The organism is bacterium (assembly GCA_016699995.1).
Classification (GTDB): Bacteria; Patescibacteriota; Doudnabacteria; order UBA920; family UBA920; genus UBA920.
Map to the genome: position 1 here is coordinate 458,888 of CP064996.1, position 114,669 is coordinate 573,556.

Consider the following 114,669-nt stretch of genomic DNA (forward strand, 5'->3'; position numbering starts at 1 on the left):
CGGAGCCCGGGGATTCGCCTGCCTGACAAGCAGCAACAATTAGCGATTTCTAAAAATATTACAATCACTAGCCAGACTCAGTGGTTTTTTGAACATTGCCCAGCAAAAATAATAGGCGTTACTGGCACAAAAGGCAAAGGCACTACTTCTAGCCTAATATACGAGATCCTCTCAGCGGCAGATTTACAAAGCAAAGTCTATCTAACTGGCAATATCGGCAAGATCCAGCCTTTGGAGTTTTTAAGCGATCTTACCCCCGAGGACTGGGTCGTTTATGAATTGTCCAGTTTTCAGCTTCAAGATCTCAAGCAAAGCCCTCACATTGGAGTTTGCTTAATGGTAACTTCCGACCATTTGGACTATCATTCGGATTTAAATGAATACCACACCGCTAAATCTGCCATTTCGGCATTCCAAAATGAGGAAGATATTTGCATTTATAATGCCGATTATGAGGCGACGAAAAAAATAGGCGAACTAGGTTCGGGGCAAAAATGGAAGATTAGCAAATTGCAGCCTGTGCAGAACGGAGCTTGGATCAACGAAAAGTCCGAGGAAATTCAGATCAGTGGCACCAGCGAACATCCTTTAATCATTAGTGGCAGTAAGAGGTTACTGCGCGGAAACCATAATCTCGAGAACATCGCGGCTGCCAGCCTAGTTGCGGCAATTTTACAAATTCCAGATGAAATTATCAAAAAAACAGTTAATGAATTTCCAGGTCTTAAGCACCGCTTACAGTTCGTAACAGAAAAGAAAGGTGTTAAATACTACAACGATTCTATTTCGACAATCCCGGAAACTGCCATTGCAGCTGTTAAGGCTTTCCCAGAGGAATCCATCGTGCTGATACTCGGCGGTTCGGAAAAAAATTTGGACTATTCCGAGCTTGCTACTGTTATTGGCAAGTCCAAAAATATAAAAGCAGTTGTAACTATGGGCCCAGTCGGGAAGAGAGTCCAGCCATTGCTAATTTCTAATAATTTTTCTGGCAACATACAAGGGCCGTTTAGCGATTTTAATCAGGTAATGCAGGCGGTCAACAGAGTTTCGGAAACCGGAGATATAGTTATATTGAGCCCCGCCGCACCATCCTTTGATATGTTTGAAGGTTATGCGTTTCGAGGCGATGAATTTATAAAGCAAGTGACTCAATAATATGCCTAAGACAAAGTCAAAATTGAATCTGCCGGTCTTACTGCTCACGGCTGCGCTGGTTGTGATCGGGTTAAGCATGCTTTGGTCTGCGTCTACTGCGGAATCCACTCAAAATTTTGGGAATACTACCTATTATTTAGTCCATCAATTAACCCGCGGGGTTTTAATAGGAGCCATCTCTTTATATTTCTTTAGCAGATTTGACTACAACAAATTAAAGAAGCCAGCTGGAATATTTTTAGCAGTGGCTTTAGTGCTTTTGGTTTTAGTAAAGATGCCTGGCCTGGGAGTAACCGCCAATGGTGCAACCCGCTGGATAAGCTTGGGTCCAATTTTCTTCCAGCCAGCGGAATTAGCCAAGCTTGCAGTCATAATTTACCTAGCTGCGTGGATGTCTAAACCAGACCGCGCGCCCTCTAATAATTTTTGGCATTCGGTTTTTCCTCCTCTGGTCTTGATCGTTGTAATGAGCATGTTAATCATATGGCAGCCGGACTTGGGATCCACTCTTTCTTTATTGGCTATTAGCATGACCATGTTTTTTGCCGGCGGTGTCAGGTTAAAATATTTAGCAGGTTTAGCGGTGAGCGGAGTGGTGGCAGTTTTAGGTATTGCCTGGATAGAACCCTACCGTCTCCAGCGCATCACTGCTTTTCTAAATCCAAGCGGGGATCCGCTCGGCATCGGCTATCAGATCAATCAGGCGTTGATTGCCGTCGGAAGTGGCGGCCTGTTTGGCTATGGTTATGGACTTTCCCGGCAAAAGCACTTCTATTTGCCAGAAACGATTAACGACTCTATTTTTGCTATAATCGCTGAAGAGCTGGGCTTTATCAGAATTGTGCTGATATTGCTTATATTTGGTGCGTTGCTGTATAAAATGATGCAGGTTGCCCTAAAAGCCTCGGATAATTTCGGCCGAATGCTCGCCATTGGCATTACCTCGCTTATAGCGATAAATGTTACTATAAACATAGCCGCCATTATCGGATTAGTGCCTCTTACCGGCATCCCGCTCCCATTCTTTAGCTACGGAAGCACAGCTATGATAGTCAACCTTACTGCCATCGGCATACTCCTGAACATATCCAAACAAAGTAAAGCATGAAACGAAAAGTAAAAATTGTATTGCACCATCATATCGACCAAAATTACGAAACGGGCAACAGAGGTTTTTCTTGGCCGTCTTTTAAGTCTCTGGGTAAGTCTCTAGGATATGGAGTGCTGAACGGATTAGTAGCATTAAGCTACGCCTTCGGCTGGGTTCTAGTAAACGCCTTTAAGCTGCCCAAGACCCTAGCGCAGGCAGTTAAAAAGAATAATTTTCAATACAAGAATTTTGATTTCAAAAGGGCAGGCAGCTTCGCCTTGCTTATGATCATTGCCCTAGTTCCAATCTTTGCATTGCAAGTAGCGTCAGAAGGACAACGCATCAGCGGCCGAATCTTGGGAATCAGCGACAGCTTATTGGGCAACGTAAATTCCGCCCAGGAAGCAATTAAGCAGCAGGATTACGAACTCGCGCAAAGCAACTTTGCTGGAGCTCTGTCTGACCTAAAAATCGCCCAATCGGAGCTGGATCAATCCAGCCTGTTCTTAAGATCCATTATTAACTTTGCACCGGCCGGCTATAACACCGGTAATGTTTTAAAAGCCGCAGAATTACTAACAGAATCCGCGCAAATCGGCAGCGGCCTACTGGCCCAAATTGAACAATTCAGATTCTCACCAGAAGGATTGACGGTAGTAAATACCGGCAAAAACACATCAGCGCGAGATGCTCTGAACCAGGTAAGATCAGATGTCGCAGCCGTGAATCTGAAGCTAAACGAAGCCAATGCATTATTGGCTCCGCTAGATAGCGGGGCTTTGCCAGCAAAATATCAAGCACCTTTACGGGATAGCCAGGAGCTAATTGCGGATCTGTCGTCTCAGATGAAATCGTTGAGCGCCGCTACGGATTTATTCACCCAAATCCTTTTGGGCGAAAAGCGATTTTTAGTTTTTTTGCAAAACAACAATGAACTCCGAGCTACCGGCGGATTTATAGGTACTATTGCCCAAGGGAAATTACAGGATGCCTCTATTAAGCATTTGGATATCCGCAGCGTTTATGATCTAGACGGTCAGTTGGCAAGCTGGATAGTTCCGCCCAAGCCGATGCGCGCGGTTAACAATAGATGGTTTATGAGAGACGCTAATTGGCTGGCCAGCTTCGCCGAATCCAGCCAGAGGCTTTCTATTCTTTATGAGAAAGAAGGCGGGGAAACTCCAGATTTAATTTTGGGCATAACGCCGGACTTATTCATAGATTTATTAAATAAGACCGGCCCGATTACTCTGCCCACATATAAAGTCACAATTTCCAGCAGTAACTTTATCGAGCAGATTCAGACTACCACTTCTGTGGCATACGACAAGAACCTTAACCAGCCTAAGCAGCTCTTGGCCGATTTATACCCTCTGCTCTTGCAAAAAATCGGCGCCAGCAATGGTTCTGGCTTAGGAATGTTAAGTCTATTGGAGTTGTTCCAAAAGAATTTAGCGGCAAAGAATATTTTAGCTTATTCTAGAGATCCCAACCTTCAATCTCAGCTAACTAAATTTCATTGGTCCGGAGAACTGATAGCAACCCACAAAGATTACCTGCACATCAACAGTTCTAACTTAAGCGGCACCAAAACTGACAGGTCTTTAAAGCGAAATGCTACTCTAATTACCACTATCCAGCCTGACGGCGCTATTATCAATCAGGTTCGATACACGATTACCAATCCGCTACCTAACAGTCCTGGGTTAACTAATACCAGCTTTGTAAGATTCTATGTTCCAGATAATTCCAGGATTTTAGCAGCAGATGGCTTTGATAATATCACCATGCCAGAATTACCAAAGGATAAAGGTTATGTTAACGACTCGGTAATTGAACAGTGGAACCGCGATCTGCAATTCGACGACGCTCATAATGTTTTCTTTGGGAAAGAGAGCGGAAAAATGTTCATAGCTAACTGGTTTAAGGTGGCAGGGGGAGAGACTAAAACTGTTACCGTAACCTACCAGCTTCCGTTTAAAATAGATAACCCGGATAACTATAGCTTGTATTGGCAAAAGCAGGCAGGAATGCTCCCGTTCGAGATATCTCAGGAGATCATTTTCCCCGATCGCTCGTTGATTTGGGATAATTTTGGCAACCAAAACAGGGGAGTCGAAAAGCCCAGTTCAGATAAGTCAATCTGGAGGCAGCAAAGTTTTAATCAAGACCAATTCATCGGCGTAGTGATAAAGGCAAAATAATATCTTATGGTAAAACTATACCGCTTCTTTAGCCGGTTTGAACAAAATTTTCATTTAGGCAGAGCAACTATAATCATTGCTGTGCTAACTTTGCTTTCCAGGATCTTTGGGTTTATGCGCGATCTGTTGCTGGCTAAGAATCTGGGCCTGAGCAGTCAAACAGATATATATTTTTCTGCTTTCCGTGTCCCGGACCTTATTTACAATTTGCTCATCCTGGGTACCTTAAGCGCGGCTTTTATTCCAGTTTTTACTAAATACTATCTGAAAGATAAGAATGAAGCATGGAAAATAGCCAATAGTGTATTAAACATTGCAGTTGTAGGCGTAGGAGCCTTATCTGTTGTAGTATTCGTTCTGGCAAAGCCTCTCACAAAAATAATTGCGCCTGGTTTTGAAGGGCCAGAGTTTGACCAAACAGTTGCGCTGACCAGAATATTATTACTGTCTCCAATTATCTTTACAGTTTCCAACGTGTTTTCGAGCACGCTTTTAAGCTTCAAGAAGTTTATTTGGGTAAATACAGCGCCGCTCCTCTATAATCTGGGCATCTTGATGGGCATTTTATTCCTGCATCCTCATTTTGGATTAAAAGGAATAGCAGCAGGAGTAATAGCAGGTGCCTTAATGCATGCTTTAATACAATTACCTCAGCTGATTCAGTTAGGGTGGAGCTGGAGGCCGAAATGGGATTGGAAAAATGCCGGGGTTCAACAAATTGTTAAGCTGTTTATCCCAAGAGTCTTAGGGCTAGATATTTCTTATGTTAATTTGGTGATAGTAACTATCATCGGCTCCACTTTAGCTACCGGAACCATCGCCGCTTATAATTTTGCAAATAATATTCAAGCTGTACCATTGGGGATTTTTGCTATTTCAACAGCCTTAGCGGTATTCCCAGTCTTATCGGAAGAGTACGCAAAAAAAGAACTAAATTCGTTTATTAATACTTTTAACCGGGCTTTTGTAAGAATTGTATATTTAATCCTGCCTGTAAGTATAATGCTCCTGCTTTTGCGCGCGTATATTGTGCGCTTGCTTTTAGGTTACGGTAAATGCGATTGGACATGCACCATTACTACTTTCGATACTTTGGGCGTACTGAGCTTGAGCTTAATCGCTCAGAGCCTCATACCTTTGCTGTCTCGAGCATTTTACGCTAGGCAAAATACGAGGATTCCCGTTTTTATTGGTTTAGCCGCTATGTTAATCAATGCCGGTTTGTCCTATACCTTATCTTTTGGATTGGGAATTCTGGGAGTCGCTTTAGGTTTTGTGGTTGCATCCATGTTCCAGCTGCTGTTCTTGATCATTTATCTGCACCGAGGCTTGCAACATGATTTGCGCAACCAAAAAATCATCCGCGAAAGCGATTACTATATAGTGTTCAATTGCAGCAAAATACTAGTATCTGCGCTCATTACCGGTTGTGTAGCCTACGGGCTGCTTTATCTTTTCGCCTTAATCTTCGATACCCATACAATCGCTGGGATATTTCTGCAAACCGGGTTATCTAGCATTATCGCAGGGTTGGTGTACTTATTACTAACTGCCTGGATGGGCGTGCCCGATGCAGCGAGAATAAAGACAACTTTAAACCGTATGGCTTCTTTCTTCAATGTTTCAGCCTAGATAAGCCTAAAACTATTGAAAATAAAAGCAAAAATTGCTAAACTAGCTCTATGATTGTAAATCCCGAGCTAGCTCAAATACGAAATTTCTGCATTATTGCCCATATCGATCATGGAAAATCTACCTTAGCTGACCGGCTTTTAGAGGTTACTAAAACCGTTACAGCCAGAGAGATGAAGGCTCAGCTTTTAGACCAAATGGATCTGGAACGTGAACGCGGTATAACCATCAAACTTCAGCCTGTACAAATGGACTACCGCTTGGACGACAAGCCGTATGTTCTGAATCTTATCGACACTCCTGGGCATGTAGACTTCAGTTACGAGGTTTCAAGAAGCTTAGCCGCCTGCGAAGGCGCTATTTTAGTTGTGGACTCAACCCAGGGAATAGAAGCGCAAACTTTGGCCAACGCTTATTTGGCAATCGAGAATGATCTCACCATTATCCCGGTTATCAATAAAATTGATCTACCCAACAGCGATCGAGTTAAGGTTGCAGAAGAGATGAAGGCCGTGTTCGGCTTTAAGGATGAAGAATTTATTTATGCTTCGGGCAAAACAGGAGAAGGAGTGGAAGATATCCTCAGAGCGATTGTCGAACGAGTTCCTGCTCCGACAGGAGATTCCAACGAGCCTCTCCAGGCCATGATTTTTGATTCCAGTTATGATGCGCATCGCGGGGTAATCGCATACGTGAGAGTAATGAACGGCGTCCTCGAGCCTCGTCAAAAAATCACCATGATGGGCAGCGGAAGCGAAGCCGAAAGCTTAGAAGTCGGCGTGTTTAAACCGCGCATGACCAAATCAACTTCCATCGCAACGGGCAGCGTAGGCTATATCGTCACGGGATTAAGGGAAGTGAGCAAAGCCAGTGTTGGTGACACCATCACCTTAATTAAAAACAAAGCTCAAGAGCCATTGGCTGGGTATAAGCAAGTTAAGCCAATGGTGTATGCCAGTATCTTTCCAGTATCAGGGGACGACTACCCGCTGCTTCGCGAAGCAATGGAAAAATTAAAGCTTAATGATGCTGCGCTCACCTTTGAAGCAGAAAACATCCCTAGCATTGGCTTTGGCTTCCGAACTGGTTTTTTAGGATTGCTGCATATGGACATCGTCCAGGAGCGATTAACCAGAGAATATGATCTAGATTTGGTATTAACGGCACCAAGCGTGGTTTACGAAATCAACTTAATGGGCGGAGGAGTAGAGACTGTCTACAACCCAGCCGGCTTCCCAGACCCTTCTACAATAATGTCAGTCAAAGAGCCGTGGGCAGATGTCGCGATTCTTTCGCCAACCGGCTATATTGGACCGATCATGGAGATTGTTAGCCAACGGCGCGGCATCAGCAAAGGCATGGATTATGTAGGCCAGGAACGCGTGGAAATTAAGTTCGAAATGCCTTTAGCCACTATTATCATGGACTTTTATGATAAACTAAAAAGTGTTTCCAGCGGCTATGCTTCTTTAAACTACGAGGTAAAAGAGATGCGCGAAGGCAACTTAGTTAAGCTGGATATCCTGGTCGCCGGCGAAAAGATCGATGCCTTGTCCGCGATAGTTCACCGCAGCACTGCCGAAAGCGATGGGCGAGAACTAGTGGAAAAGCTTAAGACCCTAATCCCCAGACAGCAATTCGAAATTGCCATTCAAGCAGCCATCGGCAGTAAGGTAGTGGCTCGCGAAACAATTTCGGCCATGCGCAAAGATGTGACCACAGGCTTGTACGGCGGTGATGTAACCCGAAAAATGAAAGTATTAAACAAGCAGAAAAAAGGCAAGAAGCGAATGAAGAAAGTCGGGAAAGTCGATATACCTCAGGAAGCTTTTCTAGCTGTGCTCAAGAAATAAAGATTAAATTTAACAAAACAAACATGAGAAACAGAAAATTGCTCAATCGAATCATGATAATCATTTCTGTACTAATTATTGCTTCAATGATTGGCAGCTTCTTCTTTTACATCGCCACCCAATCTACAGCGCCTACGGCAGTTCCAGCCACCGGCATGACGGGAATTCCTCAGTAACTAAAACATTATGGCAAAATTCGCATTATTAGAGGGCGAACATGTGAAGAACGTTTACCGTCAAAGCAGTGTGTTTTTAATCGAGGATTCTTTAGTCCCTCTTGCGGCCGCGATTATCCCCACGCTAATTTTATGGAGGTACGGGTTGTTAGGGCAATTTCAGGGAGTGGTTTACGCGCTAGTGATCGTTTCAGGAATTTGGTTCATCAAAAAATGCATACTGTGGTACTTAACGAGCTATGTACTAACTAACAGGCGCCTCATCCTTTTTTACCGACCAGGAATATTTAATAAGTCGGTCATGGAAACCCCTTTGGAGAGGGTATTAAACGTCGGTTACAAGTCCAAAGGATTCATTTCCGCCATCTTCGATTATGGCAACGTAGAAGTACAGGTTGTGGGCCTGGTCGATTCTGTCACTTTAAAGAATATCCCTAATCCTGCTGCTATTAAGGATTACTTATGGGAAATGCATAAACGGGTGATTGCTAAGCCGATAGCGTTCGACCAAGATGACATTACCCATTTCCAGGAAAAAATCGGTTATACTAAAAAGAATAAAAAGTCTCAATGAAGCTACCCAAAATCTTTTACAATAAATTCTTTTTAGGAGCTATGATTTTGGTATTTTTATTTTCAGCCTTATTAGAATATAATCAATACAGGCAAAGGCATAAAATAGATACCGAAATAGCCATGCTCAAACAGCAAGAGCAAGAACTGCAAGCTTCCAACCGACAGCTAGAGCAGTCTATCAATTTTCTGTCCTCGCCCGAATACCAGGATAAGCTTGCCCGCCTGCAATTAAATTTAAAAAAGGAAGGCGAGATTGTTATTAATATTCCCCAGCAGCAAGCAGAACAAAACGGCGGCGCCGGGGGGCATTCACCAAAATCAAATCTTATTAAGTGGTGGGAATACATTTTTATTAACTAAGACATATGACTCAACATAATGATCACATTGAAGAAGCAAAGCCAGCTAAAAAGCTAAAACGAAAGCACAAAATCGGCATCGGCGTTGCAATTATCATAGTACTGGCTGCAATCGCCGGGTGCCTGGCTTGGCTGTATACTGGCCAGCTCAGCCCTGCCAAGGAAAAGGTTTTCCGCGCTGTACCATTGCCTATTGCACTCATCGAAACTCACCACATTACCAGCAAAGACTTATACAACCGCCTAGATCTGGCAAAAAAAGTTTTAGAGAGCACCGGGCAAAGCACTAATAATTTAGAAACCTTACTTCTGGATCAGCTAATAAAAACCGAAAAGATGAACCGAATCGCTGCCAAGCAAAACGTTACTGTAACCGATGAGGAAGTGGATAAGAGCTATCAGGCAATTATCAAGCGATTTCCGGATGCCAGCGAAGAGGAATTCGAAAAAACCTTGGCCTCTAGTTATGGCTTGGACCTTAACACCTTTAAGAACGAAGTTGTCCGCCAGTCGGTACTGCAAGAAAACCTTCGCCTCTGGTTTGCTAAGCAAGAAAACTTAAACAGCGAACAATACAATAAAGCTCGCGACTTGGTACGCCAGCTAGATGAGGGTACTAGCTTCGAGGAAGTGGCTCGCAAATATAGCGAGGATAATGCTAGCAAGCCATTTGCAGGCGACAGCGGCTTCATTAAGTATTCCGACATGCTGCCGGAGTTTCAGCAGGCAGTCAAGGATCTGTCTATAGGGGATACGAAGATCGTAGCCAGCCGCGCAGGCATTCATGTTTTAAAGATCAACGCCATCGAAGGCGACAGCAGTAATCAGGATGGCCGTAATTATAACCTTCTGCAGATCTATATCGAACCCGCAGATTTTGAGGCTTGGCTGGACACCAAAACCCAGGAAATCAAAGCTGTAAAGCTCTTATAATCAAAAGTTAGCCAAACCCAGTTCAACAGAACTGGGTTTTTTGTTAAAATTGAAAGTACGCGGGCGTAGTACAATGGTAGTATGCGACCTTCCCAAGGTTGAGACGTGGGTCCGATTCCCATCGTCCGCTCCATCGAAATGATTCTGCCGACTTAGCTCAGCTGGTAGAGCAGCGGTATCGTAAACCGCAGGTCATCGGTTCAAACCCGATAGTCGGCTCCAGGAAATACCTATTACTAATTTCGAATTAAATTAATTGCGTTAATGTCAAAAATTCCCAAGCATGCGATAAGTTTATATAAAGGTGTAAGTTTTGAGGTTCTGCAATGGTCTCAGGTGATGTTCGATAACTCCGTGCGGACTTTTGAGGTCGCAAAAAATTTGGAAACTGTTTCCATAATGGCCACAGTCGGAGATAAAATTGTAGTTCTGTATCAAAAGCAGCCTGGGACAAAATGGTACTACACTTTACCAGGCGGGTATATGGACATCCCAGAAGAGTCTCCCCGCAATGCAGCGCTGCGGGAATTAAGAGAGGAAACTGGCTTGAAGCCAAAATTTTTTAAAAAATTTCAAACCTATCACCGCCTGGGTCGAATCAGATCAACCCTTCACATGTATATTGCCAATGATTGCTATCAGGCAGGTGGCCAAAAACTAGATGGCGGGGAGATTATTAAAGTAAAACTTTACTCATACGACGAGTTTCTAAGATTATCCGACAACCCGCATTTCCATAACAGCGACTTAGTTATTCTCATGCTTCAGGCGCGCCTCTCTAAATCTAAATACTTGGCCTTTAAAAAAACCATTTTCCAAGGGGCGAAGAAAATTAAGAAAACCTTGCCAAAATAAGGTTTTTTTGATAACTTTTATAAGTAATGCAGGACCAAATCCCAGACAATAACGAGAAAAAACCCGCTTATTCTGCACGAACCCTCGCTATTGCAGTAGAATTTGGTTTTATTATTGCCATCCCATTGGCTGGAACTACGCTCTTAGGAAAGTGGCTCAGCGTTAAATACGACCAGCCATTCTACTTATACGGTGCAATTATAGTGGCAATCATCCTTAGCAGCACTATTCTGACCGTCCGGATCAAAAAAATTTACGACGAAATAATTAAAAAATAATGGCCGCAGCCTTACCTCCGCTCGCCGCAGAACCGATCTTTCATGTCGGCAGTCTGCCAATCACCAATACCATGATCAACTCCAGCATTACTGTGCTGGGGTTTGTTGTGTTTGCGGTGGTTATTAGCCTAGCTGTCAAGCGCTATGCGGGCAAAGCTCCTCAAGGAATATTAAACTTTTTTGAATCCATCCTCGAAACTCTTTTCGGCTATTTCGATACGGTTACCCATAGCCGCGAAAAGACTATCAAATTTTTGCCTTTAGTGGGAACCTTGTTCTTATTTATTTTAGTTTCTAATTGGATCGGCCTTCTTCCAGGCATCGGCAGCATTGGCCGCTACTTAGTGCATGAAGGACATGTTATGCTTGTGCCGATGTTTCGCCCTGCCACCACAGACTTGAACATGACTTTGGCCATGTCTTTAACGGCTGTAATCACTTCCCACGTAGTGGGGATTGCTGTAATTGGGTTCTTTAAATACTTTAACAAGTTTATTAAGCTGGGAGATTTGTGGCACGCATTAAAGAGCATGAACCCTATGACGATGTTAACTGCGGTTATCGAATTTTTCATTGGCTTTCTGGAAATTATTTCAGAAGTCGCCAAGATGCTGTCTTTATCTTTGCGTTTGTTCGGCAATGTTTTTGCAGGGGAAGTTTTGTTAACTGTACTGGCAGGGATTTTGCCTTTCGTATTGCCATTACCTTTTATTGCCTTGGAGCTGATTGTTGGCATAGTACAAGCTACTGTATTTGCCATGCTTACATTGGTTTACTTAACTGTCGCCACAACCGAGGTAGCCAGCCATCACAGCGAACACAAAGAAGATCTAGAACCAACGCCGACCGTTTAGGTGTTTTTAATCAGGTATCGAATTATCGATATCTGATCTTTAATACTTAACAGCTCATGCCGACTTTAAACAATTTCCCAGTCGAGCAGAAGCAAAAGGACTAACAATGACTCCTGAATCAATGGAATTATTGGCAAAAGCTATCACCATCGCTGTCGGCGGTGTTGGACCAGCTCTAGCGATTGGAAAAATCGGTTCCAAGGCTATGGAATCCATCGGCCGCAACCCAGAAAGCGTAGACAAACTATTCGTACCCATGCTTTTAGGCATGGCTTTCGCCGAAGCTATCGCGATTTACGCGCTAGTTATTACCTTCATCTTATAGTTTCCAAACGGAACTCTTTGACCCCGCAAGCCGGAGCAGAGAGTTCGCCTTTGTAAATTATTATTATATGAAAAAACCTTTACTCACCATACTTATCATTGTCCCGTTGGCAGTCATTCTCTTTGTAGTAAACCCTTATGGCGTATTTGCAGCCACTACAGCACCGAGCGCTCAAACTACGGCTCAGACGACGGCTAATTTAGACGAGAGCCACTCCGGCGCCGCAACAACGTCGACCGACCATAGCGAGGACGCAGGGGTTGTAGGCCTGTTTGGCTTAAACTGGAAACTCTTCATCGCTCAATTGATCAACTTTGCAATTGTGTTGTTTGTGCTTTGGAGATTCGTATTTAAACCGGTGACCAGCAATATGCAGGAGCGCGCAAAGAAGATCGAAGACTCCCTGGTTAACGCAGACCGCATCACCAAAGAGAAAGAAGAATTCGAAGCCTGGAAGAATGCCGAGATGAGCAAAGCTCGCAACGAAGCCACTGCCATTATTTCAGGAGCCAAGGATACAGCAGAAAAAGTTAAGCAGGAGACCGTAGAAGCAACCAAAAAAGAACAGCAAGCTGTATTAGATAAAGCAAAGCAAGATTTAGATAATGCTCAGAGGCAAGCCGTGAACGCAGCCAAGGCTTCTATCGCAGAAATGGTAATAAGCTCTACAGAAAAACTGTTAAAGTCGAAAATTGACGCAAAGACGGACAGCAAGATCATTAAAGACAGCATGGGACATCTTGAGGAGAGCGTATGAAATTTACAGTAAAACAATACGCCCAAGCTTTGCACGAAGCCATAAGCGACACCAACCCTAAAGACCATGATAAAGTAATTAATAATTTTATCGAGGCGCTTAAACAAAATGGCGATTTAGCTAGCTATGAAAATGTAGTGAATGAATTTGAAAGCATGGTCCAAGATGCTAACCAAACTACCAAGATCGAAGTTACTACGGCTTCCGAAGCAGCTGCCACCCCTGGCTTGATCAAAGAACTAAACACCTTCGCTAAAAGCAAGGGTCAAAAAGCGGAGATAACAACCAAAGTAAACGAAGAGATAATTGGCGGAGTACTCATAAAAGTCGACGATACGCTGATAGACGCAAGTCTAAAATCACAGTTAGAAAATTTAGAACAAGAGTTAAAGAACTAAACATATGCAAACAGATAGCATTATTCAAAAATTAAAAGACCAAATTCAAGGCTTTGGCCCAAAAGCCAATGTTTCCCATGTAGGAACAGTAATAGAAGTAGGGGACGGCATTGCTAAAGTTTCCGGTCTCTCCGAAGTGAAGTCAATGGAAATGTTGGATTTTGGCGGCGGAGTTATGGGCGTGGCTTTGAACCTCGAACAGAATAGCGTTGGAGCAATTATTTTGGGAGAATTCCAGCACGTAAAGCAAGGCGACACTGTAAAATCTACGGGACAGATCTTATCTGTACCAGTAGGGGAAAGCCTCATCGGTCGAGTAGTAGGCGCACTAGGAAATGCCAAGGACGGCAAAGGGGAGATCTCTTCAAATACTCAGTACCCTGTAGAGAAAATCGCCCCTGGCGTAATAACCCGCCAGTCGGTATTCCAGCCGGTACAAACCGGCATCAAAGCCATTGATGCTTTAATTCCGATTGGCCGCGGCCAGCGTGAGTTGATCATTGGCGACCGCCAAACCGGCAAAACTGCCGTGGCAATCGACACGATCATTAACCAAAAAGGACAAGACATGATCTGCGTATACGTAGCCGTGGGTCAAAAAGAAAGCAAGGTAGCCAAAATCGTGGCCGAACTCGAAGCCCGAGGAGCGATGGACTACACAATTGTCGTATCCAGCAGCGCCAGCGAACCAGCAGCGCTCTCTTACATCGCGCCGTATTCTGCAACAGCGATGGCCGAATACTTTATGGATCAGGGCAAGGACGTATTAATCGTATATGATGATCTCTCTAAACAGGCTGTAGCGTACCGCGAAATTTCCTTGTTGCTGCGCCGACCGCCAGGGCGCGAAGCTTATCCGGGGGATGTATTCTACCTCCACTCCCGCTTGCTAGAACGAGCAGCAAAGCTAAACGAAGATCATGGCGGCGGTTCGATTACGGCATTGCCGATTATCGAAACCCAGGCGGGAGACATCTCCGCTTATATCCCTACGAATGTAATTTCTATTACCGATGGACAAATCTTTTTGGAAAGCGATCTGTTTTATAAGGGCATTCGCCCGGCTGTAAACGTAGGTACTTCTGTATCCCGCGTAGGCAGCTCTGCTCAGACCAAAGCCATGAAGAAAGTAGCCGGCAAGCTGAAACTTGCATTAGCTCAGTTCCGGGAATTAGAAGCGTTTGCCCAATTCGGTTCGGACTTAGACGAAGCTACTCGCCAGCAGCTAGAACTTGGCCGCCGGTTAACAGAGCTGCTCAAACAGCCTCAGTACTCTCCGGTCGCGATGGAAAAGCAAGTAATTGCTTTGTACGCGGTTAATAACGGCTTTATGGATGATGTACCAGTAGAAAAGATTTCCGAGTTCGAATCCAAACTAACGGAATATATGGAAACTACCGGCAAAGATACCTTAAGAGCAATTGCCGATAAAAAAGAATTAACAGAAGAAGTTGAAAGCAAATTAAAAACCCTGCTCGAACAATTCAAGCAGGGCTGGGAAACAATGGCTTCCTAGGTCAGGAAGCAACCGCGGACTTGCCGCGGGTAAAGATGAAGGAGATCATGCCGAGAATCGACACGATTCCGAGGACAGGAAGGAGTACCGCATGCGCGATATTCCATTCCACTCCCTCAGCGACCCAGCTGAGGATGGCCGCCGCTATGAGAGCGGGGGCGATGGCCAATGCTGCAGACTGCAGCTTGACGCTGGCCCCACGGTAGAACCAAGCCACCAACATTATCACAACTGCCGCCACGAGCATTGCTAATCCTGTCATCTTCTTTTCCTCCAGATTTGATCTATATGAATATATTATAGCATAAAGTTTAGAATTTGTCAAGTATAACCGAAAAGCACTAAATTCACAGTAAAATGGCATCAACCCAAGAACTAACAAGACGCATAAAATCGATTAAAAGCACGCGCAAAATTACCCGCGCGATGCAGCTTGTTAGTAGTGCAAAAATGCGCAAAAGCCAAGCAGTAGCAATGTCGAGCCGAGCTTATGCCCATCTGGCATGGGAGTTGATCAACAATGTAGGAAGCAAGTCTCGAGAGCACAAGCTGTTTAAAAGCTATCCAAAAGCAAAAAAAGTCGGCATCATTCTGGTAACAACCAACCGCGGCTTAGTAGGTGGATTCAACACCAATCTAATTAGAAAACTGGTCAAAGAGGAGCAGCTGGAACCAGAACTTATTTCCGAATTAATTGTTGTGGGTAAAAAAGGAAGAGAGGCAGCGGTCAGGCTCAATAAGACGATTATCGCCGACTTCCCCAAAATGGATACTACTATTCCCGTCAAAGAGGTTTATCCGATTATCAAAATGCTTACCGATATCTATAACAGCGGCGAATATAAAAAAGTCTACATTGTCTATAACCACTTTGTTTCGATGCTGGTTCAGGATCCGAAGGTAAAACAACTGTTGCCGATAATCCCCAAGTCTCAGCACGGCACCCAAACCATTGGCTCCGACGTTCTGTTCGAACCCAGCCCTCAAAAAGTACTGGATCACTTACTCCCACGCATTTTAGAATCTCAGGTATATCAGGCTATTCTAGAAAGCGACGCGAGCGAACACAGCGCCCGCATGATGATGATGAAAAACGCTACAGATGCTGCCGGAGACTTAATTGACGACTTAACATTAACCTTTAACCAACTTCGCCAAAGCAAGATTACGACGGAACTTTCCGAAATCACTGCAGGCCGAATTGCACTAGAATAACTTAATCAACTTATATGGCAAAAACAACTAATACAACAACGACAAATATGGGAACCATCAGCCAGATCATTGGTCCGGTTGTTGATGTTCATTTCGAGCAAAATGCTCCCGCTATCTACACGGCTTTGCAAGTTGATTTAGACGGCAAACCTATTACATTAGAAGTACAGCAGCAGCTTCCGGGAAACATTGTGCGCACCATTTCCATGTCTTCTACGGACGGCCTTATGCGTGGCATGAATGTGGTCAATTTAGAACGGCCAATTTCTGTGCCTGTAGGCGAAGCAACCCTAGGGCGCATGTTTAACGTACTTGGCGAACCAATCGACGGAAAAGAAGCTCCAAACGCACAGCAGCTTTACCCAATTCATGCTAAGGCCCCAGAGCTCACCGAACAATCTACAAAAAACGAAATTTTAGAAACAGGCATCAAGGTAATTGATCTTATCTGTCCGATTCTTAAAGGTGGTAAAGTAGGTCTATTCGGAGGCGCTGGAGTAGGTAAAACTGTACTTATTCAGGAATTGATCAACAACATCGCTAAAGAGCATGGCGGCCTTTCTGTATTCGCCGGAGTAGGGGAACGTACCCGCGAAGGCAACGACCTTTACCACGAAATGCGCGAGTCTGGCGTAATCGACAAAATGAGCATGGTCTTCGGACAAATGAACGAACCGCCTGGAGCCCGCGCCCGCGTGGCTTTGAGCGGATTGGCGATGGCGGAATACTTCCGCGACCACAACAAGGCAGACATTCTTTTATTCGTAGACAACATCTTCCGCTTTACCCAGGCCGGCAGCGAAGTATCTGCGCTTCTGGGCCGCATCCCTTCCGCCGTAGGCTATCAGCCCACTTTAGCTACCGAAATGGGTGAGTTGCAGGAACGCATCACCTCTACCAAAGAAGGTTCCATTACCTCTGTACAAGCCGTTTATGTGCCCGCAGACGACTTAACCGACCCGGCTCCGGCAACTACTTTCGCTCACTTAGATTCTACTGTAGTACTAAGCCGCGCTATTTCGGACTTGGGTATATATCCGGCTGTGGATCCATTAGATTCCACTTCTACCATCTTGGATCCAAACATAGTCGGCCAAGAACATTACGATGTAGCCCGCGGCGTGCAGCAAACCCTGCAGCGCTATCGCGACCTCCAGGATATTATTGCCATCTTGGGCATGGAAGAACTTTCCGATGAGGATAAAATTGTGGTAACCCGCGCCCGTAAAATTCAACGCTTCCTATCTCAGCCATTCTTCGTAGCCGAAGTTTTCACCGGCAGCCCGGGGCAATACGTATCAATTAAAGACACCGTCAGCGGCTTTAAGCAAATTCTTGACGGGAAACTTGATGATGTACCAGAACAGGCATTCTATATGAAGGGCGGCATTGACCAAGTTACTGCAGCAAAGTAATAAAACAGTTCCTATTATCTAATGGCTAAACTCCAAGTTCAAATCTTAACTCCAGAACGTACGCTTGTTAACGAAGAAGTGTCTAGTTTGAGCTGCCCGACAACAGAAGGGCAAATCACTATTCTGCCAGGGCATACCGCATTGGTCGCGCCCTTAACTAGCGGCGAACTGGTTGCTAAAAATGGGGGAGATGATCACTTTATTCATGTTGCGGGAGGGTTCGTAGAAGTCCGCAATGACAACACTGTTATAATTCTCGCCGACGGTGCCGAACATTATTTCGAGATAGACTTAGCCCGCGCCGAAGAAGCAAAAAGAGAAGCAGAAAGAATTCTTAAAGAAGAAACTTTAGCTCACGAAGAATATGCGCTTACCGCTTGGCTGCTTCATAAAAATTTAAATCGCATCAAGATAGCTCGTAAACATTCTCACCGCCGCACTAGCCCCATCACCGGCGAAGGCGTTCTTAAACAATAAATTTAAACCTGTTTAATCAGGTTTTTATTTTGCAATGAAACAAACACTTACAAAAAATTATCGAGATCAACTCGTAAATACCAGCGATAGTTATAAACAAATGGCGGTGAAAGTCTATGATGCACTTGTGGAAAACTTTCCGCAGACATATTTAGTGGGCGGAACGGTAAGGAACTTGATATTGGCTCGCCCGATTGCAGATATAGATATTGCAACCGAAGCAAAGCCAGAAAAAGTACTGCTACTATTGAAAAAATTGGGTTGCAAAATTGATTTGAAAGGAATTCGGTTCGGCGTTATATCTGTATTGATCAAAAACAAAGCTGTAGAAATAGCTACCTTCCGGAAGGAAGCTTATTCTGGCTCAAGATTCCCAAAAATCATCTTTACTAAGAGCATTAATCTGGATGCAAAAAGGCGGGATTTTACCATAAATTGCTTGTATTTTCACCCTAAAACTAATAAGCTGTACGACCCTTACAACGGCGCTAAGGATATCAAGAATAGAGTAATCAAATTGATTGGCAACGCCGAGCAAAGACTAGAGGAAGATCCGCTGCGCATCGTCCGCGCTTACAGGTTCGAAAATGAGCTGGACCTGCACTTTGATAGCGCCACCCTAACAGCTATTCGTAACAAGTTGCATTTGGTAAACGATATAACAGTTAGCAAATTAAAAAGTGAAATTGCAAAAAGCAAAACTGCAGCAACTAGAAAATATTTGACAAAGATTTTCAAAAAACTCTTGCATAAGTAAAACTTTTATTCTATAATACATACAGTTCTTTCTGAGAAACGAAACAGAAACTTAAACCGAAAAGAAAATCAAAACAGAAACACGAGTAACGAATTTTACTTCAAAACTACTAACCTTAAAGCGACGCTTTAAGTAGTAGAAAATTAAGAAGCCGGCCCGTAGTGACCAGCTTCAGGGAGACTAGCCACCCATGGCAGTAAAAAAGAGAAAAGCAGCAAAGCGTCCTGCAAAGAAGGCCGCTAAGAAGACTGCAAAGCGCAAGCCAGCTAAAAAGGCTGCAAAGCGCCCTGCAAAGCGCAAGGCTGCAAAGCGCCCTGCAAAGCGCAAGGCTGCAAAGAAGCGCCGTTAATTCGGTTTCGCTTCTAACATAACCGTCCTCATTAGGGCGGTTTTGTGTTTATAAAAAAACAAAAAACACGTCTTTCGACATGTTCTTTGTGGCGGACTGAACGGGACTTGAACCCGCGACCTTCCGCGTGACAGGCGGACGCTCTAACCAGCTGAGCTACCAGTCCATTCTGTATATTGTCCCAATCCGGGTTTGGTACCGGCGGCTGGAATTGAACCAGCGACCTAAGGCTTATGAGTCCTTCGCTCTAACCAACTGAGCTACGCCGGCATATATACTAAGGATTTCTTTGGTTGCGGGGGTGGGATTCGAACCCACAGCCTCCAGGTTATGAGCCTGGCGAGATGCCAATTTCTCTACCCCGCTATGAAGTTACCTAGAGATTATAGTATAAAACTCATAAGAAATCAAGTCTAAATAGCCGAAAAGCCTAGCAAAAATATCCACAGAATGGCACTTGCACGGGTTTTTGGCGTTTGGTAAGATATAGGAGGTCGCAAGACCAAAGAATTTTGATTTCCAAAGCAGACTTTCTAGAGGAGTCTGCTTTTGGTTTTATCAAGAGTTAGCTACATAAACAAAGAGGTCTTTGATATACTGAATTCATGGATCCATTATTTATTGCCATTTTTGCAGTTCTATTTATAGCAATTTTAATCTTGCTCTATTTGGTGTTTCAGATTAAAAAACGTGCGGAGACTCCTCAGGAAAATGAGAGCCTAAAAGTCATGATGGAGTGGATGCGCGACATCAAAGCCGGCACAGAAGCGACCAAAGATCAGATGGAAAAGTCGATCTCTGCCACTAACCGAGATATTAACGAACGCTTAGACAATGCAGCTAAAGTTATCGGCGCATTGCAAGGCCGATTAGGCGAAATGAGCCAAATTGGGCCAGACATTCGTCGATTGAGCGAAGTTTTAGCCTCCCCAAAGGCTCGAGGCAACTTTGGAGAAGAGATGCTGGAGCAGATGCTTTCGCAGGTTTTGAATAAAAATTCATATAAATCTCAATACAAATTTAAAAATGGGGAAGTGGTCGATATGGCCGTGTTCGTAGGCGATAAAGTGCTGTCTATTGATAGTAAATTTTCTATGGAAAACTTCCGGCTATATAAGGAGGCGAAAGAAGATGACGCAGCAGAAAATCTGCGCAAAGCTTTTTTGCGTGACGTTAAAAAGCGCATCGATGAGATTCATAAAAAATATATCTTACCGCAAGAGGGAACCTTTGACTTCGCATTAATGTACATGCCAAGCGAAGGAATTTTTCATGAAGCCTTGGAGGATATTTCTTTGATCGAATATTCGCGTAATAAAAAGGTGTACATGGTCAGCCCGAATACCTTGTACCACCATTTGCAAATTATTTTGATCGCTCTGCGCGGCCAGCAGGTCAACGAAGTAGCCGAGAAGCTGCTTCACATGGTGGCAGGTATTCAGCAGGAAAGCACTAAATTCAGCCGCAATCTTGGAGTGCTCTCTAATCACATCAAAAATGCCGGCAACACAATGGGCACAGTAGCCATTGATTTTGAAAAGCTGCAGACCAGCATAAACAATGCTGCAACTTTGCAATTGGAGGAAGCAGAAGTCGCTAAGCTAAACGCCGAAGAAACCAAAACTTTAATTTAATTAATCTAATATTTTATGTCTATAAGAAACCCGGACCAGCGCATTGGCGTTTTCGTCGATGTACAGAACCTGTATTACAGTGCGCGCAACATTTACAATGCCCGCATCAATTTTAACGAAATCCTAAAAGAAGCAGTTGGCAACCGCCGCCTCATTCGCGCCATTGCTTACGTGGTAAAAGCCGATATGCCGGAAGAGCAAACCTTTTTTGAAGCTCTAGAAAAAGCGGGCTTCGAAGTTCGCATTAAGGATCTGCAAACTTTTGCCGGCGGCCACCAAAAAGGGGATTGGGACGTGGGTATTGCCATGGATATCATCAAGCTGATGAACAAGCTCGACGTAGTAGTATTAGCCAGCGGCGACGGCGATTTTGCCCCTCTATTAGAATACTTGCAAATGTCCGGCCAAATGACAGAAACTTTGGCTTTTGGAAAATCCACCAGCAGTAAAATTAAGGAACTTACAGATCATTTTATCGACTTAGACGAAGACACTAAGCGCTATCTTATGCCAATCCGGGGAGGCCGGGGAGGTTCCACCCGGGCGAGCGCTGCAAAAGGGCGCTCTTCTTCTACTCGTACTCCAAGAAAAACTACTATCAAAACATAAAATAATCGTCCGTGTCCGAAAGACGACATTCATTGGATATCATTCCCGATATTGGCGTTCCTAAAAACGGCTTCGAGCTCCAGCACAGGGAAGAAGTATTCTTATCAGAGCAAACAGAGCAACGAATTGAGCAAGATACATTGCCCGGTTTTTTAAGTATTGCAAAGGAGGCTGGTGCCAATGAAGAAGAATTGGACCGCCTAGAAGCATGCTACAAAGCTCTTGGAAGGCGCCCAAGCCAGATTGGGGTAAGCTATGGGTTTCATTTTTCAAACGATGGTAAGTATTTTGGCCCTGTTGTGGGATTAGATCGGCATTACCATGCTATGCCTGACGTACTATCGGGCACTGATTTTAAAATTAGACCAGGAGTGGAAAAGCCAAAAATCGCGCCGGTGGACAGTGATAGAATTATGGACACGTTTGCCAAAGCCAGAATTATGTTCAGTTCCACAGATAACCAGGAGTATCGGGATAAGGTAAATGCCTACGAGAAATCAATTACCAAAATAAACCGCATCATGTACAGAGTGCATGACGCTCTTCATATCTATCAAAATATTTTAATCGGGGACGAAATCAACGCTTTAAAATCAAAATTTTCGATGGCCGGCTGGACAAATGAGGATGTAGAAAGAAGACTAATTAAGCGTGGTAATTACGCCAAGCTCATCGATTGGCAGCCACCAAAATGGGCAAAGGATTCTATTTTTACTAACCAGGACGTTCCGGAATACGCAGACATTCCCGACCATAATCCACAAGTGGTTAACAATGAGGCCACAATGGATGTTATGTCCGAATGGCTTTTAAAAGAAGAGCTTTCCAAGGAACCAGAGCTGATGCTATGGCTCCATAACACAATTACCCATGCAGTTGACGGGCTAAAAGCTATAAGGGAGCAATACCAATCTATAAACAATTTGGACAACGCCGACACTTTGCCGCATAAACAGATCGAGCATATTTTAAACATGATATCAGCTGCTTATTTTGCAGTATACGAAAATTCCGAACAGGCAAAATCAGACTTGATCGAAAAGGAATATTCCGTTGCAGGCCGCCCAGCGCAAGCCACCATCGCCGAAGGTAGTTATTTTGATAGGTGCACCGTCCTGAATTTAATTTCAGAGCTCCATGAGTACTCGGAGCTGATTATCGCTTACCATGGCTCCCGCCAATTCGGCACCGAAAGAGATGCGAGAGCCGAAGAATATATGGCCATTAAAAAGAATAAGGCCAGCTTTCCTTCAGGGCAAGAGTGGTCTGCACAAAATTACGTACATGGCCCAATTACCACCAAAGGAGTAGAGACTGCTGCCAAAATTACTGCCAGCGTAGCCGAAAATAAAGGTAACCTGGACGACCTGATGGCCCTTTTCATGCAGATTCAATCCAGTATGGATGAATCATCGACCCCAGAAACGCAACAAACTATGCAAACTGCGGTTGCAAAAAGGATAAAAAATTTATACGGTATGGATTTAAATTCCAATGATATTCTTGAAATGAGAAATATTTTCCATTACATAGACATGTCCGGCCAGCTGAGCAAAGATAAATATCCCTATCAATATGTAATCAGAAAAAAGATAATGGAGCAGATGAAAAATGCTCAGCCCGAGCAAATTAATCAGCTTATTAAGTGGACAGTGTTTGAATTCCCCATGTATTTTCGTAAAGGCGATTATTTGGAGCTTACCGGATTCGGGGAAGTAGCAACAGAAGAGACGCGGATGGACGCAGAGACAAGAAAAGTTCTGCCGTGGGAAAAGATTCTCGCCAGCCATAAGTTAGGCTTATTCAATATTAATATGAAAGCCCTGCCGCCCGAACAAATTGCAGAAATCAAAGCTCTATACGACCGCGGTTATAAAAAGCATGACCATACCGAAGACTTACGCATTCTGGCAAATATTGCTAAAATGCAGAAACAAATTGCTTAATAATATATGAAAATAGTATTAGATACCAATGTAATTATCGACGGGATTAAGGATGAATACTCCTACGAAAAACAGATTATAGATGCGGTCAGAGCAGGGGAAATAGAAGCCTATGCCAATCGCCAGACTATTCAGGAAAACAAGCTTATCATGCGCCGCTTGGTGGAAAACCCCGAATACGAAAAAGAAATCGCCGACTTATTAACTCAAATCAACCAAGTGGTAAACCGCCGCCAGATTAACATTGTCCGCGATCCGGAAGATAATAAAATTTTAGAAAGCGCGGTGGAAGCAAGGGCCGAATACTTAGTAACCCGCGACAACGACCTGCTGTCTTTAGAAGAATACGAAGGCGTTCAAATTGTAAATCCTTCTCAATTCTGGGTGCGCTACAAAGACGAAGGCAACGACATCTGGAAGCAGTGGGCTGGCTTTTTTAATGGGAAGTAGGGTAATTAGGGCAAATATACCTAGCCTTCGGCATGGCACAATAATAAGGTAAAATAAAAAAGCGGTGGAATGCCGCTTATTACTTTGTTTCATGGTCAGCCTTTTTGCTGCCCGCATGAATGACTCGGATTCTATAAAACTGGACAGCCGTTTTCTTATCCACTCCGCCATCAATGGATCCGCCTACCAGGAAAGCATTAGCGCCGTTTGGAAGCTGCTTCCTAAGTGATTCGTTAAACAATTGCCGATCATTTTTGCCTTCTTTAAAAACATGGCGGGTAACAACTATCTTCGGCTCTCCGATGGGAATAGCGTCAACTTCAGAAGACTTTTTTCTGAATCGAAAACTATTAGTGCGATTTTCTTTAATATAAATTCTCCTCAATTTGACCGTTGTCATCTTTCCTCCTCAACTGATTTAGTTCATCAATATAACTAAAAATTATTTAAATGTCAAAACTGCTCGAAGGGCTCAACAATGAACAGCTTCAAGCCGTAACCCATGCCACTGGGCCGCTGTTAATCGTGGCAGGAGCCGGCACAGGAAAAACAACCGTTATCACTCGCCGCATAGCTTATTTAATGGAACAAAAGCTAGCTGATCCTAAGCAAATCCTAGCTTTAACATTTACAGACAAAGCTGCGGGGGAAATGGAAGCCAGGGTAGAGCAATATCTTCCTTTAGGCAGTTACGATTTATGGATATCTACTTTCCACAGTTTCTGCGAACGAATAATTAAGCAGCATGGCATCGACATCGGCCTAAGTAATGACTTCGAGCTTCTAGACAAAACTCGGCAGTGGATTTTTGTTTATAAACATTTTGAAAAATTCGAGCTGGATTACTATCGCCCGATCGGCAGTCCCAACAAGTTTATAGACTCCCTGCTGGATCATTTTTCCAAATGCAAAGATGAAATGATTTCCCCGGAGGACTATTTGGAATACGCCGAACAGCTACGGCTGAGCGCCGGACAAAACGAACTTCCTTTAGGCAATGAAGACGAGACCGTCGTCGAAATTAAGCGCGTTGAAGAGCTGGCCAAAGCTTACCACACTTACCAACAGCTCTTGCTCGATAACGAGTATATGGACTTTGGCGATTTGATCCATTATGCTATCCGGCTGCTGCAAAAACGCCCGAATATTTTAAAATATTACCAGCAGCAATTTAAATTCATCATGATCGATGAATTTCAGGACACCAATGTTGCTCAGTACGACTTGATCAAATTGCTGGCGGGAACAGAGCAAAATCTGGTTGTGGTAGGGGATGATGACCAGTCAATTTACAAATTCCGCGGCGCTTCTGTATCGAATATTTTAAAGCTCAAGGACGACTATCCAACAATTAAAGAAATAACTCTTGTCGACAACTACCGCAGCAATCAGAAAATTTTAGATATCGCTTATAACTTCATTCAAGCTAACAACCCCAATCGACTAGAGCCAAAGCTAAATATTAATAAACGGCTTAAAGGGCATAATAAAGACAAAAGCCAAGTTCAGGTTATCGAGGGCAAAGACTTAAGTGAAGAGCTAAATTTAGTAGTAGATCAGGCTCTAAAACTAAAAGAAGAATTTCCATCCGCCACGTGGAATGATTTTGCTATTTTGACCCGCGCCAATAGCGCGGCAACAGAAATTATTCCACTCCTCGACGCAAAAGGAGTGCCATATAGTTTTATGGCCAATCGCGGCTTATACCGCAAACCCCTGATTGCAGATCTGATTAACTATCTCCGCTTGATGGACAACTATCACGAGTCGAGCAGTTTGTATCGGGTTTTAAACTTCCCTAAGTTCCATATTGATGCGATTGATGTGGCTCATCTGACTCAATTTACTAACCGCCGGACTATTTCTCTGTACGACGCTCTGCATAATGACGAAGCCTTGTCTATGCTTAACGAAGGTTCGGTAGTAAGAATAAAAACCCTGCTATCTTTGCTAGAGGTGCATTCAAAACTCACCACGGAAAAGTCCGCCGTCGAACTGTTCGTACAAATTATCGATGATCTGGAAATCGATCTACTGCTAAACGAGGACACTTTAGAAAATGCTCAGAACCGGGAATTACTAGAGCAATTCTATAAAACCATAGAGGCATATTGCCAAACAGAGGACGACCGCACCATGCGAGGCTATTTGAGCCGGCTGAATTTGGAACTTAAAGCGGGTGAAGAAGGGGCGCTTAAGTTTGATCCGGATAGCGGGCCAGAAAGCTTAAAAGTAATGACTGTCCACAGCTCAAAGGGGTTGGAATTCAAATTTGTATTCGTCATCAATATGGTGGACCAAAGATTCCCAACCAGGGCCAAAAGAGACAATATAGAACTGCCGGAACAGCTTATTAAAGACATTCTGCCGGAAGGAGATTTTCATCTACAGGAAGAACGCCGCTTGTTCTATGTGGCGATAACGCGCGCCAAAACTCATTTATATCTTTCCTGGGCCAAAGACTACGGAGGAGCGAAAGAGAAGAGGCCATCACTGTTTCTGTCGGAAACTCAATTGGTTCCAACAGAAACTGCCAAGAAAGCGACTGGGAAGGTTGTATTCACCAAACCCTCCAGCTCGAGAGGAAAGAAGCAAGTTTATCAGGATCTACCGACCCATTTTTCTTTCAGCCAAATTAGCCAGTTCATAAACTGTCCGCTGGATTACAAATATAGATACTATTTAAGATTACCCATGAAGGGTAATCATCACCTAAGCTTTGGATCAACGATCCATGCCGTACTGCAAAAATATTTGGAACAATACCAGCGGGAGCTAAGCGCACGACAACAAGACTTATTCAGCAAGCAGGCTAATGCGGAGCTTCCTCCAGAAGAACTACTGTCAGAGCTTTATGAAAAAGAATGGATCGATGACTGGTATCAGACCAAGCAACAAAAAGAAGACTACAGGCAGCGGGGAAAGCAAATACTAAGGTCCTTTTATGAGTATTCACAGAAGAACAAGCCCAACCCATCCCTAATCGAGCAGCCATTTACCTTGAAGTTAGGCGTAAACAAAGAGTATCAGTTTAACGGCAAAATTGACCGCGCCGATATTAGCGACGGAGGTTTAAAAATCATCGATTATAAAACTTCTGAAAAAGTTCCAAAAAAACCAGATGGCAACGATCTGGATCAGCTGCGCATTTACCAATGGGCAGCGGAAGAATTCTTTCATCAGCCAGTGGCTTCGCTGCAGTATTGGTACGTATATCCAAACCAGCTAGTACAAACACCTTTGGCAACGCCAGAGCAATTAACTGCACTGAAAGAGAAACTGCTAACGACCATAGAAGAAATTCGGGAAGCTGTTAAATTCGACCTGTTTTCCAAGCTTCATAAAAAGAGCAAGCAGCACACCTGCGACTACGCTGACTTAATGTAACGATCTGCTATAATAGACTATATGTTTGATTTAATAGAATTAATAAAAGCAGCTGGGTACTTAGGCCTATTTGGAATAGTTTTCGCCGAAACCGGACTGTTAGTCGGATTTTTCTTGCCAGGCGACAGCCTCATGTTTACTGCCGGAGTACTGGCAGCCGAAGGCTACTTGAACATCTATATTTTACTGATAATCCTCGTTTCTGCTGCGATTATAGGGGATAGCACTGGTTACGCCATCGGCAAAAAGTTTGGGCCAAAGATCTTTGCCAAGGAAAACTCCCTGCTGTTTAACAAATCCCATGTCCAAAAGGCCGAGCAATTTTTTCACAAGCACGGACCAAAAACCATAATCATCGCTCGCTTTGTACCGATTGTCAGGACATTCGTCCCCACGCTGGCAGGGGTCGGCAAGATGTCGTATTGGAGATTTTTAACTTACAATATAGTTGGTGCTTTGCTTTGGGCGGCCGGCTTAACGCTTTTAGGCTACTACCTTGGTTTAAAAATAGACAATATTGATAAGTACATTCTGCCAATTATCGCAGTGATAATTTTAGTTTCCATATCACCATACATAAAAAGGCTGATTACAGACAAGAACCTAAGGAGAGAAATTTATATTTACGCCCAAGCGCTATATAAGAGAATATTTTCCAAAAAATAATTCAGTGCAATCCACTGTGCGCAAGACGTCAATTTAACCAAAAACAGAAGCAGGATAAATACTATGGCTAAAAATGCAAAAGATTACGAAGAGCGTCCTTGGGGCAATTTTACAGTCCTATCTGAACTGCAAAATCAAGGTCAGTCTAAAGACGTGATTATCAAGCGTCTGGAGGTTTATGCAGGCAACAGACTGTCTTACCAAAGACATAAGTTAAGAAACGAGCATTGGATAGTAGTTAGCGGTTCGGGCATGGCCATAATCAACGATACTGAGGTTCCGTTATCGCCAGGCGGGTCGGTCTACATCAAGATAGGCGACAAGCACCGGCTGGATAACACCAAAAGCACAGAACCGCTCATAGTAATCGAAGTTATAACAGGCGAATTTGATGAGTATGACAACGAACGCCTGGAAGACGACTATAACCGCGATTCGAGCTGGAGAAATGCATAAAATATAACCGCGATCGGCTTACTGGACCGCGGTTTTAAATTTTCTCAATTTTCAGACCTTTATGGTATAATAAATACATCGTGATACACCAGACTACCAAGCAATATTTGCTCCCATTACTGGCTGGTAGCGTGGTCGCTATCACCGGGTTTATCTTTACAATTATCTACACTGACCCCTATCAGGCAGGAGTTTTAGGTCATATCATCTTCTACCTGACCTTATTCCTATTTACTTGCGGAATTTTCAGCATCATCAACCTGCTGATACGTAAAAGATTCTTTCCGGGGATATATTCGGAATTATTCCGAGTAAGCTTAAGGCAAGGGATTATTATCGGAATACTCATTACCAGCCTAGTATTTCTAGAAGCGATAAACCTCCTTTTCTGGTGGGTAGGGCTCACACTTGCGCTCTTCCTGATTGCTCTGGAATCATTTTTGACATCAAACTAAAAATAAAATGGCCGCAACACAAGAACACACACCATTCTACAATGTAATGCCAGACGTAACTACTGGCACTATTACCAAACCGAAGACATCTCCGGTTGTTGCTACTGCGCCTGTTAGCGCTAAGCCTGCGGCGGATTTACCTCAACCACCAAAGATCAAAAGCGGCCCAATTAGCATCCCGCCAGCAGCGCGAAGGGCAAGCAAAAAGCGTTTTTACATATTCTTGGCGATCGCTTTATTTATAATCATCACCGCCACCGGAGCCGGCTTCTATCTAATGATGTCTAACGATCAAGCGGAGGATAACGGCGCCAAGGTCGCGAATAACGAAGAACAAGCCAATCCGGATGTCACCACTCCTGGGGAATGGCTGCAACGATACTTCGGCGCAGAAACTTGTACAGAACTGGTTACCTGCGGCGACAAATCCGACCCGGATCGGGATGGTATGGACAATAAGTCCGAATATGAAAAGGGCACCGATCCTAACAATAACGACAGTGACCGTGACGGTATTGCCGACGGAGATGAAGTCTTAATTTTTGGCAGCGATCCCTTGATCTCAAAAACTTACCGTGAAGGAACATATACCGACTCTGATTTCATTAAAGGCGGTTATGACATTCAGACCAACGAACCATACACCAACGAGCGATTGCTGACAATTAAAACAATGATCAAGCAATACGGCTTGCATCAACCGACACTTACTACGCTGGGAACACTATCTTTTCAGTTATACGAATTTACCGATCCTAGCCAGCCAAGCCTGCCGGCAGACTTGGACCTCAGCCCCCAAGCCAAGCTAGACCGCGACAGTCAGCGGCAAAGCACCATTAAAAAAGTAGGGGCAGCTTTGTTAAAGTACCAGGCAGAAAAAAAGAGCTATCCTCCAACTGACGACTTTGTGGTAATGGCGGACATGGTTAAGTCATTTAATCCGGTAGCTACCAATTACAATGACCCCATTGCTCGCGATCCTTATGTTTACGGATATACTGCAACAAGCAATAATGCCGATTTCGTACTTACTTACTACAGCGAAACCCAAAATCAGCTCATCAAATACTTTGCAAAAGACGCCCAGGCTGATGCCGCTAAAGATACCAGCAAACAGGCCGATGAACAGAGAAAGCGGGATTTGGAAAATATCGCTGAGGCCTTATTAACATATTCTTTGACTCAAATAGAACCCGACAGCGACAAAGAATTTGTTTTCCCTGCAGCCGATAAGCTTCGCTCCTCTCTAATTCCAAAATACATGACCCAAATGCCGACTGACCCAATCAGTAAGCTTGATTACCTATACCAGGTTGGTCCCGCGTTCGACACCTTTACCATTAAGGCGCAGTTGCAAAATCCAACCACCGGCACCACTGGTTATATGTGTAATCAAGACGAATGTAAAGCTTATTAACGATGTTAAATTTCCTAAAAAATTTCTTTGGAGTAAAAACTGCAAACGCTCCGTCTATAGATGACAATAGCCAGGCGGCTAACAAACCGGCTAGCAAAACTATCGGTGATCCTCTGATTATCGCAGCCAAAGTTACAAAAATCGAAAAGCACCCTAACGCGGATAGACTCCGCGTTATTAGCTTAACCGATGGTACAAGAACCATAGAGCCTGTGATTTGCGGAGCATTCAACTTTGTAGAAGGGGATATAGTGGCCCTAGCCTTACCCGGCGCTAAAATCGCCCAAAACATTCATTCCGATACTCACGAATCATTTATATTGGGTACAGCCAAAATACGGGGTATAGAAAGCCAAGGCATGATCTGCGCACAATTCGAGCTGGGGTTAACATCCGAACCGGGAGATAAGCCGGAAATTATGATATTGCCGGCAAACACGGAACTTGGTAAAATGCTATAACTATGGCAAATTTAGAAATTTCACCCCAGGAGCTTGAGCGCCAGAAAGCGCTCATCGCTGAGCTCGACAAAAGAACAGACAGTGAAGCCGGCCGCATCAAGCGGTATTTAAATATGGCTGACTTGTCCCGCCAAGACTCCGGACCCATCCGGGAATTAGTGAATAACATAACCGGACTGGACCAATTTAAAGATTTTGACATTATCAAGATACCAGAAATCGTACCAGCAAGCGCAAGCTTCGATTTATTCAACTTTCCAGAAGACCATGTAGCTCGCAGCAAAAGCGATACTTATTATGTAGATGATGAAAACATTCTCCGCACCCATACTACGGTTATGTGGTGGTATTACTTCCAAAAGGAAGAGGTTAAAGCAAAAATGGTTGCGAACCAGCCATTAGGGGTTTTATGTCATGGAAAAGTTTATCGCAAAGACGAAATCGACCGCAACCACATGAATATCTTTCACCAAATGGATGGACTATACCTTCACCCCACCAGCGAGCGGACTATAACCCAGGATGACCTTAAAGAAGCATTAGCAAATGTTGTAAAAGCCGCTTTCGGTGCCGATGTAAAATATCGATTCAATGACGACAATTTCCCTTACACTCATTCTTCTTTAGAAATGGAAGTGGACAAAGACGGGCAATGGATAGAAGTGCTCGGAGCCGGCTTAGTGCAGCCTGGGGTTTTAGAAAAGCTGAATGTGGATCCAAACCAGTATAATGGCTGGGCCTTCGGCTTCGGCTTGGAAAGGTTAGCTATTATAGGCATGGAGCTGCCAGATATCCGCTTATTATGGAGCCAGGATCCGCGCGTAACCAAACAGCTAAAACTGGGGCGAAAATTTGTGGAGGTCAGTAAATACCCTCCGATTATTCGCGATATTTCATTCATCGTAGATAAGTCCTTTGAACCCAATACTTACTTCGACTTGATCCGCGATATCGGGGGCGACCTGGTAGAGCAGGTTGAACTTTTAGATAAATATGAAAATGCAGAAAAATTCGGAGCGGACAAGGTGTCTTACACTTACCGCATCACGTATCGCAGCACAGAGCGCACCTTAGAAGCCGAAGAAATAGAGCCGCTTCAGGACCAGATATACAAACAAACGGCGGAACAATTTGGCGCCGAGCTGCGATAAAGCATCATTGACAACATACCGATTCATTGGTATGTTGTTTTAAATTGAAAACCTAAGGGAGGTTTGTTGAATGGAGTATATTCAATTCACTGATAACCGCTATGGCATAGTATGTCCGGGCAAAGCTCTTACAGGCCAAACACATTTACTGCGTATCAAAGGTGCGCTATATCCGGACAGTAACAAAATAAATACCCATCGCTTTGGCTATGCATTGGTTGAGAATTTAAGAAAGCTATGGATGATTTATGACATTTCCGACCCTGGAAAAAAGGTATCAACTATAAAGCACAAATTGGCAGTTACCCAGTTTTTTGTAAACTTTTCTTTTAGGGCTTTCCTTTACGAAAAGCACGCGCCTTGCAAAGGATCAATTTTTGGTGGCAAGACGTTTGAGGAAATTACTAAAAATTACATGTACAGAGTTAAGTGCCTGGAAACCGGTTTAGAGCAGAAACTTGACCCCATCGAGATCGAGTTGAAATTGAAAAAATCTATATCAATTTAATCTCAATATACCGCATATTCATGCGGTTTTTTATTACTTCTTCCGTTAGAAAAACAGTGTTCAATATGATATAATTTAAGTACCTAAAATCAGTAACTTTTGCACCCAAAAACTCCTATTTATATGGCTAAAACAGCTAAAGATGCACCAAAGAAAGATATAGACAAGGACATCGATAAGAAGTCAAAATCAGCTAGTTATTCCTCCGAAAATATCACCGTACTGGAAGGATTAGACCCAGTACGAAAGCGTCCAGGCATGTATATCGGTTCTACTTCAGAAACCGGTTTGCATCACTTAATCTGGGAAATTGTCGACAACTCCGTAGACGAAGCCATGGCCGGACATGCAGACAAGATCGAAGTAGTCATCCAGCAGGATGGCGGTTTAACCGTTCACGATAACGGGCGAGGTATTCCTGTCGACGTACACAAGACTACAAAAAAATCCGCTTTGGAAACTGTATTAACCGTGCTGCATGCTGGTGGTAAATTCGGCGGCGATGCCAGCGGTTATAAAGTATCTGGCGGTCTTCATGGTGTGGGCGCTGCGGTAGTAAACGCTCTTTCAACCAACATGAAGGCTAACGTGCGACGCGACGGTAAGATTTACGAACAAACCTACAAAATTGGTGTCCCTCAGGGAAAGGTAAAAGAGGTAGGTAAGGTAGGGAAGAACGATCCTTTTCAAACAGGCACCTCAATCACTTTTTATCCAGATGGTTCTATTTTTGAAACTACCACCTTCAAGTTTAAAACAGTTTTAGAACATTTGCGCAGCCAAGCTTACTTGACCAAAGGCCTGCACTTTATCATTACAGACGAACGAGTCGGCTTAACTTATCAGTATTATTTTGAGGGCGGAGTCATTAGCTACATCAAGCAGCTTAACCGCAACAAGAAGACCCGCCATACTCCGATATACATCAACAAGATGTACGAAGGCGACATCTTGGTTGAATTAGCTATTCAATATACCGATGACTTCGATGAAGTTGTTTTGGCCTATGCCAACAACGAATTTAACGTCGAAGGCGGTATGCACGTGACCGGTTTCCGCACTGCCCTCACGCGCGTCATCAACAATTATGCGGTTAAAAACAATATCGTTAAGGACAATGCCAAATTGACCGGTGAAGATTTGCGCGAAGGCTTAACTGCTATCATTTCTGTTAAGCTTCCTAACCCACAGTTTGAAGGCCAAACTAAAGGCAAGCTAGGCAACCCAGAAGTACGCACCGCAGTAGAAGCCGTTCTAGCCCAGGAACTAGAAGTATACTTAGAAGAACACCCAACGGCCGCCGGAAAAATTATTGAAAAAGCTATCCTCGCAGCCAAGGCCCGTTTAGCTGCCCGCGCTGCCCGCGACAGCGTTATTCGCAAAGGCGTTCTAGAAGGATTGGCACTACCAGGCAAACTGGCCGACTGCAGCGAAAGCGACCCGGCTAAATGCGAACTATATATCGTAGAGGGTGACTCAGCTGGCGGAAGCGCTAAGCAAGGCCGCGATCGTAAGTTCCAAGCTATCTTGCCTTTGCGAGGTAAGATATTAAACGTAGAACGTGCTCGATTAGACCGCATGCTTAGCAGTCAAGAAATCAAGAACTTAGTTATCGCATTTGGCACTGGAGTAGGGGATTTATTTGATATAGAAAAACTGCGTTACCATCGCATCATCATCATGACCGATGCCGACGTAGACGGGGCCCACATTCGCACCTTACTGTTGACTTTGTTCTACCGATACTTCCCAGACATTATCCGCAACGGTCACCTCTACATCGCCCAACCGCCTTTATTCCGAGTACAGGTAGGTAAAAACTTCCAATATGCCTTTTCGGATGTAGAACGAGACGAAATTCTGGATGACCTGGTCAAAGAAGCGGAAGCAAAGCGCGGCGCGTCGGCTGCGCAAAAGAAAGCTGCTAAGGCGAAAGAAAAAGATTTGCCTGCTAATCCGGAAAATCTGGACCTAGAAGAACCCGAGGACGGCAGCGAAGCAGTGGAGCAAGGCGTCAAGGGCGGAGTTAAATACAATATTCAGCGCTACAAAGGTTTAGGAGAAATGAATGCCGGCCAACTCTGGGAAACCACTATGGACCCGGCCAACCGCGTCATGCTTAAAGTAGAAATTGAAGATGCAGAAAAGATCAGTGAAGTCTTCGAGACTCTAATGGGTGACGAAGTGCCTCCGCGCAAGCGCTTCATTACTACTCACGCAAAAACTGTTAAAAACTTGGATATCTAAACGTAAAACCGGCTCTCGCCGGTTTTATTGACTCCGAGGCGTGTTTATGCTACCTTAAAGCGTTACAGGAGGAAACATGCTAAAGGAAATACTCACAAAATCGAACCAGCCCTGGCTAAGCGAAGAGGGAGACCTTCTCATCTTGGGAGAGATCAATGCAATAGACCACGAAGATTTAACCTTGTGTGAAATTGGTCTGAGGGAAGTTAATCTTGAAGACGAAGAGGTGATCCTGCAAGACCCACCAATTGTCTTGAAGAAGCTTTACTTTGTAAAGCAAAAGTACGAATCACTAATGTTAAATTTTAAGAATGACGCCCAAGAATTGCTAGAGCGGCCATACTTCTCTAAGAACCAATTCCTGGATGATCTACACAAGCACAGCCATGATATTAAGGAGATTTTACTAAAGCTGCGCTGTATAGAGACCCTTCTAAACATCTTTATGATGGAGCTGACAGGGTGGAAGTGCCAAGTTAATTTCGACATGCGTGCCGGCTGGATAGTCGTAGACAGAACCAAAGGCTATCTCCGGAAGAGAAGGGAGATGCAAGCCGAAATGATCCAGGAGGCCAAGGAAGATTTTGCGAGGATCATGAAGGAAGAGTACGGTATTGACCCGGATCAGGTTAATTACGCAGATGCTGCGATCGTTTCTGAAGAAGGGGAGATAATTCCTTTGTCCACTAATATGGACGAGCCCGTCGAAGAGAACTGGGACTTCCCAGACGATGGCATTATTACAACCAAGGACGACAAATAAATAACCGGAAGCGAATTGCTTCCGGTTTTATATTGGAATTTGACCAAGTCGGGAAATCTATAGTATAATAGGTGAAAGCCCTGCGAAGGGTTTTAAAAAAGCTTAAAATATAATCAATATTTGGCTTAATTAAAAGGAATTATGTCTAGAATCTTTAAATATTTTCGCGATGTTCGTAGCGAAGTTGCCAAAGTGGTTTGGCTTTCGCGCTCTGATGCTGTCCGTTACACAATCGCAGTTATCGTATTTTCTTTAGTCTTTGCCGCCATCTTAGGCGCAGCCGACTATGGCTTGCTTAAAGGCTTTGAACAACTCATTAAATAATCTTAAGCGCTTTTGGCAAAGCCAAAATCAGCGCAAAATAAAGTATGTCTAAACAACAAGTAACCGGCGAGAAGCACTGGTACGTGCTTCATACTTATAGCGGGTACGAAGACAGCGTCGCCCTCAACTTAAAACAGCGTATCGAAAACCTCAACATGCAGGACAAGATCTTCGACGCGATTGTGCCAAAGGAAAAAAAGATTAAGATCCGCGACGGTAAACGTACCACTTTTGAGGAAAAGATTTTCCCAGGCTATGTTTTAGTTAACATGATTGTAACCGACGACTCCTGGTACGTAGTCCGTAACACTCCTAACGTAACCGGATTCGTAGGCAGCGGAACTATTCCTACTCCTGTAGCAGAAGAAGAATGGAATTATTTGCAAAAGCGCATGGGCGCGGAAGAACCAAAGTTTAAAGTCGATTTCGAAGTCGGCGAACTGGTTCAAATTGTCGACGGTCCGTTTAAGGATTACGAAGGAAAAATCGGCGAACTCGACCAAGCTAAGGGCAAAGTCAAGGTAATGGTTACTATTTTCGGACGCGAAACTCCGGTAGAACTCGATTTCCTTCAGATTAAAAAGATCTAATATATTTTGTATTTTCTCGCAGCCTCTGCTTAACAGAGGCTTCGGAATAAATCCAAAAATGGATTCAATTAACAAGTAGTTGGCTTGCGAATACGTTCGCAGTCTCGTCCCTTTTCTGCTGGCGGCATGCCCAACAGCAAAAAAGAATAGAAAGGATTACTACAAGCATATGGCAAAGAAAATTAAATCTATGGTGAAGTTGCAGCTCCCAGCCGGAAAAGCAACTCCCGCACCTCCAGTAGGTACTGCGCTGGGACCACACGGTATCAATATCGCAGAATTTACTAAAGCGTTTAACGATCAGACAAATCAGCTAGGGGATACCATCATCCCGGTCGAAATGACCATTTATGAAGATCGTTCGTTCACATTTATTCTAAAAACCCCGCCAGCTTCTGTCTTGATTCGCAAGGCAGCCGGGTTAGCAAAAGGTTCCAGCAACCCGTTGACCACCAAGGTAGGTAAAATTACTTCGGCACAGGTCCGAGAAATTGCAGAAACTAAAATGCCCGACCTGAATGCTGTAGACGTAGAGGCGGCCGAAAAGATCATCCGCGGCACTGCTCGCAGCATGGGCGTGGAAATCAAAGATTAAGTCATAATTAACTGTGGCACTCAAGCCGGCACTGCTGCGCTAAACATGCCATCCAAAACGAAATGAACTTATCATGGATCAAAAAAGTGTACCTTTACATGGTATCGCTTATCTCTCTGGTAATCCTAGTGATCGCCGGAATCATCCTCATTAACCTAGCGCTTAAAACCTGGGTATTCCCCAAGGCGGATACTAATTACTATGCACCGGTTATGCGGGTCAATTGCGAATCCCTAAGTGAAGCGGATCGCAAATTGGAACCGTACTGCAGCGACCCAGAGTTTGCAGCCAAGGAAGAACAGCGTGCTAAAGAGGATCGGGCTGCCCAAAAGCAGCGCGATGCCTCCCAGGCATTAGCCATGATTATTGTTGCCAGTCCAGTGTTCTTTTATCACTGGAAGCTAGCTCGCAAAGAAGCGTAAATTATTATTAGAATGCGGGAATATTTATAAAGTAGGTAGTCTGCTAGCGCCAGACCGCGCAGCGGTCAAGAGCGCTGCCTACGTATAAATATTCCTGCATTCTAAAAAACATTAATTGGTGGGAGAGCAGAGATACCTGCTCGCAGACCACGAAAGGAAATTTATGACAAAATTGTCAAAGCGCGTTAAAGCTAACACAGAACAAATCGAAAAGGATAAAGTTTACACTTTAGAGGAAGCTATCGACTTAGCAAAGAAAACTGCTACTACTAAATTCGTCGGCAGCATCGAAGTGCATGTCCGCACTTCCATTGATGCCCGCAAGACAGACCAGGCTATTCGCGGCTCCGTAACTTTGCCTCACGGCACAGGCAAGACTAAAAAAATTGCCGCATTCGTATCCGAAGGTAAAGAAGCCGAAGCCAAAGAGGCCGGCGCGGACATCGTTGGCGGCGAAGACTTAATCAAGAAGATTAAGGAAACCGAAAAAACTGATTTCGACGTAGCAATTGCAGAACCTAGCATGATGCCTAAACTGGCGATTATCGCAAAAATTTTAGGTACCCGAGGCATGATGCCTAACCCTAAAACTGGCACTATTTCGGACAACATCGCAGGAGCGATAAAGGAAATTGCCGGCGGTAAAATTAACTTCAAGAATGACAACACTGGCAACGTTCATCAAATTATTGGCAAGACCAATTTTGAATCTAGTCAGTTAATTGAAAATCTTAAAAAGTTTTTGGAAGCTCTTCATGCTTCTAAGCCAGCTGCGGTAAAGAAGCAGTTTGTAGTAAACGCATCACTTAACTCATCTATGGGTCCGGGGATAAAGTTTAAAGCATAGATTCCAACAGCGCCTTCGGGCGCTGTTTTTTGTTTCTAAGAATATTTCCCGATTAATAATACTCTTAAGATTATAAGCACGTCACCTTTCAAAATTTAGAGATTCTGTTATAATAGGTCTAAAATCATCGGAGGAATGACCATGAAAGCCAGTAAAGAAACTCTAGCTCAAGAGCTTGCCCTGGCTAGCCTTATTGCCAGCGGAGATCAAGCAGCCTTTGAAAAGCTCTATAGTGCCACGCATCGCAAAGTTTTTAGTATCTGCTACCGAATGACCAAAGATCCAGAACTGGCGGAAGACCTATGCCAACAGACTTACATCCAAATTTGGAAAAAAATCGGTAAGTTCCGCGGCCAGTCAAGGCTTTCGACATGGATCCATCGCATAGCCGTTAACGAAGCGTTAATGCATTTTCGCAAGGCGCATGTCCGACATGAAAGCAAGTATACGGAGAGTGAATCAACAGAAGTTCAATTCGCTCTGGAACGTTACGCCGCCCCCAGCAACGAAGATTTGAGGATCGATCTGGAAAAAGCTATAGGGCAACTGCCTAAGGGATATTTCCAGGTGTTCACACTCAAGGAAATCGAAGGGTTAGAGCATACAGAAATTGCGCAAACGCTCGGCACGTCCGAAGGCACAAGCAAATCCCAGCTATCGAAAGCCAGGGAGAAAATGAAACGTTTACTAAACCGAAAGGTTAACCCAAAAATCTACCCCTCTCTAGCCGAAGGCTTGCATTAATGGACATAAAACCGCACAAACAGTGCGGTTTTTTATTATTTTTTGGGCTTTTCTGGGAGTCATAGTTGTAGTAAAATATGGAAAGTATGGCATTTTGGAAGAAAAAAGAACAACCGCAAAAGCAGCCCGGCAAATTGATTGCCATCGAGGGCATAGACGGAGCAGGGAAATCTGCTCAATTAGAATTGCTGGCCAGAACCCTTACCGATCATAATTATGAAGGGATGATTTTCGAATTCCCCCAATACTCCGAAGTTTCTTCCGGACTGCTAAAAAAATACGCAAACGGCGAATACGGGCAACTCACCTCTGAAGGTGCGAGCATTTTATACGCAATAGACAGGCTTGATGCCAGAAATCAAATTACCGAACAACTTGAATCCAGCAAAATCGTCTTAACCAAAAGATATGTGGCATCTAACGCTGCTCACCAAGGGTATAAGATTACAGATAAGGAGCAGCGAATCAGATTTTATAAATGGCTGGATCAACTAGAATATTCGACCTTCAACATCCCGCGGCCGGATCTGACAATTGTGCTACACGCCCCAGGCAATGTCCTGTATCAAAATAGCAAGCTTTCTCAGGAAGAGCTGGCTAAAAACAATGATATTATCAAAAGTTATACAGAAATTGCCAGCCTGCTTCCAAACATAAAATTGGTAGACTGCAGCTCAGACGGTACAATACTAACTCCGGCAGAAGTCCATGCAAAGGTATGGGAACTTGTGCGGCGCATAGTTTTAAAAAATAATACTTTTTAAGGAGCAAAGACTGATTCACTCATACAATTTTTAGGAGGAATAATGAATGTTTATTATTATAGCTGCACTAGCGCAGAATAGGGTAATCGGAAAAGATAACGACCTACCATGGCATTTTCCCGAAGACTTAAAGCGCTTTAAGGAGCTCACGTTCGGTCATCCGGTAATCATGGGCTGGAATACTTTTGTTTCTATCATCGCCCGCATCGGAAAACCTCTGCCTGGACGAATACACTTTGTCCTTACTTCAAAAAAACGGCAAGAGATAATAGAAGCGCTCAAGGCAGAATTGCCAGAGAAGTTTAAGGATTTCAGCATAGACAATTACTCCGACAGCCTGTTCTTCAGCCGCTCGCTAGGCAATGCTGTGCAGAAAGGGGAGGCACTGTCCAACAAAGTCTTTGCTATCGGCGGCGAACGAGTCTATACCGAAGCGCTTAAGAGCGCTGATAAACTTGAGCTTACCTTGGTCAAAAGAGACTATGAAGGCGATGCATTTTTTCCTGAGTTCGACGAAAACAACTGGGAGAAACAACCGGGACCAGAAGAAAAGGTAAATTCTGAATACGAATTTGCCACCTACAAAAGAATCGGCTATCGCTAAACCGGCCAGCTCATTCTTATAAACAATTAAATATAAGCGCGCCTGCCATGTGGGAGTGCGCTTTTTTTGTTATAATAAGCCAATGAATGAATTAATTTCCCAGCTAGAAGAACTTGAGCAAGAATCCCAGAATCTAACCGAAAAACTACACCTGGACCAAAAGCAGCAGCGGGTCATGGAGCTTGAGGATCGAATGCAAGCGCCCCAGTTTTGGGACGACCAAGAAACTGCTCAGAAAATCTCCCAACAGCACAGCAGCCTAACTACTTTCGTAGAATTCTGGAAAGGTCTTAGTGAAAGAATCAACGAACTTAAAGATCTCATTTCAACCAATACAGACCATTCCACAGAGACAGAAAATTTTTTAGCTGACCAAGTAGGACAGATCATAAAAGAATATCGCCAAAACCGATTAATGGTAATGATGAGTGGCAAGCATGACGGCAACAATGCCATTTTCGCCATCCACGCAGGCGCAGGCGGAACCGACGCACAAGATTGGACAGAAATATTGTTACGGCAATTTTTAAGATACTGCGAAAAACATAATTTAAAAACTGATATCATAGACCAAAGCAAAGGCTCTGAAGCCGGAATCAAATCGGTGACCGTGCATGCCAAGGGTCCGTTTGCGTATGGCCTGCTTAAAAGCGAAGCAGGCGTGCACCGCTTGGTACGCTTATCGCCATTTAACCCGGCCCACACCAGAGAAACCTCATTCGCCCTGCTAGAGCTAATTCCCGAGCTAGAAGAACAAGGCTCCGTAAAGCTCGATCCTAAGGACTTAGAGATAGAAGCCAACACATCCTCAGGCCATGGAGGACAGAGCGTTAACACTACTTATAGCGCTATTCGCATTACCCATAAGCCTACGGGCATCCGCGTCAGTATCCAAAATGAACGCAGCCAGCATCAGAATAAAGAATTAGCATTAAAGATTTTAATGGGCAAGCTGCAAGCCCTAGAAGACGAGAAGTTAGCGGCAGAAAAAAAAGAATTGCGAGGAGAATTCAAATCTGCGGAATGGGGGAATCAAATTCGCTCTTACGTTTTGCATCCATATAAAATGGTAAAGGATCACCGCACCGGGTACGAAGAATCGGATCCAGATAAAGTACTAGACGGAGAGCTCGATGATTTTGTAGAAAAATATTTGGAGTCAAAAATCGAATAAGAGCTAGCCGCGCAACACCCTAAATCAAAAAAGAACTGCAAGGGGTTGCAGTTCTTCTAAAATCTTTTAGCGCAAGGGGGCGCTTTTGCACAATCACTCAAGGGGGTTAGATGATTGCGTAATTAAATCCAGGGCGAGTTTGTAGTTGGTTCATTTGCTGAGACCATGAAGGCGGCTCCGAAGTATGAATGCTTTCGGTGTCGACAACCATGGCTATAAGCTGGCCACTCAAAATTGGAAGACGCTCCAGCTTACCTGCACAGCTGCTGCAGCCAATGACGTGATCGGTTATCTGACCGAACAAATCATCGTCCATTCTGACTGTGCCTTTAAGATGCTGCTCAACCTTGCCGAGCATCATCTCGGATAAGCAAATATTGGAGAATTGAGACTCATCAAGCTGTCTCGAAACCTCACCGTTACTTATCCTTCCGCATGCTACTAACTTACCATTCATATTCCTCCTGTTTCCTTCCGAGAAGCGCTCGGTACGCATTGCCATTATTGGCCAATTCACAATAGAGGTATTGTACCATACGGCGGCAAAAAATGCAAGGATACTAGTGAGCTAAAGATCTTATGCAAATACAAAAGGCTTGGGAACCGTTCCACGATAGCAATATCATGGGTTTTTTATATGCTAAAATGTGATATAATAAATTTACATGATTCATTTCAAAAAAGTTACCAAATACTACGGCAATCATAAAGCTTTAAACAACATCGACCTCCGAATTGATCAGGGGGAATTTGTTTCTTTAGTGGGTATGAGCGGTGCCGGAAAATCAACTTTAATGAAGCTACTGGTGGGAGAAGAAGAACTAGACGACGGAAGCATACTCATCGACGATATCGACATGACCAGAATCCGCAAGACCGACCTGCCGTACCTGCGCAGGAAGATCGGGGTTGTGTTTCAGGATATAAAACTGTTACCAAAACGGACTGCGTTCGAAAACGTTGCTTTTGCCATGGAGGTTTCTGGCCATCGCAAAGAACAGATAAACAAAGACGTGCCAAAAATTTTAGACTTAGTAGGATTGAACCATAAAAAAGATAACTTCCCGCACGAAATGAGCGGCGGCGAAAAGCAGCGCGTGGCAATTGCGCGCAGCTTGGCGCATCGTCCGGTTTTGTTATTGGCAGACGAACCAACCGGCAACCTCGACGAAATCAATGCAGCAGAAGTTATCGACCTGCTGTTAAAAATCAACGAACTTGGTACAACTGTAATCTTAGCGACCCATGCAGCCGATTTAGTAAACAAGATCCGCAAGCGCGTTATCACTATCGAAGGCGGGCAAATTACCATGGAACAGCTAAAAGGAAAATACAAACTCTAGCATGAAAGCATTCATCTCACTGTTTCGCATCATCAAAAGCGGTATAACCAATCTAAGGCGCAATCTCTGGCTGGCAGGTGCGTCCACTTTAATCATGACTATTACGCTGATTATCCTTTCGGTGTTGAGCCTGCTGTTCATCATCACCAGCTACTCTGTAAAATCAATCCAGCAGCGCGTGGACATTAGCGCTTACTTCAAGAGCGACGTGTCAGAAGCCCGCGTGCTCACTATACGAGATGAAATCCGCCGGGACTCGCGCATTAAGGAAGTAAACTACGTATCATCCGAACAGGCTCAGGCTGCGTTCCGCGAAAAGCACCAAGGAGACCAGTTAATAATTGATTCGCTAGGGGAATTAAGCGAGAATCCATTCCCGCCGACTTTGCAAATCAAGGCGGTAAAACTTGAAGATTTTCCTGCCATTGCAGAATCGCTCAAGGCTGATAAATATAAAGATATAATTTCTGAGGTAAACTTTGAAGATAACCGAGTTATAATCGAACGACTCAACTCGCTGTTAAAATTTATCATTACTTTCGGCTTAGTGTTGATGATCGTATTCTGCTTAATCGCTATCCTGGTAATATTTAATACTATTGCCCTCACCATTTACAACCGCCGCGAAGAAGTGGAAATTATGCGCCTGGTAGGAGCTACTAACTGGTACATCCGTGGGCCGTTTATTGTGGAGGCATTTATGTACAGCATTATTGCGGCAGCCATTACCAGCGCATTGCTCATACCCTTGTACTTCCAAATGCTGCCACGCATCAGCAATTACCTCACTCCTGGAGCTAACATCTTCAACGGCAACATTAGTGTCTTCCTGCTCGTTGTCGTCATCCAACTGATAATCGCATTCATCCTGAGCACTATCTCCAGCCTGCTCGCCATGCGCAAATATTTACGCATCTAAGGACTTCAGAAAAGCCCTAAAAGGGTGGGTCGCGCTGGATATCCACAGTGAAGTTGTGGATTAATACTTGACAAGCATTGACAAAGGCTCAATTTCATGTATAATAAGAAAGAGCCAAAACTCTCCACGGAGAGTTTTTTTGTTTTTAAAACTAATAATGATTAGTAACTAATAATAAATGAAAGTCATTTTACTGAAAGACGTACCCAAGGTTGGCCGCAGCGGCGAAGTTAAAGAAGTTAACGCCGGTTTTGCGACCAACTTTTTGATTAAAAAAGGATTGGCTAAATTGGCAACCGCAGAAGCACAGGCGCAGCTCGAAAAAGGAAAGAAGGAATTATCGGCTAAAAAGCAAAAGGAGCAAAACAAGCTTAACAAAGACAAAGACGAACTCGAGAGACGAACATTTACCGTAAAAGTGAAAACAGGGGATAAAGGACAAATCTTTGGCGGCGTACACGAACAAGACATCGCCAGAGCTGTATTCCAAAAAACAAAAATTAAATTAGAAAAATCCCAGATAGGAGCGCACAAGGGAATTAAAGAATTAGGAGAACATGCTATAGATATAAAATTAGGTTCGGGCGTAACTGCCAAGACAAAAATTAATATAGAAAGTTTATAAATAAAAAATTAACATAGAAAGTCTATAAATGTATGAAGGAACACTTCAATAAGTTAGTTAGCGTGCTGATAGTTCTCGTAGTTTTAATCCTGCTGTACATAGGCAGTGTGATATTGAAAAAGAACACCACCTCGGAAGCACCAGCCACTCAAACACAGCCTCAAGCGGAGCAGAACTCTGCCGCCTCAGAACCCAGCGAGAGCACCCCTCAAGTTAGCTTTAGCTATGATTACGTAGCTAATTATAAGGAAAGTGGCGGTTATACCGAGCAAAATTATGATGGGAAAATCATCAGAACCAACACAGAAACCAACGAGGTAACTACAATGATACCCAGCGTAAAACAGGCTTATCCGAAATTAAAGGAATATAAAAATCTTTCCCTGCAGAACCTCAACAGGTCGGAAAAGACAGGCAATCTGTATCTGACAACAGTACTCATGGAAAGCGACGGCGGACGCAACGGCATTGTAAAATACGATCCTAAAACAAATAAGCTGACAGAATTAAAGATTAGCGATTACTTCAGAATATACAGCGCTAGAGAGTCTGCTAACTCCCCATTTGCCGCAAGCATTCTAACGCCGGCAGAGAACATGGATACTAAGGATCCAAAAAAGCTCTACTTATTAGACTTGGATAACGACACGGTAAAAACCCTGACAACCTTGCCAAAAGGACAGACTTTTAATTACTGCTATATCGGCGGCTGCATGTTCGGCGTAATGCCAGAAATCAAATGGCTGTCGGCTGAAGAATTTGAAGTGACAGTATTTAGCACCACCCAGACCGAAAAGGATGGATACGGCAATGATATGTCAAAACGCTTAAAGAAACTGAAATTTAACGTCAATCAATAATGTCCTACCATATCAAGAACCGTAAAGCTAAAAAACTCAACACAAAATTTATCTTTGTCTCCGGAGGTGTAATTTCCGGAGTAGGGAAGGGCGTCACTACTTCTGTAATTGCCACGCTGCTGCAGTCACGCGGCTATGTTGTAGCGCCAGTTAAATGCGATGCTTACTTAAATGTCGATGCCGGCACCATCCGCCCACAGGAACACGGCGAAGTATTTGTCACCGACGACGGCATGGAGACTGACCAGGACCTAGGCAACTATGAACGTTTTTTAAATACAGACCTATCCAAAGCCAACTATGTTACTAACGGACAACTGTACCAAACAATTATTCAGCGCGAGCGCAATTTTGAATACGACGGCGAAGATGTAGAAGTTGCCTTACATGTTCCGGAAGAAATAATTAATCGGCTTGAGCAGGCTGCACGAACAATGAAAGCCGACTTTGTAATTTGCGAAATCGGCGGCACCGTAGGGGAGTATCAAAACATTCTCTTTATAGAAGCTAACCGTATAATGAAGTATCGCGATGGCCGCGAAACTGCCCATGTTCATGTGGGTTACTTGCCAACACCTCCATCGCTCGGGGAAATGAAGTCTAAACCGGTCCAAAATTCTGTTAAGCAGCTTATATCTTCTGGCATTCAGCCAGACTTTCTGGTTGCCCGTGCAGAAGGGGCACTGGATGATCGACGCAAGCAAACTCTAGCTTGGACAACCAACATTCCTGCGGAGCACATCATTTCGGCGCCAAATGTAGACACTGTTTACCGCGTACCAAGCAATTTTGATAAGGAAGGTTTTACCGATCAGCTGCTCAACCACTTCAACATGCCGAGCAAGAAACGCGACCTGCGCAAGTGGAATAATTTGGCCGCAAAAGTGTCTAAACTACAAAAATCCGACAAGCGTTTGCGCATAGCTGTAGTAGGCAAATATTTTGAGACCGGGGATTTTAAGCTATCTGATGTGTACGTTTCGGTAATTGAAGCTCTCAAGCATGGCGGTTGGGCCAATAACCAGGCTATTAAGCTCGAGTGGATTTCTAGCGCCACCATCGAAAAGCAAGGGGTAAAAGTAGTGCTCAGCGGTTACGACGGCATATGCGTTCCTGGCGGTTTTGGCAGCCGTGGAGTGGAAGGAATCATTCAGGCTATAGAATTTGCCCGCAAGAATAAAATTCCATATTTAGGATTATGTTATGGAATGCAATTGGCAACCATCGAGTTTGCCCGCAATGTTGCAAGATTAAAAACCGCCCATACGACAGAGGTTGAGAGCAAGACCAAACACCCGGTGATTCATATTATGCCGGAACAGGAAAAATTGTTACTCAATCGCGAGTACGGAGCCACCATGCGCCTGGGCGCCTGGGACTGCGTGCTTACCGAGGGAACTAATACTGCGAAAGCTTATGCCAAAGCCGGCTGGATTAATCCCAACGGGCGCGGGCGCGGCAAAAATACTATTTCCGAACGCCATCGCCACCGCTATGAATTTAACAATGAATATCGCGAACGGCTCGAAGCTAAAGGTTTAGTCGTAAGCGGCACGACGCCCGATGGCCAATTAGTAGAAATTATCGAGCTCAAAGACCATCCGTTCTTTATTGGCACCCAATTTCATCCGGAATTTAAGTCCCGGCCGCTAGACCCACACCCCTTGTTTGTTGAGTTTATCCGTGCTATTGTAAAGCAACAAAAATAAACACATTTTGCTTTATACAGGAGGAACGAATATGTTGCTTTTTTTGAAAAAATGCACTAACTGCGGCACTACCAAACAGGATCCCAAAATGAACACCACTATGTGCCCGGAATGCGGACGGAACCGCGAATTCATGCCTGCCGAAAGGGCTGCTGATAACGGCCCCGCGCCTAAGGTTCACGCCGAAGCTACTTCTCCAAATCTGGAGGAACTCAGAAAAAAATACCTCGGAAACCGCAGACCCGCAACCCCTGCTCCGGCTCAACCTGCCCCCGCGCATGATATCGTGATAATGGTTGAGCATCCGGTAATTGGGAAAAAGGCCGTCATCCTGGATCAGCAGGGTACGATTATAGGAGAACAAGGATAAGACAATTATGGGAGTTATCATGCCGCCCTGCGATAGATGCGGTTCCACGAAACAGGACGCCGGACTAGGCAGCACCATCTGCCCTGATTGCCGCCAGGACCGGGAGCTAGTTATCGGCCCAGGCGGTAATGACTACGGTGCAGAGATGCCTATGCCAGCAGGCTTGCCGCAAGAAGACAAAGATCTGCTTAACGATATCCTGACTGATCTGCAAGAAGACAGAAAGTTAAAAACAGTTGAAGATGCACTTGAAGGAGGTTAAAAATGAAAGCTGCATTTAAGTCAACCTAGCATCGGTCCAAGCAAAGCCCTTCCCGCATTACTATACGAACACGGAGGCCGCTTTTGTAGGGCCACTAGGTTCACAAAAACCGCGCATCAAGCGATGCGCGGTCTTTTATTTGTGCAATTATTTTGCTGCCGGTTTGCTAGTGGCTACTGGTTCAACATTTACAATGCGAGTAGAACGCAAGTTGCCGTGGAACTTCTTCAACATCTTAGTCTGGAATTTTACAATGCCTGTGACTAAGGAGTAAAGAGTATCGTTGCCACCTTTTTTTACATTCTTGCCAGGGTGCCATTTGCTGCCATGCTGGCGAACAATAATTTCACCTTTTTGAACGTATTGGTCACCAAAGACCTTTACGCCTAATCGTTTGGATACGGAGTCTCGTCCTAAACTGGTAGAACCTCCGGCTTTCTTATGAGCCATATTTCTCTATATATCTTTATCAAATCCTTTACCTATGTTGGGGCAGTGACTTTTCTAAAGTTAATTCTTTTCAAAAATGATGATTTCTCTGGCGACGATCTGGTCTTTGCGATCATATATAGCTGTTCCGCGATCCGTTAGTTTAAGGAACGGCAAGTTCGCTGCCAAATCGAGAGGAATCAAATCTATCAAATTATAGCCAATTTTCTTAATAAAGTCAAGGTTTTCCAGTTGAGTGTATTGAGTCCCTTTTTTATAGGCCGGAAGGCACATTACCACTTTTCCACCTTTCGGCAAGAACTTGAGAAAATTTTGAAAGGCAGACGTGTATAATTCGGTCAGCTCTTTGAAATTCTTTTTGATCTCATCAGGCTTAGGGAACTCCGTGTACATAGGACCTAAGTAGCCTTCGGTTACGACTGCATCTACTTGGGTGAATGCGCCAACCTGCTTTAGATGATCAACGATTTTTGACACTTCCTTTACGTCGGAAACTTCGACATGGAATTTGCCTTTAGGAATCTTGTAGCGGTTGCGGAACCATTCCAAATTTTTTTCGCTGCCGGCAATGGCAGTAGGATTGATATCCGTACCTAAAACCCGGTAGCCTTGCAGTACGCCTTCCTGGACCATGGTGCCAATGCCGCACATTGGGTCAAGCAGAGTAGCGCCAGCCTTTTGGCCTGCTAAGTTGATCATCATCTGAGCGACTTTCGGAGGAATCATGCCTTGCTTTTCGTCGCGTACGGGACGCTGGTAATCGCGGCGGCCGTAATCTTCGAAATCCTGAACAACCAACGTCTTGGCGACGTAAAGCTTGGTAGGGGAGGCGAGTACGCAAATTTCAGCACCCTTCTCTATAAGATGGTTATGGGTAACGACCACGGAAGCCAAAGTTAAGCTGTTAGGCTTGGGAAGCACTAAGCGGATACTGGCTCCGCCTTCCTGCATGCCGCGCTTTATGAACATGCCCAAACGCTTTGGCTCATCAAAAGCGCGCATCTCCGGATCCAATAAATATACACTAACCCCGAATTGAATCTTGCCTTTCGCATTTCCCAAGAAATCTTTCTTAAGCTTGCTCGGCTTGAAATAGTTTTGCAGAGCGAAGTTGATATAGTCCGTATCTTTCTTTTTAACTTCGTCGATAATTTTAAGGATCTTTACCACTCCGCCAAGATCTTTCTGAATTTTTCGAAAATCCAATTCTGTTTCTGTCTCCACTACCAAAGCTTCATGGGACAGATCCAAAATCTTTAAGGTCCAGTCATGATTTTGGAAATAAAAAAACAGCTCAGCTAAAGAAAGCGTGTAGACTCTTCCTAAAACAAAAGCATATCGATGGGTCATATATAAATATTAATTATCCTCTATATTATGTTGAGTAAAGTCGAAATTGACTTTGAAAAAATAAGAATGTGGGCCGTGATAGTAATTGTGCAGGCGGCTAGTTTTGGTATGGGAATGTATACCGCCCGAACTTACTGGAGGGATGCTCACGAGCCATCAGCTAGCCTTAATTATAGCACAGAACAGCCCAAAAGCCAAAATCAGACGGCAGTCCCTGCCGCAGGGGGAGTGAGCCAGGCGGGAGGAGCGGCTACGGCCTCGCTAGACCCCCAAAATTGCTCTCAGATCAAAGGAAATATCTCCGGCAGCAATAAGACCTACCATATGCCTGGCGGGGCATTCTATGACCGGACAACTACCCCGGAGATGTGCTTTTCCACCGAATCCGAGGCCCAGGCTGCTGGGTTTAAGAAATCTTCCAGGTGATACTTTACACTAGCCCACATTTTTGATAGACTGTCAAGGTAATTATGAAGAAGTTAATTTACCTAGACAACGCCGCATCTACCCGATTGAGCTCCAAGGCAGCCAAAGCCATGAAGCCGTTTTTTGATACGCAATTCGGTAATCCATCCAGCTTGCACGAAGCAGGCAGAAGCTCGAAGCAAGCAATAGAACAATCCCGTTCAGATGCAGCAAAAGTGCTTAACTCACAACCTCGCGAAATTATTTTTACTGCCGGCGGGACCGAAAGCATCAATCTGGCAATCTTTGGCATCGCAAAGGTTTACCAAAGCACCCATCATAAACCTGGTCACATTATTACTTCCACCATCGAGCACGAAGCTGTATTAGAATGCGTAAAAGCCCTCCAGCAGTGGGGTTGGCAAGTTGATTATGTAAATGTCGACAAAAATGGATTAGTAAAAACAGATGAACTGAAAAAGAAAATAAAAAAGAACACTGTTCTGATTTCTGTTATGTACGCTAATAACGAAGTCGGGACCATTCAGCCGATAGCAGAAATTGGCCGGACCATTTCGGGAATCAACCGCACGCGCAATAAACAAAATCTGCCGCCAATTTATTTTCATACCGATGCCTGCCAGGCTGGGGGAGTGCTCAGTTTGGACGTCGCCAAATTAAAAGTCGATTTAATGACCGTGAACGGCAGCAAGATCCATGGACCGAAGGGCTCCGGGATTTTATATCTCCGCACAGGAATTAATATTGAACCTATTATCTACGGCGGGGGACAGGAAAGAGGACTGCGCAGCGGAACAGAAAACACTCCAGCCATTGTCGGATTCGCTGCAGCCTTAACCGAAAGCCAGATAATAAAATCCAAAGAAACAAAGCAACTGCTTGCTTTGCAGCAAACTTTGGAATCTTCATTGCAAAAAATTAAAGGCATTACCATCAATGGGCCAAGCAATTTTGCGCAAACAGCCGGCAGCAAACATGCTCCGTCTTCGCATCGCGCAAATTTCACTCAAAAATCTGATAATTTTGACTTAACAAAATTACCAGGCACCACCAACTTTTCTATAAAAGGAATCGAAGGGGAAGCCTTTATGTATTACTTAAACGGCAAAGGCTTTGCGGTGGCCACTGGCAGCGCCTGTACCACCGGCAGCGAAGACCCTTCCCACGTTTTGTTAGCAATGGGTTTAACACCGGAAGCAGCTAAATCTTCAGTCCGCATCAGCTTAAGTACTGACATAAAGAAATCTGATATAGCTAAATTCATCACGGCCCTCAAAGAATCAATTAAAATAATCGAGCATACCGTCCAGGAAATCGACTAAACTACTCGCACCTTCTCCTTAGTTCGAGCTTCAATTAAGCCCTTGCCCGACAAGGGCTTTTTTAGTATATTAAGAGATAATAAATTCAGGAGGAATTATGAAAAATCAAACCGACAATGGCTTAATCAGCGTTGTAGATTATCTACCTTTCGAGCAGAGAAAGCCAGATTCGCAGTATCAAAATCTGCTCCGCACCGTGTACGAACTCGGCCAGCCAGCAGAATCCTTTCACAAAGAAAGGTCTTTGACGTTTATGGCTCCGCACCCGCTGAGGTACGATTTGCGCAATGGCATCCCAATAGGCACCGAACGCAGTATGAAGCAAATTGCATCGAGCGCGGATGCAGAAATCCTTGGCTTTGCTCGAGGATATCGAACCCAGAAACAGCTCGTTGAATTCGGGGTAAGCCCTCGATTCTGGGGTGAATTTGTGACCGCAGAAAAATGTGCAGAATTCGGACTGGAAGAAGGGGACTTAGGACCCGGTTCATACGGCGCCGCTTTTGCCAACTTTCCCACATCAGAAGGCAAAACCGTCAACCAATTCAAAAACGTTATTGCCCAAATCAAGCGGGCACCGCATTTAAGAACTCATTTTATCTCGCCCTGGATCCCGCAATATTGCATGAACGGCGAAAATGCCGAACGCAAAGTTGTCGTGGCTCCGTGCCACGGCTGGGTCCATATTCGAATTCTGAATAACGAACTCCATTTGCTTATGTTCCAAAGATCCGGCGACGTACCAATTGGCGTGCCTTCTAACATCGCTCAATACTCGATGTTGGCGCTCGCACTAGCACACGTGCTAGACATGAAGGCTTCGCATTACTATCACTCATTTTCGGATGCGCACATTTATGATACGCAGCCGGAAGCAGTGGAGGAAATTTTGTCTCGCGAACCAAAGGCTTTTCCCACGGTATACCTTCGCGAAAATACCCCTAAGGATCTGTTTCAAATTACCCCGGAGCACTTCGTAATAGAAGACTACGTTGCAAACCCTTCGATCAAAGGCATACCGGTGGCAATATAGGAGAGTTATGGCAAAAAAAGTGAATGTAAACAGCGCGTATAACGAAGAATATAGAGAAGTGCTGGAGAAGATCGAAAAGAGCGGACAATGCCCTGCACCGTTTTGTAAGGATAAGGGGCCTAATCATAAACACAAGATCGAGTACAAAAGCGAGTTCTGGAAAGTTACCCGCAATACCTACAACTACCAAAACGCTAAATTTGCGTTCTTAATAATCCCGAACCGGCATGTTGAAGATTTCTTAGAAATCCTTATTGCAGAATGGCGGGAGCTAAGACGCATTATCCGTTACTTAGTCAAAAAGCATGACCTAAAGGGCTACACCTTTATGTGGAGAATGGGGGAGACATCTCACACCGGGGCATCAGTAGTCCATCTGCATGCCCATCTGATTTGCGGATATGAGCGTCCGGACAAACTGGAAAAAGAGATCCCAGACAGCCAGATCATAAAGGCCGTCGTTGGTTTTGGTAAGGAATAATAAAAAAACCCGTACGAAATTCGTACGGGTTATTTAATTTTCGTCAGCGACTCGAATTAATTCTACGCCCCTGAGGGCAAACAGTTTCTGAGCCGCGAGAGAAGAATACCCTTCGCTATAATACACTTTGCGGATCCCGGCCGTCACAATGTCGTAAGCACAGGGCGGACAAGGAAAGGTCGAAACATAAATCGAAGCTCCGCTCGTGCAGTTACCTTTGGCGGCAGCGCGGGAAATCAAAACCTTTTCCGCGTGATGAGCAGCAGAGATTTCCAAATGCTCGCCGGGGGTAAAATTATTTCTCGGATCACCCAAAGCATATAAGCTGTGCTGGGACGGCATGTGCTTGTTATAGGCAACATCCAGTATCACAGAATTCTGAACCAGTACTGCGCCCACCTGACGCCACCAATCCGGACTTCTTAAGGCCATGCTATGAGCTACACCCATCAGCCGCCGGTCTAAATCTGTGATATGCACTACAGAGTCAGGCTTAACCGGGTTTTGTTTAAATGCACTAGGTAAGTCATACCTTAGAAACACCGATTCAAATTGCACATTGCGGGCGGGGAGATACTTATCCTTGATGTGCCGGCAGATATCTTCGGCCGGCATGACAATCTGACAATTCTGGTCAAGATTACACAACACCGACAAATCCATAATTTCGACACTCGCAAAGATGCCAAGAGAATCAATTGCTTTCTTGGCCGTTTCCGGATCCAAAGCCCTGATCTCGCGAGTCAAAGGTTCCTTCTCTCCGTAAAGAGAGGGAGCGAGCAGAAACAAGCTCGCTCCTTTATGCTTATTAAAGAACCTAATATATCCGGCATGGAGCACTGGCACAAATGCAATCACAACTTGGTCGTTTTTCATAATTATATCTGCGCCTCAATTTCGTCAAACACTTCGTTAAGAATCTTATCTACAGTGGCGTTAACCCGTTTGATAACCTTGCCCCGCGAGACCTTTACGCCAGACATCATCAGGTGCCGCACTCGAGCGGTTGTTGATGTTTTCTCGGGCGGTGCCTGCGGCTCGAGGAAAACCATCTCTCCGGCATAAGCTTCATACTTTTTAAGATTTTCTTCCTTCATGTCGTTAGTGGACCTAGAAAATACGAGCTTGTCGGGACGGATAGCCTCCAGAGGAGCGATGAAATTTTCGTCAACCGGAATGATGATATCTACAGAACGCAAATAAGACAGAATCATAACCCGTTCTTCGAAAGGCACGATTGGCCTCTCTACGCCATCCCGAGATTTTCTGCTTCGGGTAAACTCATCCGTATCGGCTCCAACAATCAGAAGATCCATATCTTCCTTTGCCTTTTCTATATAAGCCATGTGGCCCAAATGAATTAGATCCCAAACGCCGCCTACAAATCCCACTTTAGCCTTCGGATGCAAGCTCCGGAAAGTGTCGATTAAAGCCTTTAGCTGAACCATGTCTGTGATAAAGCGGTCCTCAAAACAAGATTTTGAGGTATCAAATATACCATTCAACATAAACATTCCTCCTAACAGATTATATTATTCTAATCATACCTAAAGAGCAGGGGAGGCTCAATAGCATAAATGCCCTACTATGCTAAAAATACTATACTTTTTATATTAACGGTCGTCTGAATAAACAGTATAGAAAACACGATTAGACTTAATGGAGAACAATTGAGATTACATTTAGGATTTTATAACAGCGGACATGCGAGTGGTGCCAGGGAATAGAGAATTGCAACTTTAAATTCAAAAAGTATCGGATAACTTAAAATGCCAGGGGATATAAGGTTTTCCTACATATCACGTGTCGCACAATGTATCTTATGCGACATGGTATATTATGATAATAGCTTAAGACAGCTAATACTGATTTACACTAACTATCAATTAATTGAATTTGTTTCGACCTTTTATTGTTCTTACTACTTACCTGTCTCAGATAATTAAAAACCACCCGTAAAGGTGGTTTTAATTGTTTCTATTCTATTCTCTACTACTCCCCTATGCTAAGGGTATTTCACTTTTTATTATTGACGGTCGTTAATTATATTCATAGCAGCCTAGAGCGAGATCTGTATAAAATCTGATTCTGTAGAGATAAATAGTGACTTAAGCTTTGCATTATAAACTACTTCTAATATATAGCCCTTGATCTTTGTATCGATATCCTTCACAAAGGCTGTTTTCCCATTTAAGTCCAAGCTGTGCAAGCCAAATTTTTCATTTTGAGTACCAATAACGTAAATTAAACTATCATTTTTTGAGAAAGATATATTAGTTAAGCTGTCTACAATTAAATTAGTTTTTACGGTACGTTTAGTTTTAAGATTAAACACAGACAATGCATGCCCGGAATTTTCTTGAGACTCGTTGCTGTTATTACTGGATCCATGTATTAATAATTTATTACTATCATTGGTAGGTAAAAAATCTAAAAACGTTCCGTTGGCAACTGTTTCCAACTTTTTTTGAGCTAAATTAATCCTTAGTAATTCCACGTTGTAATCATCACTTTGCATTGGTAATAAATACAAATTCTCAATCTCGTGCCACCTAAGGATGTAAAAAAGATTTTCAGCATAATCCAGCGACACAACAAAGCTCTTGTAAGATTCCGTAAAATTAGCATCAGAAACGTAAATAGCACTCTCACCTAACTTCGGGTCATAAAAATGATAAGCAACCTGAGAACCATCTGGAGAAAAAGCGGCATTAATAATTCTCAAATCTAAAGTTTTCTTTTTCTTTGTTACCAAATCAATTAAATCAATCGCCTGACCAGGATACTTAGTAGACCCAATTGCCAAAACTTTATCTCGCTCCGGAGAATAAATCATACTATAAGGTTCATAGCCTAACTCAAAAACCAAATCCTCTCCCTGAGTGGTCTTTTTAAAATAAGCTAATTCCTGTCTATCAAAATAATATAGACTCCCATCGCTAGATTCCTGAACCCCAATAGCCAAACTTTCTGAAAGTTGAGCACTATCTTCTGTGTTAATAAGAAAATACAAGGCAAATACTAAGCCCAAAATTCCGCCAATAATTAAAATAAAATAAATTTTTTTTACCCATCATACTTAAAAACACTTCCCCTGCTCATTCGAGAGACAGCTAAAATGCATATAATCTTTTAGGCTTTTCCACTCCCCTCCCCAACCAAAGCCTTGAGCTTTAAAAGCTTTATAAACAGAGCCATTAGCCGGAATAGAATATGGGCTGCAATTACTACCAGGACAAGGCCTCCAAAAATCACCTACCGTAGTATTACCTTTGATATAGTAATTTTCTACATAATTTATATCTGTTGCCAAGCCAGCAGCGTGAGCAGAAAGATTCCTACTACCCACAGCGTTACGGAAGGAATAACCACCAACAGACTTTATAGGAAACTTTTCTGGATCTTTATATACTTGAGCAAAAGCAGCCTTAAATTTCTCGGCAACACAGCCCTGAACATCTAACGAACTCTTTGAAGCAACCTTAGAAGATCCAGAGAGTTTCCAAACATCAATAGTAATATTAACCATCTTAGCTCCTGCTGCTGCTGGGGTACGCATAGATAAATCACACGGGCCAGCAGATGAGACGGTTCCGCTACCAGAGGGTTGAATACCTTCTTCTACAATTATGCAGTCCTTCCCAAACCCTAGCTCCTCGCAGTTGGCTAAGTTTTTAGCATCAAATATCGGTGGTTGAATCGGTTTGAACGCAACAATATTTGGGTTAATAAAATACAATAGTAAATAACTGCCTAACAAAACCGCCATACCTGTCAAAGCATTCGGTAATACACCCTTTGCCTTTTCTTTTCCGTTTTGACCTCCTAGGATATATAGATAACCAGAATAGACAACAAAAAATACTAACAGTAGTGCGCCAGCAGAAATTCCAAACTTATATAACCGGTTGATGCAACGAACCAAATCTTGACCATCACTATCCTCACTAGGAGCACATACATAATCACGGATACTTTGATCCGCCCCAGCGTTGTAAACTGGTAGGTCGGTAGGCTCTTGAGCAGGAGACTGGCTCAGTGCGGCTGGGCTTGCCGGTTGAGCAAAAACCAATGTTGGGTTGATCGCAACTGTGATAAATCCCAGAAAAATTAATATTTTGGAAAGATATTTATACATTCAATAAAATAAGTAAAATTCAATCACTCAGAAAAATGCCACCACTCATTATTAAATGGGCTAAAGCCAGCTGCTGTCATGGTATCTCTCAATAACTTTGCATCAGCATTACTAGACTTGTAATGTGCGGCGGTAGAAAACTCATCGAAATTAGAAGGCATAGATGCACCAGATATCGTTAAATCTACAGCTTTACCAAGTGGATGATTACCTCCGGTAGCTATGTATGAACCTAAATAACTATTTGGTTGCTTTGCCTGCTTACGTGCCCAATCTACTTTTCCTTTCGCCCATGCAACCATCAGCTCTTGTACAGCTTTTGGTCTATAACAATCGTATATCTCCAAAGTTTTTCCTTTCGCAGTCAAAGCTTGTTGCGCTTTTTTTAACTGGGTAGACATTGTAGAAGTCATATAACATTTTGCCTGTTTATATAAAGCTGTTCCGGTGAAGTTATCACTGGTTGCATATTTCATATTAATTTTAACTCCATGGCTCGATTCTGTGACTTCTGTCATTCCCGATAGCGGCGTTACATCAACTGCGACCGTAGAACCAGATGAGCCACCTCCCCCACCTCCGCCTACACCACCTTTACATGAAGCAATAGAAGACTTCATATTTTCCCAAGTACCACCTTTACCGTCACCTGTTATCCATTGGCCGCCTAGCTTTAATTCGAAGTGTAAATGAGGACCCAAAGCCCCTCTATACAAAGTAGTCTTTCCAATTTGCTGGCCAGCAGTAACTTGATCTCCTGCCGCCACATTGGCATCTATATGAGCGAGGTTCGCACACTGATTAGCATTGGAACATCCAGAACCACCAGACCTTGTATCTCCCGTAATTGTTACATAACCACCGGTGCCATCTCCTAACTCTCTACGAACATCTACTTTCCCGTTAATCGGAGAGTAAACCGGAACTTGATTCCCTTTACCAATAGCTAAGTCTACCGCGCCTTTAGGATCGTCCGGTGAATTAGGAGCACGCCTTACAGTTCTATGGCCTGTGGCACTTGGGTCTGTCCATGAATTATGGACTGTATTATTAAAACTCTTCACGGCTGATGCCTCTATCGGCATAGCACACACCCCACCACCACTTACAACCTGACCAGCATTACCTCCTGTGGTGATAATACAATTTTGATTAAAACCAATTTCTTCACAGCTCGGAAGATTACCGGCATCGAAAATTGGCGGCTGGATCCGTTTAATACTCACTAAATTCGGATTGATAAAATATAGAAGCAAATAACCGCCCAGTAATATGGCCAAGCCAGTACCTGTATTCATTAAGATTTTTTTTGCCTGCTCTTTACCACTTTGTGCGCCACTAATATACAAATACCCAGCATAAACAATAAAAAATACTAGTAGTAATGCCCCAGCAGAAGCTCCAAATTTAAACAGACGATTAATACAAATTATTAGATCCTGGCCTTGAGCCTCTGGGCTTGGGGCACAAAGATAGTCTTTAATGCTTTGATCAACTCCAGCGTTATATACTGGCAGTTCTGGAGGTGCTTCTGCAGGCGGTTGACTCACTGTAGCTGGACTGGCTGGTTGAGCAAATACCAAAATCGGATTGACCGACATAACAGCCAATCCAAAAATCACTATGAATTTTGTCAGTTTATTTGGCAAGTTCACTGTCTATTATTTGCTTGTAATTTTCATATGGCATAACACCTTCTGTTCTTATACCATTAATGAACACTGTAGGTGTAGAATTCACTCCGTACTTTTGACTCAAGTTATTTGATTCCTCTATTAAGTCTTTATATAATCTAGTATCAAAGCACTTATTAAAAATTACTGAGTCTACTCCCAATTCTAAAGCTATCTTCTTTAAATTATCATCGCTGAAAGCGCCTTGATTTTCTCCAAATTGACCATCAAATAGCCTATCATGATACTCCCAAAATTTACCTTGATCCTTTGCACAAACCGCAGCTTCTGCGGCCTTAATTGATTCATCGCCCAGAAAAGCTAAATCCCAGTAAATAAATTTCACTTTTCCTGTCTGAATATATTCGCTCTCCATCTTTGGAAAGATCGTTTTGTGCCATTCACCACAAAACGGGCATTGGAAATCGGCGAATTCAATAACAGTGACTTTTGCGTCATCACTACCCAGTTGAGATTTATATCTTGGAATATCAATTTGAACAGGTGTTTGATCTGTATTAATCTGTGATCCAGAATCTTTATTGACAGAGCCTTGTTCTCTGATCTCCCTTGAGATAAGCCAACCTGCACCTAAAATACTGACTCCAATTAACCATGCAGCAATGATTATAGTTACGATAATTGGACTAAATCGCCCTTTAATCTTTTGTTTATCTTCAGACAACTTCTCGATATCGATATTATTTTGGTGATCCATAATTATTCATTAAATGGTATAAAATCTTCACAAAAACTAAAGCCATAGCTTATCCCTGACATTTCTGGCCAATAGGATGGCGGTATAATCAATGAAATTTTCTGAGAACAAATTGAGTCAGCATCCATTCCAGTGAAATTTAATAACTGTTGTTCTGCATCAATACGTAATTCATTAATAACAGCATTGGTCTGTTGACTAGGTAATAATACAATTAAAAATTCTTTTGTAACTTTGTCATAAGTAATAAAAAAGTTTTCTGTTTCATGAAGAGTTAAAATGTCTCCCTGGGATTTGACTGCCCTCTGTTCAAGTAATGCTTCTAAATTAGTTGGTGTTGTTTCTTTAGTTGGTTCGTTATTGCTCTGAGACCTAACCAAAACAAACACTAAGCCAGACAAGACTGCGATTACAACTATTATTACAATAGCTAACTTTTGTTTTATACTCATAAGATTTTATACTAATTTTTTAAGCATACTTTTATTATCACCTTGGAGGGAAAGTTTTACAAAACTTGCTACGACTAGCAGCAGAATATGGTCCAGGAATTTGACATCGATAAGCTGAGCAAATCCAATCTTTAAAATTACCTCCTCGGCCCTTATAGAGACCGCACGCAACTTTGGTCTGTGCCGCCACATCACCCAAAGCCGAAACACAGGCTTGCAATTCAGCTTTACTCACAGCTAACCGGCAACTAAAATTCTTCCCATTAAACAAAGTTTTTTGACAAGCTTGTGGCATATACGGCTGTCCTTGATGGTAAGTCAAATTAATCTGCCACAAACCATAAGAGAACGATGTTCCGTCGGCACATTTATCTGAACCTGAGGCTATCGTCAAATTTGCACCACCAGCACTTTCTAGATTACAAACCCTTGAAGCATCTTCCGGATTCCACGCGCTACACAACTTCATGTTTTCTACAGAACAAGCACCAGAATTCATAATCTTACAACTCCCAGCGCCAGCTCCACCAGAACCAGTACTTGGATTAAACACTTGGCCACTGCTACCGCCGGTGGTTATGATACATTTATCAGAAAATCCAATCTCCTCACAACTTGGTAGATCGGCCGCATTAAAAATTGGCGGCTGAATCCGTTTAATATTGACCAGCTCTGGGTTAATAAAATTAAGTAATAGGAAGCTACCCAACATCACAGCCATACCAGTAAATGCTGCTTGTAGTGTCTGCTTAGCTTTTGTTTTAGACGCCTCCGAACCAGTCATGTAAATGTAACCAGCGTATACAATAAAGAACACAATCAACACTGCACCCGCAGAAATACCAAAACGATAGAGACGATCAATGCAGTCGAACAAATCTGTCCCAGTACCTTCTGGGGTGCAAAGGTAATCTTTAATGCTCTGATCTACGCCAGCGTTATAAACTGGTAATTCCGTTGGTTCTTGAGCAGCCGGACGCAGCGGGTCTGGTAAGGAATCTTGAGCATTAGCTTGTAAAGGCGCCAAAAAAGCAAAAAACTGAAACACAACAATTGTACTAAGTAAAGCAATCTTTAATTTGCGAGCCCAGGTTTTCATTTATATTTATTTCAAATTAATTAAGCCGCTTTCGCAATTTAGCGGCGGCTTAATTCTATTGTCCCAAGAAGGTCATCGGGTTATAAGTGTATCCCGATGGTACTGAATACGCTCCATAAACATCTGAGTACTTTCCAGGTGTCACGGTGTAGCCGTCGCAGTCAAATACCGAAAAATGTAGATGATAGCCACGTTCTGGACCATAAAGTAAACGAGTAGTATTACCAGTGTTGCCTTCGTAACCAACTAAATCCCCTTTCTCAACCTTAGATCCAGTCTTAACTTTAATCGAACGCATGTGAGCATATAACGTAACTATACAACGAGCTCCGCTTTTTGTTTCAATATTATGTTTTATAGTACACCAATTGCCATATGCCGCTTCGCCAGTATCACACTTAGCCACCGTTCCATCTGCCGCTGCATAAATCGGTTTACCAGCTGGGGCAGCGATGTCGATACCGTTATGAGAATTGTAACCAAGTGAACGGAAACCAGTGTTACCGTAACCTTGTGTTAACACGCCGTCCATTGGCCAAGCTAAAACGCCTTTGCTCACCGAAATAGATTTTTTACCACCCTTAGATTGAGCTGCGGAGTCTAAATCGCTCAACTCTTCTAGAATTTTATACTCTTCGTTTTTAGTCTGACCAAGCAAAGCCTGATAATTCTTTTCTGCACCCTTGGTTTGAGCAAGTAATTGCTCTTTTGCACCGCGCTGGCTTTCTAAAGTATCTTGACTTATAGCTAATTCATCCTTAAGGGATTCGAGTTTAGCCAAAGACTCTTTAAGATCTTTCTGCTGAGTTTCTAATTTAACTTTAATTTCTTTAATACGGGACACTAAAGAATAAACTTGATCCTGAACACTGCGCACATATTGTACTTGATCTAAAAAGCTAGAGAAATCATCCGTGCCTAAACCAATTTGTAAAAAGGAACTGTTATCCAGTTTAGCCAATTGTAAAATCAAAGAAGATAAGATTTTTTTATTCTCATCAATTTCTTCTTGTCGGCGTTGAATCTGAATTTCTAATTCGTTAATTTGAAGAGTTGTATCTTCTCGTTGAGTCTGATTAGCTTCGATTTGCAATTCTAAAGACTTAATCTGATTATCATAAATACTAATCTCATTTTGCAGACTCGCAGACTGGTTACGAGTTTGGCTAATCTGTTGTTGGTAACTATTAATCTGACTCTTAAGTTGCTCCAATTTAAGCTGTAGACGATCTCGGTCGTTGGCACCATAAACAGTCGGGGTTTTGACAATACTATAACTACCCAAAACAGAGGTCACGACAGCCAAAAAAGCTAAACTTCCGATGAGTAGAGTTTTAGCATTTTTTTTACCTGTTTTAGAGGGTTTTTCTTGAATTTTTGTTTCTGATTTACTCGTTATCATTACTGTGATTATAGCACAAAATCAAAGACTTTTGAAGTGTTATTCAAAAGTCTTGAGTGTAATATAGCTATTCTGATTTTAGATACTTAGGATAATAAGTTTATCGCTTTATTTAAGCGATTTATCACATTTTCTTTGCCGCCATTAAGAACCAAACAGCCAGCGACCTCAAATGGACTAGGACTCTTTGCTAAACCCGTTAATGCAACCCGCATTGGCCATAAAACATTGCCAGTATCAAAACCCTGCTCCCCTATCCACTCCTTTATAATCGCTTCTAATTTTTCTGCAACGAAATCTTCAACATCCAAAGCCGAAAGTTTTTCTACCAGAGCTGTGAGCTTAGCGACAGCATCTAGCCTATCAGCTTTCTTCCAAATCACAATTTCTGGATCGTATTCTGGTTCTGCAAAATAAAACTGAGTATCTTCTTTAATCTGTGATAAATTTTTTAAACGCTCCTTCTCAATCTTAACTACTGCTTGTAAAAATTGCTCTGGATAATCTTCGAGTTTAATACCTTGTTCAACGAGATATGGTTTAAGCAATTCCAGTAATCGATCTTCGTTAGTCTGACGAATGTACATACCATTCATCCAATCTAGTTTATGCAAATCTAATACTGCTCCAGACTTGTTAACTTTAACGAGATCGAATTGTTCGATGAGTTCCTGCATGCTGAAAACTTCTTGTTCGGTCTTTGGGTTCCAACCTAAGAAAGCTACAAAATTAACCAACGCTTCTGGCAAATAACCTTTTTGCAAAAAGTCTTCTACAGCCACGTCACCTTGTCGCTTTGATAATTTAGTCTTATCAGGGTTTGTAATCAAAGGTAGATGAGCAAATTGTGGCTTATCCCAGCCAAAAGCTTCGAACAGTAATAAATGCTTGGGAGTAGAAGGAATCCAGTCTTCACCGCGAATAACATGAGTGATTTCCATATAATGATCATCCACCACTACTGCTAAGTGATAAGTTGGAAAACCATCCGATTTTAGCAAAACTTGGTCATCTAAAATCTCATGCTTATAAATAATATCGCCATAAACCAAATCATGCACTATAGTCTGACCCTCTTCTGGTATAGCCTGGCGAATAACAGCATTGGGATTGTCGGCAAGCTTAGAAGAAACTTCATCTTCAGAAAGATTGCGGCAATGACGGTCGTACATTGGCGGCTTTTTAAGAGCAGTTTGCTCTTTGCGTAATTCTTCTAAACGTTCCTGAGTACAAAAACAATAATATGCTTTTTTTAGAGTCACCAATTTCTGTGCGTGTTCTTTGTATAATTCCAACCGTTGGGATTGTACATAAGGACCATGTGCGCCACGATACTCAAGTTGGTGATCACCTGTTAAGCGAGGCCCTTCGTCAAACTCGATGCCTAAAGTCTTCATAACAGATAACAAGTTTTCGACAGCACCATCTATTTTACGACTTTGATCCGTATCCTCAATTCGTAAAATAGCCGTTCCGCCATGATGGCGCGCAAACAGGTACGCAAACAAAGCAGTGCGGAAATTGCCAACATGAACAAACCCGGTTGGGCTAGGTGCAAACCGACTTCTGACAGGCTGATTTGTTGTTATCTCTTGGTTAGACATATATAAAATTTACTATATTTACGGGCTTTTTTCAACAGTTTAAAGGAGGTCTATAAAGCTAAAGCTCGGTGCCGATAAGCTGTGAAAGTTCATTCAAGACAATCTCGGCAGAAGCCCGGCGTTCCGGAGAAATAGTTGCCAGCACTTCTTCCTTACTAAGCCATTTCCATTCGCTAAAATAGCCGTCTTCCAATTTAATTTCAGAGTCATCGCCGAGGAATCTAAAAAATACGGTGCGCTGTTCTTGGCCGCAGTACAATCGGCGGCTCAAAAAGAGGCTGCGATAGCCGTTAGTCCAGTCATACTTGTTAATATGCGTCGCGGTCCCCAAATATTCGACGTTAGCCAAGTTAGCTTCCTCAATCAATTCCCGCTTGGCAGACTGAATCAAATCTTCGTGAGGCTTAACCCCTCCTTGAGGAAACAGCCAAAACTTTTTTCCTGCCAAGCCATATTGCCCATTTTTTATAATCCGCTCCGGGTCGCTGGCAAACAAGAATATTTTGTTGTCATTATTCACTACCACGCAGGAAGCATTGCTGCGATACGGGAAAGTGGAAAAAACTTTAAAGCGAACCAATGAAACTATCAGGCCGAGGGTTGCATTGATGATTCTCCTCCAGCGGCGGGGCTGCGTAACCAATCGGAACAGCCACTCCAGCCCACTATTGCGAATCCAGGACGGCGGATTGCGCTTTACGCCGGCCGCGTAATCGAAAGTGCCGCCCACGCCCATAGCAAGCTTAACCGGCAAATCTGGCAAATGCTGCTTGATCCACTTTTCCTGTCTTGGCTGGCCGTAAGCAATAAACAGCATGTCCGGCGCTGCTTGTTTAATATCCGCAATCAAAGACGGGTCGTCCTTGCTTTTTTGTGAAACCATCACCTGCAGATGGGGATACTTTTTTTGGAGCAAATCGGCTGTCATCTGAGCCGAGTTAAGCTGGTCATTCACTAAGTAAACCGATTTGTTATTTTCGGCTGCTAATTGGATTAGATCAAAAAAAACGTCTGCTCCAGTAATCTTCTCCGGGATATTCTTATACAAATATTTTGGGGTGAGCAAAACGCGAGCCCCGCTAATTACAACATGGATCCAAGTTTCCAACACTTTGCCCCAAAAACTGTGCGGAGCGAAGCGGCCAGCTCAAAAAGCGCTCTGCCCACATAATCGCCACGCCGTCAGCCAAGGCAATGTCGGAACTGTTAAACAAGTCGCGCAATTCCCCACTTCGTAAGGCCGCAAACAAAAATTCTGAGTTGGGAGTAGTAATAAAAGTTTGCCCATTGCCTTCGAGCAAACTTTTTACCTTTGTAAGAACTCAGATTTTGTGACTGCGGATATATATTTAAATTGGCGACTAAAACTTTTTATCCATTCTTTTCTAAGCAGGAATTAAAACTATTTACCTGCTGATTATATTCGTTAACTATTGTTTTGGTCTTGTCGATTAAAACATTGAGCTGCTCTGCTCGGGTATTATGCTCTGCCACAGCAGCCTCGTATTCGGCACGGGTCTTGTAGCGGTTGGCTTGAATCTGCGCGCGCAAAACGGATAGCTGCGCTTCTTGCTCTTCGATTGTTTCGCGGTTGCGGTCGATCTGGCTCTTTAAGCTCACGCTCGGCGTCGGACAGTTAGACATCGGCGCGCCAAATTCCTGCACAGCCAGCCACACTTCTTTGCCTTCAAACATGCCGCGTCCAACAGCTACGCCAATCTCGTTAAATTTGCTATCCAAAATGTTAGCGCGATGGCCAGGACTGTTCATCCAGGCTTCTACCAAAACTTGATCATTTTCGTAATTACCCAAAGCTAAGTTCTCCCCACTACTAAATATTCATAGCCCGCGGCTTTGATAACATCGGAGGGATGCTTGCCATCCGGAGATTCATGTTCAAAAGTATTGCTGTCGAAACATATCGTCCAGTTTTGCTTTAGCAGCTAAATTGAGTTTTGCATTCATACGCAGCGGCATCTGTTTGTACAATTCGCGCTGCTTGTTGGTTTCTTCGATAACTCCGTTTAGGGTGAGATTGCTATTGCTAGCATCCAATGGTCCGCGCAATGGCCCAGATAAAGACTCCGGTACCGGCACTTGCGATAACAACCCATGAAAGTATTGGCCGCTCTTTACCCAATTACCAACACGCTGCGGCAAACCTTCGTAAATAGCTATTCCGCCGAATACCAAAACCAGCAAAATTATCAGAAATTTATTCTTCATACCCAATATTATACCTAGAAATAAGCAAAAATTCTAGGTATAATGAAGCTATGGACTCCCTTAAAGACCTGGCTAAAGCGAAGAAATTCCCGCAAAAGAAAGATCCAAAATTGCACTCTGCCGCTCATGTGCTAGCCGACGAATTAGCTGCTCAATTGTCCGATCCAAAGCACTTTGGATTTTATTTAAAAATGGCAACGACCATGCCGGCAGCCGTACTCAGGGGCTTAGCCGGAAAGGTTTTGGAGAGTCAGAATGTGACCAATAAAGGACGGTTGTTTGCCTATCTCGTTAAACAGTACAATGCAGAGCAAAAAGCTGCAGCCGAGCAAACTAAAACCACCGAGCCAACTAACAAAGTAAAAAGATCATAATGATACTACCAATTTCCAAACTTCCGGCAAAAATTTTGCGCACCCCGACAGAAGAAGTTAATTTGCCTGGCGATAAAAATTTAACCCGACTCATCAACAATATGGTTACTACTTGCAAGGCCGCCAATGGGGTCGGTTTAGCTGCGCCGCAAATTGGGCAAAACTTACAACTGGCCATTATTTATTTAGAAGAAGCCGGCCTGCCGGTGTTCCCTATTATCAATCCGCGCATCACCGAGGTTTCCAAAGAAACAGACGAAATGGAAGAAGGCTGCTTGTCTCTGCCGAACCTGTTCGGCAAAATTACCCGCCCAAAAAAAATTACAGTAGAAGCTTATAACCTGGCCGGCGAAAAATTCGTTCTAACCGATGATACATTTTTAGCACGCGTGCTGCAGCACGAAATCGATCATCTTAATAATATTTTGATTATCGACAAAATGAATGAGGTTACTTCCGGCCACGAGCTAATAAAGCAGTACCAAGACAAGCCGTTTAAGCTTATTGGCGAAAGCAAAACAGAGGATGCCGATAAAATGGCCAACTCTGCCGGCGGAGACGTTGCCGCATGAAATTAATTAAAGACATACTTATCTTTCAGATCGAAGCTACCGGGGTAGACATCGAACGCGATCATATCATCCAACTCTCTGGAATTTTGCTGGACAAAGATAGCCTGCTGGAAAAGAACTACTTTAACTCATACGTAAAGGTGAGTTTTTAGACGGTACCCTGCACAACCATGCCAGCCATTTAGGCATCACCTTCGACGAATTGCGTAAAAGCCCTAAGATTACGGAAGCGATCAAGCAATTTGTAGCGGCATTCGGCTACGAGCCTTTACTGGCAACACAATCGGTTCAGAATTATTTGTTTTTAAAACAAGCCTTTAAAAAGACCTTAACCCCATTCAATTACGACAAGCACTTATTAGACGTATGGTCGCTAAGCTATATCTATATTATCCACTACGGCATTAAGAAAATCCCAACTTTGGACACTCTCGCGACTCATTTTAATCTTAAGCTCAACCGGCCTAATGACGCGCTCGCCAGAGCGCGGCTTACGGCCGAGGTATTTAAACGAATCATTAAAGGCTAAGGCTGTTATAGCCGCGGCAAAAATATACTATGTTCAACAAAGACATTTTAATAATTGATGTAGAGGCCACTGGTGTGGATTTTAACAAGCACGAATTATTAGAGCTAGCCGGTGTTTTATTAGACAAGAAAACTTTGAACGAAAAGAAGCGCTTTGAGAGTTTCGTTAAGCCGACCAAATGGAAGAACCGCGACCCGGAGGCAATGGCCGTAAACAAGATGACGTGGGACATGGTTAAGGGTGCGCCAAGCCTCAAAACTGTGTTAAAAAGTTCGAAAAGACTTTCGGCACTAACGTTATTATCGCCCCTTACGGAACTATAATGGATACGGCCATGCTGCGGACTTCGTATAAAAAGTGGGTATGAAATACAAATACGACTACCATGTGTTCGACATTTGGCCGTTGTGCTATTTATACATGGCAAAAAAGAATTTACTCAAGAACAAAAAGCGATTCTCCGGCTTTTCCTTAAACGACATCGCCAATCATTTTAAAATCAAGATCCCAAGCAATCGCCACACAGCTTTGGCAGACTGTCTATTGAGGCGGCCGTGCTCCGCAAATTAACTAAAACCCTAAAGGTCAAATAATGAAGATAGTTTACTTTGGTACATCCCGCATTGGCGAACCAATTTTAGAAGCTCTTGTCCGAGAACATGAGGTTTTAGCCGTGGTCACTTCTCCAGACAGACCGGTCGGGCGCAAGCAAGTTACAACAGCATCCCCTATTGCAGAACTGGCGAACAAGTATGGCATCCCGACTTTAAAACCGGAGAAAGCAAAAATAATGGCGAACTTGTCGAGCAGCTCAAAGTTTTGATGCGGATATTTTTGTGGTGGTATCTTACGGCAAGATCTTGCCTTTAGAGATCATCAACATTCCCCGCTTAGAACTGTGAATGTGCATTTTTCTTTGCTGCCAAAATATCGCGGAGCAGCGCCAGTTCAGTTTGCATTGCTCAATGGCGAACCAAAAACAGGAACCACCATTTTCGTACTGGACGAAGCCATGGACCGCGGACCGATCCTGTCTGCGGCCGAACTAGGCATCGACCCAACGGATACCAACCCCGTACTACAAGAAAAATTGGCTCAAATATCGGCAGAATTGCTATTAGACACCCTGCCTAAATACCAAACAGGCGCTATAAAGCCAATAGAACAGGACCACGACAAAGCCACCTACACCTCTCTTATATCTAAAACAGACGGCAACGTGGACTGGTCTAAAACAGCTCAAGAAATTTACAACAAATGGCGAGCCTACCAGCCGTGGCCGGGAATCTATACTAACTGGGAAGGGAAAACTTTAAAGATTCTCGAGTGCAAAGTCGGTCCGGCACAAATCGGCGATCCGGGAGAATTTAGAAACAACGCTATTATTTGCGGTAACAATACCAGCCTCGAGCTAATAGGCGTACAGCTGGAAGGCAAAAAACGCAGTGGAATTGGAGGATTTTCTCCGCGGACATTCCAACTTTACTTTGAACAAATAAAAACAGAAGACAACTTCTGTTTTTATTTATCCTACAGTCCCCCTCGCCCAGCAAAAATATACTGGATGTATATAGTCACCTCCTTTTGACTGGTCCTAAACATGGACCTAGCCGCGGCATGTTCCGCCGATTTTCTGAGTGCCGGATTTCCGTGAACGGCCGTGATACTGAAAACTTCGGAATCCATCAGCCTAACCTCGACGATACTCTGACGCCCACCTGCCCATTCTGCACCCCAAGGATATCGCGGCGTCGAAAGATGCAAAACCGTCACTGTGTCCGGAAGCATCAACGTCGACACCTCCACCATGTCTCTGTCGCGAGGCATTTTATGACCGCACCCGAATTACTACCACTGCTGCGTTGAGTGCGCTTTTTTGGGCATGCACACCAGAAAAACCAATTAACAGAATTACCAGACCGATAAGCAAGCTAAACTTCATATTCCCTCCTGTGGTTGCTATTATTATACGAAATTTTGCCGAACAGGCAAATAAAAAACTTCCTTAATAGCTAAGGAAGTTCGTTAAATAATAATCAGCGCTGCTTATTGCGCACATGCTCTTCGAAAGTTTTACTAAATACCGCTTCGCCGGAAGGCTGCTTGTGCAGGAAGTAATAGTAATCAGATTTGGTCGGGTTCAGCGCGGCTTGAATACTACCCAAAGACGGATTGCCAATTGGTCCCGGCGGCAAGCCTGCATATCTGTAAGTATTGTATGGCGAGTTAACCTGCGTGTCCCTAATAGAAACGCCGGGGTCGCTCTTGCCGGTCACATAATTTACCGTCGCATCGCTCTCTAGCGCCTGACCGATCAGCATGCGGTTATAAAAGACGCCTGCTACCAATCCGCGTTCTTCGGCTAAGCTCATATTGCTGCTATCCCCGCTTTCTAATTCGATGATAGAAGCCAACACCAGCACATCATACAAAGACAAGCCCGACTGCCCATCGCCACCTATCGGTTTTAAATTCTCGTATCCAGGGATGATAAACTTATCATCACTAACTGTGACGCCTATAGAAGACATGCGCCTCACAAAATTCTTCAGCATGGTATCTATCACGCTAGCGGGAGTGGCATCTTTGGCAAAGCGATAAGTATCCGGAAACAAGTAACCTTCCAATAAAGTTTTGCCTGGCTTTTGAATAATCGGAAAATTGGTAGTGTCAAAGTTTTCCACCGCTTCCATAAACTGATCTTTGTTAAACATGCCTGCATCTTCCAGCTTTTCCGCAATCTCTTCGGTGTTAAGGCCTTCAATAATAGTAACCTTAACTTCTTCTGCTTTCTTTTGCATCTCGGCAACGCGCTGGGCCTGGTCGGAGCGATAATCTTTAAGCATCTTAAACATCCCCAGAAATATGAGGATCATAAAAATGAGCAATAAAAACGGCCAGAACTTTCTGATCATGGATTTATTATAGCATTTTTGATTAGACAGACTTGTCCACAAATTTATTTCATAATTTAAAAGGCTGCCCTGTTTTGGGTGCATAAGTGACCAGGCTAGAATCTATTTCGACAATCCCTAACTGAATTCCTCCCTGCGGGTAAGGTATATAGATAAGGATAAGCTAGCTTGCACAAAGCCCAGTGTTGTGATAAAAGTATAGGATAAGAAATCCTGATGGATTTCTTAAAATTGCATATTTACAACCAAAAAGGAGGTAAGTTATGAAATCCAAGAATGAGTATTTTATGGCAGCCAATTCGGAGCCACGTGCAATAATCACAGGGATGACCACTGGCCGTGAATTTTCTGTTCGTGAATATACGTACGGAGTCCTTGTGCCAGACAGCAGTCACCCACTCTCGTGCGTCAGCGTGTCTAACAGCTCGTTGAGCATAGATCTATGGGTTGGATGCTCTTGGCAGTGTAGATATTGCCACGTCCAAGACACGCATCAAGATCTCGCAGATCAGGGCACAATGCCCAAAAGACCGAGGCAACGCACTCAGTTCACTGTTGATCAAATCATTGATGAACTGATTAAACATCCATTTTTTGTTGCTGATGAGACAATCATCAGCATTGGAACAGCAAGCACTGAACCGTTTGCACCCGGACCTGTTACTGACAGTACGTTTGAGATTATGGATGCATTCGTGCGTCGAGGTCTTCGAAACCCTTTCTGGATCGTCACTAAAGGCGGTGTTCCGAAAGGAAAAAAGAAGACATTGCCCGTATTACAAACGCAACACGGGGCCTGATGTTGTCTCTATGTTGGGCAGATAATCCTAATACGATTGAGCCCGCTCGCAACAATCGCTTCCTTAACGCAGAAGAGGCAAAAGAGGCTGGCGCTACTATCGCATGGTACATGCGGCCGATAGTTCCTGAATGGAGCGGGAACAGGAATCGCATCGAAATGATGATGCTCTGGGCCAAGAAGCACTACGGCAACGTCATTGATATGATCATACCCGGAGGATTGCGTTGGACTGAAGGTATTGAGAATGGACTGGTGGGAATTCATAAACTCCCCATGCCAAACATTCCACGGGATGACAATGTAAAGATGCTACCTCAAGATCTGATAGACTTTACCTTTTCCTTGAGCGCCGAACACTTCCCTGGAATTCCTGTATACCTCAAATCCTCTTGCGCACTTACTAGGATGCTCAAGATCCCAAGTATTACTTCGGTTCATGCATTTGCCAAACACGAATGCGAGGAGTCTCGTTGCCCTATTGCTCAGCGACAAATCTGCGCTAACGGAGCAGCATATTCCATGAGCACAGAACGAGCCCAGGCAATATTAGATGATCTCGGGATTCCAGCTCATGTCCTGAGCTGGGATATTAACCACGGACTTGTCACTTACCCCGAGATGAACAAGTTCACCTACGCAGTCAGGCAGACTATATTCAAACATTTGGCAATGGGAGATTCACATGAAGTTGTATAATGAAATCAAAGATCACTTCAGAACCTACGGTTTCAACTGGCAAGACAGTGTTCCGATCTTGAGTTCAAATCCTAAACTCCTGTTCAATATTTCAGGCGGTGTAATATTCGAAAGCACGATCTCTGATGGAGTGACCCCAGAGAAAGCCCGTGTCGTTTCGGTGCAAACCTGCCTCAGAACTGATGGCTGGGAAAAGATAGGATACTCAGGACGGCATCATCTGGCATTCGACATGCTAGGCCACTTTTCCCTATACGAAGACAAAGAAGACAAGGTGAAAGGTGTGATGATAGAAAGTGCTTGGAACTATTTGACCCAACGTCTGGGCATTAATCCGGGCCTCTTATCGGCAACCGTTCATCCGCAAGACACAACATCGCAAAAATTTGGAAAAAATTTCGGTGTAAAGACTGCCGCTAACGATGGCAATGTCACTTACACTCCGACCAGAAACAGATGCGGCGTCCGCACGGGAGATTGTCTGGCAAAATCCGCATACGAATAAATCAATCGAACTCTGGAACTTGGTTTTTACCCAGTTTGAGGGAGATGCTCTATTCAAATCTCCGTTGGAAACAATCGCTGCCGATTCTGGAGCCAGTATTGATCGCATCGTCACTGCAATCGAATGTAGCCGAAGCGATTATGAAAACTCCAACTGGAAAGGCATAGTCGAATCAATCACTGAGCGATCCAAAGTTCAAGATCAAGCCATCATGTGTCGCTTAGCCGATCTAGGTAAAGCATCAACGCTGCTAGTATCTCAAGGGCTTAGACCTGGAAACAAAGCAGCTGAATACGTTCTTCGGAAACTCATCCGAGAGGCTTACATTCTCTGTCGGCAAACCTCGATTCAATTCGATGAGTTTGCTGCGATATCAGAAAGTCATTGGTCTCCGTCCGCTGCGGTTCAAACCGTACTTATCGAAGAAGTGTCAAAGTTCGAGAAAGGTCTCGAACGTGGGAAAAGAGAATATCAAAACTCATATCCCGCAAGACAATTCCCTTGTCGAATCGGATATAAAATATCTAGCATCTACGTTCGGCTTTCCAAAAGCTTTAATCGAACTCGAGGAATCGAAACGAAAGGAGGCGAAATGAAAAATCTCGTTTCCGAACTTGCTCGCATTCTGCGTGAACTACAAGGCTTACAAGTGCTAGTACATGTCGGATTGAAAAGAGATTCTTCTAAGGACAAAGTCGATCTCTTAGCGGGCTGTGATCAGGGAAGGATTGAAACATATTCCCCCTCATTGATTCCCTCCTAAGAAAACGATGGCCCGTTGGGAACTTCTCCGTTTGTGACGACAGTGTTCGCGGACCTATCATCAGGTACGGGCGGCATTGCAGTATGCGATGCTAGTCTGCTTATCGAGCAGGTTCAAGAATGGATAGAAGGCAAAAATTGGGCGGACAACACCGCTCCTGGGCAACTGGATATTGGTTGCCGGAGGCGTTATGTGGAGACTTGGCAACGGCAGAAACCCTATATGACAAGACTGGCATCAATGATAAATTAAAAAAACTACTTGTTCCCTATCCAGCTTCGCTCTCGAAATTTATCAGTGAGCTATGCATAGACGAGATCAGGCAAAAACAATCGACATTCAAAATGCTGCACGAAAATGCAACAATCGAACGTCAGCTATGCCTCTCGGATATCTCGGCTTCGTTGGTGAGACTTGCATTCGCTCGCAGCCACCAATACCTTCGCGGATTCCGCTCACTTGAGAAACAAGCGAAACTGCTTGAGTTTTCAGATCTGCCTATTTATGGGCTTGCCTTGGAGATTTCAAAGGGCACAAGAGTAAAATCGATGATGAAAAGAATTGAGGAACTACTCTAATTATAGAGGTATACGAAAGTGTGCCTCTTTTTTTATTCAACAAGGGTCTTTTTCCATTTTCAATAAAAATAGCCTGCGAGTTATTTATTCTCTCAACACAGACCTTGTATTTTTCTTCAAAAGCTTTTGCTTGTTCCTCAATATCTGAAGAATAGTGCGGTAATACGATAAGGTTTGTGATCCCAAGCCCTGTATAATCTTCGAGACCAACCTCGTTTTTATCTGCAGAAACTTCTCCGGCAATTTCGATTGATGGACCAACAATAATACTTCCTGCGCTGACGCCTATATATATCCCATTTCGATCTAGCAGGCTTTCGATTGATGTCTTAAAGTTTGATTTTCGAGCAAATTTAAGAAGTTTGAAAGTATTACCCCGCAAACATAGATAATAGCGTATTGAGTAAAATCCCTATCGGGTTCGGTTTCAAGGTCTATAAAATCAATATGCGAGAACCCCATCTCCACAAATTGTTCCTTGGCGAGTTGAGCGTATTTATTATTTTCTTTTTCTTCTGCAGCTGTCGTGACTATAGCAACGGAATAATTAATATAATTTAAAAATGAGCCCTTAAACCTTTTGATAACCGGCTCGGAAGAAAATCCAGTTGATGTTAGAAATATAAAACCTTTAACCATGGCTTCATTTTACATGATTTTTGTAATTTTTAAAAAAAGACCTGCCTCGTGGTTTACACAAAGCAGGTCTGGGTATTTTATCACTTCTTAGGTCGGCGTGATACGTTCCGATGATCCTCGATAAGTTTAAGAAACTCCACCTTCGGAAAAGTTATGTCATGACGCTCACAAAATTCTTCCAGGAGGTCCTCGGGAATACCTATACCGGTTTTTAACGTGAATGCTTGATGTGCATCCAATTCTTTCGCCGCGACGATTTTGTCGAGATACTTTCCACTGCGATTCATCAACTTTTCAAAACTGACCCGTTCTTCGCTGATCCAATGTGCGATAACAGATTTGTGACGAAAAGTTAAATCCTTGTTATCAATCACTTGGCTAAGAGAATCCACCCACTCTTGGAGAATAGTCAGATCAATTCCTCGTAGAAAGATGCCTATCATCGCTCGCCGTAACGCGCGACGGAGAAGGTATCCCTCCCCAGTATTGCTCGGAATGATACCCTCGCGAATCATCAAAATCGAAGTTTTGACATGGTCAAGGATAATCCTCGTCCATGGCATGTCGCCAATTCGCTGGTTAATAAGAAGGTAAGACGATTCATATTGGTCGATCTCATGAATCGAAGCGCGGTCTTGCAGGATCATGGCAAAACGCTCAAGACCTGCACCTGTGTCTACACACTTCATCGGGAGCTGGGAGAAATTCTGTTGTTCATCCTTGAAGTATTGCATGAACACCCCGGCATTCCAGATTTCGATGTGTCGCCCAGGCACCAACATATCATCCGTCTCCTCCTCAGCAAATTCCTCGCCACGATCAAAGAAGACTTCCGTGCAAGGACCGCATGGGCCGCTGGTTCCCGCCGGACCCCAAAAATTATCTACTGGTGGCCTACCAATGATTCGATCCCGCGGCAGGAATTTCTCCCAGATTCGAGCAGATTCTTCGTCGTCCGGAATACCTGGGAGACTGTCGTCAGCAACGAATACTGTGGCATAGAGACGGCCAGCTGGAATACCAAACCCTTCGGTAATGAGCTCAAAAGCAAATTCGATGGCTCGCTCTTTGAAGTAGTCCCCGAAAGACCAAGAACCCATCATACGGAAGCTAGTCCCGTGATAGGAATCACCAATGCTTTCGACATCGACAAATCGGATGCAATCCTGCACATTGGTCAGACGTGGATAGGGCGGTTTAACTTGGCCAGTAAAATAAGGCTTAAGCGGGGCCATACCAGAGTTAATAAACATAAGGGTCGGGTCATTCTCGGGGATGATACCCGATTGCTTGATAAGCCGGTGATCACGCTTGAGAAAATAGTCCAGAAAAGTCTGGCGCACCTCCTCAGTGGTCTTAGATGGCAATTTCATAATTCTTCTCCTTTAAGGTGCCAATATTTCGTGTGATTTGCTCCTCTGTTGTCATACCAATAACGACAGATGATCCAAGTGCTAACGCATTTTGTATAATCATTTCAGCGGAGCGTGTACTAGTGAGCAATTTTCCTTGTTTGAACAAACTTCTCAGTAGAACCTCCTTCTTAGAATCCAGTAGATATGGAAGCTGTTGAAGGACCCAAGTCTGCTCAATATTAAAGGGAGCTTCCACTATGTCGATGTACGGCAAAACCGTTTCAGAGACAGGGTATAAAAAATTGTCAGGTAAAGAGATTCCTACACGCTTAACAACACCTTCATTCTTGAGTCCATTCAGGCATTCTAGGATTGCTTCCTGCTTTCTGATGACCATGTCGGCAACCAGTTATGCAAAAGCACTGCATCAATAGAAGATCGACGCAACCTTTCCAAGGATCCGTACAAACTTCGATGTATATTGCCTTGTGAGTAAAATCTTTCAATCGGTTCAGGTCTTCTAGATTCGGTTTGATTGCTGCGGGAATTTTAGTCACAATGGTCACATCTTCGGGCAGACATGCGCCGAGCATTGCTTCGACTTTGCCTCCCCCATAGACGGCCGCCGTGTCAAAACGGCGAATGCCAGACCTAACAGCGAAAAGCAAAAGCGATTCGATGTACTCAGTAGACAAATTTTTGAATTGCCCACCAAGTTGCCACGTACCGAAGTAGAAGCCGATTAGACCAATCCATAAATTACCTCCTTTTTGGTTGTAAATATGCAATTTTAAGAAATCCTGATGGATTTCTTATCCTATACTTTACCACAATACTGAGCCTCGTGCAAGCCCGCCCACCCTCATCGCAATAATTTAAGGGCTGCCCTGTTTTGGGGCAGCCCGTGTTTGTTTTTGTATATTAGTTAGCGAATGCTAAGCCTTGCGAGAAATTCCGTCTTCGACATGGTCCAGCACTTTTCGCGCATGGTCCTTGCCCCCGAGGCCAAACGCCAAACCGCCGGCAATTGCAATCATGGCGATTACAGCACGGAACAGGTCGAGCAAGAAAGCTTTGGCAATTTGCAATTCGGACAGCGCAGCTATTAAAGCAAAAATGATAACTGCCCAGCGAGTGATAGAACCAAGCATATGGCCAGATTCAAAACCGCCTGCTTTAACGGTGCCTTTTACAACATCGCCTAAGAAGTTAGCGGCAATAATACCGAGCAACATAATTGCCATAGCAATCACTACATGGCCGGCATAGCCCAAAACGTCTGCATAGAAGAAGTTGGTAATATCGGAGAGTCCCAAAATATCTGCAGCTGCGATGATGCTAGCCAAGATGAAGAACCACTTAATTACAAACTGAACGATGCTAGAAATTTTGATAGTGCGGCCGCTGCGTTCGGATAAACGCTTTAAGCCGAGCTGATCCCCGAGCCCGTCGATACCGACAGACACCAATGCTCTGCGAAGAACATTGCCTAAGAAGATACCAATAATCCAACCGAGCAACAAAACAATTGCAGCAGCTAAGATGTTTGGCAAAAACTGAATTACCCGATCGTACAGGTTATATACAGAATCCTGAACTACGGTTGGATAATCGTTATAATAATTCATTGATTGTTCCTTTCTTGCATTATGCAGCCGTACGAACTGCGCAATGCGATTTTTTAGCCTCCGGTAATCGACCTATGCCGGAAAATTAAACATAAAAAAACAACAGGAAAATACCTATTGTTCGCCGTAAATAAGAATAGAAAAATCTCGATTGCGACCCCCATCGCATTCCACAAAGAAAATGCTCTGCTTAGCGCCTAAAGCCAATTCGCCATTTAAGATCGGCACAGTCTCGGACGTACCCAGCAAAAACGACTTCACATGAGCATGGCCATTAGAGCGTTCGTTTACGTCTACTTCGCTGCGCATCTCGAACACGTCGTGGCCGTAGTTGTCTTCTATCGGCACCAAACGATACAACATCTTCATGATGTCCTGCTGCAACATAGCTTCGTTGTGAGTTAAGCGAATGCTAGCCGTGGTGTGAGGATTATAAACCAGCGCCATCCCGCTTTTTACGCCGCTATCAACAACGGCCGCTTTAGCGTGGCTGGTTATGTCTATAAGCTCAAATTGTTTTTTTGACATCACTTCAACGGTTTTGTGAAAGATGGCCATAGAGATTTTTACAGCAAGGCTTTATGCCTGCCTGTATATATTATACCACGGACAAGCCTTATTTTTGGGCTTCGACCGGCGGTGCAGGGGTTTCGACGGGTGCGGTGGCTGACTGAGGAGCCAATTCTTGAGCTAAATCGAGCGTAGAGGCCTTTAAATCGCTCTTAATTGGGAGGGAAAAGGCAAAGGTGGAACCCAAGCCTGGCCCGTCGCTTTCGGCCCAAATTTTGCCATTGTGCTGCTCGATGATAACTTTTGCCACATACATGCCCAAGCCCAGCCCGGTAGCATGGGTGGCCGAGTCTTTCCCGCGGGAATATTTGTTAAAGACGTTTTCGAGCTCGCTCTTTTCGATGCCTTTGCCGGTATCCTTAACGCGTACGGTAATATTTTTGTCATCGGCTTCGATACCGATTTGAATATCCCCTACTTTGGAATATTTAATGGCGTTGTCTATCATGTTATTCACAACCTGCCGAACTTTTTCGTGATCCACGATTATATCGGGAATAGGCATCTTTGGCGGAGTGTAAACCAAGTGCTGCTTCTTCATTTGAGCAAGCGGTTCGAGCTGCTCTACCAACACCTTCACCATCGGCTCCAGATTGAAGTTCTCAAAGAAGAATTCTAACTTGCCGCGCTCGATGCGAGAAGCATTAAGAAGATCGTCGATGGTAGAGATCTGTGCTTCGTTGGTAACGTTGGTACGGCTAAGGGCGGCTTTAAGTTCTTCGCTGAGCGGGCCGAAATCGCCATTAAGTACCGCTCCTAAATACCACTTAATGGTTGCAGGAGGCGTGCGCAACTGATGACTAGCGATGGAGATGAACTCTGCACGAGCTTTGTCCAGCGCTTTGAGCTGTTCATTAGCGGCAGCGAGCTCTTTAGATAATACTTCTAACTCTTCGCGCTGTTTGACTTCGCGGATGACGGAACGGACCAGGAGGATGCCAACACTAAGCACCAATAAAAAGATGCTCGAACGAACAATGATCGCTAAAATATCATCGGAAACAATTACTTCGAACAGAGTTGCAATAGCTAGTACGAATACCAATACTTCTGTAGATACAACTTTTACATTTAGCAAATGATGTTTGAATATCGCATAAGCGGCTGCAAACGCGAAGGGAAAAACAAAGACCGCGCTTAACGGAATGAAAGATGTATTGTTAAGCACGGTAGGAAAAATAAAATTGAGCACGATAATACAGGCGAACATTACGATAATGCCGCCCATGAGATTCCATAACGGTTTTCTTTCTACTGATGTCGCTCTATTTATTTTCTTTGCCAGGCTAACAATTCCGCCGATCACCATAGCCACAGCAAAAGCGCCAAAGAACATTATTCCAGGCTCTACCACTGGCTGAGCAACACTTCCAGGAGTAAAAATAATGGAAGAAAATACAAAGGGTGTTAACGTAAACATCGCCACCACAAATGCGACGATTAAAAGAATATAGTACCTCTTAGGGCTTATTTGTAATTTTTCACTCGGAAAATTGTATAGCAGCAACAAAAGTGTTAGAGATTGAAACACAGCAAAAAACAAAACCAGCCTAATAATCCATAGGGCCAATACTGGATTACTGACTTGATAATTTAAGTAATTAACGATACTCCAAGCGCTGCTGGTAAGACTAAAAAGCAAAAAGAAAATATTGGTAGCGCTCCTTGTGTTTTGGAAAAAGACAATAAATCCCAAAATGGTCACTGCTGCAACAGAAACGCCAACGGATATTAAATCTGCGTTTAAAAAAATATTCATACCCTAACTATAACCTTATCCAAATCTATTCTAGGACTAAAATGAGGCATATCTGGACCATAACCGATTCTAAAAAACATTTGAGGTCTCGTACTGATGCCTAAAGCTTGTTTAACCAATTTATAATTATCTCCTATTTCGATAGGTGCGCCCATTATTCCAATTCTTAAACCTAAACCCTCCGCTTTTAAAGCTATTTTCTCGAAAGACATACCTGCCTTAACCCAAGCGCTTTCGTTATCTTCTACAGTACTGATAACACCATACACTGGTGCATTCTTAAGCCACTCTTCGTGCATCTTGGCTTGAAAGTTTTGCAAGTTAAAATTTCTAATTGCAAATGGTAATAGGTAAGAAATTAATTTTGGCACGCCGATCGTGTAGCCAGGCATACCGTCCCGATACTTAACAGAACTTGGCTTTACCCAAGCTGATAATTCGGTAGTAAACTTCTTATCTGCAAAAGCTTCTTTAACCGATTTAGAAACAATATCTCTAATGGACTGTTTCTGATTTTCTTGGCTCACAAAAGTTGAAACTATTCCCTCTAAGCACTCAGCAGCCATTTCATCCAATATGGATTGGTCTATTCGTCTGTCTTCAAGAGGCAGTCGGTTAGTTTTACGGTTTACCAGATTATCAAAAGCTTTCTGATCGATTGAAGATGATGCTAGAGATTGATAATAAATTGTAAAAATAGTGTTCTTATCAAAATCGAAATTATACTCTGCATCATACTTCAAGCCTAAAGAATCTGATCCGTGCAGTAAATTCTGGATCGCTGCGCCGATGCTCAGAAAAAGCTGGCGGTTATTTTCGTCGGAATAAGGTAATTTTCGATCGAAGTTTGCTTTGACAGTTATTGTTTTATCTCGAATCTCAAAAAGCCATGGTTGAGTATTATGGCTCGAGGGTGCTAAAGATGCTAATAGAACCAAAAAATCCAATCTTGCAGAATCTGTTTGTAATTGGTCGTATTTTTCTATTTTTATTTCTGTACGAGGATTGTACATTTAATTTATTATACCACAAAATTGGAAAAACCGGCCGGGCCGGTTTTGTTTAATTCTGAATTAAATCCTTTTTTAGTTTTTCAATCTCTTTGTATATCAAAGCGTCGTCAGCATAGAAAGGAACCTTTGATCTCACATATTCATAAGTTTCAGCATTGCCTTTACCAGCCTTTAATGGACTTCGCAATTCAACAGCCTGGGCAGCTGCCGCTAACTCGACTACCAAAATTTCAAATGCCATGTTTATAATGTCTCTGCATTTTCGAGCAGCGGTCGTCGCGAAGCTTACGTAGTCTTCCTGGTTAGCAGAAGTAGGGATAGAAACTATTCAAGATCATCCAATTCTTCTAATAAATTTTCTAATTCACACCTAAATTTTTCTTGGCCTTTTAATATTCTCCCATCCTTCAAATACTCAAAAAATGTAGAATATCCTTCTGGACTCAAGAAATGAAAAATGTATTTTTGTTTAATTTTATTTTCCTCTAATTTATTGTTCAACCTCTCAAAATGTTCTTTCGCATATTTGTATTTTGCCTTGTTTTCATCGCTGTCGTCTTTGTCCGCTTTTATCTCAACAACAACAAAATAATCTACATTATCTTTTGTGATCTTGATAAAGAAGTCAGGATTAAACATCCCAATCTTTTGGTGATTTGATGGTCTCCATGAATACTCAATGCCATAAAATCCACGATCCCGAGATTTTAACCACGCATCAATTTTCTCCGCAATATCCTTTTTGCAAAGGTTCTCGATGAATCTTCGTTCTGGTTCTGCGTTAGAAAAAACAACATTGACGGGGGTCTTAAACAAAAACTCATTTTGTTCCTTGTCGGCACTCTTGGGGAAACTCTCATCTTCTTTGAGCTTCTGCATTATGTTTCGTTGTTCATCGTCAAAGATCTCATTCTCCCAGTTGTTTGTGTAGAATAATGAATATCCACGCCTAAAATTACCAACACCAGAACTTTCGCGGATGATATTTTTTGTAGAAATAACAACGGGTTCATTTACTTTTAATTGTGGCACAACTGTCTTGCTCTTTTTTCGCAGAAGTGTAGCAAAGGTATTGAGAATCTTATTGACATTTTTTTCGATGATTTGATCACCCTTAATACCAACGTTTTTCATGGATTTGAGAATGATCTCTCGGATTTTTTCTTTCGGTGGGAGGTTATTTTGTGTGTACTGCTCTTCCCCGAGTTTCAATATTCTTCCTTCCCAATCTCTAATCTCAAATTCCTCATAGATTCTGTCCACCACTTCTTGAACAGTCCAAGTTCCGTATTCAATAACATAATTCTTCTCCCGAATATCTTTCGCAGTTATTGATTCATAAGAGGTGCCTTTTTCTGTTTGTATCACTTGAGAATCCAATTTGATACCTTCTTTTTCAATACGAGAATAATTAACAACTGGATTGGGTTTGTGTTCTACTTCCACTTCTTCTTTGGTGTAATCAAGATTGTAAACATCAAAATGATATTTTGATCGGTCATCATTCTTAACAATCTCACTGATTATTCGAGTTTCGATTTCCAACACTTCATCAACAAGAGCTTTTATACCTCTGCTCCATGCGTCATGGTTAAAAACAATGATTTTTGGTTGAGGAGTTGTATATGCCTCTGGTAAACGCAAACCGCGCCCCAATACTTGTGCGATAAGAAGTTTAGAATTAAACGCCTTATCTTCCCATGGAACGATTTGAAAAACGTTTTTAACATCCCAACCTTCTGTAAGCATCGAGACAGAAACAATCCATTCAGTCGGATTTTCTCTATGATCAACTGTTTTCAATTTTGATAAATTGCCTTTATGATCCTTATGAGAAGTAACAATCAAAACTTTTTCTTCAATACTTTCACGAGGTCGCCCCTCTCTCTTTTCAAGGAAATCAAGCAAATCTTCCATTAAACTTTTTGCCTTGGAAATATCTTTAGTGATCAAAATTGAAAGAGGTTTGATTTTTGGGTACTTATCAATATTCTCCTTGTGGTTTTGATATATTTTTTGGAACTTTTCATCAGTCCCCGAACTGTCATCTTTTTGTACATATTCAATATTCTTTACTATTCTATCTTCAATGGCTTCGCGCAAAGAATAGCGATAAATAACATCGTTAAAGTACTCGTTGTCATGATACGCTGTACCAGTAAAACCAAGAATGTAACGAAAGTTGAAATCTAGATTTAATAAAAACTCCTTCCACCGCTTCAAACCTTGCGCTTCTGTTGTATTGCCAGATATTTTATTAAAAATATGGTGAGATTCATCATTAAGCACTAAAACGCGCTCGCCTTGTCTTTGGAAACTATCCTTAATCGATGACCCAGTTGTTTCATAAACTGCATGGATATTTTCAACACAAATACTTCCGTTTTTGACAGTGATATTTGCATCAACAATGCTTGGGTTTTTATAAAGAGCATTCGCTGGTATCGATTTTTTGATTCGTGCATTCCCACTCAAATCCTCAAACTTCTCCAACAGTCCGTCTTCAATCGTCAAAGATGGGCAGAGTACCAAAACTTTATCTACCAAGCCTAACCCAAGCATGATTTGTGCCACACCATAAATTACATACGATTTTCCTGTACCAGTCGCTAAATCAATGTTTGCAAAAAGTTTATTAGGTAGCTGTAAATGGTGATGGTAATCGCTAAGGGTCGGATACTTTTCTTGCAGTTCGGGATTTTTATTGTAATTCTCATGTACTAAATCCTCAGTAGTAACATAACGCCCAGATGCAAGAAAGATAACCGCGTGTTTTATTGCTTCCTTTTGGTATTCTCTGTCTACACACAAGGTATCCAAAAAAGAATCCCATGCGCCCAAATCTAACTTTGTCGGATCATAGTTTTGATTCACTTTTAGAACCAAGTCTTTTTGTTTGTAAGTTTTAATATCCTGCATAGTCATATTTTATACGGTGAAAATTTCAGCAAAGTCATTACCGTAAACATCAGTATAAATCACCATTATTTGCTTTCCCAATTCAGATTTTTTGAACGAAATTTCTAAACCCTTCTTCTCTATTTTCTTAAGTTCTGATTTTATATCCTCGTCATCGTCTTCTTTTTTATTTGCTTTCTTTGGCAAAAGTTCATCAGCAAAAAAAGCGTCATCCATTTCGAATGCTTTTCCATTGTAGCTTTTATCAACAAAGACAGCAGATAGGGTTTCGAAATTTTTCATCCCTTTCTCGTCTTGTGATTTGTCGGATTCAAGTTCTTGGCTAGTAAAACTCTTAATTAAGATTTTTACTCTATCCTTGTCTTTCTTTATTTCCGACTTTACTTCGGGATGTCGAATAAAGTGGAAACCAATCGCTTCTTCCAAATCGTTCACATTCTTTTTACTTTGCGGTTGTCGCAATTTTAGGAATGGTGTTTTGTGGAGCTCTTTAATTACATGATATGGAATCTTGAGGAAGTAGTATTTTACCCCGTCAATTTCATGGTAGTTAGAGAGAAAATCAACAAAGTTTGCTGGGGCAATAATATACACGCGACCACTTGCTTTCTTTCCGACAACTGCATGTACATCTTTCAGATATTTTTCGTTAATTGTAGAGTTTTTGAAAGTTTGATAATCAAAAATCTTTACTGGGAAATCGCCTTTCATACCCTCAAATTCAAACCCCGCAATTTTGTTTTTCTTGATTTCCACTTCAAAAAGCCCAGAGACAAACTCTTGATATTTTTGCCATTCCAAATCAAGTGCTCTTTTTAGATCATAGATACCGAGTTGAGCAGTAACAAAACTTTTTGATTTCTTCCCGTACTTTTTATTTTGATCTTCTAAATCCTTTGAATTTTCAATTTGCAAAATGCGCTTTTGCATTGTGAAATAGGAAAGCTTACCTAGGTCACATGTAATCCATTTTCGTCCTAACTTTTCGGCTATATAAGCGGTTGCGCCAGAACCACCAAAAAAATCCATCACAATATCGCCTTCAACTGAAGCCGCTTTGATTATTCTCTCGATAAACTTATTTGGCTTCTCTGTCGGGTATCCAGTTCTTTCAACACCGTCTACTCTCAAACGAGCGGCGACTGAAAACTCCCACCAATCTTCTGGAACTTTTCCCTTTTTTCTTAATTCCTCCAAATCTTCCTCATCCCATCCTTCACCATCATCAAAAGCAGTACGAAATGATTGATTAGGGTCTTTGTAAGGAACCCTGATCTGATCTTTGTTAAAAGTCCATTTATCCGATTTTGAGTACCAAAAAATCGTATCGTGTTTCCTATTAAATTGCTTCATTTTAGGCGATCCTGGGCCTGTATATACCCAAATAATTTCATTCACAAGATGAAGTTCGCCGAATATCTCATCCAGTGCCAATTTTATGTAATGAGATTTTTTGTAATCGAGGTGGACAAATATACTTCCATCATCTGCCAATATTTCTTGTGCTAAAATAAGTCTACGTCGCAAAAACTCAACAAATTCTGCACCTTTCTTTTTGTCATTGTAAGCTTTTGCTCCTTCTTTGTTTAAGAAATCATCGGTAGTCGCAAAAGGTGGATCTATATAAATAAGCTTTACTTTTCCTTTCACCTTATCTTTTATCAGAGGGTCCTTATTTTCGTAAATGGTTTTAAGGAATTGCAGATTATCACCGAACACGATCATATTTTTCCATCCATCCTTAAACGATTCGTATTCATTGCCATTGAAAACTTTTTCAGTTTGAAGAGGGACAGGGAAAACACCATCCTCATTTGCAAGCAAATCTTCTTTTCGCATCTTCCCAGCATATACCAACTCATACTCTTTTTGAGTTGTTGGGAAAAGCAAGTATTTAAAATCGAATGGAATTTCTCTCCCGTCTTGTAGTGTTTTAACTAAAAATTCTGTATCAAATTTAGTGAGTTTTTTCATATAAATTCTATTTGAGTCCCAAAAAAGTTAATCGAGATAAGTGAAACCATTTTACCATAAATCACACCTTAAATAAAGGGTTTTAGAGTGACCAAACCATCATTCGGCGTCATTAATCCGTTGCTCGCAAATGCAGAACATACTAAACTGACACCTGACGAGTTTAAAACAACTAAGAAAGTGAGATGCTGTTCTCTGCTCCCCCTAAATCGACAGAACAAGATGAACCGGAAGCTTTTTCTATCTATTCCGAAATAAGGGAAATGATGAATATGACATATAGGAAAAGCCTACATACCGAGAGATTGTAGAGAATTCATTCAGCAAAGAACTCCCGTGCCATTGAATATTATCTGTTTCGCAGGAAGAAGCCCCAAAAACAGCTCGGCAACCTTGGGATTACTTTAGCTTCCACACACCGAATCCTTCTTTTAATTTATGATAATAGCACGTATATTAATACAGTGAAATTTGGCTCTCACGAGGAATAGCTTGTACAAACCATTTTTAATATAATTTTAATTTAATTTCCTACATCCCCATCATCTTAATCAGACCATCCCGCTTCTTAGTCTCTGCCTTACTTGGCGGCAAAAAGGCACTATCTAGGTTAAAGTCCGTTCTGCCCGACTTTACGTTTTCCCCTAAAATAATCTTGCGCGCTAAATATGTAAGCACGCTGCCGCACAAGTTAGCGGCATTACCCAGTTGCGGCCAAGAATAAATAGTCTTCCCTACCTGCATTACCGACTCTATCATGCGCACTGTGCTCATTTCTGCACCGGCCATCTTGGCAATTACCCGAGGCAAGTCTTGCGGGTGCACTTTGCTAAATTCCTGCGCCGTCATCTTGCCTAATATACCGTGCAGAATAGGATACTTTTTGTTTTGGTCGTAACGCTCGACGTCTACGATAATGCTGTCGGCGTTATCGGCGGCCATAATTACGGGAATACCAAGTGGACGAGCTAATTCGCGGGCGCGCATCTTAAAGTACGGCTGATCCATTTCTTCTACCAACACATCCAGCTTTGCGGTACCTTTTAAGAACTTTGGCAAATTTTCTTTGGTTAAGCCATCAGCAAACAACTCTACTTTAGCATACGGATTCATTTCGTAAATCTGCCTAGCTACTGCTACAACCTTGGGTACTTCTATATTTACAAACCCGGTACGAATGCGGTTCATGTTAGAGGCCGAAAGCACGTCTAAATCGGCCAACTTAATGTGCCTAGCGCCGCCCGTCATGGCGATGGTTAGCGCCACATGGCTGCCTACACTCATGCCTAAAATACCGATTACCGAGTTGTAAAACTTCTTTTGTTCGCTGGCAGTAATTAAATTGCGGTTGCGGCCGGTGCGCACCTCTTGGTGCATAGCGTCCGGTAAAAAATGAATCACAGTGTGGAGCCAAGGATAGTAAAACCAATTGCCGCTAGTCACGTACTTGTCGCCCGAGCCGTTTTTGGCGGCAAACTGCTTAAACTCGCCGTGATAGTCTTTGTCGAACCTGTACTTAGGGTTGCGCAGCAAAAACACTTCTTCCAACTGGATGGCATACTGGTCGATAACTTTTACCGGACGACGATCTGGCTTTACTCCGTTAGGCAGTTTAAGGCGGCGAATTTGCGCTTCGAAGTTCTTCCGCGCGTCTAGCTTTACCGGCTTAAACGAACTGCGGTCGAAATTGTCTTTGATTATGATTTTTTTTGCCATAGTTTTATAAACGGCGCCGCAACAGCGCAAATTAATTATTTAATAGTCCACTTTTGCTTGCCGCCCCCTGCAAAGTGAGGCGCGCTTTGGTGTTGCCACAGCTTTACCACCGGCACCATCTTCTTGCTAAAGTTAGAGTGCAGCACGCGATACTCAGAATTCTTTTTTAACAGCACCTTTATTAACGTATCGCGCAGTGTAGCAATAAACTTCTTAGACAGCTTCGCTCCGGGCTTAAGTTCGGTATTAACCTCTAATACCGGATTATGCTTTTTGTCGTAAGTGATGCGCATGGCAAACTTGCCAGTCGTATGTTTATTTGTTGCTTTTGTTAAATGCGCCTCGCGCACATGCTCCGGGTAAATATTGCCGCCGTACCAGCTCACCACCATATCGCTGCGCTCGTATACGTACACAAACGGCAAATTCCAAACGGTGTCTTTCAATTTTGCCGTCCTAATCTCTTTATCCAAATCAATGCCGCAGTCTTTAGCTTTGGCCATCACCTCCTTGGCGCTCATTATTCCGCCGCGGTCCTTGAGGTCATACCTAAACAAGGGCAGGCCGCTAAAAGCCGAGCAGTACAAATTTCCATTGTCGTTTTCGAAATAAAACAGCTCCGGCAAGTATTGCGTTAGTGTGGGTTGCCTTTCCAAAGCAGCGTCATTTTCGGCAATGCCAGAGAATAACTTAGCTTTAAACTTTTTATTCTTATTGCTTAGTCTGCGCACCAAAATCGACAGCGGGGTTTCGTGAGAGTGAGTCCCCTGGTCCACAGTGCCGTAATGATTAAGCGTGGAAGTATAGATATTTTTTAGGCCAGCTTGTTTGGCCACATAGTCGCGAAATGCTTCGGTAAAACCTTCGGCCGAAAAAATTATTCCTAAATTATATTTCTTCCAGTTCAAGCCTTCGCTTAACCCTTGGTCGATGGTGTCTTTAACAAAGGGAGGATAGCCACCCAAAATAACCTGGTCGTATTTATCGCCTAACTGGCGCATAGCCTTAATGATCTCCTTGCTATTTACGCCTGGAGTAATAATGCTGATGTCGTAGCCTTTTTGCTGCAAAATCTGTACGGCTTCGTAAGTGAACAGGCCGCCGATCCACGCGCCCATAGCAAACCCGTCAATGTATAAAGTGGACTTCTTGTGGATCTGAAAGTTGTTGCGCAAGTACAGCTCAGCGGTTAACGCATACTGCCGGCTCTGCTCATGCGTGCGCGGAAAATAAAACGGTTCGCCGGTGGTGCCGGAAGTGGCGGCATAAACGCTCTGCTGTTTGCTTAACACGCCGTCCCAGCACAGCTGCTTAAGCGGATACTTGCGCAGGTAGTTGTTCTTGTCGATGGTCGGAACCAAAGCAAAATCCGCCGCGCTCTTTATCTTTGCAGGGTTCACTTTGTGCTTTTTTAAAAAGTCCTTGTACGCCGGAACCCTCTTGGCCATTTCGTGGAACAGCTTGAGAGCGCGCTGCTCTCCCCGCTTCTGCCAGAAACTTTCCGGCTTGGTCTTTAAGTTCTTTTCTAAGGATGTAATATTAGCGGTCTGCAATGATTTGGGAAATGAAAGCTCGTTCTTCATAACTAGCGGCCGTTAAAGATTTCTTCTGCCATTTCGTCGGCAATAATATTGGTGGCGCGGTTCATAGTCTGGCTGCGGCTAAAAATCTCTTTAAGGATCACGACAATGTTGTTTAAGCGGGTCTTAACGCGGGCGCTGTTAAACTGCTTATGCTCGTACTCATCCACTACAGAAATTAAGCCGCCCGAATTAACCACGTAATCCGGCGCATACATAATGCCCAACGAGTGCAGCAATTCGCCCACAGAACGGTCCTGCAGCTGGTTGTTGGCGCCGCCGCAAATAATCGGCGCCTTAAGCTTGGTAATAGTCTGCGAAGTCAAAGAGTTACTCAATGCGCAGGGAGAGAATACATCTACATCCGCTTTATAAATAGCGGTCGGCGAAACGACTTCGACCTTTGGGTACTTCTTTTTTATCTCTTTTAAACGAACGCTATCTACATCCGTAATAACAATGCGGCCGGCTTTTTTATACAAAATATGCAGCAAGGCTTCGCCGATCTTGCCCACGCCCTGAATAGCAAACGAGCGCTTCTTTAAATCTTTGTTGCCAAAGCGGGCTTGCACGCAAAACTCAATAGCCTTAAACAAGCCTTGGGCGGTGTACAGCACCGGATTGCTGCGTACTCCGACAATGAACTCGCTATTGGCGTGCATGATCTTTAAGTCGGAATTGGTTACGCCTACATCGGCTCCAGTTACAAAGTGGCCAGCAAAATAATTAACAGCTTCGGTATAGGAAGCAATGATCTTCTCCCTATCGGCTTTATTTACACCGGCCGGTAGCAAAATTACACCCTTGCCGCCGCCGTAGTCCAAGCCGGCCATAGCGGCTTTATAAGACATCAAGCGAGATAAGCGCAAGGCGTCGCGCAAGGCGTCCTCTTTATTGGCATATCTGGCAATACGGGTCGCGCCAAAGCTAGGGCTAGTTAAGCTGCCCCGGTGCAAGGCGATATAAGCTTCTAATTTGGTTTTTTTGTCGACAGCGAAAGATACCAGCTTATGATTATCAAACTCTTCTAAAATCTCGATATTTACGCTCATGGATACTTTTTATATAAATATTATAGAGTCGGTGCAGAACCCTTTAAACTTTTTAAATAGGCTCATATATGGTATAGTAAAGGCACTATGGAATCTACTTCATCAGAAACAAAGAAAAAAATTGTCATTGTCGAGGATGATGTCGCGATGCGCGAAATCGTCGCTCACAAGCTGGTAACCAGTGGCTACGACGTAAAAGAAGCAGAAGATGGCCAGCAAGGAATCGACGCCATAATCGCCGATAAGCCCAATTTGGTCCTGTTGGACCTAATGCTTCCAGAAGTAGATGGCTTCAAAGTTTTAGAAACTATCCGCAAGCATTCCGATCCTGTGGTAGCCAAAACCCCGGTCATCATTCTCAGTAACCTCTGGAGCAATAAAGACATCCTCAAGACTAAGGCACTCAATGTGCAAGCTTATCTTGTGAAGGCCTACTTTACCACAGAAGAAATTCTTAAAAAAGTACAAGAGGTGATGGCTAATCCCAATAAATCGGCCGAACTTTCGGTTAGCAACCAAGCCGGCGCTCCGGCCATTAATCAGTAATTGCAATTTTGCGCATTACCGTCTGCAATCCGCTGATATAATTTTTTCTAAAGAACAATAAAGGGTCACCCCGTCCGCGTGCCGGACAGAAAGGTGACCCTTTAATATTGGATTAAAGAATTGCGTCTTTTGCAGCCTTTGCAACTGTAAACTTCACTACAGTCTTAGCTGGGATCTGGATGGTTTCGCCGGTTGCAGGATTGCGGCCCTGGCGAGCATCGCGATGCTTCTTCTTAAGCTTACCCAAACCTGGGATAGAAAATTCACCGCTGCTCTTGGTTTCCTTGTAAGCCAAGGCGACCATTGCTTCCATGAATTCTACTACTTCTTTTTTGGTCTTGCCGGTCTTTTCGGCAAGGTGCTGCAAGATTTCTGACTTAGTCATTCTTGTTTTCCTTTTATCTTTCTGGATGACTAGGCGGTTAGCTTCGCTGAATACCGAAAGATAATTATTTGATTTATGAATTAATACTAACCAAAAACCCGCTGTTTTACAAGGATTTTTTAAACCGCGTCAAGGGTTTTTGGGGAAAACTTCAATAAAAATTAAGTTTTTTGATTTTGGAAACAAAAATAGCGCTTATCTAAGCGCTATTTATAAGGTTAAAATTTAGTCCTTAACTAATTCAGCCTTCACAATATATCTTTTGAGGGCCGTGCCAATCGGGTATGAAGTCTGCAGGGTCAAGATGCGCTTGCCTCTGGTGTTTTGCTCGAGCTGTTTGACGTCGTTGCTTTCTACTACGAACTTATCATAAACTCTATAGACGTACTTCTCGCCCTCTTTGTTAGTAACGCTCACTTCGGCGCCGATTTGGATTTTAGGCAGCAACGCAAACACAGTTTTGTAATCACCCTTGCTAAAAGCAAAGTCGGACGAGTGGCCAAAGATGTAGCTATTGCCTTCGGCGCCAAACTCCGCGGTGCCGGGATAATGAACAACGCCGTTGGCTAGCGCGGCTTGAAACACCGGTTCGTTAGATTCGGTCACATACTGAATCGGTGCAACTACATCCAACGAAGGAATTTGAAGCTGGCTCGGCTCTTCTACAACTGGTCGCTCGCGGCGAATGTTCTCGCGCTGCTGTTCTGTTACAAATACCTGACTGGTGTAATAGCGAAGCTGCTTGAAGAAATATTCGTTGTTTAAGAGCGCGAAGATTGCTGCTGCCACGAGGACTGCGATCACTGCCCATTTTATAATTTTACCTAGCATAAATTGAATGTGCGCCGAAATGCGCATTAGTTGTTAAAAGAAAAAACTACCTTATTGCTAAGGTAGTTTTATTATATCACTTATTTTTGTTTGCTTGCCTTAACCTCTACGGTCGCATATTTGGGCAATAACACGATGGTTAATAATCCCAAAATAGTGAATACAATAGAAGCTGGGGTTCCGGTACGAGGCAATGTTGTAGCGCCTAATACAGAACCAGTAGGAGCGGGAGTTTCTTGGTCGCTAGGGGTATTAGTAGAATCTCCCAGGACTCGTCCTGTTGGTGGAGGTGGAGTTTGGCCACCGCCGCCTCCGCCCGAGCTTCCGCCAGAGCCGCCATTGCCGCCGTTGCCGCCGCGGCCATTGTCGAAGTTACCGAAGTTGACCCCTACAGCATCCCCTGCTGAAGTAATTAGCAAAGGTCCTGCTGCAGCATGAGCAGTTTTAATGAATAGTGAAGCAAAGAATCCTTGGCCAGAGTCGGTAAATAACTCGTTACAGTTATTAACTCCGCCCACGGCTACGTGATATGAATCAGAATCCACGTCTGGTTCTGTAACGATCCAGCCGCCCGGAGTGCTTTCTGTTACTAAATAGCAACCGGCTACTAGACCAGTAAACTGATAATTACCATTTTCGTCCGAGGTAGTACTGTCGGTAAAGGCTTCTTCTTCACCTAATTTTTCGATATTAATCTGCCAGCCTGGCAAACCAGACTCGCCTTCGTCTTTTGTGTTGTTAGCATTGGAATCTTCGTAAACTATTCCGCTAATTTTGTATCCGGAACCGCCGTTGCCGCCACCATTACAATCAAAGGTAACATCGTCCAGCTTGTAAATGAGCCCCGTTGGGTTATTAGGCTGGTCAAAAGCGTCGTTCTTTACTACAAATTTTAAGGTGTGAGTGCCAGCGGTTAACGCTAACGCGCCAGTCGTAGAAACTGTAGTAAAACCGCTGTTTGGAGCTGTACTGCCAACCAAAACATCGTCTAGATAAGCTTCTACAGAGTTGTCACCGGCGAAGCTCAATACAGGAGAATTAATATTAATTGCCCCCGCAGGAATGGTAAAGGTATGAGAGAATAATCGGTAAGATTCTACGCCGCCGTTATAGCCGGCCGCGCCGCCAAATGTCGGCTGAGTAGAATCATTGCTTACGTAGCTGGCTCCAGCAATGGCCGAACCGCTCCAAGCTCCAGGATATCCGGTAGAATCCGCTGATTGTGCAAATCCCCAGCTTCCCAATGGATAATTGCCAATGTTAGTTGGAATTGGAGGTACAGAACCCTCACGAACACCCCAAGACAGAGTTACGCCTGCGGCGCTGGCTACAGAAATCGGCTCATCTACGCATGGGGCAATCTTTTCTATGTTGTACGCAATACAGTAAATATTCTCTGGGGTTGCTCCGTTAAGATTGATGAATTCTAGGTTGTCTCCGTTGAAGGCGTCGTCGTAACATCGCAGTGCAGCAAAATCATAACCGCCTTGAGTAACTTCGCTCACCCAGAAGTTGCCATTCTGAATGCCAGCCTGCAATTCTGCAGACAAAGCCGAGCCCGGACCATACGCAGCGGTGGTATAAGTACCATTAACGGTAGCTACGGTTTGGTTATCGTCATTTTGGTCTTGATCCGTAGACAGCAAGAACTGCCAGTTATGAGCCATGGCACAGCCATCCGGAATTTCCTCAGGATCGACGAAGCCGCCTACCAAAGGACTAGGTGAAAATGCGCCATTTGCATAGTTATTGAAATAGACATAATTGCCGCCGGTAGCATCGTACGCGTCGCTCATTGCATTTCCTGCAACATCGCTAAAGCTGTCGCAAACTACTTTGATCAAATGCAGGTTTGGAACAACCGGTTCCGGCTGATTGCAGATTTCGTCTACTACACAAGCGTTAACTAGAGTGAAGCCAGGATTGCCGTCGAGCAATGGATTCGGGCCTTCGACTGGACCATTCACAACTACGATATCGCCTTCCCCATCTTCATTCATCCAGCCATCCTGCATAATCTCACCCAAGCTGTATGTGCCGTAAGGAACATCATTCAAAGTTACACAGCCGTCTTCTTCTGTTACGCCAGAATAGACTTCGTAAATCTTCACAGTTAGCGGGCCGACGTTGTCGCCGAACCATGCGGAGCTGCTATTATCAGCATCATTCTGGTTGGCAAAATCATAAACACGGAATTTAGCGGTAGAGCCGCTGCCGGTCATCAGATAGTTATAGGTATGAGATGTATTGTAAGGGCCCCATTCTACAAAGCCGTCATCAACCTGAAGCTCAAGCAATTCATCTTGATACCCGCCCTGAGGAGCGTCTAAAACTGTGCTCCAACCGTCCGGAGTAGTAAACTTGGCATCTACAGTTTCGAAACTGCGATTGCCCCACGTGCCACTGGCAACGGCCAAGTATTGCTTGCCGTTTTGCAATGTTGCAGAAGTAGTAGCCCCTAAAGGATTATTAGAGTTTACAGAAACAGTTTCTACTAGCTTGCCTTTTAGGAATACAGTCCAGCCAGATAATGGTTGATCATTAGCATCGTTTACCTTACAAACAGTTACTTGAGATTCACAGCCAGTGTCACACTTGTTTACGAGGGTAAAGGTATCGCTGACACCGTCTACATTAGCGGTTTGGCCTTGGCCAGAAACGTTGGACCAGCCCTGCTGCATAACTTCGTCAACAGTGTAAGTTCCAAAAGGTACGTCTTTGAGGGTAATACAGCCGTTGTCCCCTGTTGTTCCTTTTAGCACTTTATAAATATCCACAGTTAAGCTGCCGGAGTTATCGGAATAGTTATCGTCCAAAATTCGGAAGTCCATTGCATCAGGACCGCCAAGAGTACGGAAAGTAGAGTATTGGTGTGCCGGGTTAAAAGTAGAGCCCCAATCGGTGAACCCTTGATCAATCTGAATACCCAGCCAGCCAGTGTGAGGGTTTGGAAAATCGTTCACTCTCACCCATGGAGCAAAAGCCCCACCGTAAACAGGATCAGAAGGCAAGCGCTTAGAATACGCTGCATCAGAAGTAGACGCGGCAGGATCGCCAGGGCGATATACGTAAGTACCGCTAGCTTCTACAACATATTGGCCAGCAGGCAAAGTTCCTGCGGTAGAATAGTCCGCGCCATCAGGATATACAGTCACTGTTTCAATTTTTGGACCCTTCAAATAAACTTCCCAGCCGGACAACGGATTCTGGTTGTTATCTAACTTACAAATAGTAACGTCGGACAGACATTCCTGCTTAACGCTAACATCATCTACGAACGCTCCAAAAGAATCGCCCACCCCTTGGTCGCTGATTTCCAAACGAGTGACGCCGCTTGTAGCAGTAAATGTGTAAACATGTTCGGTCCAGACAGTATTAAGATTGCCAGTACCATCTTCTATAATTGTATCTAGGACAACTGCACCGGCCTTAACCTGGGTAACATTCTGAGAAGAATTCTGCCCTGGACGAGGAGAAGTCCATAGTTTAACGGTATACTTGCCGCCGGGAACAGTGATTAAGTCTTGGAAAAGTTTAACAGATCCATTTTCACCGTTAGTCGGGTCAGACGGGCCGCCCCAATCAGAATCTAGCTCAGTATGTTGAGAACCACTCTTAGGGTCCCAACCATTTACACCGCGATGCAATTCGGCCTTTGCAATTGCAGGAGCACCGGTTGGATTAACCCAGTCTACACTCCAGCCTAGGCCAGGTGTACCAGAATCACGAACATCCCAGCTATTAGAGAGTACAGGAGCTTCGAATCCACCATTAGCTACTAGCTCTGCACTACAAGGCTGTGGTGTTTTTAATTTATTAATAACTGTGTGAGTACATGGTTCTTGAGAATCTACGTCACAAACAACGTCAACACTTCCAACTGTTTGATCATCAACTTCCCAACCTGCTGGTAAGCCAGTTTCTGTAACGGTAATTTCTTGACCATTATTAACGATTATTGCGTCGTGATTACAAACTAAAGTATCACCTTCATACTTACATGTAGCAGGTGCATTGCCGCCGTAGTTTACTGTAATGGTAATATCATCTTTATTATCCGGAGCAGGAATTGGATTTCCTTGAGCATCCTGCCAAATTTTTTCAATTTCAATATCTACTGGAGTAGGTGTAGGAACAGGTTCAAAGTCATAGGTTGTAATCAATGAAGCAGTAGAAACCACCACTTTATCCAAATAACCATCTAATCCAGCGTCAGAAGCGGAAGTATCGCCAACATTCAAAGCAAACATGCGGATATTTGATCCTGAGCTAAAATTATTCATATCTGCCGGCACAGAAGGGCAAGTGTGAGGCGAAGGGTCTCCACCAGCTCTAGTTGTAACTGGATAAGACTGTGTGGGATCAAATGTTACAGTTGTAAAACTACCTGTAGAACCAAAAGTTGGTACAACATTATATCTACAATCATAAAACTTGGTTGGGCTAGACGAACCAAAGTTTGCATAAACGTTCATGTAGAATTGCTCTTCATCAGTATTGTCACCGCCGCTGCCAATTTTAAAGTCATAGCTAATGCTATTTATATCTACTATTAACTTGTTAATAAAATTTTCAGCGACCATCTTGTCTGCTGGTGTAGCTCCAATAGGTAAGACATTTAAGCTCCCCGACCCAATACTTGCCGCGTTTGTATTAAATGCAAAAGGAGTATCTGTGGAAGTATCACGGTTAAACATCCAGCCAGGTTGGTTTTCTCCAGCAGCTGTGTCGCCAGTAATAATTATAGTATTACTTGGAATTGCTGGTGTATCTAAACTCTCACAACCACCCTGAGGCACAGGGTATACATCACCATGATTAATATGGGTCTGCAATGAATTTGAGTTTACACTTAAGCTATTGTATCCATTGCCAGTTTTGTGGCAAACATCAACAAAAGTTGTTGCCGCATAAGTGGTGGAGAGAGGTGCAAGCACTGTGCTTACCAAAGCAAAGCGCGATACGCCTTGATATGCCAAGCATCTTGTACACCCGAGATACTTTTCTTAGACATAGTTTATTCTCTTAATTACTTATTTATTAAGCTGAGGAAGTTGATCCAGAGGCTAGCAGATCAATACCTGTATATCACCACTATCGCAACTCCAGCTCTTTTTGTCAATATTCTTTTTATTTATGCGATATTTTAAGAAGTATGTCAAACACTGAAGGAATATTAGGGTAAAAAACCCGAAAACCTCTACCCGTGTAAAGTCAGCCCATTGAGCCTTTATAATAGTTCGATCGTGCCATTGCATCCTAATGTTTCAAAAACATCTCACACACCATGCTAAAATTAAGACATAAACAAATAACTAAAAATTCCAACAAATATGAAAAAACACGCCCATCGGCAAGTCTGCGCGGTACTTCCCCCGCATGTGAACGAAAACGACCTCGCCTGGTCCACTGGCCAGCTGGAATCGCTGTTTAATATCCGCAAGGGGGGGTTTTCCAGCCGCCGCTTGATTAAAATCATGAACGAATTCATAAGCGGCTACAGATTTATCCGCCACTACAAAAAAGCGGTCAGCGTGTTCGGCTCGGCCCGTTCTGGCTTTGGCGACAAAGTCTACCAGGATGCGGCCAAACTCGGCTTTGAGCTGGCCTCAGACGGATTCGCAGTCATCACCGGCGGCGGTCCCGGCATCATGGAAGCCGCCAACGCCGGCGCCCTCAAAGCAGGCGGCGAAAGCGTCGGCCTCAACATCCAGCTGCCGACCGAACAACGCATCAACAAGTTCGTTAACGAATCATCCTCATTTCATTATTTCTTTACCCGCAAGGTAATGCTCGCTTCGGCTTCTCAGATCTATGTATTCTTCCCCGGCGGATACGGCACCATGGACGAATTGTTCGAAATGCTCACCCTCATTCAAACTAAAAAAGTCGACCCTATTTTAATCATTCTGGTAAACAAAACATTCTGGAAGCCCATGTTGAAGTGGGTAGAGCAATCCATGTACGAAAAAAACCGAGCCATCTCCAAGTCGGATCTTAGCCTATTCAAAGTTGTGGCCGATGCCGACGAAGCGGTAGATTTAATCCGCCATTTGGTTGCCCGCAAAAAAATTGCCAAACACCCGCGCGAACTGGTCGGCAGCTATGGCAAAACTCCGGGAGGCATTCGCATGCCCAAGCGCCGCGGAAAAGTAGCTCCGAAGGTAAGCGAGATCAAAATAACCAGCCAGGTAATAAAGAGCGGCAAAAAAACCTCCAAGCGCAGCAGATAAATTTTTAAGCTTGATTCATGGACTTCCTAAATACCAAAAAAAATTCTGAGTACGTATGGGCCTCCACTTTTGTGAACTATATTAACCAAAAGCACGGCACCAATTACCAAATCGACCCGGAGCTAGGCGAAAACTCCCCTATCGACATGCACCTGCAATGCGCCCGCTGCACAGAGCAGCATCTCGACCTGCAGCTCACCCACGCGATCGAAGTGCCCTTTATCGCCCTGCAGGAACATATGCCTATCGACTACAGCAAACAGCCTACCATCGACGCGATCGACCGCAAGCAGCAAAAGCTCCAGTCGCAGGGCGCCGACCTCTCGCAGATTATTCTCATCATTCAAGGTTACATGAACAGCACCCAAGCGGAGAAGGTGTTTAACGATGACGACTTTAACAAATACGCCGACTCGCCGTTTGCAGGAATCTATTACGTCTCCCCGCCAATGATCTCCGGAGAAACCGACGAATACATGCAAGACGGCCTGGTCGTTCCTATAAAAGATTTTTTTAAAGAATAGCCGAGACAGCAGTGGCAAAATAAAAAAAGGCAGTTCTAATCGAACTGCCTTGTATTAATTTTGGGTTATACCCGTTTAGGCTAGTCGCCCTTTTCGCCTGCGTCTTTGGCGAACTCAACGCTGTCTCCGCCGTAAACGACATAGTCATTGTTGACTTCCTGGCCATTAACGTAGGCTTTAGCCGCCGGAGAAATACTCAAAGCATCTCCCAGCTTGCCGCGCAGAGCGCGAATGGTCATGCCGCTCACGTTAAGCGACTTCTGGTGAGCGCCGCTGACAACTTGGACAGCGGTGGCACCCGTGGCTTCGGCCAAACCGGTAGACTCGAACGCGATGCGGTCGCCGGCCTGGATCGTGTAATTATCACCGATCTGCTCGCCCGAAACAAACGCTTTGTGGTGCTTGCCCAGGCTGAGGCTGGCGCCGTACTGGTCGCGAATGAAAAAGATCGATTTACCGACTGCGTCGGACTCAGGGATGTTGATCACATTCCCGTCACACGACACCTCGATAACGTTATCCCTCGTTTCATCAAACAGATCCGCAAACATGTTACCGCCTGCTTCCGTAGTTTCCATATCAAATTCGTTTTCATTTGCCATAGTTCTTTTATAGTTCCTCCATACTTTTTGACGAGACCGCTCTTTGAGCAAGCCCCTTGATACTACAATATACAATATCCGGGAAAAAAGGCTTCTCGGTATAGTACACATTGTAGAAAACTTCACCCATTAGTGCCGCCACCCGCCAGTTGGTGAAAATCAGTTGGGGGGCTCCTGCGACAGCCAGTTCTTCACAACCGGCTTCGCCTGGATTCTTATCCTTTGGATCACCGATCGAAGGCGAGCTTTCGACTAGGGATTTAGTGAAATTTTCACCATCTTTCCTAATGTACAGCTGTACGCTTCCGTCGTCAAACTCATTTCCGCCGCAGATCATCACCGCATCGGCGAGATCTTCGAACCGTTCGGAAAAGAGCTTTCGTGAAGCATTATTATCCACTCCCATGAACACCAGATCATTTTCCCGGACATGCCGGTTGATGTTAGCCTTGGTTACGTACTCCATGACTGTCGATATTCTGAGATTGGTAAAATGCGCGACTTGATCTCTCAGAAGCTCGGCCTTATAGCCAAGCCCGTTGAAATTTTGTCTGGTAAAATTCCGTTCTTCTACTTTGTCGCCATCGATGAGGACGATCTCCGTCTTTTCTCCACCTTCCTTATGGGCAAAGTGCAGAAATCGGCATAGGGGCGGGACAAGCCAGCCCCCAATGCCGCCACATCCAACCACGACAATGCGGTTGAATTTATTGATCATTAGTTCCCTCCTTAACTGCCGTTTCAGTTGCAACCTCTACTATCACGGCATCCGCTTCCGGAGCCGTTGGAGCAACAATGACCGGCTCCAAAGGTGTCGGAACAGGCACATAGGGTGTTGTCAAACTTAACGGGTTTACAGCACTGTGCGGTATCTTCGAATTGCCGCTGACCGAAACTTCAGCCTTCGCCGGAGCATTTGCTTCGGGCAGGGCTGGAGGTTTCGGAGGCGGTCCTTCCCCTGGGAGGTACGGTGTCGTTCTCGAACCGCTTCTCGAAAAGGCTCCGGGATTTTGATTCATCCCGGATTTTTGGGCCATCGGTTTATAAGGTGGCCTAAAAAAGGATCTTTCTCTCACCATATCGAACCAGGATGTTGGGAAGTTGATCTGTTTTGCAGAAGTTATTTGCTCCGGCAAAATCAAATCATATTCCTTTCCAGTTCTAGACACGCCGCCAAACCAGCCGCCGTCATTGCTGCTTTCGGATACATACCCCTTAACCGACGGCCTCGGATTGACATCCTTGACAGGTTCCGGTTTTGGGGCAGCACCTCCGATCGGAACAATAGGCACGGTATATTTCCACAACCGATGCCATGCGCGATAGGTATAGTAGCGACAAACGCCAAGCTGATGGTCTTCTCCGATCTTGTTCTGAGCTACTTCCGGTCCATCGAGTTCCTGCCATGTCCTCCACTTAAGGGAGATACACAGCATGATAAAGAATGAAATCGGCAAAAACAGCCAGAACACCAACCGGTCTTCGAACTTCACTCGTTCCGGGTACTTAAGCGTCGGTCGGTAAGACACGCTTCTTCGTACCTGGTCTGCGATCGCCGGACTTGCTTTTCCATGACCAGGCACTACCGGGGTTGGATCCCCAGGAATAACCTGGATCTTTGTTGCGATTACAGCAGGCGGTCCGTCTAACGGCTGCTCTTGCGGCTGCTCCACAGCCACAGGCTGGGTTTCGACAGCCGGTTCCGGAGTCTCGACCGGTTTTGGCTCTTCCGCCTCCTTGGCAGCTTTTTTGATGTTATAAAGAAGCTTGCCTAAGGTATTGCCTTGATAAGCACTGCCGTAACTTGTAAGGACAAGCCCGTCGATCACATCTTCCGGTTTAACTTTAAACCGGCTTGCGTTGACCGACAGTTCGGAGCTGACGGAGAATCCGCCCCAATCCATATTCCCCAAAGTTACGTGCAGACCGTCGAAGTTGATCTCATCGTGAGTATCGGTACCAGAATGATAGGCCGCGAAACCTGCGTGGGAATGGATAGAACCAACCAGCAGGTAGCCCGGTTTGCGGGGCGGCGGCTTGTAAGAGATGCCTCCGCCCGAAACATCCTGTTCCGGACATCCGAAGAAATACTTTTGGTCGTGCAGCGAGTAATAGATTAAGACCATCGCTTCGGCCTTGCGGGCTTCATACACCATCTTAAAAAAGTAAGCGGTATGAATCATCTCCTTCAGCGGCAGTTTAGGCAAAAGCCATTCTGCCGATTCGCGATGAGGCGCAAGGTCACCAATTGCCTTCACTTTCACCGTGGCGTCCAGCACGCTAGTTCTCTTATGAACGAACGGGCCGTTGGAAGCCAAGATGTAGTGATAATCAGGCGGCTGAAATCCTGGTGCAAATAGCGGAGCCCCCGTCCTTTTGATAAAGACCGGGATATCCCCATTATTGTTTGCAGTCGGCACAGCCGGAGTAACGTTTATCTTTTCTGTCATGCCTTCAATTTTCTCCTTAACATATTCTCAGACAGCGTGAGCGGCGTAGCTTGTAGCCTTATAGGCACTTCTTCGCTTAGCTCCTCAAAATGATTTTGAACCGTTTCGTGAAAGCGCTCCACGATAGTATCGTGAAACCTGGCCACTAGCGCCGGATTCAAAGAGTCGGGGAATGCCTGGAAAAAATCTTCTCCAAACATCGACCACGCAGCCTTAATCTGCCTCCGCAAGTGTTCTTCTAATTTCTGAACAGTTACTTTGCCAAACTTGTTCTTTGTAGTCAGGTTCTCTTTGAGCTTTTTAGCGATTCGCTTGCCAACTCCGAGGCGGAATTCCTCGCCAAAAGCGCGGATCACCTCTTCGGTGTTGCGGTCAACAGCTTTGCCGCCTTTGGTGGCTGCAATGCCGCTGCCGTAGTGATTGATGTAGTCCTCAAGCGTATAGCCCTTTCGCCAGGTTTCTGGCTCCAAGGCGAACGTATGATCTCGGATCGACAGGTCTTCCCACTTTTTAAAGCCTACTGCCGCGCCGCCGGAACCAGTATTGATTCCCGCCGGGAAGTAGACGTTGCCAGTCCAATGGCTATTAAACCGGCTTTCCCAAAAATGGCTGATGCCTCTCTGGATTTCGCGGTAAACATCCCGATTGGAACTACCTGGCAACTGCGTGCAGATTCTGTACATGTTGGCCGCGCTATCAAAGTTGGGTAGATTCGGCAGGTACAGCTGGTCGGTTCTTGACTCGATAGGTTTTAAACTATAGGCCATGGTCATGTTTTGGATCTGACCGCCAATCAACCGTATAAAGAAGACCGTGTAAGGGAAAGCCAGACGCATACGCGTCATTCCCCTTTCGGTTCGGCCCGCGATGGTGAAGTAGCTCTGATCGATTACAATCGTCCGAACGCGAGGTTCTTCTTCCACAACAACCAAAGCCTGGTCGCCGCTAGCAAAGAAGTACTTCACATTTTTCGGAAACACGTTTTGCGTGCCAATGGCAGCGTACTGTTTGGAAACGTCGATAATGTTTTTGACGACTTTATCAAACGCTCCCTTCCACAAGCTCTCGATCTCCTGGACCAATTCGTCTTCCAGATAACCTGTAACTTCGTCTTTATAACTTGCCAATGCCTGGTCAACGATTTCTTGCGCCGTAGCCTTAACCGCCTTAAAGTCGGTGAACTCTTTTTCCATGGCCATCTTCGCTGCTACTTCCCTTGCTTTAGGGGCGAGGGACTTAACAATATGAGAGGCCAAGTCCATTGCAACATGGTTATCCATTTCTGTAAGCCCAGATAGCTGCCTCGAAGCGATCTTTAAACCAAGTTCGCGGAATGCTCGAGTTTTGCTATCACCCAAAATCATGCCTTTGAACATGTCAAAGCTGACCTTTGCGATAGTAACTTCTGAATATATAGGTGTGGGCAAAAGCCTCCACCGGACATCAACACGACCTTTTATTAAGCTGGCAGAGCCATCTTCGTCCATCATAATGCGAGCGGGACGGTCGATCATGTCGAGATATTCAGGAGCAACCTGCTCTACAAACCATTGCTTGATAACGCCGCTAAGCGTGTCATCAAAAGATTCGTACATTGCTGACATAATATCCTCCTAAATGTATGAAAAGTACCCTTTGCCGGTAATTCGGCAAAGACTTGTAAGAGTAACATATGAAGCAGAAAAAGTCAATTCCCTTTCAACTAAGAATAAAAACAAAAAATCCCTTAAATATAAGGGATTTTTGAGTATAAAAGGGATTAACGCTTTGCCCACTGTGGCGAACGGCGCGCACCGCGGAGACCTGGCTTTTTTCGTTCCTTTTTACGGTCGTCTCGGGTCAAGAAACCGTTCTTCTTGAGCACGCTTTGAAGGTCGTTGTTAAGCTTAGACAAGGCCTGAGCTACGCCATGACGCACTGCTTCCACCTGGGAATTGCGTCCGCCGCCGGCAACGTGGCTAGTAAAATAATACTCGCCCATCAAGCCGGTTACCGCCAAAGGACGGAGTGCAGTGTCTTGCTGCGGCTTGTTAGGAAAATAAGCTTCGAAAGCTTTCTTGTTAACAATATTGTCACCACTGCCTGCAAATAATCGCACGTTGGCAATCGCCGTCTTGCGTCGGCCGGTGGCAAAGATATATTTGCCGGAAGCAGGCTTGGCATGATCTGCAGTCTTCGCGCTAGAGGACTTTGCAACTACTGCCTTAACCTCCGCCTTTGGAGCTGCTTCCTTTTTTGGAGCAACTTTTTTAGCGACGGCCTTTGCAGGGGCCTTCTTGGCTACAGTTTTTTTAGCTGGAGTTTTCTTTGGAGTTACCATAATTATTTAATCTCTTTATCAATCTTATAAGTGTGCTTATCGCCTTTTACAAGCTTGAGGCGAGAAACCATTGTCTTACGAAATTTAACTTCATCAAGCATAGAAAATACTGCGCGCTGCAAAACCTTTTCCGGGTTGCGTACGATTTCATCTTTCAAAGTCTTAGTCTTGAGTCCGCCCAAGTAGCCGGAGTGATGATAATACTTCTTCTGCTCAACCTTGCGGCCGGTAAACTTTAGCTTATCCACGTTGATAGCGACTACAAAATCACCCATATCCATATGAGGAGTAAAGTTGCGCTTGTGCTTGCCGCGAAGAACGTTAGCAATCTTGGTAGCTACGCGTCCCATAGTCTGGCCGCTTGCATCGACAACGAACCATTGGCGGGAAATTTCTGATACTTTTGGTAGAGTAATTTTTTGAGTCTTTAACATATATTTATCTAAACCTTATTCTACAAATTCCAACACTGCTTTAGAAAGACCAGCTTTTGGATTATTCAACTTAGTTAATCTTAAATAGCCACCATTGCGAGCGCTATAGCGAGGGCCGTAAACTTCCAATGCTTTTGCAGTTGCATTGCGGGACAGCTTAGACAACAGCATGCGGCGGTTGTGCAAAGTGTTTTCTTTCGAACGGGTAATCAGCTTTTCTAAGTAAGGCTTAACGGCGCGGGCATTAGCGTAAGAAGTTTCGATTCTTTCGTATAGGATCGCTGAAGAAGCCAAAGTACGCAACAATTTGCGGCGATGGTCCATGCCTTTTCCAAATTTTTTCTTCTTCTGGTGTCTCATAAAATAATAATTATCTTTAATTGTCGGCGCTAAGGCTAGCACCCGGGAGATTACTGCTGGGTACGGCCCAACATTTCCATAATTTCATTAATAGTCTTTTCGCCTAGTCCGGAAATATTATTAATATCATCGTCAGACATTGCAGTCAATGCTTCCATGGTGTTAATGCCGGATTTCTGCAAAGCATTCTTAGCGCGGTTAGACAAAGTAGTATCGTCAATCGGAGTGCCGGTTTCTGCCGGTTCTGCCAATTCGCTAGGAACTTCCTGAGGAGCTTCTTCCATAGCTGCTTCTTCTAGCGCTGCCTGGCTCATCATTTCGAGGCGTTCTGCACCCTCATTGTTGAACAGCATGCTAAAGTGATCTACTAAGATGTGGGAAGCAATGTCGATTGCTTCGCCGCCAGTAATAGTGCCGTCGGTTTCCATGCGCACAACCAGCTTATCGAAGTTAGTCATGCCGCCAACGCGGACGTTTGATACGTCAAAGTATACGGAACGAACCGGGGTGTAAATTGCGTCGATCGCCAGCATGCCTGCTTCTAAATTAGCGGCACTTGGTCGAACCTCTACCGGCTCATAACCGCGGCCCTGTTCGACAATCAGTTCCATTTCCAGGTCAGAATTCTTGTTATCCAAAGTGCAGATGTAAAGATCCTTGTTCACTACTTCTACCTGGTCGGTTTCGCCAATCATGTCTGCGGTAATAACGCCTTCGCCCTTGGCGGTAAGCTTCAAGCGAACCGGTTCGGTCGAGAAGCTGCGCAAGCGAAGCTGTTTAAGGTTCAGAATAATCTGAATCACATCTTCCTTTACGTTTGGAATCGCAGAGAACTCGTGGTCAACATATTTAATTTTAACCGCAGTTACTGCTGCACCAGGCATGGAAGACAGCAAGACGCGGCGAAGCGTATTGCCGATAGTCACGCCGTAGCCAGGGTAAAGTGGCTCGAGGACTGCTTCGTAAGAGTTGCCACCTAAGTGGGAAATCTTCGCCTGATTTGGTAATGGGATTGGTTGCATAAATGCCCCTTAGTTACTGCACGCTTTGGCCAATGATCGTGTGTCTGCGAAAAGTAACTTATTAATGATTGATTGAAGGCCGAGCGATAACGCTCTGGCAATAAAACTAAATTTAGATACGGCCCTAGATTCTGCTGTAGTGTTCGACGATAAGCTGAGTGTCGATGAGGTTGCCGATTTGTTCTGGTGTCGGTGTCGATAGAACTTTACCGGAAAAATCCGCTGCCTTAAGCTCTACCCAGTCCTGGCTCTTAAAATTCTTCAACACTTCGCGCATAGACTGCATGTACTTAGATTCTTTCTTGTTAGCGCGAACGGAGATAACATCTCCCGGCTTAGTAGCGTAAGAAGGAATATCAACTTTCTTGCCGTTAACTTCGAAGAAACCATGGTTCACCAGCTGGCGAGACTGCGCCCGGGTAGCAGCAAATCCTAAGCGGAATACTACGTTGTCCAAGCGAAGCTCTAAAGCTGCCAGCAAATGATCACCGGTTACACCAGCGCCTTTTTGGGCCTTTTCGAAGTAGCGCAAGAACTGGCGTTCGGTTACCCCGTAATTGATCTTAGCCTTCTGCTTTTCGCGCAACTGGGTGCCGTATTCAGAAATACGAACGCGGTTTTGGCCGTGCTGGCCAGGTGCGAAGTTGCGCTTCTGCAAGATCTTGGCGTCCTTATCGGTAAAGGCAAACCCTAACCGACGGGCTCTTTTAACTTTTGGTCCTGTATATCGCATGTTATACCCTTCTCACTTTCTTCGGACGCACGCCGCCATGTGGGGTTGGGGTTCGATCTTTAATGGTTAAAACAGTCAAGCCGGCACCGAGCAAAGCGCGAATGGCTTGTTCGCGGCCGCTGCCGATTCCTTTAATAAAAATATCAACTTCCTGCAAGCCGCGGTCTTTAACGCGGGACAATACATCTTCCATAGTTTTACCGCCGGCGTAAGGAGTAGATTTCTTAGAGCCTTTGAAGCCAGCTTTGCCGGCGCTACCCCAAGCAATCACGTTGCCGATCGGATCAGTTACAGAAATGATGGTGTTGTTGTAAGTGGAGTTAATAAAGATCTTGCCCTTTGGAACTTTGATCTTGTTCTTCTTTTTCTTACCGCCCTTGATCTTAGTGGCAATGTCGTCGCCGCTAGATGCTGCATTCAACTCGGCACTGACCTGTTCGGCTGCGCTCATTTCGGTAGCAGGAGTTTCGGCTACGGGAGTATCTTGTTTAATTGTTGTGTCGTTAGTATCAGACATAATAGTTTATATAGTTATGGCTTTTACGAAGTTTAGTGCTTCGTAATCGCTATGCGCGAGCTGCGCTTTAGGTCTTATCGGATGCTTTCTTACGGCCGCTGCCTGCAGTGCGACGAACGTTGCCGTGTCGGGTGCGGGAATTGGTCTTGGTGCGCTGTCCGCGAACCGGCAAACTCTTTTTGTGGCGAGTGCCTCGGTAAGAACCGATTTCCTTAAGGCGCTTGATGTTAAGCAGAACTTGCTGCTTAAGGTTGCCTTCGGTCTTAAAGTTCTTATCGATGTAATCGCGCAGCTTGGTTAAGTCTGCTTCGGACAAATCTTTAGTGCGAATGTCAGGGCTTACGCCTGTTTCAGACAGTGCTTTCTTTGCTAAGGTCGCCCCTACTCCGTAGATATACTGCAGAGAGGCTTCGATTCTTTTTTCGGTAGGAATATTTACTCCAGCGATACGTGCCATACTTTACAAATTAATTACAATTTAGAGAACAACAAAAACGTCAGAGTTAATTAACCCTGGCGTTGCTTGTGCTTTGGTACTTCACAAATAACAAAGACTCGACCAAATCTTTTGACGATTTTGCATTTCTTGCAAATTGGTTTTGCGCTTGCGCGTACTTTCATAAAATGTATCCTTGAATTTTTGTTCTGCTTGCAGAGACAAAAATCAATTTAGGGAAATAACATCGCCTCAAATGGCTTTGTCGGGTTCCCACAGCCTGAGCGAATCGCCGGCCGGTTCCATAAATTTATTAATAACTACTTATCTTTCCTATTTTAGGCGGCGCGTAATGCGTCCCTTAGAAAGATCGTAGGGCGTAACCTCGAGCAACACCTTATCGCCTGGCAGAACGCGAATGCGATGCAAGCGCATTTTGCCGGATAAGTGGCCGATAATTACTTGACCAGAGTCCAATTGAACGCGAAAAACAGTGTTAGGTAAACTCTCAATGACTTTACCCTCGAGTTCTATGGTCTGATTTTGTTCGGAACTTCCCAAATTCTTGTGTTTCCTTACGGATTAACTAAATAACGAATTTCTCTAATTTTAACACACATTTTAGGTTTGTCAACTTATTTTCTAAGTTTTTGGCCTATATTGCCTATTTCTTGACAATTTCTCCATTTTATGGTAAAATGCGAATAAAGTTTAGATCACAATTTTTGAGGAGGAATTATGACAACAGATTTCGATTTAGATAAATATCTTGAGGAAAGCGAAATGGGGCTTAAATCCAATTCGGTCCATATCCGAAATTTTATGGACAAGCTCAGGGCTAGCTACGGTACCGGTTATTGGCTCCTGATGGAACGTGAGGAATTTACCGAGAGCGAGCAAAGCTACGGCAAACGCCTGGTAAAAATGGCCCTTTACGATATTCGGCGCGGCCTCGAAACCGGCTCGCCCAGGAACGCCAAACTGCAAAATTTCCATGTCATCAGACTCTTCGGATGCCCGGAGCATGTTCGCGAGGTTCTTAACCTTCGCGGGTTCACCGCGCTATGGGATCACCACGATCGCAGTTACCGCTCGAGTATCTTCAAGTTTCTGGAAAAGAACGCGACAAAGGCCGATCTTCCACAATTGGAGGAGTTTCACGCGCGGCTCAACCAGATCGACTATGCCGCCAACGAGCGCGTCGACCCGGAGCTCGAAGGCGAATTCGAAAACGAATTCGACTTTGCTCTATCGTTTGATGACCCGTATGAGCGCAGAACAACCCCCAATGAGCTTTCTGGGTTCGACCAGCAAGATATGCGTCGCGTGCTGGATGCCATTTCCGGGTATTAGCCCACGGCCCTGCTCAGCTATTTGGGACATTAAGCCGAAATTTCAATTTATCGTATAGGCGAAAACCACCGGCAATTCGTCGGTGGTTCTTTATTGGAGGGAGCCATGAAGATAAAACCAATCAACGTTGTTTTTGATAGCAACGTCCCCAATTCTCTGAAGAATGCAACCAGCATGGCTGTTTCTCAGCTCGTCAATCTTGCTGGCCTCACCTATCAGATGTCGATAAATAACTACGGCGTTTGGAGGCAGGAAGACTGGCAAGACGAGCAGGGAAATCTGTTGCCATTCCACAGCGTGGATTGGTAAGTAAAGCGCGGCCGAGAAGATAGCCAGCGCAGCAGCCAGCTTGATGCGGACACTCTGTTCAGCTGCCTGTATGTCGAGCCTTGGCGTGACTACCAAGACCACTACGACCTGCTTGTAGTCTCGGAGGATATCTACTCCAAGAATACTAACTATGTCTTAGGTCTGGGCGCGCCCGGAGTGGGGACTGTGATCTCGGTTAACAGATTTTCGCCATTACCGGAAAAGTCTGCAATCGACATCTGTCAGACGTTGGTTTTCCACGAAATGGGTCACGCCTTTGGTATTGTCTCCGAAGGTCGCACTCTCAAAGTGGTCGACAGTCTCGGCCGACACTGTACAAGCTTTGGCTGCTCGATGCAGCAAGGTCTGACGTTTCCTGCCGATTGGCAAGAGATCACTCGGCAACGTTTGCAAGTTAAAGAAATTTACTGCAAGCACTGCCGCGATGATCTGCGCCAATGGTTCCGGAATTAGCATCGCATTACGCGAAAGCCGCCAACATTACGTTGGCGGCTCTTTTTATTTCTAAATTTATTCTTCAATTTTTATATGAATCTTAGTTCCTAATCTTGGGAAAGATTTTTGCCAGCTTGGAGCTAAAGTGATGTCTGCCCGCTCGATATTTTGATTTGTTAATAAAATATCATTAGCTTGCTCCTTAGACTTCCCTGCTAGCTGAGCAACCAAATCCTGCTGGTCAATTTTAGCCTTTGCCTGGCTTTCATAATGAATAGACAGCTGCATCAAACCAGCGGCGAGATCCAAATTCTTGATCTTATAAACCACCTGGTCCAAATCGGCTTCCTGCAAAGCCTTATCGCTGCCCAGGGTCTGGGTTAAGCGGCCACGTACCATTTGACGCAAATCATTTTCGTTAAATGCTAAACCAGTAATTTTAATATTGGCGCTGGCTACAAAAGTAGTGCTTTCGGTTCCTTCGGGCTTATCGGAAGTAAAATTACTAACTTCTACGTTATACGCCCCTTCTACCAACTTGCGGCCGTCAGATAAGCCATTGTTAACTTCCTCCACGGCTTTGCTAATCAGTTCCTTTTGTGCCCTGTCTAAATCTTCTTTGCTCACCACAGATACAAAGCGGGACGATCCGCCAATAACCTGGGTGACAGTTTTTGCGTACAGTCTCTGAGGCTGGCTGCCGAATGCCTGATTTGTAATTTCCACGCGTGTACCAGCCGGTAGATTAAAGTCCTCTCCCCCATCTGCGGCAATTATATCTGCTGTGGTTGCGTTACTGTCCTTGGATGGATTTTCTAAAGCAACAATTCCGTTTTGATCGCTTACGAAATAATATGACTTTGTGCCGACTGTTAATACTGTGGTACTGGTTCGCAAATTCATAGCGCTGCCAGTTAAGTTATAGATCGCTACGCGACCTTGCGCCTTGCTGCCGACTTCCTTTTTGCCATTTGTTGTAAAAGAATTGGAAGGAGCTTTAGTTTCATCTACCTTAGTGGCTGGCAAGGTTAGCCGGCTAGCGTCTACTGTCTCTAAATTAGTATCAATCGTTAAGTCTAGATCCCTGGCTACTGTCTGCGAACGGGCATACACCGTTACATTAGCGCTTGGCAGTACCATCACTACTAATGCCACAACAGCAATTAGAGCCAAAGCTACAAACGCCAAAGAGAACTTTTTATACGAACGACGGCGCGGCGCCTTACTGCTCTTGCTGCTTGGTGGCATAAACATATTGTCAGCCTTTGTTCGCAACCCGCCAGTGGTTGGGGTAAGCCAATCATTATTCTCTAACGGACTTTGTCTAGCTGCGGCAACTTTTGCGCCGCGGTGTTCCAAAATTTTTCCGGCGGCGATGCCTGCTCCTACCATGGAACTTTTCGCTACTGGCTGGGCAGATCGGGATGCAACGCGCTCTGCTGATTTAGCTGCAACTTTGCGAACAACTTTTTTGGGCTTAGCCGCTGGTCTAACTGCAGGGGCGATAAACTCATCTTGCATGTCTGATACAGGAGAAGGATTCACTTCATATCGGGCTTTACCAAATGTCATAACAGATTTAGAACCAGACTGAGGACGAATGTCGGAAAAGGTTTTGCTGCGAGAAATTTTTGGCAGGTTTTTTAAAGTGAAGCCGGCTTCGCGGGCATAAATCTGACCGGTTTCATCCATGGTTAAAATAGATACTTTAGAGCCTAAAATATCTGTCTGCTTTTTAAGCAATCGCAAATTTATGCTGTCGGCCAAAACATAAGCATCTTTAGGAATGACCAAAACCGCATCTTCGCCTTTCAGAGCCTTTACCTTGGCGACGATCCTGGCTACATCATCTTCTAAATTTAAATAAATCGTTTTCATTTCAAGTAGTTTTTCCTAAGAAATTTGGGTAAAAATAAAAAACCTCTACCGGTATTGTAGGGGTTTTTTGCACGGTGAGCAAACGGGATATTTAGAGTTATAAAGAGCCTTTAAATTGCTGGCGTTTGGCAAAACTGATCTTTTTACTAGCCTCTACCTGAGGCTGATTGTACGGATCCACCCCACGCATGCAAGAAGCGTATACAGCATAGAGCTGCCAGAAAGCCATAAACTCGCCGACATCCTTATGGTCAACTGTTTCGAGCATCATATCTACTACCGGAATGTTTTGCAGTTTAGCATCTTCCAGCGTTGCTTCGCGTTCGAACTGCATAGCGCTTTGCAACGGAATTCCGTCCAATAAATTTAAAGTAGAAGTTTTCAAAGGCACGTTAGACAAAGATTCAGGTATCTTAGTAACCAGCATATTATCGGAACGCATATCTCCTATGAACCACCCAGCAATATTTTTCTGTCCGCCAAAAAAGCGCTGGTTGGTATGATGCTGAGACTCCGGTGCCCGGTGGGCGAAATAAGTTTGGCCTTTGCCGTCTTTACCAAAGCTTTCATGACACAGCTGAATAATCAGATTAGAGTATGGAAAAAGTTCTTCGGAATAAATTGGCAAAAATACATCTGCAATCCCTTGCTGCTCTAGCTGGTACAGAATACTAGCGGCTTCGTAAGCGGGATTATTGGACTGAAATTGCTGCAAATATTTTTGACCGGCGTCATAAATTTCTTTTGCGTTTATCCCAGCTAGTGCAATTGGCAACAAACCAACCTCGCTAAAACCGCTAAACCGTCCGCCGATTGGCGGATGAATAACCTGGGTTGAGTTTAGCTTGGCTGCAATTTCCGATAGAGGACCCGCAACACCGGTGACGATCAACATCGGATAATCTATAAACTGCATCAGTGCTTCGATCTGCGTGACTGTTTCGCCGGATTTGCTGATCGCAATCACTAGACTATTATCTTTGGATGCAAAACTCTTTATAGCGGCAATGTAGTCCGGGTCGATGGTGGAAACAAAATGCATCTGCGTGCGTGCGGATGAACGCAGCGCGGAGTAAATCCCCACACTGGAAGTAATGCTCCCACCGTGACCTACGACGATCACATGTTCTTTGTCCTCAAACTGCTTTGTTAAACGGTCCATCAAGGCAAAATCCGGCCGGTAATCTATAAAGTTCGGCTTATCTTTGATCAGCGCTGCATCAAACGCGGCAGGCTGAGGCGTATTGTAAAAGTTTATTTTCATTTTTGTTTCGTCTTAACCGCTTAGCGATCATTTAGAGTTTTTACCGCAAGTAAAATTCTAATCTTATTTTATCAGGATCATCAAACCAAAGAAAACTATTCAATCACAGCCTTAATGCGGCGCACTCCTGCAGAAACAGCTTCTTCTTTGGTAATTTTGAATTTGCCTACTAAGCCAGTATGCTCAACGTGCGGTCCTCCGCAGAATTCGCGAGAGATCACATTGCCGTCTTTATCTGTTGCAGTATAAATAGATACAGTGTCGGCATACTTTTCTCCGAACAAGCCAATCGCACCAAGTTCGCGGGCTTTATCTAACGGCATCATTTCCTGTTCCATTTTGGCATCCATCACAATCCACTTATTCACTAGCTCTTCGACCTGGGCAATCTGTTCCGGAGTCATCTTTTGCGGGTAAGTAAAATCAAAACGGGTACGTTCGGCGGTAATATTACTCCCTTTTTGCCATACGTCATTGCCTAATACATCGCGCAAAGCTTTATGCATTAAGTGAGTAGCTGTGTGCAAGCGCACAACTTTTTCGCTATGATCCGCCAGACCTCCTTTAAATGTGCCGGCGCTGGCAGTACGGGACAAGTCCTGATGAGCCTTAAAGCCTGCTTCGAATTCTTCTTTATCTACTTCCTGTCCTGCAGCCTGGGCTAATTCTTCGGTTAACTCCAAAGGGAAACCGTAAGTTTGGTACAAGTTAAATGCGTCGGTACCGCTCAACGAGCCTTGCTTTTCGAACAGCTTGGCAAATTCCTTTAAACCTTTCTCCAAAGTCTTTTCGAACTTTTGCTGTTCGCCTTGCAGGCTTGCAAAAATCTTTTCGGAGTTAGCAATCAATTCCGGATAAGCATCGCCATATTCTTCCATTACCTTTCCAATCAGCGCTTTCATCCAGTGTTCGTTCAAATTCAAACGGCGGGCATAAACCATAGCTCGGCGCAGCAGGCGGCGCAAAATATAGCCGCGTTCTTTATTAGATGGCTCTACTCCATCGCCGCTAATAAATACCGAAGCGCGGATATGGTCTACAATAATTCGCGCTTGGCGAACCTCGTCGCCGGACAAAATTGCCTGGCTCTTGCCGATAACTTCGAACATCCCTGTGAAAAATTCAGAATCATATACAGACTTATGTCCGTTAAGAACCGCAATCACACGGTCTAAGCCCATACCAGTGTCTACATTCTGCTTTTCTAAAGGAACCAGGCTGCCATCAGCTTTCTTTTCGAACTGCATGAACACATCGTTCCAGATTTCTACCCAGCGCGGGTCGCTGGCTGTGTCCTGAAAATTTTCGGGCGCAGGAGTACCGTCATCTATCCAATAAAACATTTCTGTATCCGGGCCGCATGGGCCAGTGGTGCCGGCAATCCACCAATTATCCTCTTTGCCAAGCTTAGCGATGCGCGATTCGGGTACGCCTAAGCGCTTCCAATGTTCGTAGCTTTCTTCATCAAATGGCGCATCGTCATCTCCGGCAAAAACTGAAAATGCTAAACGATCCAAAGGAATATTCAGCCATTTTTCTGATGTTAAAAATTCGTAACTCCATTCGATTGCTTCCTTTTTAAAATAATCGCCGAAGCTCCAGTTGCCCATCATTTCGAAAAAAGTAAGGTGAGTATTATCGCCTACGTCATCAATGTCGATGGTGCGAATACATTTTTGAACATTGGCAACGCGGGTGCCGCCCGGATGTTCCTGGCCCATCAGATATGGAACCAAAGGAAACATTCCGGCCATGGTAAACAATACGGACGGATCGTTTTCCGGCACCAAGGATGCGGACGGGATAATAGTATGATTCTTTTCTTTAAAAAATTCGAGCCACTTGCTGCGTAGCTCATTTGCTGTGATTCTAGACATAATAGTAAATTTACTTTATAATTCTAGCGAAATTTGCAGATTACCGCAAAGGCTTCCCAAGCAGGCGAAGACCATTGAATACCATGAAGGAGGGCGTATGGAACAGCTGTTCTATGATACAGCCTATTATTTTCCCAGCCTGTTGGGTATATTCCTAATCTTGCTAACTATCGGATCAGTATTTTTGATCATATATCTTGGCATCGGCGTAATGAATATTCCCGACATCATTCGTATAAGACGATCTAGAAAATCAAAACGGCCTCATTGAGGCCGTTTTATTTTATTTTGCTGCTTCCGCAACTGCCCGGTCCAACTGAGGATCGAGGTTCTTCTCATAATCCTCT

At 44.0% G+C, this 114,669-nt stretch carries 130 protein-coding genes and 5 tRNA genes (2 of these 135 only partly in view); 77 read left to right on the forward strand and 58 right to left on the reverse strand.

The window, feature by feature from the left end:
• From murD to IPM19_02500, 18 genes are all read left to right on the forward strand, one after another.
• Positions 1 to 1,158, forward strand: the 3' portion of a protein-coding gene (gene murD, locus IPM19_02415) for a UDP-N-acetylmuramoyl-L-alanine--D-glutamate ligase (GenBank protein QQS23392.1). Its footprint begins 234 nt before the window's first position; the window shows 1,158 of its 1,392 coding nt (coding positions 235-1,392); its start codon lies beyond the left edge, outside the window; it ends in the stop codon at positions 1,156 to 1,158.
• Between the two features lies 1 nt (position 1,159).
• Positions 1,160 to 2,266, forward strand: a complete 1,107-nt coding sequence (ftsW, locus tag IPM19_02420; protein ID QQS23393.1) for a putative lipid II flippase FtsW — start codon at positions 1,160 to 1,162, stop codon at positions 2,264 to 2,266.
• Positions 2,263 to 4,452, forward strand: a complete 2,190-nt coding sequence (locus tag IPM19_02425) for a DUF4012 domain-containing protein (GenBank protein QQS23394.1) — start codon at positions 2,263 to 2,265, stop codon at positions 4,450 to 4,452. Before ftsW ends, IPM19_02425 begins: the two co-directional genes overlap by 4 nt.
• Before the next feature lie 6 nt (positions 4,453 to 4,458).
• Positions 4,459 to 6,084 (forward strand): murein biosynthesis integral membrane protein MurJ, encoded by a 1,626-nt coding sequence (gene murJ / locus IPM19_02430; GenBank protein ID QQS23395.1) that lies wholly within the window; start codon positions 4,459 to 4,461, stop codon positions 6,082 to 6,084.
• A gap of 50 nt (positions 6,085 to 6,134) precedes the next feature.
• Positions 6,135 to 7,937 (forward strand): elongation factor 4, encoded by a 1,803-nt coding sequence (lepA, locus tag IPM19_02435; protein QQS23396.1) that lies wholly within the window; start codon positions 6,135 to 6,137, stop codon positions 7,935 to 7,937.
• Positions 7,938 to 7,960: 23 nt separating this feature from the next.
• Positions 7,961 to 8,113, forward strand: coding sequence for a hypothetical protein (locus tag IPM19_02440; GenBank protein ID QQS23397.1), 153 nt, complete (start codon positions 7,961 to 7,963; stop codon positions 8,111 to 8,113).
• A gap of 10 nt (positions 8,114 to 8,123) precedes the next feature.
• Positions 8,124 to 8,687, forward strand: coding sequence for a PH domain-containing protein (locus IPM19_02445; protein ID QQS23398.1), 564 nt, complete (start codon positions 8,124 to 8,126; stop codon positions 8,685 to 8,687).
• Positions 8,684 to 9,049, forward strand: coding sequence for a septum formation initiator family protein (locus IPM19_02450; GenBank protein ID QQS23399.1), 366 nt, complete (start codon positions 8,684 to 8,686; stop codon positions 9,047 to 9,049). The genes IPM19_02445 and IPM19_02450 overlap by 4 nt, the downstream gene beginning before the upstream one ends.
• 5 nt (positions 9,050 to 9,054) lie before the next feature.
• Positions 9,055 to 9,981, forward strand: coding sequence for a peptidylprolyl isomerase (locus IPM19_02455; protein ID QQS23400.1), 927 nt, complete (start codon positions 9,055 to 9,057; stop codon positions 9,979 to 9,981).
• Between the two features lie 59 nt (positions 9,982 to 10,040).
• Positions 10,041 to 10,114, forward strand: a tRNA-Gly gene (locus IPM19_02460).
• Between the two features lie 13 nt (positions 10,115 to 10,127).
• Positions 10,128 to 10,203: transfer RNA gene (locus IPM19_02465), tRNA-Thr, on the forward strand.
• Positions 10,204 to 10,245: 42 nt separating this feature from the next.
• On the forward strand, positions 10,246 to 10,836 hold the full coding sequence (locus IPM19_02470; GenBank protein QQS23401.1) for an NUDIX hydrolase: 591 nt from the start codon (positions 10,246 to 10,248) through the stop codon (positions 10,834 to 10,836).
• Between the two features lie 26 nt (positions 10,837 to 10,862).
• Positions 10,863 to 11,114, forward strand: a complete 252-nt coding sequence (locus IPM19_02475; GenBank protein ID QQS23402.1) for a hypothetical protein — start codon at positions 10,863 to 10,865, stop codon at positions 11,112 to 11,114.
• A complete protein-coding gene (gene atpB / locus IPM19_02480) occupies positions 11,114 to 11,968 on the forward strand; it encodes a F0F1 ATP synthase subunit A (protein QQS23403.1) in 855 nt (284 codons plus the stop codon). The genes IPM19_02475 and atpB overlap by 1 nt, the downstream gene beginning before the upstream one ends.
• A gap of 106 nt (positions 11,969 to 12,074) precedes the next feature.
• Complete coding sequence (gene atpE / locus IPM19_02485) at positions 12,075 to 12,293, forward strand: ATP synthase F0 subunit C (protein QQS23404.1); 219 nt, start codon at positions 12,075 to 12,077, stop codon at positions 12,291 to 12,293.
• A 67-nt stretch (positions 12,294 to 12,360) separates the two neighbouring features.
• Positions 12,361 to 13,050: a F0F1 ATP synthase subunit B gene (atpF, locus tag IPM19_02490; protein ID QQS23405.1), complete on the forward strand. Its 690-nt coding sequence runs from the start codon at positions 12,361 to 12,363 to the stop codon at positions 13,048 to 13,050.
• On the forward strand, positions 13,047 to 13,448 hold the full coding sequence (gene atpH, locus IPM19_02495; GenBank protein ID QQS22480.1) for an ATP synthase F1 subunit delta: 402 nt from the start codon (positions 13,047 to 13,049) through the stop codon (positions 13,446 to 13,448). The genes atpF and atpH overlap by 4 nt, the downstream gene beginning before the upstream one ends.
• Before the next feature lie 4 nt (positions 13,449 to 13,452).
• The gene (locus IPM19_02500) at positions 13,453 to 14,964 is read left to right on the forward strand and encodes a F0F1 ATP synthase subunit alpha (protein QQS22481.1); all 1,512 of its coding nucleotides are present in this window, start codon (positions 13,453 to 13,455) and stop codon (positions 14,962 to 14,964) included.
• 1 nt (position 14,965) lies between these two features.
• Here the strand turns inward: IPM19_02500 and IPM19_02505 are convergent, their stop codons facing one another.
• Positions 14,966 to 15,328, reverse strand: a complete 363-nt coding sequence (locus IPM19_02505; protein QQS22482.1) for a hypothetical protein — start codon at positions 15,326 to 15,328, stop codon at positions 14,966 to 14,968.
• Here IPM19_02505 and atpG point away from each other — a divergent pair.
• From atpG to IPM19_02530, 5 genes are all read left to right on the forward strand, one after another.
• Positions 15,322 to 16,179, forward strand: a complete 858-nt coding sequence (gene atpG / locus IPM19_02510) for an ATP synthase F1 subunit gamma (GenBank protein ID QQS22483.1) — start codon at positions 15,322 to 15,324, stop codon at positions 16,177 to 16,179. The two genes, IPM19_02505 and atpG, sit on opposite strands and share 7 nt — an antisense overlap.
• Positions 16,180 to 16,193: 14 nt before the next feature.
• On the forward strand, positions 16,194 to 17,594 hold the full coding sequence (atpD, locus tag IPM19_02515) for a F0F1 ATP synthase subunit beta (GenBank protein QQS22484.1): 1,401 nt from the start codon (positions 16,194 to 16,196) through the stop codon (positions 17,592 to 17,594).
• Positions 17,595 to 17,615: 21 nt separating this feature from the next.
• Complete coding sequence (gene atpC / locus IPM19_02520) at positions 17,616 to 18,071, forward strand: ATP synthase F1 subunit epsilon (protein ID QQS22485.1); 456 nt, start codon at positions 17,616 to 17,618, stop codon at positions 18,069 to 18,071.
• Positions 18,072 to 18,105: 34 nt separating this feature from the next.
• Positions 18,106 to 18,828, forward strand: coding sequence for a CCA tRNA nucleotidyltransferase (locus tag IPM19_02525; GenBank protein QQS22486.1), 723 nt, complete (start codon positions 18,106 to 18,108; stop codon positions 18,826 to 18,828).
• A gap of 190 nt (positions 18,829 to 19,018) precedes the next feature.
• Positions 19,019 to 19,177 (forward strand): hypothetical protein, encoded by a 159-nt coding sequence (locus IPM19_02530; protein QQS22487.1) that lies wholly within the window; start codon positions 19,019 to 19,021, stop codon positions 19,175 to 19,177.
• A gap of 89 nt (positions 19,178 to 19,266) precedes the next feature.
• Here the strand turns inward: IPM19_02530 and IPM19_02535 are convergent.
• From IPM19_02535 to IPM19_02545, 3 genes are all read right to left on the reverse strand, one after another.
• A tRNA-Asp gene (locus IPM19_02535) sits at positions 19,267 to 19,343 on the reverse strand.
• Between the two features lie 27 nt (positions 19,344 to 19,370).
• A tRNA-Met gene (locus tag IPM19_02540) sits at positions 19,371 to 19,447 on the reverse strand.
• Positions 19,448 to 19,467: 20 nt separating this feature from the next.
• A tRNA-Met gene (locus IPM19_02545) sits at positions 19,468 to 19,543 on the reverse strand.
• A 239-nt stretch (positions 19,544 to 19,782) separates the two neighbouring features.
• Between IPM19_02545 and IPM19_02550 the strand changes: the two genes are divergently transcribed.
• The 4 genes from IPM19_02550 to IPM19_02565 are packed head-to-tail and all read left to right on the forward strand — an operon-like array spanning position 19,783 to position 23,816.
• Positions 19,783 to 20,811, forward strand: a complete 1,029-nt coding sequence (locus IPM19_02550) for a DNA recombination protein RmuC (protein QQS22488.1) — start codon at positions 19,783 to 19,785, stop codon at positions 20,809 to 20,811.
• A gap of 15 nt (positions 20,812 to 20,826) precedes the next feature.
• Positions 20,827 to 21,420 carry an NYN domain-containing protein gene (locus IPM19_02555; protein QQS22489.1) on the forward strand — a complete coding sequence of 198 codons (594 nt, stop codon included), beginning with the start codon at positions 20,827 to 20,829 and terminating at the stop codon, positions 21,418 to 21,420.
• Between the two features lie 11 nt (positions 21,421 to 21,431).
• Positions 21,432 to 23,366 (forward strand): hypothetical protein, encoded by a 1,935-nt coding sequence (locus tag IPM19_02560; protein QQS22490.1) that lies wholly within the window; start codon positions 21,432 to 21,434, stop codon positions 23,364 to 23,366.
• 6 nt (positions 23,367 to 23,372) lie between these two features.
• The gene (locus tag IPM19_02565) at positions 23,373 to 23,816 is read left to right on the forward strand and encodes a putative toxin-antitoxin system toxin component, PIN family (protein QQS22491.1); all 444 of its coding nucleotides are present in this window, start codon (positions 23,373 to 23,375) and stop codon (positions 23,814 to 23,816) included.
• Between the two features lie 79 nt (positions 23,817 to 23,895).
• Here IPM19_02565 and IPM19_02570 read toward each other — a convergent pair whose 3' ends face one another.
• Positions 23,896 to 24,216 carry a hypothetical protein gene (locus IPM19_02570; protein ID QQS22492.1) on the reverse strand — a complete coding sequence of 107 codons (321 nt, stop codon included), beginning with the start codon at positions 24,214 to 24,216 and terminating at the stop codon, positions 23,896 to 23,898.
• A gap of 50 nt (positions 24,217 to 24,266) precedes the next feature.
• On the opposite strand from IPM19_02570, the gene IPM19_02575 reads away from it, so the two are divergent.
• From IPM19_02575 to IPM19_02705, 27 genes are all read left to right on the forward strand, one after another.
• Positions 24,267 to 27,203, forward strand: coding sequence for a UvrD-helicase domain-containing protein (locus IPM19_02575; GenBank protein ID QQS22493.1), 2,937 nt, complete (start codon positions 24,267 to 24,269; stop codon positions 27,201 to 27,203).
• A 21-nt stretch (positions 27,204 to 27,224) separates the two neighbouring features.
• Entirely contained in the window at positions 27,225 to 27,869 is a 645-nt protein-coding gene (locus IPM19_02580) for a VTT domain-containing protein (protein ID QQS22494.1), read from the forward strand.
• 63 nt (positions 27,870 to 27,932) lie between these two features.
• Complete coding sequence (locus tag IPM19_02585) at positions 27,933 to 28,325, forward strand: phosphomannose isomerase type II C-terminal cupin domain (protein QQS22495.1); 393 nt, start codon at positions 27,933 to 27,935, stop codon at positions 28,323 to 28,325.
• An 80-nt stretch (positions 28,326 to 28,405) separates the two neighbouring features.
• Positions 28,406 to 28,780, forward strand: coding sequence for a hypothetical protein (locus IPM19_02590; GenBank protein QQS22496.1), 375 nt, complete (start codon positions 28,406 to 28,408; stop codon positions 28,778 to 28,780).
• Between the two features lie 7 nt (positions 28,781 to 28,787).
• Positions 28,788 to 30,197 (forward strand): hypothetical protein, encoded by a 1,410-nt coding sequence (locus tag IPM19_02595; GenBank protein QQS22497.1) that lies wholly within the window; start codon positions 28,788 to 28,790, stop codon positions 30,195 to 30,197.
• A gap of 2 nt (positions 30,198 to 30,199) precedes the next feature.
• Positions 30,200 to 30,658: a hypothetical protein gene (locus IPM19_02600; protein QQS22498.1), complete on the forward strand. Its 459-nt coding sequence runs from the start codon at positions 30,200 to 30,202 to the stop codon at positions 30,656 to 30,658.
• Positions 30,659 to 30,660: 2 nt separating this feature from the next.
• Positions 30,661 to 31,809 (forward strand): hypothetical protein, encoded by a 1,149-nt coding sequence (locus IPM19_02605; protein QQS22499.1) that lies wholly within the window; start codon positions 30,661 to 30,663, stop codon positions 31,807 to 31,809.
• A gap of 70 nt (positions 31,810 to 31,879) precedes the next feature.
• A complete protein-coding gene (locus tag IPM19_02610) occupies positions 31,880 to 32,317 on the forward strand; it encodes a hypothetical protein (protein QQS22500.1) in 438 nt (145 codons plus the stop codon).
• 123 nt (positions 32,318 to 32,440) lie between these two features.
• Positions 32,441 to 34,564, forward strand: a complete 2,124-nt coding sequence (gene gyrB, locus IPM19_02615) for a DNA topoisomerase (ATP-hydrolyzing) subunit B (GenBank protein ID QQS22501.1) — start codon at positions 32,441 to 32,443, stop codon at positions 34,562 to 34,564.
• Between the two features lie 76 nt (positions 34,565 to 34,640).
• Complete coding sequence (locus IPM19_02620; protein QQS22502.1) at positions 34,641 to 35,327, forward strand: hypothetical protein; 687 nt, start codon at positions 34,641 to 34,643, stop codon at positions 35,325 to 35,327.
• Between the two features lie 141 nt (positions 35,328 to 35,468).
• Positions 35,469 to 35,651 (forward strand): preprotein translocase subunit SecE, encoded by a 183-nt coding sequence (secE, locus tag IPM19_02625; GenBank protein ID QQS22503.1) that lies wholly within the window; start codon positions 35,469 to 35,471, stop codon positions 35,649 to 35,651.
• Positions 35,652 to 35,695: 44 nt separating this feature from the next.
• Complete coding sequence (gene nusG / locus IPM19_02630; GenBank protein QQS22504.1) at positions 35,696 to 36,241, forward strand: transcription termination/antitermination protein NusG; 546 nt, start codon at positions 35,696 to 35,698, stop codon at positions 36,239 to 36,241.
• 169 nt (positions 36,242 to 36,410) lie between these two features.
• Complete coding sequence (gene rplK / locus IPM19_02635; protein QQS22505.1) at positions 36,411 to 36,836, forward strand: 50S ribosomal protein L11; 426 nt, start codon at positions 36,411 to 36,413, stop codon at positions 36,834 to 36,836.
• 62 nt (positions 36,837 to 36,898) lie between these two features.
• Entirely contained in the window at positions 36,899 to 37,258 is a 360-nt protein-coding gene (locus tag IPM19_02640) for a hypothetical protein (protein QQS22506.1), read from the forward strand.
• 163 nt (positions 37,259 to 37,421) lie between these two features.
• A complete protein-coding gene (rplA, locus tag IPM19_02645) occupies positions 37,422 to 38,105 on the forward strand; it encodes a 50S ribosomal protein L1 (protein QQS22507.1) in 684 nt (227 codons plus the stop codon).
• A 141-nt stretch (positions 38,106 to 38,246) separates the two neighbouring features.
• Positions 38,247 to 38,849, forward strand: coding sequence for an RNA polymerase sigma factor (locus tag IPM19_02650; protein ID QQS22508.1), 603 nt, complete (start codon positions 38,247 to 38,249; stop codon positions 38,847 to 38,849).
• Between the two features lie 77 nt (positions 38,850 to 38,926).
• A complete protein-coding gene (locus IPM19_02655; protein ID QQS22509.1) occupies positions 38,927 to 39,613 on the forward strand; it encodes a hypothetical protein in 687 nt (228 codons plus the stop codon).
• Positions 39,614 to 39,659: 46 nt separating this feature from the next.
• Positions 39,660 to 40,217 (forward strand): dihydrofolate reductase, encoded by a 558-nt coding sequence (locus IPM19_02660; GenBank protein QQS22510.1) that lies wholly within the window; start codon positions 39,660 to 39,662, stop codon positions 40,215 to 40,217.
• A gap of 82 nt (positions 40,218 to 40,299) precedes the next feature.
• Positions 40,300 to 41,391 (forward strand): peptide chain release factor 2, encoded by a 1,092-nt coding sequence (gene prfB / locus IPM19_02665; GenBank protein ID QQS22511.1) that lies wholly within the window; start codon positions 40,300 to 40,302, stop codon positions 41,389 to 41,391.
• Positions 41,392 to 41,575: 184 nt separating this feature from the next.
• Positions 41,576 to 41,761 carry a hypothetical protein gene (locus IPM19_02670; GenBank protein QQS22512.1) on the forward strand — a complete coding sequence of 62 codons (186 nt, stop codon included), beginning with the start codon at positions 41,576 to 41,578 and terminating at the stop codon, positions 41,759 to 41,761.
• A gap of 289 nt (positions 41,762 to 42,050) precedes the next feature.
• Positions 42,051 to 42,734: a cell division ATP-binding protein FtsE gene (ftsE, locus tag IPM19_02675; GenBank protein QQS23416.1), complete on the forward strand. Its 684-nt coding sequence runs from the start codon at positions 42,051 to 42,053 to the stop codon at positions 42,732 to 42,734.
• 1 nt (position 42,735) lies between these two features.
• Complete coding sequence (locus IPM19_02680; GenBank protein QQS22513.1) at positions 42,736 to 43,653, forward strand: ABC transporter permease; 918 nt, start codon at positions 42,736 to 42,738, stop codon at positions 43,651 to 43,653.
• A gap of 178 nt (positions 43,654 to 43,831) precedes the next feature.
• The gene (gene rplI, locus IPM19_02685) at positions 43,832 to 44,278 is read left to right on the forward strand and encodes a 50S ribosomal protein L9 (GenBank protein ID QQS22514.1); all 447 of its coding nucleotides are present in this window, start codon (positions 43,832 to 43,834) and stop codon (positions 44,276 to 44,278) included.
• 32 nt (positions 44,279 to 44,310) lie between these two features.
• Positions 44,311 to 45,138 carry a hypothetical protein gene (locus tag IPM19_02690; protein QQS22515.1) on the forward strand — a complete coding sequence of 276 codons (828 nt, stop codon included), beginning with the start codon at positions 44,311 to 44,313 and terminating at the stop codon, positions 45,136 to 45,138.
• The gene (locus IPM19_02695; protein ID QQS22516.1) at positions 45,138 to 46,847 is read left to right on the forward strand and encodes a CTP synthase; all 1,710 of its coding nucleotides are present in this window, start codon (positions 45,138 to 45,140) and stop codon (positions 46,845 to 46,847) included. Before IPM19_02690 ends, IPM19_02695 begins: the two co-directional genes overlap by 1 nt.
• Before the next feature lie 31 nt (positions 46,848 to 46,878).
• Positions 46,879 to 47,217, forward strand: a complete 339-nt coding sequence (locus IPM19_02700; GenBank protein QQS22517.1) for a hypothetical protein — start codon at positions 46,879 to 46,881, stop codon at positions 47,215 to 47,217.
• A 7-nt stretch (positions 47,218 to 47,224) separates the two neighbouring features.
• Positions 47,225 to 47,479, forward strand: coding sequence for a hypothetical protein (locus tag IPM19_02705; GenBank protein QQS22518.1), 255 nt, complete (start codon positions 47,225 to 47,227; stop codon positions 47,477 to 47,479).
• A 147-nt stretch (positions 47,480 to 47,626) separates the two neighbouring features.
• Here the strand turns inward: IPM19_02705 and rpmA are convergent, their stop codons facing one another.
• Both rpmA and IPM19_02715 read right to left on the reverse strand, forming a co-directional pair.
• Positions 47,627 to 47,929 carry a 50S ribosomal protein L27 gene (rpmA, locus tag IPM19_02710; GenBank protein ID QQS22519.1) on the reverse strand — a complete coding sequence of 101 codons (303 nt, stop codon included), beginning with the start codon at positions 47,927 to 47,929 and terminating at the stop codon, positions 47,627 to 47,629.
• Positions 47,930 to 47,989: 60 nt separating this feature from the next.
• Positions 47,990 to 49,279 (reverse strand): hypothetical protein, encoded by a 1,290-nt coding sequence (locus IPM19_02715; GenBank protein ID QQS22520.1) that lies wholly within the window; start codon positions 49,277 to 49,279, stop codon positions 47,990 to 47,992.
• A gap of 27 nt (positions 49,280 to 49,306) precedes the next feature.
• On the opposite strand from IPM19_02715, the gene IPM19_02720 reads away from it, so the two are divergent.
• From IPM19_02720 to IPM19_02735, 4 genes are all read left to right on the forward strand, one after another.
• Positions 49,307 to 49,705, forward strand: coding sequence for a hypothetical protein (locus IPM19_02720; GenBank protein QQS22521.1), 399 nt, complete (start codon positions 49,307 to 49,309; stop codon positions 49,703 to 49,705).
• Between the two features lie 44 nt (positions 49,706 to 49,749).
• A complete protein-coding gene (locus IPM19_02725) occupies positions 49,750 to 51,027 on the forward strand; it encodes a cysteine desulfurase (GenBank protein ID QQS22522.1) in 1,278 nt (425 codons plus the stop codon).
• A gap of 97 nt (positions 51,028 to 51,124) precedes the next feature.
• The gene (thyA, locus tag IPM19_02730; protein ID QQS22523.1) at positions 51,125 to 52,060 is read left to right on the forward strand and encodes a thymidylate synthase; all 936 of its coding nucleotides are present in this window, start codon (positions 51,125 to 51,127) and stop codon (positions 52,058 to 52,060) included.
• Between the two features lie 7 nt (positions 52,061 to 52,067).
• Positions 52,068 to 52,541: an HIT domain-containing protein gene (locus IPM19_02735; protein ID QQS22524.1), complete on the forward strand. Its 474-nt coding sequence runs from the start codon at positions 52,068 to 52,070 to the stop codon at positions 52,539 to 52,541.
• 33 nt (positions 52,542 to 52,574) lie between these two features.
• On the opposite strand, the gene IPM19_02740 is transcribed toward IPM19_02735, so the two are convergent.
• From IPM19_02740 to IPM19_02805, 14 genes are all read right to left on the reverse strand, one after another.
• A complete protein-coding gene (locus tag IPM19_02740) occupies positions 52,575 to 53,417 on the reverse strand; it encodes a hypothetical protein (protein ID QQS22525.1) in 843 nt (280 codons plus the stop codon).
• A gap of 2 nt (positions 53,418 to 53,419) precedes the next feature.
• The gene (locus tag IPM19_02745; protein QQS22526.1) at positions 53,420 to 54,049 is read right to left on the reverse strand and encodes an adenylyltransferase/cytidyltransferase family protein; all 630 of its coding nucleotides are present in this window, start codon (positions 54,047 to 54,049) and stop codon (positions 53,420 to 53,422) included.
• 551 nt (positions 54,050 to 54,600) lie between these two features.
• Positions 54,601 to 55,572, reverse strand: coding sequence for a hypothetical protein (locus IPM19_02750; protein ID QQS22527.1), 972 nt, complete (start codon positions 55,570 to 55,572; stop codon positions 54,601 to 54,603).
• Positions 55,573 to 55,620: 48 nt separating this feature from the next.
• On the reverse strand, positions 55,621 to 56,679 hold the full coding sequence (locus IPM19_02755; protein QQS22528.1) for a M15 family metallopeptidase: 1,059 nt from the start codon (positions 56,677 to 56,679) through the stop codon (positions 55,621 to 55,623).
• A 23-nt stretch (positions 56,680 to 56,702) separates the two neighbouring features.
• Positions 56,703 to 58,334, reverse strand: coding sequence for a peptidoglycan DD-metalloendopeptidase family protein (locus IPM19_02760; protein ID QQS22529.1), 1,632 nt, complete (start codon positions 58,332 to 58,334; stop codon positions 56,703 to 56,705).
• Positions 58,318 to 59,070 (reverse strand): DsbA family protein, encoded by a 753-nt coding sequence (locus IPM19_02765; protein QQS22530.1) that lies wholly within the window; start codon positions 59,068 to 59,070, stop codon positions 58,318 to 58,320. The genes IPM19_02760 and IPM19_02765 overlap by 17 nt, the downstream gene beginning before the upstream one ends.
• Positions 59,071 to 59,072: 2 nt before the next feature.
• Complete coding sequence (locus IPM19_02770) at positions 59,073 to 59,522, reverse strand: hypothetical protein (protein ID QQS22531.1); 450 nt, start codon at positions 59,520 to 59,522, stop codon at positions 59,073 to 59,075.
• A 37-nt stretch (positions 59,523 to 59,559) separates the two neighbouring features.
• Complete coding sequence (locus IPM19_02775; protein ID QQS22532.1) at positions 59,560 to 60,621, reverse strand: hypothetical protein; 1,062 nt, start codon at positions 60,619 to 60,621, stop codon at positions 59,560 to 59,562.
• A gap of 55 nt (positions 60,622 to 60,676) precedes the next feature.
• The gene (locus IPM19_02780; protein ID QQS22533.1) at positions 60,677 to 62,023 is read right to left on the reverse strand and encodes a peptidoglycan DD-metalloendopeptidase family protein; all 1,347 of its coding nucleotides are present in this window, start codon (positions 62,021 to 62,023) and stop codon (positions 60,677 to 60,679) included.
• An 86-nt stretch (positions 62,024 to 62,109) separates the two neighbouring features.
• Positions 62,110 to 63,627, reverse strand: coding sequence for a glutamate--tRNA ligase (locus IPM19_02785; protein QQS22534.1), 1,518 nt, complete (start codon positions 63,625 to 63,627; stop codon positions 62,110 to 62,112).
• A 58-nt stretch (positions 63,628 to 63,685) separates the two neighbouring features.
• A complete protein-coding gene (locus tag IPM19_02790; GenBank protein QQS22535.1) occupies positions 63,686 to 64,738 on the reverse strand; it encodes a WecB/TagA/CpsF family glycosyltransferase in 1,053 nt (350 codons plus the stop codon).
• Positions 64,707 to 64,928 carry a hypothetical protein gene (locus tag IPM19_02795; GenBank protein ID QQS22536.1) on the reverse strand — a complete coding sequence of 74 codons (222 nt, stop codon included), beginning with the start codon at positions 64,926 to 64,928 and terminating at the stop codon, positions 64,707 to 64,709. The genes IPM19_02790 and IPM19_02795 overlap by 32 nt, the downstream gene beginning before the upstream one ends.
• A 70-nt stretch (positions 64,929 to 64,998) precedes the next feature.
• Entirely contained in the window at positions 64,999 to 65,439 is a 441-nt protein-coding gene (locus IPM19_02800) for a hypothetical protein (protein QQS22537.1), read from the reverse strand.
• Positions 65,440 to 65,523: 84 nt separating this feature from the next.
• Positions 65,524 to 65,853 (reverse strand): hypothetical protein, encoded by a 330-nt coding sequence (locus IPM19_02805; GenBank protein QQS22538.1) that lies wholly within the window; start codon positions 65,851 to 65,853, stop codon positions 65,524 to 65,526.
• Positions 65,854 to 65,903: 50 nt separating this feature from the next.
• On the opposite strand from IPM19_02805, the gene IPM19_02810 reads away from it, so the two are divergent.
• From IPM19_02810 to IPM19_02845, 8 genes are all read left to right on the forward strand, one after another.
• The gene (locus IPM19_02810) at positions 65,904 to 66,227 is read left to right on the forward strand and encodes a hypothetical protein (GenBank protein QQS22539.1); all 324 of its coding nucleotides are present in this window, start codon (positions 65,904 to 65,906) and stop codon (positions 66,225 to 66,227) included.
• Positions 66,227 to 66,799 (forward strand): peptide deformylase, encoded by a 573-nt coding sequence (gene def, locus IPM19_02815; GenBank protein QQS22540.1) that lies wholly within the window; start codon positions 66,227 to 66,229, stop codon positions 66,797 to 66,799. Before IPM19_02810 ends, def begins: the two co-directional genes overlap by 1 nt.
• Positions 66,796 to 66,951: a hypothetical protein gene (locus IPM19_02820; GenBank protein QQS22541.1), complete on the forward strand. Its 156-nt coding sequence runs from the start codon at positions 66,796 to 66,798 to the stop codon at positions 66,949 to 66,951. Before def ends, IPM19_02820 begins: the two co-directional genes overlap by 4 nt.
• A gap of 50 nt (positions 66,952 to 67,001) precedes the next feature.
• Complete coding sequence (locus IPM19_02825; protein QQS22542.1) at positions 67,002 to 67,328, forward strand: hypothetical protein; 327 nt, start codon at positions 67,002 to 67,004, stop codon at positions 67,326 to 67,328.
• A gap of 29 nt (positions 67,329 to 67,357) precedes the next feature.
• A complete protein-coding gene (locus tag IPM19_02830; protein ID QQS22543.1) occupies positions 67,358 to 67,651 on the forward strand; it encodes a hypothetical protein in 294 nt (97 codons plus the stop codon).
• A gap of 40 nt (positions 67,652 to 67,691) precedes the next feature.
• Positions 67,692 to 67,898, forward strand: coding sequence for a hypothetical protein (locus tag IPM19_02835; protein QQS22544.1), 207 nt, complete (start codon positions 67,692 to 67,694; stop codon positions 67,896 to 67,898).
• A gap of 22 nt (positions 67,899 to 67,920) precedes the next feature.
• Entirely contained in the window at positions 67,921 to 68,151 is a 231-nt protein-coding gene (locus tag IPM19_02840) for a hypothetical protein (GenBank protein QQS22545.1), read from the forward strand.
• 81 nt (positions 68,152 to 68,232) lie between these two features.
• Positions 68,233 to 68,916, forward strand: coding sequence for a hypothetical protein (locus tag IPM19_02845; protein ID QQS22546.1), 684 nt, complete (start codon positions 68,233 to 68,235; stop codon positions 68,914 to 68,916).
• A gap of 448 nt (positions 68,917 to 69,364) precedes the next feature.
• Here IPM19_02845 and mltG read toward each other — a convergent pair whose 3' ends face one another.
• Entirely contained in the window at positions 69,365 to 70,243 is an 879-nt protein-coding gene (gene mltG, locus IPM19_02850) for an endolytic transglycosylase MltG (GenBank protein QQS22547.1), read from the reverse strand.
• Positions 70,244 to 70,506: 263 nt separating this feature from the next.
• Between mltG and IPM19_02855 the strand changes: the two genes are divergently transcribed.
• The 5 genes from IPM19_02855 to IPM19_02875 all read left to right on the forward strand — a co-directional run bounded on the left by IPM19_02855 (position 70,507) and on the right by IPM19_02875 (position 73,587).
• Positions 70,507 to 71,043, forward strand: a complete 537-nt coding sequence (locus tag IPM19_02855) for a hypothetical protein (GenBank protein QQS22548.1) — start codon at positions 70,507 to 70,509, stop codon at positions 71,041 to 71,043.
• On the forward strand, positions 71,043 to 71,741 hold the full coding sequence (locus IPM19_02860) for a hypothetical protein (protein QQS22549.1): 699 nt from the start codon (positions 71,043 to 71,045) through the stop codon (positions 71,739 to 71,741). The genes IPM19_02855 and IPM19_02860 overlap by 1 nt, the downstream gene beginning before the upstream one ends.
• Positions 71,728 to 72,246: a hypothetical protein gene (locus IPM19_02865; GenBank protein QQS22550.1), complete on the forward strand. Its 519-nt coding sequence runs from the start codon at positions 71,728 to 71,730 to the stop codon at positions 72,244 to 72,246. The genes IPM19_02860 and IPM19_02865 overlap by 14 nt, the downstream gene beginning before the upstream one ends.
• Positions 72,170 to 73,009, forward strand: a complete 840-nt coding sequence (locus IPM19_02870; GenBank protein ID QQS22551.1) for a hypothetical protein — start codon at positions 72,170 to 72,172, stop codon at positions 73,007 to 73,009. The genes IPM19_02865 and IPM19_02870 overlap by 77 nt, the downstream gene beginning before the upstream one ends.
• A 119-nt stretch (positions 73,010 to 73,128) precedes the next feature.
• On the forward strand, positions 73,129 to 73,587 hold the full coding sequence (locus IPM19_02875; protein QQS22552.1) for a hypothetical protein: 459 nt from the start codon (positions 73,129 to 73,131) through the stop codon (positions 73,585 to 73,587).
• Here IPM19_02875 and IPM19_02880 read toward each other — a convergent pair.
• The 15 genes from IPM19_02880 to IPM19_02950 form a co-directional block, all read right to left on the reverse strand.
• The gene (locus tag IPM19_02880; protein QQS22553.1) at positions 73,508 to 73,969 is read right to left on the reverse strand and encodes a Type 1 glutamine amidotransferase-like domain-containing protein; all 462 of its coding nucleotides are present in this window, start codon (positions 73,967 to 73,969) and stop codon (positions 73,508 to 73,510) included. The two genes, IPM19_02875 and IPM19_02880, sit on opposite strands and share 80 nt — an antisense overlap.
• The gene (locus IPM19_02885) at positions 73,894 to 74,226 is read right to left on the reverse strand and encodes a hypothetical protein (GenBank protein ID QQS22554.1); all 333 of its coding nucleotides are present in this window, start codon (positions 74,224 to 74,226) and stop codon (positions 73,894 to 73,896) included. The genes IPM19_02880 and IPM19_02885 overlap by 76 nt, the downstream gene beginning before the upstream one ends.
• 80 nt (positions 74,227 to 74,306) lie before the next feature.
• Positions 74,307 to 75,599, reverse strand: coding sequence for a hypothetical protein (locus tag IPM19_02890; GenBank protein QQS22555.1), 1,293 nt, complete (start codon positions 75,597 to 75,599; stop codon positions 74,307 to 74,309).
• Complete coding sequence (locus IPM19_02895) at positions 75,583 to 75,747, reverse strand: hypothetical protein (GenBank protein ID QQS22556.1); 165 nt, start codon at positions 75,745 to 75,747, stop codon at positions 75,583 to 75,585. The genes IPM19_02890 and IPM19_02895 overlap by 17 nt, the downstream gene beginning before the upstream one ends.
• Positions 75,748 to 75,922: 175 nt before the next feature.
• Positions 75,923 to 76,369 (reverse strand): aldo/keto reductase, encoded by a 447-nt coding sequence (locus IPM19_02900; GenBank protein ID QQS22557.1) that lies wholly within the window; start codon positions 76,367 to 76,369, stop codon positions 75,923 to 75,925.
• Positions 76,370 to 76,516: 147 nt separating this feature from the next.
• The gene (locus IPM19_02905; GenBank protein QQS22558.1) at positions 76,517 to 77,209 is read right to left on the reverse strand and encodes a hypothetical protein; all 693 of its coding nucleotides are present in this window, start codon (positions 77,207 to 77,209) and stop codon (positions 76,517 to 76,519) included.
• Positions 77,210 to 77,323: 114 nt separating this feature from the next.
• A complete protein-coding gene (locus IPM19_02910; GenBank protein ID QQS22559.1) occupies positions 77,324 to 77,737 on the reverse strand; it encodes a YjbQ family protein in 414 nt (137 codons plus the stop codon).
• 88 nt (positions 77,738 to 77,825) lie between these two features.
• A complete protein-coding gene (locus IPM19_02915; protein QQS22560.1) occupies positions 77,826 to 79,538 on the reverse strand; it encodes a hypothetical protein in 1,713 nt (570 codons plus the stop codon).
• A complete protein-coding gene (locus IPM19_02920) occupies positions 79,535 to 80,551 on the reverse strand; it encodes a nitroreductase family protein (GenBank protein QQS22561.1) in 1,017 nt (338 codons plus the stop codon). Before IPM19_02920 ends, IPM19_02915 begins: the two co-directional genes overlap by 4 nt.
• 49 nt (positions 80,552 to 80,600) lie before the next feature.
• The gene (locus IPM19_02925) at positions 80,601 to 80,879 is read right to left on the reverse strand and encodes an aromatic amino acid lyase (protein QQS23417.1); all 279 of its coding nucleotides are present in this window, start codon (positions 80,877 to 80,879) and stop codon (positions 80,601 to 80,603) included.
• On the reverse strand, positions 80,876 to 83,470 hold the full coding sequence (locus IPM19_02930) for a DEAD/DEAH box helicase family protein (protein QQS22562.1): 2,595 nt from the start codon (positions 83,468 to 83,470) through the stop codon (positions 80,876 to 80,878). Before IPM19_02930 ends, IPM19_02925 begins: the two co-directional genes overlap by 4 nt.
• A 9-nt stretch (positions 83,471 to 83,479) precedes the next feature.
• Positions 83,480 to 85,444, reverse strand: a complete 1,965-nt coding sequence (locus IPM19_02935) for a site-specific DNA-methyltransferase (protein ID QQS22563.1) — start codon at positions 85,442 to 85,444, stop codon at positions 83,480 to 83,482.
• A gap of 531 nt (positions 85,445 to 85,975) precedes the next feature.
• Positions 85,976 to 87,160 carry a ThiF family adenylyltransferase gene (locus IPM19_02940; GenBank protein QQS22564.1) on the reverse strand — a complete coding sequence of 395 codons (1,185 nt, stop codon included), beginning with the start codon at positions 87,158 to 87,160 and terminating at the stop codon, positions 85,976 to 85,978.
• A gap of 35 nt (positions 87,161 to 87,195) precedes the next feature.
• The gene (locus IPM19_02945) at positions 87,196 to 88,743 is read right to left on the reverse strand and encodes a hypothetical protein (protein QQS22565.1); all 1,548 of its coding nucleotides are present in this window, start codon (positions 88,741 to 88,743) and stop codon (positions 87,196 to 87,198) included.
• A gap of 2 nt (positions 88,744 to 88,745) precedes the next feature.
• Positions 88,746 to 89,792 (reverse strand): amino acid dehydrogenase, encoded by a 1,047-nt coding sequence (locus IPM19_02950; protein ID QQS22566.1) that lies wholly within the window; start codon positions 89,790 to 89,792, stop codon positions 88,746 to 88,748.
• Positions 89,793 to 89,879: 87 nt separating this feature from the next.
• Between IPM19_02950 and IPM19_02955 the strand changes: the two genes are divergently transcribed.
• The gene (locus tag IPM19_02955; protein ID QQS22567.1) at positions 89,880 to 90,338 is read left to right on the forward strand and encodes a response regulator; all 459 of its coding nucleotides are present in this window, start codon (positions 89,880 to 89,882) and stop codon (positions 90,336 to 90,338) included.
• Between the two features lie 112 nt (positions 90,339 to 90,450).
• Here IPM19_02955 and IPM19_02960 read toward each other — a convergent pair whose 3' ends face one another.
• The 3 genes from IPM19_02960 to IPM19_02970 all read right to left on the reverse strand — a co-directional run bounded on the left by IPM19_02960 (position 90,451) and on the right by IPM19_02970 (position 96,533).
• Positions 90,451 to 90,723 (reverse strand): HU family DNA-binding protein, encoded by a 273-nt coding sequence (locus IPM19_02960; GenBank protein QQS22568.1) that lies wholly within the window; start codon positions 90,721 to 90,723, stop codon positions 90,451 to 90,453.
• Between the two features lie 225 nt (positions 90,724 to 90,948).
• Positions 90,949 to 91,554 carry a sortase gene (locus IPM19_02965; protein ID QQS22569.1) on the reverse strand — a complete coding sequence of 202 codons (606 nt, stop codon included), beginning with the start codon at positions 91,552 to 91,554 and terminating at the stop codon, positions 90,949 to 90,951.
• Between the two features lie 80 nt (positions 91,555 to 91,634).
• Positions 91,635 to 96,533: a hypothetical protein gene (locus IPM19_02970; GenBank protein QQS22570.1), complete on the reverse strand. Its 4,899-nt coding sequence runs from the start codon at positions 96,531 to 96,533 to the stop codon at positions 91,635 to 91,637.
• A 354-nt stretch (positions 96,534 to 96,887) separates the two neighbouring features.
• Here IPM19_02970 and IPM19_02975 point away from each other — a divergent pair, with 354 nt between their 5' ends.
• On the forward strand, positions 96,888 to 97,787 hold the full coding sequence (locus IPM19_02975) for a TIGR00730 family Rossman fold protein (GenBank protein QQS22571.1): 900 nt from the start codon (positions 96,888 to 96,890) through the stop codon (positions 97,785 to 97,787).
• A 17-nt stretch (positions 97,788 to 97,804) separates the two neighbouring features.
• Positions 97,805 to 98,311 (forward strand): hypothetical protein, encoded by a 507-nt coding sequence (locus IPM19_02980; protein ID QQS22572.1) that lies wholly within the window; start codon positions 97,805 to 97,807, stop codon positions 98,309 to 98,311.
• A gap of 80 nt (positions 98,312 to 98,391) precedes the next feature.
• Here the strand turns inward: IPM19_02980 and IPM19_02985 are convergent, their stop codons facing one another.
• The 13 genes from IPM19_02985 to infA all read right to left on the reverse strand — a co-directional run bounded on the left by IPM19_02985 (position 98,392) and on the right by infA (position 107,746).
• Entirely contained in the window at positions 98,392 to 98,913 is a 522-nt protein-coding gene (locus IPM19_02985) for a hypothetical protein (protein QQS22573.1), read from the reverse strand.
• A gap of 7 nt (positions 98,914 to 98,920) precedes the next feature.
• On the reverse strand, positions 98,921 to 99,631 hold the full coding sequence (locus IPM19_02990; GenBank protein ID QQS22574.1) for a ThiF family adenylyltransferase: 711 nt from the start codon (positions 99,629 to 99,631) through the stop codon (positions 98,921 to 98,923).
• Positions 99,621 to 101,363, reverse strand: coding sequence for a hypothetical protein (locus IPM19_02995; GenBank protein ID QQS22575.1), 1,743 nt, complete (start codon positions 101,361 to 101,363; stop codon positions 99,621 to 99,623). The genes IPM19_02990 and IPM19_02995 overlap by 11 nt, the downstream gene beginning before the upstream one ends.
• On the reverse strand, positions 101,360 to 102,967 hold the full coding sequence (locus IPM19_03000; GenBank protein ID QQS22576.1) for a hypothetical protein: 1,608 nt from the start codon (positions 102,965 to 102,967) through the stop codon (positions 101,360 to 101,362). The genes IPM19_02995 and IPM19_03000 overlap by 4 nt, the downstream gene beginning before the upstream one ends.
• Before the next feature lie 155 nt (positions 102,968 to 103,122).
• Positions 103,123 to 103,500: a 30S ribosomal protein S9 gene (gene rpsI / locus IPM19_03005; protein QQS23418.1), complete on the reverse strand. Its 378-nt coding sequence runs from the start codon at positions 103,498 to 103,500 to the stop codon at positions 103,123 to 103,125.
• A gap of 185 nt (positions 103,501 to 103,685) precedes the next feature.
• A complete protein-coding gene (rplM, locus tag IPM19_03010) occupies positions 103,686 to 104,117 on the reverse strand; it encodes a 50S ribosomal protein L13 (protein QQS22577.1) in 432 nt (143 codons plus the stop codon).
• Positions 104,118 to 104,132: 15 nt separating this feature from the next.
• Positions 104,133 to 104,477, reverse strand: coding sequence for a 50S ribosomal protein L17 (rplQ, locus tag IPM19_03015; GenBank protein QQS22578.1), 345 nt, complete (start codon positions 104,475 to 104,477; stop codon positions 104,133 to 104,135).
• 50 nt (positions 104,478 to 104,527) lie between these two features.
• Positions 104,528 to 105,499 carry a DNA-directed RNA polymerase subunit alpha gene (locus IPM19_03020; GenBank protein QQS22579.1) on the reverse strand — a complete coding sequence of 324 codons (972 nt, stop codon included), beginning with the start codon at positions 105,497 to 105,499 and terminating at the stop codon, positions 104,528 to 104,530.
• A 124-nt stretch (positions 105,500 to 105,623) separates the two neighbouring features.
• Entirely contained in the window at positions 105,624 to 106,232 is a 609-nt protein-coding gene (gene rpsD, locus IPM19_03025) for a 30S ribosomal protein S4 (GenBank protein ID QQS22580.1), read from the reverse strand.
• A gap of 1 nt (position 106,233) precedes the next feature.
• Positions 106,234 to 106,683, reverse strand: coding sequence for a 30S ribosomal protein S11 (gene rpsK / locus IPM19_03030; protein ID QQS23419.1), 450 nt, complete (start codon positions 106,681 to 106,683; stop codon positions 106,234 to 106,236).
• Between the two features lie 133 nt (positions 106,684 to 106,816).
• Positions 106,817 to 107,206, reverse strand: a complete 390-nt coding sequence (gene rpsM, locus IPM19_03035; GenBank protein ID QQS22581.1) for a 30S ribosomal protein S13 — start codon at positions 107,204 to 107,206, stop codon at positions 106,817 to 106,819.
• Positions 107,207 to 107,256: 50 nt separating this feature from the next.
• Complete coding sequence (rpmJ, locus tag IPM19_03040; GenBank protein QQS22582.1) at positions 107,257 to 107,370, reverse strand: 50S ribosomal protein L36; 114 nt, start codon at positions 107,368 to 107,370, stop codon at positions 107,257 to 107,259.
• 148 nt (positions 107,371 to 107,518) lie between these two features.
• Positions 107,519 to 107,746: a translation initiation factor IF-1 gene (infA, locus tag IPM19_03045; protein QQS22583.1), complete on the reverse strand. Its 228-nt coding sequence runs from the start codon at positions 107,744 to 107,746 to the stop codon at positions 107,519 to 107,521.
• 177 nt (positions 107,747 to 107,923) lie between these two features.
• Between infA and IPM19_03050 the strand changes: the two genes are divergently transcribed.
• Both IPM19_03050 and IPM19_03055 read left to right on the forward strand, forming a co-directional pair.
• A complete protein-coding gene (locus tag IPM19_03050; protein QQS22584.1) occupies positions 107,924 to 108,538 on the forward strand; it encodes a hypothetical protein in 615 nt (204 codons plus the stop codon).
• A 105-nt stretch (positions 108,539 to 108,643) separates the two neighbouring features.
• Positions 108,644 to 108,847, forward strand: coding sequence for a hypothetical protein (locus IPM19_03055; protein QQS22585.1), 204 nt, complete (start codon positions 108,644 to 108,646; stop codon positions 108,845 to 108,847).
• 213 nt (positions 108,848 to 109,060) lie between these two features.
• On the opposite strand, the gene IPM19_03060 is transcribed toward IPM19_03055, so the two are convergent.
• From IPM19_03060 to IPM19_03075, 4 genes are all read right to left on the reverse strand, one after another.
• A complete protein-coding gene (locus IPM19_03060; protein ID QQS22586.1) occupies positions 109,061 to 109,306 on the reverse strand; it encodes a hypothetical protein in 246 nt (81 codons plus the stop codon).
• 72 nt (positions 109,307 to 109,378) lie between these two features.
• Positions 109,379 to 111,181, reverse strand: coding sequence for a hypothetical protein (locus IPM19_03065; protein QQS22587.1), 1,803 nt, complete (start codon positions 111,179 to 111,181; stop codon positions 109,379 to 109,381).
• Between the two features lie 97 nt (positions 111,182 to 111,278).
• Positions 111,279 to 112,445 carry a hypothetical protein gene (locus IPM19_03070; protein QQS22588.1) on the reverse strand — a complete coding sequence of 389 codons (1,167 nt, stop codon included), beginning with the start codon at positions 112,443 to 112,445 and terminating at the stop codon, positions 111,279 to 111,281.
• Positions 112,446 to 112,540: 95 nt separating this feature from the next.
• Positions 112,541 to 114,325, reverse strand: a complete 1,785-nt coding sequence (locus IPM19_03075; protein ID QQS23420.1) for an alanine--tRNA ligase — start codon at positions 114,323 to 114,325, stop codon at positions 112,541 to 112,543.
• Between the two features lie 94 nt (positions 114,326 to 114,419).
• On the opposite strand from IPM19_03075, the gene IPM19_03080 reads away from it, so the two are divergent.
• Positions 114,420 to 114,593, forward strand: coding sequence for a hypothetical protein (locus IPM19_03080; protein QQS22589.1), 174 nt, complete (start codon positions 114,420 to 114,422; stop codon positions 114,591 to 114,593).
• Positions 114,594 to 114,605: 12 nt separating this feature from the next.
• Here the strand turns inward: IPM19_03080 and IPM19_03085 are convergent, their stop codons facing one another.
• Positions 114,606 to 114,669: the end of a S41 family peptidase gene (locus IPM19_03085; protein QQS22590.1), read on the reverse strand. The gene runs 1,202 nt beyond the window's last position; only the last 64 of its 1,266 coding nucleotides appear in the window; its start codon lies off the right edge, out of view — the gene reads right to left on this strand; its stop codon occupies positions 114,606 to 114,608.

Bases quoted from the DNA above. Each gene is read 5' to 3' on its own strand.
- IPM19_02640 (QQS22506.1), top strand. From the start codon at position 36,899: ATGAACTTATCATGGATCAAAAAAGTGTACCTTTACATGGTATCGCTT.
- IPM19_03055 (QQS22585.1), top strand. From the start codon at position 108,644: ATGAAGATAAAACCAATCAACGTTGTTTTTGATAGCAACGTCCCCAAT.
- secE (QQS22503.1), top strand. From the start codon at position 35,469: ATGTCTAGAATCTTTAAATATTTTCGCGATGTTCGTAGCGAAGTTGCC.
- IPM19_02610 (QQS22500.1), top strand. From the start codon at position 31,880: ATGGAGTATATTCAATTCACTGATAACCGCTATGGCATAGTATGTCCG.
- IPM19_02885 (QQS22554.1), bottom strand. From the start codon at position 74,226: ATGGTTAAAGGTTTTATATTTCTAACATCAACTGGATTTTCTTCCGAG.
- murJ (QQS23395.1), top strand. From the start codon at position 4,459: ATGGTAAAACTATACCGCTTCTTTAGCCGGTTTGAACAAAATTTTCAT.
- IPM19_02705 (QQS22518.1), top strand. From the start codon at position 47,225: ATGGGAGTTATCATGCCGCCCTGCGATAGATGCGGTTCCACGAAACAG.
- IPM19_02575 (QQS22493.1), top strand. From the start codon at position 24,267: ATGTCAAAACTGCTCGAAGGGCTCAACAATGAACAGCTTCAAGCCGTA.
- IPM19_02600 (QQS22498.1), top strand. From the start codon at position 30,200: ATGTTAAATTTCCTAAAAAATTTCTTTGGAGTAAAAACTGCAAACGCT.
- IPM19_02855 (QQS22548.1), top strand. From the start codon at position 70,507: ATGAAATCCAAGAATGAGTATTTTATGGCAGCCAATTCGGAGCCACGT.
- IPM19_02780 (QQS22533.1), bottom strand. From the start codon at position 62,023: ATGATAACGAGTAAATCAGAAACAAAAATTCAAGAAAAACCCTCTAAA.
- IPM19_02960 (QQS22568.1), bottom strand. From the start codon at position 90,723: ATGACTAAGTCAGAAATCTTGCAGCACCTTGCCGAAAAGACCGGCAAG.
- IPM19_02915 (QQS22560.1), bottom strand. From the start codon at position 79,538: ATGAATATTTTTTTAAACGCAGATTTAATATCCGTTGGCGTTTCTGTT.
- IPM19_03080 (QQS22589.1), top strand. From the start codon at position 114,420: ATGGAACAGCTGTTCTATGATACAGCCTATTATTTTCCCAGCCTGTTG.
- IPM19_02585 (QQS22495.1), top strand. From the start codon at position 27,933: ATGGCTAAAAATGCAAAAGATTACGAAGAGCGTCCTTGGGGCAATTTT.
- ftsW (QQS23393.1), top strand. From the start codon at position 1,160: ATGCCTAAGACAAAGTCAAAATTGAATCTGCCGGTCTTACTGCTCACG.
- prfB (QQS22511.1), top strand. From the start codon at position 40,300: ATGAATGAATTAATTTCCCAGCTAGAAGAACTTGAGCAAGAATCCCAG.
- IPM19_02985 (QQS22573.1), bottom strand. From the start codon at position 98,913: ATGGCAAATGAAAACGAATTTGATATGGAAACTACGGAAGCAGGCGGT.
- IPM19_02660 (QQS22510.1), top strand. From the start codon at position 39,660: ATGTTTATTATTATAGCTGCACTAGCGCAGAATAGGGTAATCGGAAAA.
- rpmJ (QQS22582.1), bottom strand. From the start codon at position 107,370: ATGAAAGTACGCGCAAGCGCAAAACCAATTTGCAAGAAATGCAAAATC.
- rpsD (QQS22580.1), bottom strand. From the start codon at position 106,232: ATGCGATATACAGGACCAAAAGTTAAAAGAGCCCGTCGGTTAGGGTTT.
- IPM19_02470 (QQS23401.1), top strand. From the start codon at position 10,246: ATGTCAAAAATTCCCAAGCATGCGATAAGTTTATATAAAGGTGTAAGT.
- IPM19_02740 (QQS22525.1), bottom strand. From the start codon at position 53,417: ATGAAAAACGACCAAGTTGTGATTGCATTTGTGCCAGTGCTCCATGCC.
- IPM19_02765 (QQS22530.1), bottom strand. From the start codon at position 59,070: ATGGATCACCAAAATAATATCGATATCGAGAAGTTGTCTGAAGATAAA.
- IPM19_02935 (QQS22563.1), bottom strand. From the start codon at position 85,444: ATGAAAAAACTCACTAAATTTGATACAGAATTTTTAGTTAAAACACTA.
- IPM19_02830 (QQS22543.1), top strand. From the start codon at position 67,358: ATGTTCAACAAAGACATTTTAATAATTGATGTAGAGGCCACTGGTGTG.
- IPM19_02720 (QQS22521.1), top strand. From the start codon at position 49,307: ATGTTGAGTAAAGTCGAAATTGACTTTGAAAAAATAAGAATGTGGGCC.
- IPM19_02475 (QQS23402.1), top strand. From the start codon at position 10,863: ATGCAGGACCAAATCCCAGACAATAACGAGAAAAAACCCGCTTATTCT.
- IPM19_02570 (QQS22492.1), bottom strand. From the start codon at position 24,216: ATGACAACGGTCAAATTGAGGAGAATTTATATTAAAGAAAATCGCACT.
- IPM19_02990 (QQS22574.1), bottom strand. From the start codon at position 99,631: ATGATCAATAAATTCAACCGCATTGTCGTGGTTGGATGTGGCGGCATT.
- IPM19_02905 (QQS22558.1), bottom strand. From the start codon at position 77,209: ATGAATTATTATAACGATTATCCAACCGTAGTTCAGGATTCTGTATAT.
- IPM19_02690 (QQS22515.1), top strand. From the start codon at position 44,311: ATGAAGGAACACTTCAATAAGTTAGTTAGCGTGCTGATAGTTCTCGTA.
- IPM19_02865 (QQS22550.1), top strand. From the start codon at position 71,728: ATGAAGTTGTATAATGAAATCAAAGATCACTTCAGAACCTACGGTTTC.
- IPM19_02875 (QQS22552.1), top strand. From the start codon at position 73,129: ATGGATAGAAGGCAAAAATTGGGCGGACAACACCGCTCCTGGGCAACT.
- IPM19_02810 (QQS22539.1), top strand. From the start codon at position 65,904: ATGGACTCCCTTAAAGACCTGGCTAAAGCGAAGAAATTCCCGCAAAAG.
- IPM19_02440 (QQS23397.1), top strand. From the start codon at position 7,961: ATGAGAAACAGAAAATTGCTCAATCGAATCATGATAATCATTTCTGTA.
- lepA (QQS23396.1), top strand. From the start codon at position 6,135: ATGATTGTAAATCCCGAGCTAGCTCAAATACGAAATTTCTGCATTATT.
- IPM19_02835 (QQS22544.1), top strand. From the start codon at position 67,692: ATGAAATACAAATACGACTACCATGTGTTCGACATTTGGCCGTTGTGC.
- IPM19_02550 (QQS22488.1), top strand. From the start codon at position 19,783: ATGGATCCATTATTTATTGCCATTTTTGCAGTTCTATTTATAGCAATT.
- IPM19_02700 (QQS22517.1), top strand. From the start codon at position 46,879: ATGTTGCTTTTTTTGAAAAAATGCACTAACTGCGGCACTACCAAACAG.
- IPM19_02455 (QQS23400.1), top strand. From the start codon at position 9,055: ATGACTCAACATAATGATCACATTGAAGAAGCAAAGCCAGCTAAAAAG.
- IPM19_02755 (QQS22528.1), bottom strand. From the start codon at position 56,679: ATGTATAAATATCTTTCCAAAATATTAATTTTTCTGGGATTTATCACA.
- IPM19_02745 (QQS22526.1), bottom strand. From the start codon at position 54,049: ATGTTGAATGGTATATTTGATACCTCAAAATCTTGTTTTGAGGACCGC.
- IPM19_02695 (QQS22516.1), top strand. From the start codon at position 45,138: ATGTCCTACCATATCAAGAACCGTAAAGCTAAAAAACTCAACACAAAA.
- IPM19_02785 (QQS22534.1), bottom strand. From the start codon at position 63,627: ATGTCTAACCAAGAGATAACAACAAATCAGCCTGTCAGAAGTCGGTTT.
- IPM19_02975 (QQS22571.1), top strand. From the start codon at position 96,888: ATGAAAAAACACGCCCATCGGCAAGTCTGCGCGGTACTTCCCCCGCAT.
- rplI (QQS22514.1), top strand. From the start codon at position 43,832: ATGAAAGTCATTTTACTGAAAGACGTACCCAAGGTTGGCCGCAGCGGC.
- nusG (QQS22504.1), top strand. From the start codon at position 35,696: ATGTCTAAACAACAAGTAACCGGCGAGAAGCACTGGTACGTGCTTCAT.
- IPM19_02995 (QQS22575.1), bottom strand. From the start codon at position 101,363: ATGACAGAAAAGATAAACGTTACTCCGGCTGTGCCGACTGCAAACAAT.
- IPM19_02650 (QQS22508.1), top strand. From the start codon at position 38,247: ATGAAAGCCAGTAAAGAAACTCTAGCTCAAGAGCTTGCCCTGGCTAGC.
- atpB (QQS23403.1), top strand. From the start codon at position 11,114: ATGGCCGCAGCCTTACCTCCGCTCGCCGCAGAACCGATCTTTCATGTC.
- IPM19_02450 (QQS23399.1), top strand. From the start codon at position 8,684: ATGAAGCTACCCAAAATCTTTTACAATAAATTCTTTTTAGGAGCTATG.
- IPM19_02920 (QQS22561.1), bottom strand. From the start codon at position 80,551: ATGTACAATCCTCGTACAGAAATAAAAATAGAAAAATACGACCAATTA.
- IPM19_02500 (QQS22481.1), top strand. From the start codon at position 13,453: ATGCAAACAGATAGCATTATTCAAAAATTAAAAGACCAAATTCAAGGC.
- IPM19_02775 (QQS22532.1), bottom strand. From the start codon at position 60,621: ATGAAAACCTGGGCTCGCAAATTAAAGATTGCTTTACTTAGTACAATT.
- IPM19_02860 (QQS22549.1), top strand. From the start codon at position 71,043: ATGTTGTCTCTATGTTGGGCAGATAATCCTAATACGATTGAGCCCGCT.
- IPM19_02555 (QQS22489.1), top strand. From the start codon at position 20,827: ATGTCTATAAGAAACCCGGACCAGCGCATTGGCGTTTTCGTCGATGTA.
- IPM19_03065 (QQS22587.1), bottom strand. From the start codon at position 111,181: ATGAAAACGATTTATTTAAATTTAGAAGATGATGTAGCCAGGATCGTC.
- rplK (QQS22505.1), top strand. From the start codon at position 36,411: ATGGCAAAGAAAATTAAATCTATGGTGAAGTTGCAGCTCCCAGCCGGA.
- IPM19_03020 (QQS22579.1), bottom strand. From the start codon at position 105,499: ATGCAACCAATCCCATTACCAAATCAGGCGAAGATTTCCCACTTAGGT.
- IPM19_02620 (QQS22502.1), top strand. From the start codon at position 34,641: ATGCTAAAGGAAATACTCACAAAATCGAACCAGCCCTGGCTAAGCGAA.
- IPM19_02670 (QQS22512.1), top strand. From the start codon at position 41,576: ATGAATGCTTTCGGTGTCGACAACCATGGCTATAAGCTGGCCACTCAA.
- def (QQS22540.1), top strand. From the start codon at position 66,227: ATGATACTACCAATTTCCAAACTTCCGGCAAAAATTTTGCGCACCCCG.
- rpsM (QQS22581.1), bottom strand. From the start codon at position 107,206: ATGGCACGTATCGCTGGAGTAAATATTCCTACCGAAAAAAGAATCGAA.
- IPM19_02445 (QQS23398.1), top strand. From the start codon at position 8,124: ATGGCAAAATTCGCATTATTAGAGGGCGAACATGTGAAGAACGTTTAC.
- rplA (QQS22507.1), top strand. From the start codon at position 37,422: ATGACAAAATTGTCAAAGCGCGTTAAAGCTAACACAGAACAAATCGAA.
- IPM19_02715 (QQS22520.1), bottom strand. From the start codon at position 49,279: ATGACCCATCGATATGCTTTTGTTTTAGGAAGAGTCTACACGCTTTCT.
- IPM19_02870 (QQS22551.1), top strand. From the start codon at position 72,170: ATGTCACTTACACTCCGACCAGAAACAGATGCGGCGTCCGCACGGGAG.
- IPM19_02525 (QQS22486.1), top strand. From the start codon at position 18,106: ATGAAACAAACACTTACAAAAAATTATCGAGATCAACTCGTAAATACC.
- rplQ (QQS22578.1), bottom strand. From the start codon at position 104,477: ATGAGACACCAGAAGAAGAAAAAATTTGGAAAAGGCATGGACCATCGC.
- IPM19_02605 (QQS22499.1), top strand. From the start codon at position 30,661: ATGGCAAATTTAGAAATTTCACCCCAGGAGCTTGAGCGCCAGAAAGCG.
- IPM19_02425 (QQS23394.1), top strand. From the start codon at position 2,263: ATGAAACGAAAAGTAAAAATTGTATTGCACCATCATATCGACCAAAAT.
- IPM19_02840 (QQS22545.1), top strand. From the start codon at position 67,921: ATGAAGATAGTTTACTTTGGTACATCCCGCATTGGCGAACCAATTTTA.
- atpC (QQS22485.1), top strand. From the start codon at position 17,616: ATGGCTAAACTCCAAGTTCAAATCTTAACTCCAGAACGTACGCTTGTT.
- atpD (QQS22484.1), top strand. From the start codon at position 16,194: ATGGCAAAAACAACTAATACAACAACGACAAATATGGGAACCATCAGC.
- IPM19_03050 (QQS22584.1), top strand. From the start codon at position 107,924: ATGACAACAGATTTCGATTTAGATAAATATCTTGAGGAAAGCGAAATG.
- rplM (QQS22577.1), bottom strand. From the start codon at position 104,117: ATGTTAAAGACTCAAAAAATTACTCTACCAAAAGTATCAGAAATTTCC.
- IPM19_02910 (QQS22559.1), bottom strand. From the start codon at position 77,737: ATGTCAAAAAAACAATTTGAGCTTATAGACATAACCAGCCACGCTAAA.
- atpH (QQS22480.1), top strand. From the start codon at position 13,047: ATGAAATTTACAGTAAAACAATACGCCCAAGCTTTGCACGAAGCCATA.
- IPM19_02530 (QQS22487.1), top strand. From the start codon at position 19,019: ATGGCAGTAAAAAAGAGAAAAGCAGCAAAGCGTCCTGCAAAGAAGGCC.
- IPM19_02890 (QQS22555.1), bottom strand. From the start codon at position 75,599: ATGAAATTGCCATCTAAGACCACTGAGGAGGTGCGCCAGACTTTTCTG.
- thyA (QQS22523.1), top strand. From the start codon at position 51,125: ATGAAAAATCAAACCGACAATGGCTTAATCAGCGTTGTAGATTATCTA.
- IPM19_02980 (QQS22572.1), top strand. From the start codon at position 97,805: ATGGACTTCCTAAATACCAAAAAAAATTCTGAGTACGTATGGGCCTCC.
- IPM19_02580 (QQS22494.1), top strand. From the start codon at position 27,225: ATGTTTGATTTAATAGAATTAATAAAAGCAGCTGGGTACTTAGGCCTA.
- IPM19_02805 (QQS22538.1), bottom strand. From the start codon at position 65,853: ATGAAGAATAAATTTCTGATAATTTTGCTGGTTTTGGTATTCGGCGGA.
- atpE (QQS23404.1), top strand. From the start codon at position 12,075: ATGACTCCTGAATCAATGGAATTATTGGCAAAAGCTATCACCATCGCT.
- IPM19_02680 (QQS22513.1), top strand. From the start codon at position 42,736: ATGAAAGCATTCATCTCACTGTTTCGCATCATCAAAAGCGGTATAACC.
- IPM19_02595 (QQS22497.1), top strand. From the start codon at position 28,788: ATGGCCGCAACACAAGAACACACACCATTCTACAATGTAATGCCAGAC.
- rpmA (QQS22519.1), bottom strand. From the start codon at position 47,929: ATGGCTCATAAGAAAGCCGGAGGTTCTACCAGTTTAGGACGAGACTCC.
- IPM19_02565 (QQS22491.1), top strand. From the start codon at position 23,373: ATGAAAATAGTATTAGATACCAATGTAATTATCGACGGGATTAAGGAT.
- IPM19_02725 (QQS22522.1), top strand. From the start codon at position 49,750: ATGAAGAAGTTAATTTACCTAGACAACGCCGCATCTACCCGATTGAGC.
- IPM19_02965 (QQS22569.1), bottom strand. From the start codon at position 91,554: ATGCTAGGTAAAATTATAAAATGGGCAGTGATCGCAGTCCTCGTGGCA.
- rpsK (QQS23419.1), bottom strand. From the start codon at position 106,683: ATGAGCGCAGCCGAACAGGTCAGTGCCGAGTTGAATGCAGCATCTAGC.
- IPM19_02945 (QQS22565.1), bottom strand. From the start codon at position 88,743: ATGAAGAACGAGCTTTCATTTCCCAAATCATTGCAGACCGCTAATATT.
- mltG (QQS22547.1), bottom strand. From the start codon at position 70,243: ATGATCAGAAAGTTCTGGCCGTTTTTATTGCTCATTTTTATGATCCTC.
- IPM19_03070 (QQS22588.1), bottom strand. From the start codon at position 112,445: ATGAAAATAAACTTTTACAATACGCCTCAGCCTGCCGCGTTTGATGCA.
- IPM19_02505 (QQS22482.1), bottom strand. From the start codon at position 15,328: ATGCCATTTTACTGTGAATTTAGTGCTTTTCGGTTATACTTGACAAAT.
- IPM19_02770 (QQS22531.1), bottom strand. From the start codon at position 59,522: ATGAGTATAAAACAAAAGTTAGCTATTGTAATAATAGTTGTAATCGCA.
- IPM19_02950 (QQS22566.1), bottom strand. From the start codon at position 89,792: ATGAGCGTAAATATCGAGATTTTAGAAGAGTTTGATAATCATAAGCTG.
- atpF (QQS23405.1), top strand. From the start codon at position 12,361: ATGAAAAAACCTTTACTCACCATACTTATCATTGTCCCGTTGGCAGTC.
- IPM19_02820 (QQS22541.1), top strand. From the start codon at position 66,796: ATGAAATTAATTAAAGACATACTTATCTTTCAGATCGAAGCTACCGGG.
- IPM19_03000 (QQS22576.1), bottom strand. From the start codon at position 102,967: ATGTCAGCAATGTACGAATCTTTTGATGACACGCTTAGCGGCGTTATC.
- IPM19_02735 (QQS22524.1), top strand. From the start codon at position 52,068: ATGGCAAAAAAAGTGAATGTAAACAGCGCGTATAACGAAGAATATAGA.
- gyrB (QQS22501.1), top strand. From the start codon at position 32,441: ATGGCTAAAACAGCTAAAGATGCACCAAAGAAAGATATAGACAAGGAC.
- IPM19_02655 (QQS22509.1), top strand. From the start codon at position 38,927: ATGGAAAGTATGGCATTTTGGAAGAAAAAAGAACAACCGCAAAAGCAG.
- atpG (QQS22483.1), top strand. From the start codon at position 15,322: ATGGCATCAACCCAAGAACTAACAAGACGCATAAAATCGATTAAAAGC.
- IPM19_02930 (QQS22562.1), bottom strand. From the start codon at position 83,470: ATGCAGGATATTAAAACTTACAAACAAAAAGACTTGGTTCTAAAAGTG.
- IPM19_02940 (QQS22564.1), bottom strand. From the start codon at position 87,160: ATGGCAAAAAAAATCATAATCAAAGACAATTTCGACCGCAGTTCGTTT.
- IPM19_02955 (QQS22567.1), top strand. From the start codon at position 89,880: ATGGAATCTACTTCATCAGAAACAAAGAAAAAAATTGTCATTGTCGAG.